We start from the raw sequence: 111,469 nt of genomic DNA on the forward strand, positions 1-111,469 counted from the left end.
CTGCCAGACCCTGATGATCCGGGCCGCCGAGCGTGGCTCCAATATCGGTGCGATCACAAACGCGTTGCTGAAACTGCTTGACCTGTACGGCGCGCAGGAACTGCAGGCCGCCGTCGAGGAAGCTTTGCATGCCGGCGCCTCCCATTCGAGGTCGGTTCGCGACGCACTGGAACGCCGCCGGGTCGCCCGCGGTGCTCCGCCGCCGGTCGAAACGAGCCTGCCCGAACACGTGCGGCGCAAGGATACGACGGTACGGCCGCATCGCCTCGACAGCTACGACCAACTGACCCTTGGAGGCAAAGATGATGAATAATCCCGACATCCTGCTCAACCGGGCCAAGGCGTTGCGCCTCAATGGCCTGATCACCCATTGGGACGAAATCGCTGACGCGGACTGGCTGGCCGCCGTCCTTCAATGGGAAGAAGAGGAGCGCTCCGACCGTTCGATGCGGCGACGCACGCGTGCCGCCAGGCTCGGCCACTTCAAGCAACTGTCCGATTATGACTGGCACTGGCCTCGCCGCATCGACCGCGCCGCCGTCGAGGATCTGATGACCCTGTCCTTCATGAACGATGCCGCCAACATCGTCTTTATCGGCCCCAACGGCGTCGGGAAATCGACACTTGCTCGCAATGTCGCTCACCAGGCGCTCATCTGCGGTCACACCGTCGTCTTCCGAACCGCCAGCGAGATGCTCGGCGAACTCGCCGCCCTCGACAGCGACGCAGCCTTGCGCCGACGCCTTCACCACTACGCCGCCGCCGACGTTCTTGCGATCGACGAGGTCGGGTATCTGTCCTACTCGAACCGTCATGCGGACCTGCTGTTCGAACTCATCAGCCGGCGCTACGAAAAACGCTCAACCATCATCACCACCAACAGACCCTTCGCTGATTGGTCGGAGGTCTTTCCCAATGCCGCCTGCGTCGTCAGCCTCGTCGACCGCCTCATGCACCGATCCGAGGTGATCTCCATCGAAGGCGATTCCTACCGCTTCAAGGAAGCGGCCGAGCGATCAAAGGCACAGCGCGAAAAACGCACCAGCCGCTCCTCCGGCGAAAAGGTGCCCGCAGCATGAAACCAGATCCTCAACCGTCCGGCCTCAGTCGTGGTATCCACTTCCTCATCAATCCCGAATGGACACCCGAACAGGCGCTCGCTGTCTTCGAGCTCCTCAACGATCTCGCCGATAGCATCTGGTCTCACTACGGCGTCAAACTCCAGGAACTTATCCAGGAGCAGCAACGAACACCGACCGATCACAGCGATATCGAAAAAGCCCCGTCCTCGCTCTAACAGGCTGTTGAAGAAGTGTCGCGCTTGGCTTTGAGGATGGCCTCATCGCCATTGTGATAGGCGAATGCGATCTCGATGGAGCCGTCGTCGAGCAGTTCGGCGGAGCCATCACCTGTGGCTTCGTCCATTTCGTCGAAGCCGGCCCACGTGAAGCAGACCGTCGAGGGGCTGTAGCTCAGATCGAGGCCGGCTTGCAGAGCGCCAAAGGCGATCTCACCACTATTGTCGGCCCTGATGGTGATCGTGGCGGGTCCGCCGAGGTTGAGATAGCCGCGATCCCACAGATCGGCCTCGACGATGCGCCAGCGGCCGATCAATTGGCAGCCAGCAGGCGCGGTCATGTCGGCGCCGCCAGCAGCTTTGGCAACCGCACCAGATTGTAGGCGGCTGCAGCGAAGATGAAGGCCCATCCGACGCGATCTCGGCCACGGTACTTCGTCTTCTGCTGACCTGCGACGACCTTTATCCAGCCGAACGCCTCTTCGATCCGTTTGCGGATGCGCTGGCTGACGGCGTAGCCGCCGTGCCGGGTCGTGCGGCGATCGATAGAGGAACGGCGCCCGTTCGTGTTTTGCGCCACGTGCGGGGTCACCTTCATCGAGCGCAGTTCGTTGATGAAGTCCTGCGCATCATAGCCCTTGTCGCCACCGAGCGTGATTGCTCGCGGCCGGTCGGCATGCGGCTCGATCATGTGCAGCGCCGCCACCCGTTCGGCATGCCCGTCAGCCGGCGTCAGGCAGGCATCGACCAGCAAACCATGGCGGTTCTCCATCAACCCATGCCCCATGAAGCTGAGCTTGGCTTCCTTGCCTTTGCCCTTGCGGTAGAGCCTCGCATCGGGATCGGTCGTCGAGGCATGCGTCTCGTTCGACCGCTTCTGGCCGTGGAAGTCCGCCTCCTCATTGCGCCCGCCGCCACCCGACGGCGGCTCATCCGGGCAGTCTTTCGGCTTGAAGCTCTTGATCGAGGCCCAAGCCTCGATCAGCGTGCCATCGACTGAGAAGTGATCCGTGGAGAGAAGCTTCTTCACCTTGGGCCGTGCCAAGACCGCGTTCAGAAACTTCGCCGCGATATCGCCTTCGAGCAGCCGGTCGCGGTTCTTCGAGAACACCGAATGGTCCCACGCCGCGTCGTCAACACCGATGCCGACGAACCAGCGGAATAGAAGATCGTATTCCAGCCGCTCCATCAGCAGACGCTCCGAACGGATCGAATAGAACGCCTGTAGCAGCATAGCCCGAAGCAACTTCTCCGGCGGGATCGATGGTCGCCCGATCGGCGAATACAGCGCCGCGAATTCTCGCTCCAGCGCCGACAGTGCCTCGTTCACGATCGCACGGATCGTCCGAAGCGGATGATCCCGCCGAACCCGCGCCTCGAGGTCCACATAGCTGAACAGTTCGCCAGTTCGATTGTCGCCACCGCGCACGATTCAGTCTCCGAGTTCCTTCGGTGACAGTGAATCACGATCCCAATCCGGCCGCGAGAGGCTTTTTCAACAGCCTGCTAAAGCACACATCCTCCACACTCGGCGGCCTGCAAAGGCCGCCTTTTTGTTCCGTCCACAAGCACCAAACGCTTGTCGTCGTTTAGACGCGCTTTTGAAAAGCCATCAACAAGCGGGGATTGCGCACCTCCACAGTGCCGAACACAGTTCGGATCCGGCGCGCCGTATAGTCTTTGACCGGCCGGAACGTGTGGCAGTCCGGGCAAACCCGCCGAAACAGAGCATAGGCATTCACCTCCTGGTTTACGACCTCGCTCTGCAGCGCCGCCATGATTTTCTTTCCATCGTCGATCGACAGGCCGATATCGCCGTCGAACAGGCGCTCCCAGCTCTTGTCGACCCGGACCTCCCGACGACAAACGTCGCCGAACTCGCTCTTTCCCTCGATTGTAATTGTCCACTCCACCGCCATCGTTGCTTCTCCGAACAAAGCGATGGTGATGAACTGCTCGGGCCTAACAATCCGTGCTCAACCCCAGAAAAATTACCGGTCTCACGGGGTGACCGAAGCGATGAAACGCAGGAGGCTCCTGAAGCAATCGAGAGCGCGTCGCTGGGACAGTAAATCGGGATCATTCGGTCGCGTCCTGCGACCTCGCGCGCTGCCCCACCACGTCAACCAGCTCTGGCATACCGCCAGGGTGGGCCTCCGCCAGCGAAAGGACCGGGGTCACGCAAGCGTCGCTATCGGCGAAGACGCTGCTCCAATCGTCCAGCGAGCGGGCCTTGAAGCGCTCGGTCAGGCCTTTCCTTGCCTCCGGCCAGCCTTCCTTGCGCTCCATCAGTCCGCTCAGTTCGGGCCAGCCGAGCTTCCGCCCGATCTCCGCGATGAACTTAGGCTCCAGCGCGCCGGCCGCAACCCAGCCGCCGTCCGAGGTAGCGTAGGTGTCGTAGGTCGGCATCCCGCCGCTCAAGGATCCGCGCCAGGATTCCTCCGGGTGCCCGCCCAGAACGGTCGCCGCCGAGATGTCGGACAGGAGATACCTGACGCCGTCCGTCATCGAGAGGCAGATGCGCTGTCCCTTGTCCGTACGCCCACGTTCGAGCAGTGCGGCCAGGATCGCGGACACGGCAAGGGTACCGCCTGCCGCGTAGTCGCCGATGATGTTCTGGGGGGCGACCGGCTTGCCCTGCCCGTCCCGGATCAAGGAGAGCACGCCGGACAGCGCGAGGTAATTGATGTCGTGGCCTGCCCGCGCCGCGTGCGGTGCCTTACTGCCGTAGCCCGTGATCTCGCACAGTACAAGCCGCGGGTTCTCCGAGCCGAGAACTTCCCATCCAAGGCCGAGCGCCTCAAGCTTTCCTGGACGCATCTCGCTGATGAAGACGTCCGCAGTCCGGACGAGCTGCAGGAGGTCAGCGCGACCCTCTTCCGACTTCAGGTTCAGCGGAAGCCGCGACTTGCCCCTGGCCAACGCGTCATTCGGACCTCCGCGTCCGGCGAGCATCGGGTCGTCGGCGGCTCCCGCATATTCTGGCTTCGCCTGCACCGGGTTCACGACCGAAATGACTTCCGCTCCCATGTCCGCGAGCACCATCGACGCGAACGGTCCAGGCGCGTTGACGGAGATGTCGATTACCTTGATGCTTGTCAGAGCTGTCTTCATCCGCGAGCGTCTCCAGCCACGATCATGATCTCTTCACCGACCTTGGAGATGGTGATGTGCGAGAAGGAATACTCGCCCGGCGCCCCGTGCCAGTGTAGATGCCCGCGGGATCATGGCGACGTCTCCCGCCTCCATGACACGCTCGCCGGACGCATAGGCTACTACGCCCCTGCCCGAAACGGCGATCAGGATTTAATCGACCTTGTACATGTGCATGCGAACGCGAGCCGATGGCGAAGTTGACCAGGTAGGCCTTTCAGCCTGTCTCCCCCGGGCTGCTCCCCAAGCCGCTGGAAGGTGATTATCACGGCTGTGTACAGCGGGCCGGTCACGACCTCACGTCGGACTTCTGCGGGGCTGGCTAGCACGACCATGAATGACTTCCCGGAATCGGATTGGACGGCTGCCGGATGATCCCCGCCCGACAACCATCCCGTGATGCCTCGCGGTCAGGCTGGCCCCAGGACCGCGACGGGATCGCCAAGGATCGCCTCGTTCACTTCGACGCCAAGCCCCGGTCCGCAGTCGTCGGGAAGCCGGATTTCTCCGTTGATGACACGAAACGGGTTCTTCACGAGGGGAAGGTCGTCGCTGACGTAGTCATACAGGCCGAAGACGAGATTGGGTGGCAGCGTGTGTGCCAGGTGCGTCACCGCGGCGAGCAGGATTCCCGACCCATAGTAGTCCTCAATCCGGACAGGCACGCCAAGGATTCTGGCAAGCGACATCGCCTGCCGGGTGGCCTCGATGCCGCCGATGCACGAGGTCTTCAGCGAGGCGACGTCAAGAACCTGGTTCTCGACCGCCTCGAGGAAGCGCCGCGGACTGTCGAGCACCTCATCGAGCATGATCCGTACACCGGTGCGCTGGGCAACGGTCCGGCACTCCTCGTAGGTATCGCAGGGATTCTCGATCATCGGCGAGAGTTCGCGCAGCTCCTTGATCACGCGGATTGCGTCATCGACGAGCCAGCCGCGGTTTGGGTCGTACCAGAGGCGCTCATGAGGAAGCGCTATCTCTTCGACCATCCGGATGGTCTCGATATCCTCATGTATCTCGCCTGCCCCGACTTTGATCTGGAATCGCGAGTATCCCTTCTTTCGCTCCCTGTCGAAGGCGGCAAGCGTCTGGTCGCGCGTTCCGATGCGGACCACGGCAAGCACCGGCAAGCAATCCGATACACGTCCGCCCCACAGGTCGATGAGCGGCAGGCCATGTGCCTTCGCCGCGAGATCCCACAGCCCCATCTCCAGGGCGGTTTTCGCGTTGCCATGCCCTCTGAGCGCAGCGGATATGTCCTGTAGTATGGCCGCGACCTGTCGCGGATCGCGTCCTAGCACGACTGGCGAGACATGGCGGATGCCCTCGCGGGCGCCTGCCGAGAGTTCCGGCAGATAGTAAGGGGGCGCGGAGGAAACTTCGCCCCAGCCGACGAGACCGTCATCGGTTCCGATCTTCACCACGAGGACGTCGAGTGCCGGGTTGATCGACTGGCTCGACACATACCGCGTGAGCTCCATGCCGACGTCGATCGGCACAGAGTAGAGCGTTATCCTATCGATGCGCATTGGATCACCTCTTCTTCAGGGCGATGCCCTGTCCGGCGACGGCGGGAACTTCCTGTCCGGTCTGGGACTGCAGGATCTGTTCGAGCCTCTTCGCGACGACAGGCCGCCAGCTCTCCGGCCGCCGCTCCGTCAGGTTGAACCCGAGACACTTCACCTCGTTCGTGGCTGCCAGCTCGTTCGTCTCCGACTTCCAGATGTGGTGGAAGAGGACGAAGCGTTTTTTGTCCACGCCGATGAGCTGCGTGGTGACATGGATCGGCGTGCCCAACGCCAGCTCGTTGATGTAGTGGACGTGGTTTTCGACGATGACGTACTCATGGCCATCGCGCGCTTCCATCGCGCTGTCAGGACCGTTCAGCCAGTTCCAGAAAGCCCAGTTCGCATGGTCACCCATGGTCAGGTAGTGCGCGACATTCACGTGCTGGAAGACGTCGATCCACTCTTGCCGGACTTTCGCCCGGAACAGCGTGAGCGGCGATTCGATATCGCCTGTCCAAGGCAACGGGGCATCATAGACTTCCGCCATTGTCAGCGTCCTTTCCAGTTGGGTGCGCGCTTCTCCGATAGAGCTGCCAGCCCTTCGGCTGCGTCCTCGCTCGTATAGACACGTCGGTACACGGGCAGATCAGCCTCGCGCAAGATCCGGTAGGCTTCCCGTTCGCCGTGCCCTTCGGTCGCCCGGTCGATTTCCTTGATCGCCTGCAACGAGAGAGGCGCCGATGCGGCGATCCGATCGGCAAGCTCGCGCGCGGCCGACATTAGCTGGCCGCCGGGTACGACCTCATTCACGAGACCCCAGCTCTCCAGCATGTGCGCGCTGACTTGCCTTCCGGTGAACAGCATCTCCATTGCTATGGGCCGTGGAAGGCGGCGCGGAAGACGGATCACGCCGCCAGCATCGGCAATGAGACCGATGGCCGCTTCGGTGAGGCCGAACTTCGCATGCGGGGCCGCGACGATCAGGTCGGCGGCCAGGGCAAGCTCGAACCCGCCGCCGAGTGCCAGCCCGTTCACCGCCGCGATTACGGGCTTGTTCAGGCCCCAGTACTCCGTGAGGCCAGCGAACCCGCCGATGCCCTGATCGGCGTCCGGCGCTTCGCCCTCGGCGGCCGCCTTGAGGTCCCAGCCCGCAGAAAAGAACCTGTCGCCGCCGCCTGTGATGATAGCGACCGACAGGCTGTCGTCTTCGTTGAGCGTGCGGAACGCCTCGCCCAGCTCCTTCGACGTCGCGGCGTTGATGGCGTTCGCCTTCGGCCGGTCGAGAACGATCTCGAGTACGCGGCCGCGTCTTTCTGTCTTAACCGGGGAACTCACGCACGCCACTCCATGATCGGGTCTCCAAGGACGTCCAAGTCGACGTCCACGCCAAGGCCCGGACCGCAGTCGTTGGGAACATTGACGCGACCGTCCACGACCCGGAAGGGGTTCTTCACCACCGGTGCTTCCGGCAGGTGGTAATCGTACAGGCCGAAGCATGCCGCCTCCGTCAGGCCCTGAGCGAGATGGGCGACGGCGGCCAGAGTCAGGCCCGTGCCGTAGAAGTCCTCGATGCGCATGGGGATGCCGAGCCGTAGGCCAAGCTCGGTCAGATGGCGGTGCTGCGAGATACCACCCGTCGAACCCATCTTGAGGACTGCGACATTGATGATGCCGTCACGGGCGGCCCGGATGAAGCTCGGCTGGTCCTCGATGGCTTCGTCGAGCATGAGCCCCATGCCCGTGTGACGGGCGACCGTCAGGCACTCGTCGTAGGATTCGCAGGGCTGCTCGAAGAGAGGCGCGATGTCGCGGCATAGCGGCATGATGCGCATGGCCTGGTCGATGGTCCACGCGCGGTTGGCGTCGAACCAGCAGCGCTCGCCTTCGCGCATGTCGCCCTGGCAAGTTCGGATGCGGGCGATTTCCTCCGAAGGCGAACGGTCGCCGATCTTAATCTGGAAGAGCTTGTAGCCCTGCGCGCGGAAGTCCGCGATCTCGGCAAGCTGCTTGTCCGGCGTGCCCGTACTGACGAGGCACAGGACAGGCATGTCCTCGACGACCCTGCCGCCCCAGAGGTCGACAAGCGGCAGACCCCTCGCCTTTCCGACCAGGTCCCAGAGAGCCATGTCGATGACCGACTTCGTCGGCTTGGGTCCGCGCATCGCGAAACCGATCTCCTCCATCCGTGCGCGGTGGTTGCGTGGGTCAGCGCCCAGAAGGACCGGGGCGATGAGGTGCAGACCCGCGCGTGCCGTCTGCGGCGACGTCGGCAGGTAGTAGCTAGGCGGGGTCATCGTCTCGCCCCAGCCGACGAGCCCTTCGTCCGTGTCGATGCGCAGCACAGTGGTTTCGAGCGGGATCGAGATCTTGAGGGCGTGGGTGTAACGGGTTTCGACGCCCCATTTGTCGAGGACAACTCGGTAGGCCGCGAGCCCGCTGATCTTCATCTTTACGCCTCCACTTTGGGAGGCAGGAGGACGAGGCTGCCGACGTGCTTCTTCTCGAAGAACTCCGACTGAGCGGCGTGGATCTGATCCAGCGCCCAGGACTTCGTGCTGAACGGTTTGATCCGACCGGAGACGACCAGGTCGATGAGCTGCGGGAACGTGTCGCGCAGGTAGACCGTGGAGCCGAACAGGGACAAGTTCTTGAGATAGAGCGTCCGCAGGTCGAGATCGACCTTCGGGCCGCCGATGGCCCCTGCCGTCACGTAGCGGCCGCCACGGCGCAGCAGCTTCAGGAGATCGGGGAACTGGTCGCCGCCGACCACGTCTGCCACGAGGCTAAGGTTCCTGCCGCCCGTGATCTCCAGCACCGCGGAGACGAGGTCCGGTATCTCGCGGTCGATCACGTGATCGGCGCCCAGTTTGGAGACGTCCGCTATCTTCGACTTGCCAGCGACCGCAATGGCGGTCGCGCCGAGAGCCTTCAGGATCTGCACCAGGAACGTGCCGACGCCGCCGGAGGCGCCTGTGACGAGCGCAAGATCGCCTGCCTTCGCGCCTGCCATCGAGAGCATGTTCATGGCCGTGCCGCCCGAGCATGGAAGGGTCGCAAGAGCCGCATCTGAAAGCGGAAAATCCTTCGGGATCGAGACGGCATTCACGGACGGGACGGTGGTGAACTGGGCGAACGCGCCATCGTGCTCGGACCCCAAGAAGCCCGCGCTGTCGAATCCTTCGACATCTTCCGGATCGCGGATGTAGGGATCGCAGACGACACGTTCACCAATCCGGCTCGCGTCCACGCCCTCGCCGACCGCCACGATGTAGCCGACGGCGTCGGCGCCCTGGATGCGCGGGAATGTGAGCCCGCCCTCCCAGTCACCCATGCCCTTCTCGGCCACACCGAAACCGCTCTTGCCGCCTTCCGCCGTGGTGCCCGAACTGACCTGCTTGTTGTACCAGCCGGTGCGCGTGTTGATGTCCGTGTTGTTCATGCCAGCGGCAGTCACGTTGACGAGAACTTCGCCGGGACCAGACTGGCAAACGGCAACGTCGTTGCGAACGACCAGCTTGTCGAGGCCGCCGTGACCGACGAGGTGCACGGCCGTCATCTTGTTCGCTGTCATGTTCACGCTCCTCTCGCACGCATGAGCTGTCGGCTTATGATGTGACGCTGTATCTCGGAGGTCCCCTCCCAGATGCGCTCGACGCGAGCGTCACGGTAGATACGTTCGAGCGGCAGGTCGGCCATCACGCCCATGCCGCCGCAGGTCTGGATGGCCTGATCGGCCACGCGCCCGAGCATCTCGGAGCACCAGACCTTCGCCATGGCGCAGTCCTCGGCGATCGTCGGCGCGTTCTGATCCACCTTCCACGCGGTGTTCATCAGCAGAAGGTCGCCGATGCGGATGTCGGTCGCCATGTCGGCGAGTGGGAAGCTGATTCCCTGGAACTTGCCGATTGGCTGCCCGAACTGTTTTCGCTGGGCAGCGAAGTCGACAGCGACCTCGAAAGCACGTTCCGCACGGGCAACGCAGACCGCCGCTACCGTCAGGCGGCCCGGCCCGAGCCAGTCACTCACCACCTTGAAACCCTCGCCTTCGCCGCCGACCATCTGCCAGTCGCCGACGCGGACGCTGTCGAAGTTCAGGATGTTGTTGTAGTAGCCGCGGTGCCCCATGTGGTCGTAGCCCCTCGCGACTTCGAGACCTGGAGTGTCGAGGTCCACGAGGAAGCACGAGATGCGCTTGCGGGGACCGCTTGACGCCTCTTCCTCCCCAGCCGCCGCGAACAGGATCACGAAATCCGAGTTCTGGGCATTCGAGATGAAGTGCTTCGTCCCGTTGATGATCCAGTCGCTGCCGTCCTTGACGGCGCGGGTCTTCATGCCCTTGAGATCGGAGCCCGCGTCCGGCTCCGTCATGGCGATGCATTCCCGCTTCTCGCCCCGCATCACGGGTTCGAGGAAGTGGGCGATCTGCTCTCCTTGGCACGCCGCGAGGATGTTGTTTGGCCGACGAACGCACTCGGCCAGGGCCAGGGATGCCCGTGACAGCCCTTTCTCGACGAGTGTGAAGGACACGCAGTCCAGTCCGGCTCCGCCCACGCTTTCTGGCATATTGCAGGCGTGAAGTCCGAGTGCCATCGCCTTGCGGCGGATGTCGAGTTCCAGTTCGTGCGGCAGTTCACTCGTCCGCTCCAGCAACGCCTCGTGGGGGATGAGTTCGGTTTCGCAGAAATTACGGACCGTTTTGGAGAGCATCTCCTGCTCTTCGGTCAGCGAGAAGTCCATCAGTCCAAGCCTTCGTAACGAGCATTGGCGTGATCGAGCGCGGCCCGCAGTCCCTTCTCGGCAGTCATGCGGCTGAACTCGGCGTATTCCGGGACAGGCTGCGCGCCCATGATAGCGACCTGCTCAAGGTAGTAGTCGGTCGCAGCGCGAAGGCCTTGCATCTCGTAGACGCGGTTCAGGTACATCTTGTGCATCCGCTGCATCTCGCGCGGCAGGCGTGCCATCAAGGTGGCCTTGCGGCGGGTCGCTTCCGCGAGCTTGTCCGGCTCGACCACCTCGGTGACCAGGCCCATTTCCTTCGCCTGGGCGGCGGTCAGCTCCCGGCCCGTCAGGAGAAGGTCCTTGGCGGTCTTCATGTTCACCACCCAAGGCAGGAACATGCAGTGCCCGGACACGCCATAGCGGACCTCGTTGTAGCCCATTCGGGTGTCCGAGGTGACGATCGAGACGTCGCAGAACAGGGAGAGCTCGAACCCCTTGCCGATTGCGAACTTGTGGATCGAGGCTATGACCGGCTTGGTGACGGTCCAGGGAGTGGTGAACTCCTCGAACTGATGGATGTAGTGGGCGCGGTATTCGTAGATCGACGTGCGGTCTTCCGCGGCGTCTTCATCAAGATCGTGTCCGGCGCAAAATCCCCGGCCGTTGCCGCGGATGACGATAACGTTGACATTGTCGTCGCGGTCGGCGCGCAGAAGGCCTGCCTGTAGTTCGGCGATAAGCCTGAGGTTCATCGCATTCAGCTTCTCCGGCCTGTTCAGCGTCAGCCAGCAGACGTGCTCGGAGTCCACCTCGTAGACCAGGTGCTTGTAATCGGTGGTTTCAGGCGTGATACCCTGCACGGACTTCCCTTTCGTGTTAGGCGACACACTTCTTGCGGTGTGCAAGCTTCAAGACCGCGTCCACGGCAAGCGCGCCTTGTTGGCCGACCAGGATCGGGTTGATTTCGATTTCCTCCGCGCCTTCGGCGATCGCGAAGTGGCCTAAGGCCTCCAGCATGTCGAGTAGCGCCTCGCGGTCGCCTGCGGGACGGCCCCGCCATCCCTTGAGGCGCTCGGCCACCTTCAGGCGGTCTAGGGCACGCGAGAGTTCTTCCCGTCGGAAAGGCGCAGCGACCAAAGTGCTGTCGTTCCAGAGCTCGGCTTCCACTCCGCCGCCGGCGATCATCATGACGGGACCGACGGACGGATCATAGGTCACGGAAGCCAAGACCTCGGCAACGGTGTTCGCCGCCATCGCCTCTACGAGGACGAGGTTCAACGGAATGTTCGGTGCGAGGCGGCCCATGTCTGATCGCATCTTCTCGACCGCGTCCCGCACGTCCTGGGCCGAGGACAAGCCGATGCGAACCGCACCGACCTCGGTCTTATGAAGGAGGCGGGAGTCGAGAGCTTTGAGAACGACCGGGAAGTCGATTTCGGCGGCGACTTCGTGGGCCTTCTCGGGATTGGACACTCTCGACTTGGGAACCCGCACTCCAGCCCCTGCCAGCAACGACTTGGCTGATGCCTCGTCTTGATAGGTGCCGACTTCAGGAACGATCGACGGGGCCACGGTCAGCTGCTCTAGCCCTGCGGCATTCAGCTCTTCGCGGCGTTCGCGCCACCAGATACCGTGCGACATCGCACGCATGCACTCCTCCAGGCCCTGCATGGCGGCAAGGCCGAGGCTCTGGGTGTGATCCCGGGCGTGGGCCGGGAAGCAGTCGATCATGGGTGCCAGCTGCATGGCGGCGATGTCGCGGCCTCGGCAGGCCGCGCCGAGCGCTTCGACCTGCGCGGCGTATTCGCTGATGTCCCACATGCCTTCGCGGGGATAGTTCTGCACCATCAGGGCGGCGTCGTAGCCTTCGTCGAGCAGCGCCGAGTAGATGGCCGTCTGACGGTCCTTGTCGTTCCAGGCGCCCATGGTGACATCCTGCGGATTGCCAGGCGTTGCCATCAAGGGAAGGACTTCCCGCAGGCGGGCGACCCGGTCCCCGGTCGGCTGAGGAAGCTCGAATCCTGCGGCGCTGAGGTGGTCGGCGAGCATCACGCCCAGCACGCCGGACACGGCCGTCACGAGAACCTTGCGTCCCTTGGGCACCTGCCCCGAATGGAAGAGCTTCAGCGTCTCGAAGAACTCGGATTCCGAGTTTGTGGAGATGATGCCCAGCCTGTCGAAGAAGGCCTCCCAGGCAGCCCCTGCGCCGGTCATCGACGCGGTATGGGAAGCTGCCGCCTGCGCGCCTGCAGTTGTCTTGCCGAACTTGATGGCGACGATTGGCTTTCGGAGCTTGAGCGCCTTCGCCGCAGCCTTGCGGAGGACCGACACATCCCGAAGGCTTTCGAAGGACAAGCCGACGGCGGTGACGCGCGGATCGTCGAGCAGGTAGTCAACGCAGGCTTCCATGCCGGTCACCGCCTGATTGCCGCCACCGACAAGATGCGTGATCGGCAGACCTCGATCGGAGAATACCGCGTCGCATAGAAGGCCACCGCCCTGGCTGACGACGGCGACGCCCTTCTCGACCGAGTGAACCCCGAACTGGTCCATCATCGCGGCCATCGGATCGACGAAGTTGACCAGTCCGACGGCGTTGGGGCCGAGCATGGCCATGTCGCCAGCCGCGGCGACGAGTTCCGCCTGCAGGTTGCCGCCGTCAGCCCCCGTCTCGGCGAATCCGGCAGCATTGCAAACGATTGCTCTGCAGCCTTTGATACGGAGTGATCCGACCGCTTCCAGCGCGGCTTCGCGACGGATTGCGATGAAAGCCAGATCCGGCGCCTGCGGAAGCGCCTCGATCCAGGGGAAGCACGGAAATCCTTGCAAAGTCTCGTATTTGGGATTCACCACCCAGGTGTCCCCGGAGAAGCCGAGGTCGCTGTGGTACTTCAATGCGGGATTGAGATTTCTGCCCCCGATGAACGCCACGGACTTGGGGCGAAAGAGGGCATCGAGGGGCTGTGTCATCTGGTTTCCGTGGAGAAGAAGCTTGCGTGGAGTATAGTGTTCCGCTCGGCTCCGCGGATGATCCCAACAAACAAAAAAATGACCCGCGTGAACATGAAGTAGGTACCAGCGTAAGTGGCGAAGGCTTTCTGCTTCGCCCGCTGTCGCTCATCGCCGAACTGGTGAGAATTGTTGAGGCTGGCGACCGGAAGGCCCGGACTTGCATTCGCCGATTCATTTCGCGCCGCCCGGATGCGACCGCCCTCAGGCCATTCCCTCAGTTCCAGGGGGGGCCTCGTCGAACTCCCGATATGGTCTTGTCGAACTGGCTGGCGCACGCGTTCGGACTGCCAAATAGGCTTGGTCCACACCGAAGCCATCACCGCTACCGAGGCGTGCCTTCTTTCTCTCTCGATGAGACCTTTCTGCTCGAGGAAATGTCGCTGTCACACCAGCTGTGCGCTGCTTGTGCGACGTCTGTCTCGCGGGGCTTGATTCACTCGCCTCGAAACCCTCGACCATACGGACCTCAATGTTTTTCGAGCGAAAGGTCACCGGTCCTCTCCGGCTGCTCGTAGAGCGATCTGTCGAGGCTCGGAGCCACCTTGAACCGTTTTCGATAGGCACGGCTCAGGCTTTCGCTTGCCGGGAACCCGCACATCAGGGCGATGTTGCCCACCCGCTCGCGTGAATTCCGCAACAGATTGCGAGCACGATCCAGGCGTAGTTCAACGTAGTACGCTTGCGGCGATTGCCTAAGGTGCCGCTGGAACAGCCGACGGAGCTTCCATTCCTTGGCCTCGAGGCGGTTGGCGATCTCCTTGATCGGAAGCGGCGATTCCATGTTCGCGAGCATCATGTCGATAGCTTTCGCGAGCGCCCGGTCGAGGCGAGGTATCGACCAGTCAAACCCGAAGGATCCATCCGCCCGTTCCGATTCCAGAGGTCGATAATTCAGGATTTCGGCGACGCGCCGTGCCAGCCGTTTGTTTTCGTAATGGGCGATCATGGCCAGCGTCATGTCGATCGTTACGACTCCACCGGCGCTTGAACAGCGATCATTGTCGAGATCGAACAGACGATCGGCGAAGAAGGCTTCACCACGGCTTTCACGGAATCCGACGATCGCCTCGTGGTGTGCGGCGGCAGGCCGCCTGTCGAGAAGGCCCGCTTCGGCGAAGATGAGAGCTCCGGTATCGACGCAGCCCATGAGGCATCCAGACCGCGCCCGGCGCCTCAGCCAGCTCAACACCGCATCGGTCTTCATACGGTCCGGGGCGTAGGAAGCCAGCAGGATCACGGCGTCAGTCGCCTGCTCATCGAGTCCGCCTTGGATCTCCAGCGCATGGCCCGAAGACGACCTCGGCGTCGTTCCGTCTATGCTCAGGATGCGCCAGCGGAAGACTGGTCGATGGCTTTCCCGATTCGCCAACCTCAATGGTTCGGTGACGAGCGAAAGCGAGAGAAGCGGGAATCCTTCGCCGATTAGGATGGTTACCAACTTCATGTTCGTTCAGCTCATCTCTTGTCCGTTCGGATCATCCGAAAAGTCTGTCCCGTCGGCAAGCTCCAATTCGGCGGAAACCGGGTCGCGGAATGCCTACGCCCTGAACTCCGGAAGCTGCGTCGCAGCCTCCGGTTGACAAGTCACTGGCCCCACGAGCTTAGACCGGGCGTGTCTTGCCTCAAGCTGACATCTGTTCGAACGCATCAAGGGTCCTGGCTGAGTAGACAAGCGCGGCGCCAGCATTGAGCGCGATCGCAACACCCAAGGCTTCGGCCAGCTCTTCCTTGGTCGCGCCGTGGGCGATCGCCGCTTCAACATGGCTTGCGATACAGCCGTCGCAGCGAGTGGTAACGGCCACGGCAAGCGCGCGACACCGGCGGAACGATTTAACAAATCCCGTCTCCTCGACGATCAGGACACAATCCTCATGGCCCCAACGCTTCCACCACTAATCGCGAACCGCGTCTCGGAGCCGATCCGCGTTCCAATGGCTGCGTCCCAACAGCGACTGCATCCGAGGGCGATGTCACGGTACCGGCTTATGAGGAGCCTCGCGATAGACACACTTGCATGAACACCTCGCCGATCAGCTACAAGCGCCATCGTTTCCCACCTCAGATCATCGCCCATGCGGTGTGGCTCTACTTTCGGTTTCCGCTGAGCCTGCGCTTGGTCGAGGAAATGCTGCTGGAGCGCGGCATTGTCGTCTCCTATGAAACGATCCGCCATTGGGGAAACAAATTCGGGCCCGACTACGCGCGTCGCCTTCACCGCAAGAAGCCCAGCCGGAACGATGTGTGGCACCTAGACGAGGGTGCGCCACGAAGGCGCGAAGGAGGAGCTATGATTTAGGCCCTTCCATAGCAGCTATGCTGCACAGGAGATGAGGGACAGCAAGCGGATCTTGAGCGACGGTTTGCTGAATGCGGACTGACGTGAGAACATCATGCAGGGCTTTCGATCATCAAGAGGCCTGCAACGGTTCGTGTCGATCTTCTCAGGTCTCCGAAACCACTTCGTTCCGTCCGCCTTCCAGATACATCTCCACCGACTTACCGCCATAGCTGAGTGGAAAGCAGCGACTGCAGCCGCCTGAAATCGACCCACTTCGACTTCGCGCTCCTCATCAAGTTAAGGTGACAACGCCCCTCATGCCTATGTGAAGACGGACACGGGATCGCCGAGAATCCCGCCGTCCGGTGTCACCCCGAGGCCGGGTGCGGAAGGTGGGGTGGCAAAACCGTCAATATTTCTGGCCCCCTGTCCGGGAACCGGGTCGACAGCGAGGTGATGGTGGCAGAGCCAACTCGCCAACCGATTCTCTTTTGGAGTGGAGGAAGCCAGATGGATGGCGGCGGTGTCCGCCAGCGCGGATCCACCGAGATCTTCCAAATGCATCTGCCACCCGACGGACACGCCAAAGTCCCTAATTTGCTTTGCCTTTGTCAAGCCGCCGACTCTATTTGGTTTCACCTTCACGCCCTCGCAGGCGCCGAGCTTCCATGCATCGAGATGATCTTGGAACGTGTGGAGGCACTCGTCGAGCATGATGGGCTGTTTTACTCTTTGAGCCACCTGCGCACATTGCGAGAGCGTCTCGCATGGTTGCTCGACCCAGCCGCGCAACGAGACATTGTTGAGGACCTGCACTGCCACGGCGGGCAGCCAGGCGCGATTGACATCGTAAGTGACAGTTTCATCGGGTCGCAACGCCGCTTCAATCGCCTCAATCCGCGATATGTCAACGACGGGAATGCTCCCGCCGACCTTGGCCGAGTGTGTTCTATAACCTTCCGCGTAAGCCTCACGAATAAGGGCAATCATCTCTTCATTCGACCCGGTGGAAATTGATGAATTCACAGCCACCGGATCAGCCCTGTCAGCCCCCATCAAGCGCCAAAGAGGCAAGCCGCTGGCTTTTCCGAGGGTATCCCAGCAGGCCATATCCACGGCCGATTTGACGTATAGATGTCCTGGCAGCGCTACGTCCATCGTTTGATTGATGGCATTAAGAGCGCAGGGATCCTGTCCCAATAAGGAGGGCGCAAGCGTGGCGATACCGGCTCGGATTCCAGGGCCGTGCGCGGGCAAATAGGTGTTTCCCCAAGGACAGCCTTCTCCCCAGCCGAACAATCCTTCATCCGCCTCGATCTTGACGAACGTGCTGTCGAGAGTCTCAAATTTGAGACGTCCACCGGAAAGCCAGTACGGTTTCGTCAGTGGAAGGTCGACCTGATACAACGAGATGCGAACGATTTTCATAGGATGCCACGTTCCTCAAATCTTGGCCGCGCGAAAACATTCCAACGCCTTCAGGCCCGCCGCAACACCAAGGCAGCCAAGCGATTGCTGACCCGGCTTCTGAAGAAGCAGTGCTTCGCGCCGAAGCGGATGATCACCGACAAGCTACGCTCCTATGGCGCGGCGCGGCGTCAGGTTATGCCGAACGTCGAGCATCGATCGCACAAAGGCCTGAACAACCGCGCCGAGAATTCACATGTGCCACTGCGAAAGCGTGAGAACGCCATGCAGGGCTTTCGATCATCAAGAGGCCTGCAACGGTTCGTGTCGATCTTCTCAGGTCTCCGAAACCACTTCGTTCCGTCCCACCACCAACACTCCGCCTTCCAGATACATCTCCACCGACTTACCGCCATAGCCAAGTGGAAAGCAGCGACTGTAGCCGCCTGAAATCGACCCACTTCGACTTCGCGCTCCCCATCAAGTTAAGGTGACAACGCCGTCACCATATATGCGCAGCATGACAAAGCCGAACAACCTACTGCAACTCTCGCGCCCGTCCGGCGCCATTCCCGGTTTCCCAGATCGAGTCGAAGTTGCGCAACATCACTTCCGCGACGCTGAAGGTTTGCTTTCCTTGCCGGGAAGTCAGGCGGGCGTCGATGTTGGGATAGATAAAAAAGGGAAGGGAAATTCGTTCGGCCGGACCAGTGTGCACGACCTGATGGGGCGTGCTCTTGAATCGGTCATCGCTCAAGGCTTGAAACATGTCGCCCAGATTGACTACGAGACTGTCGGGCAGGCTCGGCGCCGGCACCCAGCGCCCCCCGAACCACACCTGCAAGGAGCGCGTGGGGAGTTCCTCTTGCAGCAGCAGCGTGAAGAAGCCATTGTCGGTATGCTTTCCGGCCATGCCGCCGCTAGATGGATACCGGATCACGCGCTGCAGCACCGTCGGCGGGCTGAAATGGCGTTGGAACCAGCCCTCCTCCATATCGAGCAGGTTGGCCAGCGCGTTCCCGAGTTGCGGCACAACCTCGTTGACCACGGTAGCTTGCAAAGCAAGCAGGCTTCGAGCGAAACCAGGAGCCAACGCGTCGTCCGGAAGGCGTGTGCAACCAGCAAACGGACGCCGGTCGGCTTCGTTGTCGATTCCGAGGTCGAACATTTCCTTCGGATCGGGGCCGGTCTCGGGATGCAGCACCTCGCCGTACAACGGACTGTATCCACGGGCGGAAGTGGGGTACACCTCTTGCGAGGCGTGACCGTAGCGTTCCTTAGTCGACTGAGGCAATCCGAAGAACCGGCTGGAAGCGTCGATGGCTTGTGCGATCTGTTCCTTCGGGATTCCGTGCTCGACAAGGTAAAAGAACCCGTACTCCTCGCAGACCACACGTAGGCGCTCGCGCTCTTCGTGCCGCGATGCATCGGATGACAGTTTCGCCAGTGAGATTTGCGGTAGTGTGGTCATAGCTGCTGCTCCGTGGGTGCGTTGGCTTTATCCGTCACTTGGAGAACCCAGTAATGCGCCCCCTCCTCGGCGAGGTATTTGCCGTCGTTTAGACACTGTGCCGGCACCAGGATGCCCGCATCCTGCAGAGACCGTACCTCAGCTTCAAAGGATGTGGTCCCCGCATAGCTCTTGCGGGTGCTTGCGATGATAAATCCGTTGGGGCGCGTGACGCGGGCCAGTTCGCGCAGTGCGTCCGGTCGAACATGCCCTAGCGTTAAGACGCCGCAGCAGACGGTGATGTCATAGCTCCCGCTGGAGTATTCGAAGAGCGGCCCGTTAAGATCGACACCCGCTCGAACATGCTGGTAGACGCCGGTCTGCCGGGCCTTTTCGGCCATCTCCTCGGAGAGGTCGAGCCCTTCGATCAACCGGAAGCCGAGGCGTTCAAGCTGAACACCGACGAGGCCCGTTCCGCAGCCAGCGTCCAGGATCGCGGCAGCTGCTCGCTCATTGGCAAAATACGCTGTCTGCACGGCGCCCGCGAGTTCCGCAACCACCGTCGGCCCGCAATATCCGTCGCGGACAACATCCACTTCATAGGAACTCGCCCAATCGCGATAGAAGTTGGCCAAGCGACCAACGTCGCCGTCGAGGGCATGGGAATCCTTGATGCGCTTTCGTGCGGCTTCCTCAAGTGCGGTCCGTTGGTCGAGGGTATTCATCACAGTTCCTCCGTGTAGGGGCAGATGAGATGCGGCACGGTCGTCAGCGGCGGCGCAGTGGCACTGTCTAGATCTACAAGCTGCCCGTTGGCGTATTGCTCAGCATGGCTATCCGACCATGCAGAGGCGCCTACGCTCCAGGTGATAACGTCGTAGATCAGGGCATCGCTCAGGCCCATGCCGCGCCCAAGATCAAACGCCTCGTCAAGGATCAGGCGATTGACGTGGGTGACCTCGCCGACCAGCGACTTGAGCAAGCGTATCTGGATGTCATTGAGCGGGACGTCGTCGAGCGGAAACACATGCTCACGCTTCGGTTTGATCCGTCCGATGGGATCGGTCAGGAATTCTTGGTCTGGCGGATGCGCGGGGTCGGCACCGTACTTGGATGGCGCGCGATAGCCCGGCACTTGCAGTCGAACGCCGAAGACCACCTCCGCCAGCTCGACGACCCGCAGATGGCTGTCGTATCGGCCGAACTTCCGTCCCGCCTCGCTATAGCGCCTTTCGACTGCGCGCCCGATCGGCAATCCCACGCCGAGTTCGTCGGCCAGCTGGACTGTCAAGCCCATATCCTTCACCGCGATCTCCAGAGTGCAAGAGCGATCGTAGCTGCCATCCAGGAGAAACGGGACGAACTGCTCGGTTGCAACGGAGTTTGCGGACGAGGCGACAAACTTGCGCCACGCCTGCTGCGCTGGAACGCCATCTCGCACGCTTCGGCAGAGCGCGTGGCCGCTCGCAACGGCCGCAGTGTAAAAGAGCAGGTTCGTTAGTAATTTGACTGATTGGCCCTGACCGATGTCTCCGACATGGAAGGAGACGGCTCCCATGATTTGCAACACCGTCTCGCAACGCACATAGGCCTCCGGTGGCCCGCCGACGAAGAAGCTGACATTGGCGAAATCGACCCCCATGTGGGACAAGTTGCTCACGGGCGCTTCTAGTGAATCCACACCAATTGCTGCGGCCAGGCGGGCGATCTCGATCGTGTTGTGGTAGTCGGTGGTGGACGTATCGATCCACACGCTCGCCGGTGCCATTCCGGCTAGAGCGCCTTGCTCGCCCGTCATGTTGTCAAAGACGTCGCTTGGCAGCGGCAGACAGGTGATGACAATTTCGCAATTGCGGGCCGCGTCTCGCGGTGCGTCATGCCACCGTGCTCCCTTTTCCCGCACGTCTCTCGCAGCCGCAGGATCGATGTCGTAGACGTCCACTTGATAGCCGGCTTGCAGGAGCTTGGCGATCATCGGTCGCCCCATGCTGCCGGTACCAATGAATCCGATGCGTTCGACGTTGCGGAAATGAGCGTCGCTTACAGCCTCTACGATAGACACTAGAATTCCTTTCACAAGTACAGTCGCGATTTTCTCTTCATTTATGTCCGATAGTACCTCATAGTATGTCCTATAGTACCTCATAGATGGAATAAACACCGGATTTGCGTTATCAGCAAGGGAAGATATATAAAAAAGAGTTTGCATTTTCATTGCGAGTTTACGGAAGATGATTAAAGTTTTGGTGGACAAAGTTCACGATTGTGGGTCGTATAAAGGGCGGAGTTAGAGCGGCTTTTTTGTTGACAGCTCGGCGACAACTCGGGCTCGAGACGGTCACGCGCTATCGGCCGCTGAGACGTTCGGCGTCGTGCGGGTACGGCGGAAGCTGGAACCTTCAGGAATGGCAGGGGCGATGTCACGGTAACGGCTTATGAAGAGCCTCGCGATAGACACACTTGCATGAACACCTCGCCGATCAGCTACAAGCGCCATCGTTTCCCACCTCAGATCATCGCCCATGCGGTGTGGCTCTACTTTCGGTTTCCGCTGAGCCTGCGCTTGGTCGAGGAAATGCTGCTGGAGCGCGGCATTGTCGTCTCCTATGAAACGATCCGCCATTGGGGAAACAAATTCGGGCCCGACTACGCGCGTCGCCTTCACCGCAAGAAGCCCAGCCGGAACGATGTGTGGCACCTAGACGAGGGTGCGCCACGAAGGCGCGAAGGAGGAGCTATGATTTAGGCCCTTCCATAGCAGCTATGCTGCACAGGAGATGAGGGATGGCCCCTCGAAACCGGCTTGCAGGAGCGGGTTTCAAACCACCGCAAGCTGCTGTCGTAAAGAGCGATGGTGGTGAGCGTTGAGGAAAAGGCGGGACTTGATCCCGTCAGGTGATATGCAAGGAGACGAGCGTAAGCGAACCGCTGACGACGTGTCGAAAGGTGCATAGATGGCGTCCGGCATGAAGGCGGCGTGACCTTGCTTCAGGCTCTTGTGTGGAACGTGGGAACCTGTCGCCCCGATGCGAAGGGAGACATCCAAGTGGAAGCACCATGAGGATCCGAGGATTCCCAAACGTGTTGTTTGGGAGGCTTATCAACGGGTAAAGGCGAACCTGGGGGCAGCCGGGGTCGATGATCAGTCGATCGAAGATTTTGACCGGGATGTGAAGAACAACCTGTTCATGCTCTGGCACCGATTGTCGTCGGGCAGCTACTTTCCGTCGCCAGTCAAACGGGTCGCGATCAAAAAGCGGCAAGGTGGTACAAGGCCGTTGGGCATTCCAACGGTCTCAGATCGCATTGCACAAGGGGTGGTGAAGGCATACCTGGAACCGGAATTGGAAAGACATTTCCACGCCGATTCCTATGGGTACAGGCCGGAAAAGTCGGCACTTGATGCCGTAGGCATGGCAAGGCAGAGATGCTGGCGCCATGACTGGGTTCTCGATCTCGACATTCAGGCCTTCTTCGACACCATTCCACACGACCTGCTGCTACGGGCGGTGCGAAAGCACCCCGACTGCACGTGGGGGTTGTTATACATTGAACGGTGGCTGACAGCCCCCGTGCAACTGGAAAACGGCACCTTGGAACCTCGGGAGAGGGGGACGCCACAGGGCTCAGTTATCACTCCCTGAACGCAAAAGGTAACTTTTGTCAGCCGATGGCGATTTCCCGTTGGAAGGCGATGACGCTTTTCCGGGCGGCGGTATCGTCGTCTGCATCGGGAGCGAGTGGCGGATGATGACGGTATCGTCGTCGACCAAGACGTCCTTGACCAGCAAGCGGACAATCCTCTGTCGGTCGCTGACGTCCAGCGATTGCGCCGATGCCCGTAATTTCTGGAGGAAGGCGGTCAGCGTCTCGGCGAGACGCAGGAATGTCATGCGATCGGCGGCCTGATCGCGGATCGCCTGCAATTCGGTGCGCATGGTCTGCTCGCGGGCACGCAGCTCCGGCATGCGACGGCGCAGTTCCTCCAGCGACAGGAGATCCTCCTGGTAGGCGGTCACCAGCCGTTCCATGCTCTTGCTGACGCGCACGAGTTCCCGTTCGAGGGCCTCTTGCCGCCGTTTCGTCGGCTCAGCCGCACGGGCCGCGTCAAGGCGCCGGTCGAGCTCGGCGCGGATCAGCGTGGGGTCCTCGATCAAGCGCATCACCTCCCGCCACACCACTTCATCGAGCAGGTCCTGACGGATCGGCCGGCTGTCGCATACAGATCCGCCGAGATGGCGCCAGCTATCCGCCCCGAGGCAGCGGTAGTAGTGGATTTTGCGCGCCGACGTACGGGTCGATGTGCGTGATAGCGCGTAGCCGCATTTGCGGCAGGACACCAGCCCCTGCACGATGCTCGGTTCGATGGTCCGGCGCGGGGCGAAGCGCTTGTTGTCGGTCAGGCGTTCGGCCGCCAACGCGAAAGTTTCTTCCGTCACGATGGCGGGAACGGGCACTTCGATCCATTCCTCGCGCGGCCGCTCGTGCTGGCTGGTATTCTCGCTGAAGCCCGCCCGGCCCGACAAGCGGAACGGCTTCGTCACCTTCTGCCGCGGTGCGACCTGTGTCTTGCCGAAGCAGGCCGTTCCCTTGTAGGCGGGATTGCGTAACATCCCCCACACCACCGACCGTTCCCAGCGGGTGACGCGCCGGCGCGTCAGTAGTCCCATCTCGTTGAGAAGGCGAGCGAGGGCGCCAATGCTCAGGCCGCCGACCGTATAGTTGTCGAACACCAGTCGCACCACTTCCGCCTCGACTGCATCGACCTCATAGCGCGCCGGCGCGTCATTCGTCTTACGAATATACCGATAGCCGTAGGGCGCCCCACACAGCACGGAGACTTCGCCGGCCCTGGCCCGGTGGCGCTTGCCGCGCCGCGAGCGTTCGAGAATTTGGGCCCGTTCGTACTCGGCGATCATGCCTTGGAACTGCAGCATGAGCTGGTCTTCCGGGGTGCCGGAATGCGGCGCTTTGATGAAGACGGTCTCGACACCGTGACGAGCAAACTCCTCCGTCAAGAGAACCTGATAAGCATATTTTCTGCTCAACCGATCCGGGGAATGGATCAAGACAGCCTGGATGTGGCCCTCGGCCGCCAGGTCGCGCAATCTCTCCAGCCCCGGCCGCAGCAGGCTGGCACCGCTGAACCCCGCGTCTTCGATGATCCATTCATCGGGCACGCTGAACCCTTGCTCGCGGGCGAACGCGACCAGCGCCGCCGTCTGGCTGGCAATCGTGTTGTCCTCCTTCTGCTGATCGGAGGACACCCGGGCATAGATCGCTGCGCACCCCATCGCTTCCCTCCCTTACCCGTGGACCCGCGCCGACGATGCGAACCCGCTCCGCAACCAGGATCCCGTAGACCTGTGCCAACTTGGCTGGCAGCAGGCGGTCAAAGACGGGCTCGAGAAGGACGCTGCGAACATCGCTCTCCCGCCGCTCAGCCATGGCCGTCGGCTTCGCCGAGAAACGCCCGAAGCGCCCGACCCACCATGGCGCTGATCGTCGTCCCTTCCGCCGCCGCCCGCGCTCGAATCGCGTCGACCAAACTGGGCGGAAGCTTGAACGTCACTGCCGTCGTGGGCTCGGTCACTGGCACCGGCCAGCCGATCGCCTGCGACTTTCTCGGCTACACCGAGACTGGCAATGAACCGATGGGGCAAGACCATCGTCAACTTCAGTCCGGGTATCAGCAACCAAGCCACGAAAGCCATCCGTCAGACAATGCGGGACTGGCAGCTGGACTGTCGTATCGACAAACGCATTAACGACCTGGCCAAGATGTTCAACCCGATCCTTCGTGGGTGGATCAACTACTATGGTCGTTACCACAAATCGGTACTTTCCCGAGCATTGATGCATCTCGATCTGCGCCTGGCACGCTGGGCGATGTCGAAATATCGCCGCCTGAGACGCCATCGTCGGCGTGCGCGGTACTCGGTCCAGGACGTAAGGCGTCGGGAGCCAGCGCTGTTTGCACATTGGCGATTGCTGTATCGGGCAACGGCTGGACGGTAGGAGCCGGATGAGTGGAGACGCTCACGTCCGGATCTGTGAGAGCCTGGGGGTGAAATTCGCCCGGGCCACTCGACTGGCCGTCACCATCGCCGGCAGACAGCACTGGTTGTGGCGCGCGGTCGATCAGGACGGCTGTGTACTTGATGAGATCGTCCAGAACCGGCGCAACACCAAGGCGGCAAAGCGATTGCTGATCCGGCTCCTCAGAAAGCAGGGTCTCACGCCGAAGCGGATGGTCACCGACAAGCTGCGTTCCTACGGCGCGGCGCGGCGTCAGGTTATGCCGAACGTCGAGCATCGATCGCACAAAGGCCTGAACAACCGCGCCGAGAATTCACATGTGCCACTGCGAAAGCGTGAGAACGCCATGCAGGGCTTTCGATCATCAAGAGGCCTGCAACGGTTCGTGTCGATCTTCTCAGGTCTCCGAAACCACTTCGTTCCGTCCCACCACCAACACTCCGCCTTCCAGATACATCTCCACCGACTTACCGCCATAGCCGAGTGGAAAGCAGCGACTGCAGCCGCCTGAAATCGACCCACTTCGACTTCGCGCTCCCCATCAAGTTAAGGTGACAACGCCGTTGTTTGTTCCCGCAGTGGTGACGGCGACGCTTCCGGAACCGGCGCCGACGCGTCCAGCACGGCCACGGAAGCGGAAGACGCCCGGGAGTGCTGGTGTCACCGAGCTTGAGATCGACGGCCATGCGGGTCGGTCGGGGAGCCGACACCAAGATTGTTGCGGCGGTGATCCGTGCGCTGAAGCCTACGTCGTGATCGGGCCGACGGGCGCCGTCAAGGTCATGGTGGCGACGAAGCCCGGTGGACTTCCGCAAAGGTGCGGAAGGGGCTGGTTGCGCTGGTGCGTGAGCATATGGGCGCCGATCTGCCAGAAGCTTGTCATTCAGCGGTTCTGGTGAGGTTTGTCGCCTGCACAAAAACCTCTTGCAGACGGGGCTGGCCATGCCTTCTATCTGTCATACATCAAATGAAAGTCAATTGTATTTAACAATAGCTCAATGAATTATTCATTTATATATACTTGTCTTTGCCATGAGTGCGATGGATATTCCTTTGCTGTCGATATTGACACTTATCCAAGTCAAATCGTGAATTACTTGCAAAAGGATGTCCCATGGCTGCTGTAGAGGCTAGAGGAAGCGCTGTGCACACTATTCATATCCACAATACCGACGCAGCATGGGGGGGGGCGACTGATGATCGCCAAGCTCCTGGGAGCCGCCTATCGGGGTCGATGTCTACGATATCGAGCCCACGGCCTCGAAAGACGTTGTCGAAAAGGGAGCACGGTGGCATGACGCACCGCGAGACGCGGCCCGCAATTGCGAAATTGTCATCACCTGTCTGTTGCTGCCACACGACGTCTTCGACAACATGACGGGCGAGAAAGGCGCCTCGGCCGGATATGGGCACCGGGGAGCGTGTGGATCGACACGTCAACTACCGACTACCCACACGATCGAGACCGCCCGCCTGGCTGCAGCAATTGGCGTGCATTCGCTAGAAGCGCCCGTAGCAACTTGTTCCACATGGGGGTCGATTTTGCCAATGTCAGCTTCTTCGTCGGCGAGCCATCGGAGGGCGTTGCGAGGCCGTATCGCAAACCATGAGAGCCGCCTCCCTCCATGTCGGAGACAGCGGTCAGGGCCAGTTATTCAAACTACTGACGAACCTACTCTTTTACGCTGCAGCCGCCTCGATGTTCCGTTTGCATCTCCATTGTTAGGGCGCGATCTTCGCGCGCCGGATACAACCATTCGAAAGATTGATATCGTGGTGCTCGGACCCTTTTGGCGAATTGTCCTTAGCCATTCCCATCCCGCAATGGATCCGGTTTCCGGACAGGCCAGACAGATTGAAGGCTATGCTCCCTGCGCGCCTGGCATTGGAGTCGCCCGGAAATCGGAAGTCTCGACCCTCCGGTATCGACAATCTCGTACCCTTGGAGAGCAATTATGAGCTTGAAGACATTGATGCGAGCGGTCATCCTCACTGGTCACGGCGGTCTTGAGAAGCTTGAGTATCGTGAAGATTGGCCCATTCCGGCGCCGCGCGCCGGAGAAGTGCTCATCGAGGTTGGCGCATGCGGTCTGAACAACGCCGACATTAACACGCGGACGGCTTGGTACTCCAAGCGTGTCACCGAAGGCATTACGCCCACCAGTGGAAGCGCCGGATTTGCAGAGGCTCAGTTCGACGCAGGCAGTTGGGGAAGCTCTGCGATAAGCTTCCCGCTTATTCAAGGCTCCGATGTCGCGGGCAGGATCGCCGCGGTCGGTGATGGCGTGGGTTCTACTCGGATTGGTGAAAGGGTCATCGTGGATCCTTGGCTTCTCGGTTCGGGAGACTGGATGAATCCTTCGAGCGCCGTCTACTTCGGATCGGAATGCAACGGCGGCTTTTCTGAATTCACGACTGTACGCTCCGAAAACGCGCTCCGCGTTGACTGCGATTTGTCCGACGCCCAACTCGCAACGTTCCCTTGCGCCTACGCCACGGCAGAGAATTTGGTGGCGCGCACAGGCTTGAGGCCGGCAGAAACCGTCGTAATCGCCGGCGCTTCTGGGGGCGTGGGAACTGCTGCGATCCAGTTGTGCCGATTGCGCGGAGCTCGGATCATCGCCATTGCATCACGGTCCAAATCGAGCGTTTTGAGGAAGCTTGGCGCCGACGCCGTGATCGATAGGGAGACGGCGGAAATGTCCGAGGCGATCCGAACGGCGGCTGGCGGCGACGTCGACGTCGCACTCGACGTCGTGGGAGGCCGTATCTTCCACCATCTCGTCCGCGCCTTACGCCAAGGTGGACGCTATTCGAGTTCCGGCGCCATTTCGGGACCAGTAGTCGATTTTGACCTCAGGCAACTCATCTACAAGGACCTTCAACTGACCGGTGCGACGATCGTGCCGCCGGGAACGGCAAGGCGATTGGTCGATCTGATTGAACGTGGCTTGCTGAGGCCTCTCCTTGCAGCGGAATATACACTGCCGGATCTTGCAAAGGCGCAACAGGCTTTCATGGAAAAGCTACACGTTGGGAATATCGTCGTTACTGTCTGATATGAAGTGTTCCTGAAGCGCGAGATGGAAATTGCCGTCGGCTGGCTGGAGGAGATCGGCCCCGGTGTTGCTTATGCATGGCGAATTCGGCGAACAGTTTTCGGGCTTCGTCTTCACGAATCACGCTTGGACGCAGAGCTACGGATCACGCGTCCGCCCGCTGATGATCTATGGCGACGTTTTGCGCCCCCAGCCGATGACCGTTTCATGGTGGCGTTATGCAGAGTCGCCGACGGACAAGGCCAGGAGAATGCCCGCCGTAGAAGTGACGATCCTTAACTGGTCCTTGGTCCGGGAGGACATCCCGCGCAGCCAGACCTGCCAGCAGATCGGGCTCGCCGGACGACAAAACATCCAATCCTTCCCCATCACTGGAGAGCCAACTATGCAGTATCCTACGAATCTGACCAATGCCTTGGAATTCATCTGGGGTGAGGGCATCCTTTCGCCGGGCGGGCCGGAGGAGGTCGCGCAGATGCTGGAGGGCATCGACGTTTCCGGCTGCCGCGTGCTCGACATCGGTTCCGGCCTAGGCGGCATCGACGTGCTGCTTGCGGCCAAGCACGGGGCGTCCGCGGTAATCGGCATCGATGTCGAGCCGCAGCTGATCGACTCGGCCCGCGACTTGGCGGCGAAGGAGGGGCTCTCCGGGCGCGTCACCTTCCAGTTGGTCACGACGGGGAAGCTCCCGTTTGCGGATGCCAGCTTCAACCTGGTCTTCTCCAAGGACGCGATGGTGCACATCACCGACAAACTGGCGGTCTACTCAGAGGTTCTCCGCGTGCTGAAGCCTGGCGGCTGGTTCATTGCCGCGGATTGGCTCTGGTCCGAAAGCGCCGCCGAGAGCGCCGTCGTTCATGCCTGGCTCTCTAAAATGCAATTGACATTCGCCTTTACGCCGCCCGCGGCCGCCCTCCGGGCACTCATCGAAGCGGGTTTCGCCGAACCGAAGGTCAGCGATCTCCGCCGTGAGCTGCAGGAAGCCAACCGCAAGGAGGTGGCGCTGCTCGAAGGTCCGATACGCCAGAAGCTTGCGGCGATCGTCGGCACGGAGATGGCCGAGAACCGTCTCGCCAGCGCCAAGGGCCGTCAGGGGGCGCTCGATTCCGGCGATCTCATCCCTTGCCATCTCAGCGGCCGCCGCCCGACCTAATACTCCAGTTGCGGATCATTAATTGTCTGGTTCCCTTCGATAGGTTATGAAGGGAGCCATGTTTTGTCGCGTCATGGTCAGGGTCGTTGCTGACTTGGGAGCAGGAACTCAGAGCGGCGCAGGTTGGGCGTATCGACAAACGTATTGACGACCTGGCCAAGAGTTCAACCCGATCCTTCGTGGGTGGATCAACTACTATCGTCGTTACCACAAATCGGCACTTTCCCGAGCATTGATGCATCTCGATCTGCGCCTGGCACGCTGGGCGATGTCGAAATATCGCTGCCTGAGACGCCATCGTCGGCGTGCGCGGTACTGGGTCCAGGCGCACGCGCCATAGTGGCAAGAGCCAGATCGCGAATTGCATCGAGCATCCGCGCGCCGTCACAGCCTTTGTCCCCGGTTCCACGTCGCCAGAGCAACGTTGGCCGGTTCGATCTCCGGGCCGCACTATCGCCGGCGGAAGCATCAACCTGATCCGAAAGTTTCTGCATTGGCACTTGCTATTTTTGGGATTCGGGAGGCGTTGGTGCGTGGATGGGGACTTGAGCGGATGCCAGTCTTTGATGGAGCTGTCTACGCGGTGGCTCCATTACGGCGGACGGATTTCGGGCGTGCGCATTCGAGCAGGCGGTTGAGGACTGTGCAGCCGATGGCGATTGCCGTCTGCTGAGCATGAAACGACCGGGCAGACGCCGCCCGATGAGGGCCTTGTATCGCCCGATGGCGATCTCGACCAGCGCGCGCTTACCATAGCCGGTGGTGGCCTACCATTTCATTCGACCGTCTCTGCCGATTGCTGTGATATGCAGATCCCTTTGGCCGGGAGGTTCGGTGTCGGCGCGCTCGACCGCGTTAGCACGCGGCGGAATAACGATCACAGCGCCGGCGCTGTGGTTGATGACAGCGTCGTAGGTCGGCTTTCCATCATAGGCGCCGTCGGCGGTGAACTGTCCGACCGGGCGACTGATCTGGTCGAGCAACGGGGCCACCTGCGAGGCATCGCCTGTGTCCCATTCGGTCATCGCGCGGGCGATGATCTTGCCGACGTCGAGCATCCGTCGCACGTCGGCAGGCGAGTAGATATGGGGCTTTCGCCATTGCTTGGCGGCCTCCTTCCTCGGTCTCGGATCCGGTCGCCGCACAGGCATCGACGGGTCGCGGTGACGAAGGATTTTCGCAAAGACGCGCTTGAGCCTTTCGCATTCCTCCGCGTGGTCACGCGTGACATGCGTTGCCGCCCATCGATCTATCATGGCGCTCAGCGGTTCGGTTTCCGGTCCCGGATGCAACTGCAGGAACCGGTCGAACCGCAAGAGCAACAGGGGTTGCGAAGTGTATTTGTATCCTCTGCGCCGCATCATCGCGACATGCTCGGCCATCATTTCGCCCAGCACGCTGCAGAACGGCCTGGGCTGGCGCAGTTCGGCAAGAGCCCGTTCCGGATCCCGCGACGCCAATGCCCTCCAGATCGGCATGCACTGCTTGATATTGCACTCATCGCGCAGAGCGACGACGGGATTGTGTTCGATCGCGCCGATTTCCACCAGGCGCTCGAGGAATCGGTCAATGATGCGGGTGCGGTGCAAGAGCCTGGATGTCGCCCGGCGAATGGCTGATTCTCGTAGCCAGGCCAGCAGCACCTCCTGATTGAGCGCCTCGTAACGTTCGGCGACATCCTGGAAGCCATGCAAGACCTGTCGATAACTGGTTCGGCTTTTCATGCTGCGCAGATCAAGGCTCGCGACATATCGGTCAATGGTCGCGCGGTCGGGATCGGGCCAGCGGGCGGTCATGCCGCCACCTCCATTCCCGGCACATCAAGCGCAATGGCCCTGAGGTCCTCGGTGGCGAGCTTGAGATAGGGAGCCGTCGATCCTGTCGAGCGGTGCCCCAGCACGTCGCCGATGATCTTTTGAGGCACCGCGACCCCAGCATCTCAACCGCGCGCGCATGCCGCCTATGTTGATCAAGACATAGCAGGCACACCTGCGCGATGATCATCCTGCAGGCGACGCAAGACATCCGGAAAGTATCGCTGTGGCTGGGCCATGCCACGCTGACGACCACCGAGGTCTACACACGCGGCGATCCAACCGAAAAGCTCGAAGCCATGGAAGCGATCGTGCCACCGCATCTGCGGCGCGGCACCTTCCAGCCGACCGACAAGCTGATGGCACTGCTCAAGAGCGCTTCGTAATGGTGAGCCGGGCCGGCGGCGAAATGCGTGAAAGAACGATCAGGTCGCCGCCAGCTCCCCATTACTGGATCTGCCCATAAGGCAGGAATTGTAGGCAACGCGGATCACCCCGCAGGACCGGCAGCCCTCGACATGGCCGCCCAGTTCGGCGGTCCGGCATAGCTCGATCGCGCTCATCACGCGGCGCTCGACGCGGCCGAGACGGCCATCATGGGCCTGCCGATACGCCTCTGCGTGGCGGCGAAAGATATCCGCCACCTCCAGTCTCGCCGACATCGGCGGAACCGATCAGCCCGGCGGCACCACCTCGATGTTCAGCCGGTCGAGCGGGCTCGTCGTACGCCGGATCAGGCCGTTCTAGACCCTGGTGTAGCGCGCCGTGCTCGACAGGTTGTTGTGGCCGAGCAGAACCTGGATGATGCGGATGTCGGTGCCGTTCTCCAGAAGATGCGTGGCGAAGCTGTGCCTGAGCGTGTGCACCGTCACCCGCTTGTCGATGCCGGCGGCCGCACGCGCCGAGCGACAAGCCGAATACAACACCTGCACATCGATGGGGCTATCGGCGCCGCGCCCGGGAAACAGCCACTCCTTCGGCTTCGCAAGCCGCCAGTAAACCCGCAGGATGCGCAGAAGCTGCGCCGACAGCATCACGGTCCGGTCCTTGCCGCCCTTGCCGTGCTCGACACGGATCACGCCGCGTTCGCTATCGATGTCGCCGACCTTCAGCCCGACGGTCTCCGAGGCGCGAAGGCCGGCTGAGTAGGCCGTCGTCAGGGCCGTGCGCGTCTTCAGGCTCGGCACCGCCTCCAGAAACCGGACGACCTCATCGGCGCTCAGCACTACTGGCAGCGTCCGTGGCGAGCGGGCGTAGACGATCCGTTCCGGGATCTCGGCATGGCCCAGCGTCACGCCATAGAAGAAACGCAATGCACAGACCGTCTGGTTCAGCGCCGGCCAGGAAATGCCCTGCGACACCAGATAAACCTGGAACGCACGGACTTCCTCCAGCCCCAGCCGGTCAGGGGAGCGGCAGAAATAGCGCGAAAACTTGGCCACCGCATGCACGTAGGATCGCTGGGTGGCCGGCGACAGATTGCGGATCGTCATGTCCTCGATCATGCGTCGGCGAAGAGGGCTCAACTCGGCCATCTCATTGCTCCTGTTCTCAAGATTGCGCTTCAACAGCCGCAATCCTTCAAAACAGAAGCCTCACACGCAAACCGACCCACAAAATGCCGCGTCAGCGGCTTCGTTCAATCCCCAACGATTCTACCTATTCGCCTGACGCTCTAGCTGTCGCAGCAGACGAGGAGGCCGCTGAGTCCCGGCCTTGAACCTCGCCGGCGGCAGGTAGGCCTGCCCGCTGCGATCCTGACGGCAGCGCCATCAACACAGTGACCTTTGCCGCCACCTCCTCAAGGGTGGCGGTGAGGCGATTTACCTGCGACGCGGTTGCGGCAAGTTCGGGGCCGTATCGGGTGACAAGATATTCCCGGTTCTGGCTGAGGGACTGAAGATGCCTGGCCGTTTTCGCGCGAAGGCGCAGGCCTGCCTCGATGGCGCGATCCGTGCGCTCCGACAGGTCATGCTGCATCTTGCGGATCTGATTGGGGTTGTGCCCACGGTGGAGCAAGAGCGCGGTCAAATAGAGTTCGATCGCATGGATCGCCGCCAATCTGAACGGCGCCCGGCTAAGTGGCTTGCCGGGTCGGCCGAGCTGAAGGAGGTGGTTTGCCGCCTTGCGGTATTCTTCCGCCAGCTCATGGACCTGCTGCGCGGATGCCAGCTCACCGGGATATTTGCGTTCTTCGGTCGCCATCTAGCGCGCGCCCTTTCCCTAAGAGCTATAGCCGCAAGTTGATCAGTATCAACAGCAAGAGGCCAGCAATGACCCAGGCTGCAATCCGTATGGAGGACAGGAGGCCGACCGTTTGAGGGTCGGCGGCCGGCGGCCGGCGGTCGGGTTGAGCCTGAACAATCGGGTCAGCCAAGTCTTCCGTACTTGCATCGCTATCACTCCACGCCTCCGTGTCTTCCGCTCGTTGATTCAGTTGCCGACGTCACAACAGAATTGAATGCCTGCGCCGATGAGCTCTCCGGTGTAGACGAACGTGATATCAAGAACCGGGCTGACACCGGACTCAGAGTTCGTATATTTTGTTCCAAGGATGAGAGCTTCAAAGTTTGGACGCGAGCACTTCCCCTGCCATCATCCCAAGGTCTTCTCCGATTCTTGAATGCGCTCTCGCCCACAGCCGCCGTAGCAAGGTCTCCGGCACCATCTCGTCGAATTTCGCCGTCCGAAGGTTCTCCACGAAACCCGCGATCGATTGAATGTCCGGCGGACGCTCAGCAATCTGTCGCAGGATTGCGGCAGCTTCATCTGGCGTCGTTTCGAGCACTGTGACCCCGACGTCGAGAACCACGCATTCTAGGCCAGCCGAAACCATAGCGAAGGCCAAGACCGAATTCGCGTCCGTTCCTCTCCACGTGAGGATATGGGTGTCCTTGCCTGCGCGCAGAAACCGTGATTGATCCAGCCCCAACAGCTTGTATGCTGCCCTTCCCTGCTCAAGGAAATCGGTTGCGGCTCCATCGAGATAGGCAGGGATTTCCGTCGACGACAGAACCGTCTGCATCTCGGTCGCAAGCCGGTCGTGAATCGGTTCGTTCATTAGGGCGTCGAATTTCGGGATCTTTCCGGATCGGTGCCTTTCGACTTCAATCACTTTTCCCCGGTCGTCCACGGCGACGATGCGCCACCGCTGGCCCGCGAACGAAATTACAGCGCCGACTCCCACTGGATTGGAGACAGGGATCGTCCCTAACGTGCGCCCTCCGGAGACCAGTCGCCACTCCTCGTCCGTCGAGAAAATGGCGTAGAAATCACGTGCGCTCGTGAGCCGTTCGCCGATCTCGCCAAGCATGATCGTCCCGTCTGGCGCCTGCTCGATCAGCCTTTGTTCCGGCGACGCCATTGTCCGGAGAAGCTCCACGTAGTCAGTCTTGTCGAGCGCGGACAACGGCCCGGCACCGCAAAGCAATCGGTACAACCGGTCAGCACGCGCGCCGCCTTCCTGGACAATCACTGAAAGCGTCTGGTGAAGCACCACTGTTGCGGTAGCGCTGTCCGTCGACGGGGGCTCGACGAACCGTTCAATCAGGAGACGGACTGAGGCGGTCGCTCGCACTGTCTCCAACCTCAGCCGATCTAGAGGATCGGAATCCGCGGCGAGGCTTCGCTCGCGCACATAGATCCGGAGAACGGCCGGGAAGCCACGCCGGCGTCCGCTGCGTCCAAGCCTCTGGCGCAATGACGCCAACGACCGCGGGGCGCCGATCTGTGCCACCGATTTGACCGAACCGATGTCGATGCCGAGTTCGAGCGTCGTCGTCGCCACGCCCGTGGTCGGAACATCGCCTTTCTTCAGCCGATCCTCAAGCTCCTCTCTAAGTTCCTTCGACAAGCTCCCGTGATGCGGGAAGAATTCGTTAGGCACGGTGGCTTTTTCGGACCGGATGCGGAGTCGGTCGGCCAACGCCTCGACACGCTTTCTCGATCCGGCGAAAGCAAGGTTGTTGGATCCCCGCAGGTTCGCAAAGACATGGTCGGCAATGAGATCGAGGGCGGTTGGGGGGCCTTCTTCGTTCTCGAGGCCATCAGAGTCTTCGACTTCCTCGGAATCGGCGTACGCCCTAACCTGAAGACGGAGCTCCGGTGAATCGGCTGCAGATTCGACGATCACTACAGAAGAAGGGTTCTCAGGCCTGAGCCAGAGCGCTGCGACGGCAAGGTCGCCGATCGTGGCCGAGAGGCCGATACGCCTTGCCGGCTTCTCGGCCAAATCATCCAGCCGACGGAGAAGGCTCGCGAGGTGCAGCCCCCGAGGTCCATTGAGGAAGGCATGCAATTCATCGATGACAATGAAGTCCAGCGAAGCCAACATGGCCTTCGCGTCGCCCGGACGGCGGAGCAGCATTGCCTCAATGGATTCCGGAGTGATCAGGACGAGACCGCGCGGATCGCGCCTCGCTCGCTGCTTCGCGGACTGCGGAGCGTCTCCATGCCAGCGGACTACGTCGATCTCCATCCGCTCGCATAGGTCATCGAGGCGGCGGAACTGATCGTTGATGAGGGCCTTGAGCGGGCTGACATATAGGACGGAAAAGCCGCCTTCTTTCCGATCAGCAACCTTCGTAAGGATCGGCAGGAAAGCCGCTTCCGTTTTTCCGGCTGCCGTGGCGGCAGCGATCAGGACGTCGTTCTCGCCGTTCAGGATCGCGGCGATCGCCTTGTCCTGGACGTCACGCAGTTCCTCCCACTTCTGTTCCCAGATCCAGCGCCGGATCGTCTCATGTAGCTTGTCAAAGCCGGAACGTTCCTCAGAGCCTGATGCTGGCAAGATTATCATCCCCGCCCTCGGCGCTGCCTTCGCTTTCGTCGGCTGACGGGTTCTCGACGTCAGGCGCGACGTCGACCCGCCCGAGAAGGCTTTCCCACCCTGTTCCAGGGTTCTGTTCAAGGACCGCCAAGAACTGGACGAACGCCTTGATCGTGTTGCGAGGCGTCCTGAAATAAGCCTCGCCGACGTGTTTGCTGCAATGTTCCATGAACGCAGGAAGCGCCTCATCCGGTACCAGATGCGTTGCCGGATCGCCATGTGCGAACACAGACCGGATATTGGACAAGAGAATAAGGAGATCCTCGGGCGTAAGGCTCTGCAAGCGAAGCACAGGGCCGGACAGGTCGACGAGGCCGTTCGTCGCGAAGGCGTTCTCCGCGAGACGCGACTGCAGTGCGGCGTAACTGTAAAGGCCCCGGCGAGTGTCCATAAGGAATTCGGGGGTGCCACCGAACACGAAGCCGATGCCGCCGAAATTCCCCTGAAGGACGTCGTTGAGCATGCGCAGAATTTGCTCAAAGTTCTGGTTGCGTGCCTGCGCGCTCTGGAGCTTGTACAAGTTCACCATTTCATCGAAGACAACGAGCAGGCCGGCATACCCGGCGAGCTTGACGAATGCCGCGAGCAATTTCAGCGCGTCATAAATGTCATTGTCATCGATGATGGTCCTGACGCCCAGCGCCTGCCTTGCTTCTGTCTTCGTTGAATACTCGCCGCGCAGCCACCGTAGCGCTGATGTCTTGAGGACCTCGTCCCCCTCCTCGCTGCCTCGCCAGTAGGCTTTCAACACGGTCGCATAGTCATAGCCGCCGACCTCCTCCTGAAGATGGGCTAGGCGTTCGTCTATGACGCGCTCGACAGGGACGCTTTTCCTTCCCGCTTCGTTCATGCAGTCAGTCACGAAACGCTCGACAACGCTCGGCAGCGCGCCTCCCTCGGGCTTCGTCCTGGTAGCCATATTCCGGACAGCCTCGGCATAGAGTCCCCTCGCCTGGCCGGCGGACGCATGAATCCTGCGATCGGGCCCAAGGTCGGCATGGATGGTCACGCATTTCCGTTCAAGCGCTATCAAGCGCACGAGATTCAGGAAGAATGTCTTCCCCGCCCCGTACTCGCCGATGACAAATCGGATCGCCGCACCGCCATCTGACAGACGGTCAATATCCCGGACCAGGGCTCCCACTTCCGCAGCCCTTCCGACCTGCACGTGGCGAAGTCCCGTCTTTGGGACGACACCGGCGGCAAGCGCCTGGAGGATGACGTCTCGGTCGCGCGATTTGATGGTCGTTCCTGTTGTCATCTTTCCGCTCCCGCCCCTTGGAGTTCTACCCGGACATGTTCAACGACCACAATGTGATCCTCTCCTTCGAGGATCGGTTCGTCGAACTTGTCGAAGCCCCATTCATTTATCGTTTCGATCGCGCCGTCCGGCAACAGCCGCAGTTTCCGCGCCACGTCTTCGAATGCGTCACGGCCTAGCTCTCCGGCTCCAAGAAGGCAGGAAAGCAGTTCGGAATGAGCCGCATCAAGTCCTTCAAACCTCGAGTCTCCTCGCGGGGTCGCCTCCATCGGGGCCGGAGGCGGAGAAAGCGGCTCGTCTTCGACAAAGATGCCTGCGAGAAGTTGGGAAACCGCTGACGTCTCCGACTTTATCCGTTCGAGCCGCGCAACGTCGATCCGTATGCCGGATGCTTTGGCTGCCGAGGCTTCGGCGGGAATGGGAACACCGCCCGTCCGTGTTTCCGGTGTGACGGCTATGGGCTCGTCTAGGACTACCGAACCGCGATGAAGCGCGGAATATAGATCCTCCACTCGATACCCAAGCGTTTTGTATAAGCGCTCGAGAAACTTCACCTCGTCCGGAGCGGCATGTCCATCCGCGAGCACCGCCGACGTGGCCGATCTAATCGCGCTGTCGCGCGCCTCGGCTTTAACACTGCGCAACCTCTGCATAGCAGATTGCCGGGCGGGAGCATCCTTCAGCAGCGTGCTTGCGTAGGCCATAAGCCTGGCGCGCTCAATTCCGCCGAGGCCGGGAACCGATCGGATGTCGCTCTTGATCGATTCGAATTCACTGATCTCGATCTTCCCATCAGAAGCGGCGGCAAGCGCAGCGACTTCGACCATGGCCTTGGCAGAAGCATAGCTTGGAGCCTCGCCATCCACGGGCGCCCCGTCTTTCGCCTTGAACAGTAGGACATAGCCGTCGGCATCGAGATTCCGGGCGCCGTATCTCCGGTCTGGCTCGAACCCTACATCGAGTTTGTCCATGAAGGCTCCGACTTGATTGCAGAACCCGGAGGGAAGTTTGCCTTTCGGTGGGGTGTCCACTCCCAATGCCGTGGCAAGTTGACCTACTCTGACCCCGGCAATGTTGCGGCCTCCGAACAGGTGTTCAACATTCCCTAGGACGGCGGTTCCCATTACCGAAGGCGATGTCAACAACTCCTTCGGCAACAGGAAGGCGGCCTCGATCGTGCCCTTCGCCTCTGGACTTTTCCCCAGCAGGCGGCTGTACGAGGCGAGTTCGTCGGTGCATGCATTGAGGAGGTCCCGCAAGCCATCGAGGGGCGCGGAAATCGCGGCGATGTCGGGAAGCGGCCCGGTCTCGCTGTCGGACAGGTCAAGCCTGCATTCGAAGCCGCCGCTCGCCGCATGATATTCGATCTTGAGCTTAGTTTTCGGCGGATTGACCTTGAGTCCTTGCGGATAGCGGGATGCGAACCGCATTTGCCAGAGGTCGGCTAGCTCGTCGAAACATCTCGTCGCAGGCGTTCGCAGATAAGTGTCGGGAAGTGAGAGAACCCAAAGGAGTGCGTCCGTGCCGTCGAAAGAAGTCGCTGAGGCGAGTTTGCGCCCTAGATGGAGCCTGACGGACAACGGCATCTCGTATCCGTTCCTGAGATCGGGCGAGAGTGCCGGGCGGCCCTTAACGAGCTCCGCAACGTCAAGGAATTTCGACGCGTAGTTCTTGAACGAATGATTTTCGCTGTGGAGGGCAAGGAGGCGCCTGACCTCCGCGATCAATACAGGCGTCTCGTCTTTGGCGGCGTCCACGAACAGGCGACGCTCAAGGCCGTAGAAAAACAAAAAGACATATCCTATGCCGATCCTCGGATCGTTCCTTCCGCCCGCAAGCCAGTCGAGATAAGTCCGCCTAGCGATGGGTGGAATGTTCGAATATGACGGCCAATAAGGTAGGAGGCTGCCCGATAGATCGCTGCCCGACGGGGCGACCGTGCACGACGGATCCACGAGGCAATTGGTTCCGCGGCCCGAACTCGTTCCCGTGAAGGCTCCGCCGAGATAAAACATGCCAGCGTCGATGGTCATTCCGCCCACCCGCACGCTCTCGCCGGACGGAATCCATCGGGCGGGAGTCCTGATCGCAGAGAGGCTGCCGCTAATTGGCGCCGACGGCCCTGGCAAACGCCGGTCCCACTGGTCTGGGCCTCCGGTGAATCTTGGATCGGGGTTAATTCGAGGATCCATCCACGCCTCTCTGGCTTGGGCCTGAGGTGGACCTTCGGCGAAGCTGCTACGCGTTGCGGCGATCTCGCGCAGCTGGGGTGGCTGAACGCTCCGTTCCTTATTCTTTACGGCGCCGTAGAAAAACCAGGCGGCCAACGCCACGCCCGCAAGCACCCACCCCATCGTCGCCCCCGGCTTGCTTTGGATGTTCTTTCCCCGAATAATTGCATATTCGGAAGCTCCGCGACAAATTCTTTGCCAGCCACTGAAGCATTTCCAGCAGTCGACGTCAGTGTCATTCGTGCTCGTTCGGCGATCCAAGCGTGTGGAGGCCTTGTGCCGCGGCAGGAACACCCCTAGTGGCATGAACTTAGCCGGGTTTTGACACGGACGGGTTAGCCGAGCTTTTCCCACAGCATATGGCGAAAAGTGCGGTTTGGGCGCATTGTGGTCAGCGCATCGGGGGCGGCAATGGACCATCGTGTCCGACTTAAGCGACGGCGCGAAGCAAGGTCGGTGACGCGATGTTCGCGACAGCATTCGAAGGGAAGCGGACGTTGGACTGTCGCAGCTGCACTCGCCGTTGCTGGCATTGCGGGATATTTCGGGTGGAGCTTCGTCTCAAGAAATAGTCCGGAAATCGTTTCTTACGCGCAGGGCAAAGCTTCCTCCGATCAGGAGGATTTGGTCGGCCGTGCTTCCGTCATCGACGGTGACACAATCGAAATCCATGGCAAGCGCATCCGCTTCAATGGCATCGACGCGCCCGAGTCGTCTCAAACCTGTGCAGACGGAAATGGCAAAGCATATCGATGCGGTGCAAAGGCGGCCGAAGCGGTGGACCAATTTCTGGCCGCCTCATCTCCGACCCGATGCGTTTTCGTCGCCCGTGACCGTTACGGCCGTTTCGTCGGGAACTGCTTCAGGGCGGACGGAGAAAGCGTTCAGGCCGCACTCGTCAGGGATGGCTGGGCTCTTGACTGGCCGCGTTATAGCAACGGCGCCTACGCCGACCTGCAGGCGGCGGCAAAGGCCGAAGGCAAAGGGATATGGATCGGCGCGTTTGAACGTCCGTGGGAATGGAGGGCGGATCGCCGGAATGGCAAGGCTGCAACCGCGCCGATCGTACCGCTTGTCGGCGTCTCGTCCGGTTCCGACGGATGCAACATCAAAGGCAATATCAATTCGTCGGGCGAACGCATCTATCACGTGCCCGGCCAGGAACACTACGACAGGACCCAAATCACGCTGAGCAAGGGCGAGCGATGGTTTTGTTCGGAGGCCGAAGCACTGGCTGCAGGGTGGCGACCCGCCCTTCGCTGATCGTCGAAACCGTCTTACCCGTGCTGCAGTTGCCTCACTGAATCTTCGCGCCGATCTCCGTTGTCGAAGGCGAATTGCGTTTCCTGACCCGGATCTCTATCCGACGCCGCGATTTCACGTCACCTGCTTGGGTTCCGTTGGTGAGGGTGTCGTCGGGAAGGATCAGTTGGGCCCCCGACATGGGCAGAATGGTAACCGCCTGGAGAGCTGGTACGCTCTTCAGGACTTTGGCTACGGCAATCGCACGCGCTAACCCCAGACCCGCATTGTCCGCAGGGTGCAGTACGCCGACGGGGGCAGTGCCGCCGAGTACGTCTTGAAGCTCGGCATCAAGGTTTGATCCAAGACGCGAGATCTTCTGCTCATCGGTGTGCCCGATGACCTCCACGACGTCCACCGCATATTTCGCGGCGATGTCCGCAATCTGTCCGGCAGTGTTTTCTCGCAAGGCCGCGTCAAAGCTCGGGCTGAGTTCCGCGCTGCCTGACTTGAAGAAGTATCCGTTCGTTTCGCTGAGGCTGATAATCGGCGGCCATTCGTGGGGCTTTGCGTTGCCTTCAGATTCCTTAGCCTTGCGGATGACCTCAAGAAGTTGCTCTTCCGGCGTCTGCTTCGAGGGTGAGACGACGACCTTGTCTCGGAGCACTTTGATCGCTGGGGCAAGCTTTTCGATGTCGTTGGCAGTCAGCCCGGAATCCCGGAGCCGTACTGCCATGGGCACAACTTCTTCGAGAGTGAGACCGGTCTCCAATATCTGGTCCACCTTCGTTTTTGCGAGTTCCAGTTCCCGCCATTCCTTTTCGAGTTCGTCGCTACCAGCAACTGTCTTTCGGAACACCTCGAGCTTTTCTTCGAGCAGAGCGTTGGAGGCCTCCTGCTTCTGAAGTTCAACCTCGACCGCCAGCTTGTCCGCTTTGATGTGTTCGGACGTGGACCGCTCTCTCGCGATGATCGCACCAGCAGCCAACAAGAGGCAGAAGACGAGCAACAGCATGGACTCGGCCATGGTGAGACCGAGAATAAGGCCGCGGCCATAGCCTCTCTGCTCGCTTGAGACGGACGTTCCCTGAGTGCTCAACGACGGTTCCACCACCGCTTGCTGTCAGATTCACTCTCGACAGATTTATTCACGGGGGAAATTGCATCCCCTGCCGCTTCGGGCGCATCCTGGCCGTTTGGCTGCTGCGCTTGAACTTCGACAGGGGCGGCCAAAGCAACGATGTCGTCGAGAAGCGGAGTCGACCCCAAGCCGTCGGTGAAATGGTGAACACCGTTTGCCCCCCCTGAAGCGCCATCGGATAGAGGTTCGAATACGCCGAGCTTAGAGCCTGCGCGCGTTTCGAGGAGCATCCTTTCAAGGAACTTCTGCATCTCCGCATTCTGTTGTTGGATGTGGCGAGCGAGGCTGTCTGTGCTCCGCTGAACTTGAGCCGACGCCTCTACCGACTTCTCCATGATCTGAAGCGACCTCCCGCTTGTCTCCACGATTTTCGCGACGGCATTGGTGATCAGGTCCATGCGGTGAGCCTGATCTTTGCTGAGGGCCTCGGTCCTGGCGCCGTAGTCGACAACGATTTTGCCGAGCTCCCTGACAAGCGGACCGAGCTCGTTCTTCAGGACGGCTTCGGGTATCATGACCGCTTCGAGTTTCCTGGCCACGGCGTCGACTTGGCTTCCGAGTTGAGACGTCGAGCTGGCCATCCCGCTGTTGGCCTTCTCGAACACGTCACCGGAGCTGTCGACCTTTTCCGCGATTTCGGAGAGCTTGGATGCAATCTGACCAAAGCTGGCGTCGATCGCAGTGCTGAGTTTCGCCGACGCATCCTGAACTGGCTTGATGGCTTCGTTCGCCATCCTTTCCAAAGCGCCCTTCAGTTGCTCCCCAGTATCATCAGCATGCCTGACGATCTCGTCGAACCCCTCGCTGATCATCTGATTGCTCACCCGACGGAAGTCGGCGAATTCGCGCGTGGCGCTTTCCATCTCCGAGCGTACGCGTCGCGTCATTGTTGCCAATTCATGGCGTGTCGCCCTCTCGACATCGAGAACGTCTCGCCGCGTCTGGTTGTAGAGGATGCGGAGAGAGATTCCGAAGATCGTGGACGTGATCGCGATGCCGAAGTTCCGGATGACATCGTCTGTCGAAGACACTGAGGTGAATTGATATAGGGAAACGCCCAAGCTCGACAGCGTGAACAGGAAGCCCATGTAATAGAGGTTGTCGCCGGTCTGCTCTTCGTGGAGCCGGATCCGCCCCGAAAACCAGGACAGCGACAAATATCCGATCATGAGCATGATCGGGACCGTCATGGAAACGAACGGATTCACCCCCCACAGCTTCGAGACTGCGATGAAAATGCAACCGGTGAGGGTAAACGCGGCGAAGGCATAAAGCGGCAGGTTCCGGAGAAGACCGGTCGAAAACTCTTCGCCGACTGTGTGACGGTTCAATTCATTCCCTCCAGTCGTGGCGACGGCAGAAAGTTGCCGCGATTTTCTACGACCCACTTAGCCCAGAATTCCAGATGATCGCGCCCGTCAAAGGGTTTGGCCGCGCGATCGACATACCATATTGCTACGTCAACCCCGTCCAGCGTCGTTCGGTATTTGGCGTTCGCTGGACTATTCAGATACGCTCCGTAGCTGACGCCTGACTTGTACTGGGAGTACAGCTTGGTGTGTTCGATCATGTCGGAGGCGACGATCAACTGTTTCGCGGCGCCGGGTTTCGAAAATTTGTCGAAAACCGTGAGCTTGATTTGCTGAATGGCTGCCATGATCGGCGATTGATTGCCGGATTGGTCGTTAGGAATGCTCTCCGAAACCTTCTCCAACGGCTTGCTGAAGGCTTCCTCCCACTGGCGCTGGCGTCTAGCCGGATTATTGGTCCATTGGTCGACTGAGGAGCCGTCACCGGGATTGCAGCCGTCAAACATCTTGACGAGTTCGCCCGGGTTCTCGGTGAGGCCAAAAATCTCCAGCAATCCGCCGACCGGGATCGCCGACACGGTCTTTTGGAACCTATTCTTGATATCGAGCAGCGTCGTGTCGGAGATCGGATCGGTCGTATCGACCAGGAACACGTTCACCGCCACTGGGCCGTCAAGCGGACATAAGGTTTCCTTGGCCAGCTTCGTTTGGGAACTGGCCTTCGCGTAAAGGTATCCCAATCCACCGATCAATGCTCCGGAGAGGACGAGCAAACATATGCCGGCCACAATAGTGCCCAAGCGGCCCGGTTTGCGGCTTTTCCTTCTTCTCGTCCTAGCCATTGGGAGCCGTCTCCGGATGCAGCTTGTCCAGTTCACGGTATTGGTCGATGCCGTCGTCGCACACCGCGGCGATTTTTCTGATCTGGTCGGATAGGTCTGCCTGTGCCTTGCGTATGGACTCGGCGACGTCCCTATCCGTCAGTTCGCTTTCCCCTGCTTTCGTGGGTTGAATGCGGTCCAGCTTGTAAGCGCCGTCGAAGTACTTCGGAGCTGCTTCCGTCCGTGCCTTGGTATTGGCTTCCCGATAGCGTTTGAGCAGCACGTTTGCAGTCCGCTCGAGCTGCTCTTGGTACTGGACAAACAAGGAGAGCAGCTTCGCCCGGTGGGCGATGATCGCATTGTGGTCCCGGCGGCGGCCGCTGAGATCCCTTATCATCTCGTCGACCTTCTCATTGTGGTCGTCCCGTACGCCGAGCAGTTCTTCAATGAGGTCTTCCTGACGGGTCGCGTACGTCGTGCGCGCCGAAAGGAGCCTTTTGTACACTGCCGCATATCCGAGATACGGGTCTTTCAGATACCAGCCGTCAATAAAGGCAAAGATCGAAAACATCAGGCCGATGCCGAAGAGCAGCCAGGATTTGATGTCCACGAGTCCGAGCGGATCATGCCGGATTCTATCCATAACGATAGGTCCAGCATCTTCGAGAATGCTCCCGGCTACCTCTCGATAATGAGCAAGTCCAAGATTCAGCGCGACGGCTAGCGCAGCATAGCCACCGATGGAAAGGTATCCGAGAAGCTTCAGGAATAGCGACCGGTGGACGGTGAGGCTGACGCAAAACAGGGCGAAAACCAAAGCGATACCGATATTGAGGAACGAGAAGCTCATGGCCTCGGTAACGCCCCCGACAATTCCCATATCGCTTCCCTTCGCGAGGAAGACGCCGTTCATGATCGCCTCGATGAGAAAGAGGAAGAACAGGAACGACACCTTGAAGAACCATACATGGCCCTCCGACAGTCGCGGGGCGCGCGTGATCCCATGCCGCCTGCGGAAATCGGCATAGTCTTCTTCGGCAGCGTTCAGTGCCCGTCGCAAACCATGGAGTTCGTTGCGTCCCCTGACCACCTCCGCCTTGAAGTTGGAAACGCCTTCGGCGTTTGCCTTGTGGATGTCGGAAAACTGCCCCTCGAAGTCCAGGCCGCCAAGCCTGCTGGCGAACGAATGGAGCTGGTCTTCCAGGTTATTGTACGCCGTGTTCCTGGTGTCCTGGACCTTGCTGACGATCGCCAGTTCGACGTCGTCAAGTGCTTTCGAGCTCTTCGAGGGCTGGTTGAGCGCACCGCGGGTCTGCCCTTCTTCCGCGAGCTTCATGTCTCTCGCGACTCTGTCCACGTCCAGGTTCGGAAATATTTCAGTCGTGACCACAAAGTCATGACTCGTCTCGCGGACCTTTTCCAAGATCCGGTTGAGCCCGTCAAACGTCTTCGTCAACTCTTTACCCCTTGCCCACTTTCCCATGGTCAGCCCGTGGGTGATCTCTTAAGCAAAGAAACGCGCGCGGACAACAATAATGACGATCTACATGAGTTGCGGGAGAGGAGGACCTCAGAATCTGTCACCTGTATGCAGATCGAAGCGGCTACGCGGATGACCAGGGATTGCAGTGGAAACTTCCTGCCGATGCTTTAGGAAGTGCCGTCTGCGGTCGGTTGTCGGTACCGCCGTCGTGCTTGATAGCCGGAAACAATTTTGAGAAGAATTGGCCTGTAACATTGAACCATACGCATCATGCCCTCTCGACCCCACCAATCGAAAAGAATTGACGAACTCGAACGCATTTTCAAAGAGATGCGATCCGATGGACCTACGCTCGAGCTGTTGTGGCGAGAACTAGAGCAGTTTCTGGATAATCACGGTTAGGCATCGTAGCCGGCGTGGGCGAACAGGTTTTCGCATTCTTTGGGGTGGAAACGATCGATGGCGACGGCCACGGCGTCCCATAATTCCGGGATGGACCGGGCTGCTGCCTTTCGCAGTAAAGCCTTCAGCTTGGCGAAGGCCATCTCAATGGGGTTAAAGTCCGGGGAGTAGGGCGGAAGATAGCGAAGGGAAGCCCCCGCAGCCTCGATGATTTCGCGGACACCGACCACTTTATGAGCAGGCAGGTTGTCCATCACGACGACATCGTCGGGTTGAAGCGTCGGCACGAGGACGCGGCGCAAGTAGACCAGGAATGCTTCGCCATCCATGGCGCCGTCCAGGAGCCAGGGCGCGACGATCCCGTCGAGGCGCAGGCCGGCCGTGAAGGTCGTGGATTTCCAGTGCCCATGAGGAACAGCCGCCCGGCAACGCTGTCCACGCGCAGAGCGGCCTCGTAGCCGGGCCATCTTGGTATTGAGGCCACTTTCGTCGATGAAGATCAGGCGGCTCGGATCGAGATCGAGTTGGCCTTCGAACCACTCTTCCCGCGCTGCCAAAACATCCGGTCGCTGCTGTTCGGCCGCGTGCGCTGTCTTTTTTTGTACGTGATGCCACGCTTTGCGAAGAACGCATGGACCGTCGTCAGGCTGGCTTTGACCCCGCGCTCTGCCGCAAGGCGATCGACGATCTCGGCAAGCGTGATGTCCCGCTCATCGGTCTCGACCAAGGCGAGAATGAAAGTCTCGTGCGCGTCCAGCTTCGATACCTTCGGCTTGCCCTGCCGCCTTTGCTCTTCCAGCGCTTCAGATCTTGTCGTCGTTTATCAGCGGGTTTCGACCGTCTTCGACAACAGGCCTGCCTCTATCGCCTCGATAACACGCGTCCGCAAATCCAGGCTGTAAGCTCGTGCCATGCCGCTGCTCCTTCCGCAAATCACTTCGATCAGGGAATCAGAACAAGCCGTTCACTGCAAACAAACGACTCCGATTAAGGGAAAACCGCTCTAGCTACCGGGCCGAACAAGACGTTTTTCCTAGTGACCCTGATAGCTTCCCACGGAACAAGAAAGTCCCTGCAAAACGGTCCAAACACCCGCATGATCCCGACCCGGAGTCCTGAAGGGCAGACACTCAACGCCAGTATGCCCTGCATGCTGACCCCGAGTCCCATTGAGCCAGACTGACCACGGATTCGCAGAAGCTGCTCCTCGGACTGGTTTGGAAACTTCGCCATAAGCCGAAACCAGCCCGACAACACCGCGAGAAACGTGGTGATCGCCAGCCAGAACAGCGGGAAGAAAACCGCGAAATTTTGCTCGAACAAGCTGTTCAACTGATTCGGCCTTCAGCGCCTACCCTGCCGCCAACGCGGTATCTGGAAATGGCTTCAGTAGGCAACAGGCGGTTTGTGACGTTGGTAAACGATGCTGTGGGGAGCGAAGCCCGCACTGGCAGATTGCCGACGAGCCCCCCCATGACCAGCGCCGCCTCCGGTGGATCGGAACAGGAAAGAGCGGGGAGTAGTTTGCTCGCACTACGGAGCTTCGGCAGCCCAGCTACAGAATTCGAAGAGACCCTGAGTACGTAGAAGCGCTCTTTTGGGATCAGTCGGCCGAGCCTGCCTGAAATGAATTCATTGGGCTAGAGCTGAGAGCGCTGGCGTCTCGCAAGGAATGCATTCCAAGCCTGGCTATCGCCTTTCAGGCGTTTTACCGCTCGATCGGCCGCTTTTTCGAGATCGGAAAGCGCGCCGTCGGTGGCATCGTCCAGAGCAATCGGCCGGCTGGGGGATTCGTCAAGCCGATACAAGCGAGAACCAAGCTGAGCCTTTGCATATGATAGCGACAATCTGGCTTGGGCATCGATTGTGACACCGAACAGATCGTGTTTTGACATCCATCGCGCCGCGCCGGGGGATTTCATCTGACCGTCTTTCGTCGCTTCGAAAGCAGCCGTTCCAACGCTCAGTATCCGGATACCATTCCAATCGGCACCCAAAGAATCCGAGCAGCGCTGCGCCGCGATCATATCGGGAGAATTCGCGAGAAGGCCGCCATCGACAAAAATGCCATCGCGGATCCGATGCGGGGGAAAGTAGGTCGGAGCGGCTGACGTAGCGAGAGCAACATCGAGCAGGGTTATTTCAAGATCGTCATCAGCTCCGGCCAGGGGTTTCGAAACGAAAATCCTGGGTGCGGATCTTCGGAAATCGAGCGCCGGGACGAGCAAAGGAACCTCAACTTCGCCGAGCTTCGTTTTCGCCTTGTCGCCCAAGATCGCCTCAACGGCATCCCTGAGAGGCTTTTGCGGGTACGCAGTGCGAAGAAGCCGCCATGGATTCGTCAGTCCTCGGTGCCATTTTTTCTTGAAGATCGTAGGACCATGCTGGCGAATAGCCGTTGCTATCGTTTCGGGGGATATGCCTACAGCCAACCCAATGGCAATCAGGCCGCCGATGGACGTACCCGAGTATGTATTGAAGCTGTCCTGTATCTTCGTATCGGCTTCGGTCTCGAGCATTTGGAGTGCGCGAGCGCTGAAATATCCTCTGATCCCACCTCCTGTTAACGACAAGATACGCGTGCGGAGGTGATCCTGGAGAGGCGCGGCCGGAGGGAGTTCATCCATCACGTCAGACTTGCTCAACCAAGAGACCCCGATTTCTAATGGCTTCCGCGTAACCTTGCGCATCATTTGTAAGAAGCGTGAATCCTTCGCTGATGGCTGTCGCCAGCACTAGGAGATCACCGTCACCCAATGGAATCGCCTGGCCTGCCGCATTGCCGCGGAAAAGATCGAGGCCATAGAGGAACGCAAACTCCATTGCTGTCGCTTCCGAAACTTCCAGCAGATCGCCTGAAGCGCGCATCTTCCGTCGAGCCACTTCGAACCGTCGCTCCCAAACGTCTCTGGCGCTCGGGTCGCTCATGGCTAGGATTCGAGCCTTGAGCAATCCGAACGAAACAACAGATGCCTTCACGTCGTGGTCTTGCATTTCCGCACGCTCGACGCGATCACGGATCGCATTCTTGCTCCCGCTGACCAGATCCGTGAGCGCTTGGGTGTCCAATAAATACACGATCAACCCGCTCTAAATGAAGGTAGGTCCTCTCGTTTCACGCTGGGGGCTTCCAGGTCCGGAAGCATGCTTCGCCGTCCTGCGGAAGCCGTGAGGAGTGGAGCAACAGGCAGATCTTCAGTCGCTGCAAGCGCACCAACTATCGATCGTCTGCTTCGGGCTTCCGTAAGCATTTCTACGAGAGTTGCGACGCTCATCATTGCGGCTGGCGTTCCATGAACTTTACCTCGGTCGACCGCAAATAGCCTGAGCCCTTGCGCAACCGCTTTGCTCGAGAAGCGTTTGCGGGCCTCGTTTACCGGGTAGCACATAGCTGCTGCCGAACCCTCATTGAGGACTTCGGGTGCTAGGTGTCGCCAGATGATTTCCGCATACTCGCGGCCAACCCCGTCGGCTAGGGATTTGAACGAAATCTCTTTGTTCTGTGTCGCTGACTCTTTTTCCATCCTGATGGGCATTTAAGTTCGCCTTTCCATCCGTTGATGGCATAATGTACATAGTGACGACATTATGTACATCAAGAGCGCGCAAATTGGAAGCACCGTTCTCGACGCGCAGCCAACTGAGATCGCTCACGCGGATGCCGGGCCATTGGCTGAGGTTGCACAATGTTTTGGAGCGTACCCGCGTTGTTGTCAGTTCGCGCGAGTTCCATATTGGCCTACGAGCTGAATCAAATTCGGCAATGTGAGGAATGCGAAGGATGGCTGATGGTGGCACCATGCGCGAAGGCTTGGACGATGATTTACGCGACAAGCTGGTAGCAATCGGCAAGGGAGTTGCAAGCACCATTCCACTCTCATGATTGCTGACAATAGCCTTTGGCATAGGTTGCAGCCCGCCGGATCCGATCGGCGGCCGAGGTACTTGTACGGCGGATATGAGGTGCAAGAGGCGGGACTTGAACGACGGTCAACAATCTCTCATCCGCGGGTCGAGCCGCATGACCTTGTTTCGTTTGGGGCTGCCTCTGTCTAGGTGGCGAGCGTCAAGGCTCATAGTGGAGACGAGGGCTCCCCGGCATTGTCCCGCCTCCAGCGCCGCATATCGCGCCGAGGCTGATCTTGGGTTTTGCGATCTCCTCTCTGCTGGCTGCCTGTCAAGTTGATGTCATGCCGCCTTTGGGGTCGATTGAACCGTGCAGGCGATCGACCAGATGAAGCCCACCATCTCGCGTGCGATGGCGACATTGACGACGTTGGCGTTCTTGCCGCGCGCGCTGAGCCGACGATATCGGGTGCACAGTCGAACCTGCGCTTTCCATCCGATGTCGCGAACGACTTTTGGCAGCGCCTCGATCCGATCGACCTTGTGACGGCCGATGCGCGGCCTCATCCGGTAAGCCCAGGCGCCTTCGACCAGCGCGCGCCGGGCATGGGTGTTGCCGGTCTTGGTGATGCCGCCGCGCCAGACGCTCTCGCCACTCGATTGCTCGCCAGGGACCAGGCCGAAATAGGCCATGAGCTGACGTGGGTTTGAGAAGCGTGTGAAGTCACCGACCTCCGCGACCAGCACCACGGCATTGATCAGCGCGATGCCGCGCATCGCCTGCAAAGCGTCAACGACCGGGCGCTGGTCCCATTCCGGGAGAAGGCTGAGTATCTGTTCCTCGACCTGCCGCAGGCGCCGTTCCGCATCCATGACGGCATCGACGTAGTCCTGAAATGCGATCTGCTGAGCGGGATGTTCGAAGGCCAATGTCGAAAGCCATCGCCGATAAGCCATTCGCCAGGCGGTTCCCCGCTCGGGCTTGCGTCCGTGACGCAGCAGAAATCCTTGAAGATGTTGGCGCGCTCGCGTCACGACTTGTCGCACGACGCTGCGCAGCCGGATCAGGTCGCGCGTGGCTTTATGATCGGCATCGGGCACCCAGACTGGCGTCAGCTCGCCGGCCCGGTGGAGGCGGGCGAGCATGGTCGCATCGCGACGGTTCGTCTTCACGCGATCGCCGGGCTTCTTCGGAATCAGTGACGGCGCCACCACGTCGCATCGATGGCCGAGGCTTGTCAGTTGGCGATGAACGCCATAGCCGCACGGTCCGGCCTCATAGCAAAACACCAGCGGTTTACCGGACTTCCCCAGACGATCGCACAGCTTGCTGATGGCATCAGGGTCATTCGCAATCTCGCCAAGATACTCCACCGAACCGGAGCGCCCGTTCTCCGCCACCGCGATTGAAATCCGTTCTTTGTGAATATCCAAACCGACAAATCGGGTATGTTCCATGTGGCCCGTCTCCTATGCATGAGGCTCTGTGCCCGGCCCAGCCGGCGTAACCCTCGTACCGTTGCATATCGGATGACGGGCCGCCCTCAGGCCCAGCAATCATAGGGACTAGTTGTCAGATGCACGTCACATCAGGCAGCTTGGGTAAAGTCTGGGGCAACGATATGACAGCAATGACGGACGCCTTTTGGCAGTCGCTCCGGGTGAGAGTTGATATTTCCAGCTGTGTAAAACAGTGATACTCGATAAATCTTTGAATTCTCGTGCTTCTGATGCGAACGCCGAGGCCGAAGCGGTAAGAAGGCAAACTGCTGCTGCAATGGTGCGGGTCATGAGGTCTTTCCATTCTTGAGGGACGAGGTGCGCTTGTTATCTTTCTATAACATCATCGTATCGATCACACATTCTTTTGGAGTCTATGTGCGCATGAAAAAACTCCGTTTCAGTGAACGACACGAGACACGAAGCAAACGTCATGCCAGACGCAGCCATGGCTTAGATTTCAAGCGGTTAGGAATCCTTCGTAGCTTGCGGCTAGGCGGTGTCGCTATTTTGTCGAATTCCTTGCAGGAGTTTGAATAGAACCGGACGAGCGTTCCTTCATCCATTGGCTGTCAAGTTTGGGAGGCCAAGCGCGAGATACTCCTCGTTGCGCGTCCGAGACGCCGAATGTACGATGGCGACAGGTGGCAATATGCCTTCGCTATCCACTCCTGCATGACCGGATGCGTACAGATTGGTCAATCTGGTTCACCGCCTCAGGTGTGAGGCTACCCAAAGGCACCGTGAAAGGGCCAAGCTATCCCGACGACACATTGCTGATTCAGGCTGCGGGTCAAGGTCTCGCCGTTGTCCGCGACGTTTCCGCAAGCGACGCCTTGGTATCCGAAAAAATAGTCATTGCGATCGGCAACTCCGCGCCTACGCCAAGGCGCACCGTCATGTCGAACAGCCTGAACGAACGATCTGGAACGTGTTCGAGGAGGAGCGCGGCAAGCTGGTCAAATACCGCGGCCCCTTCGACGGGTTCCACGCGGTGCCGGCCTCGGTGTCGAAGACCTGCACGGTGCGCTTCGACAACAACAAATACTCTGTCCTGTCGACGGCCGTCGGCCGGCCGGTCGAGATCCACGCCTATGCGGATCGGATCGTCATCCGTCAGGACGGCGTGGTCGTTGCCGAGCATGCCCGCTCCTTCGGGCGCAACGAGACGGTCTACGATCCCTGGCATTACGTCCCTGTACTCGCCCGCAAGCCCGGTGCGTTGCGCAATGGCGCGCCATTCCGGGACTGGGCTCTGCAACCCGCGATGGAGCGTATCCGACGCAGATTGAAGGCGGCGCATGACGGCGATCGGCAGATGGTGTCGATCCTGGCCACGGTGTTGGCCGACGGCATCGATGCCGTGGATTGGACGCATCGCGGCAGTCTTGCCGGGCTTTCTTGCTTTCCCGCTCATCCGCCACTATGTAGCGACGCTTCCCCGACTGTCTTTCAAGCATCCGGAGTGTTTCATGACAGAAGAAGCCGACAACAACATCGACGTCCTCATCGAGCTCACCGCCGATGTCGTCTCAGCCTATGTCTCCAACAATCCGGTCCCGGTAGGTGATCTCCCTGCCCTGATCGGCCAGGTCCACGCAGCGCTCAAAGGCACTGTCGGCGCCGGCGTTTCCGCAGCAGAGGCGGAGGCTCTCAAGCCTGCGGTATCGATCAGGAAGTCGGTGACACCGGACTACATCATCTGCCTTGAGGACGGGAAGAAATTCAAATCGCTGAAGCGCCATCTGTCGACCGACTATGGGCTGACACCAGACGACTATCGCGCCAAATGGGGTCTGCCGGCGGATTATCCCATGGTCGCGCCGAATTACGCCGCTGCGCGCTCGGCGTTGGCCAAGACGATGGGGCTCGGCCGCAAACCGAAAGAGCCGGAAACGCCGGCGCCGGCGAAGCAGACCCGCAAGAAGGCCGCGGCCTGATTTCAGAAATCGGGGTTTCTCTGGGGCGCGCAAGCTGCCATCGGCACAATCTGCATCTGCCCGGAATGTGAAAAGGCGGGGTCCAGCCCGCCTTCCCTTTCAAACAGCCTCGGCTTCCCAGCCTGGATGCACCCTTGTCCATAGCCGTTGCCAGCACGCTGGAAAAAGTCAGCCAGCTTTGCTGAGGCTGCCAGCAGAGGACTTGCCAGTGCGGCGGTCCTGTTCGATTTCATAGTTGATCTTCTGACCATCGGCGAGGGTCGAGAGCCCCGCTCGTTCAACGGCGGAAATGTGAACGAAAACATCCTGACCGCCATTGTCAGGCTGGATAAATCCAAATCCCTTACTGCTGTTGAACCACTTCACGGTTCCAGTCGCCATATGCGTATCCTTTGTAACAATTGCAACGTGGGCAGGCCGTCCGGCCAGTGCCGATTCATAACCGAACTTTGGAGTTGGGCAAAAACGAAAAATTGCAAGGCCCGCTAGATCGGCGGCAGCTCGCTCACTTGCAATGACCCTGTTGTCAGCAAGTACGTCTTGCGCTTCGGCCGGGGTCTCTCCGCTGCGAACAATTGCAGAGGCATGTCTGGCGCTGTCCGGCCGACGCAGCCAATGTCGCACCGACGGCCACCGGTCCACCAAGAAGACCAATCAGCACCACCAGGCCGTCGCGTGCTTTTCCATCGGCGCCCCCAGGAGGGGCCGGTTACGGTGTTACGGCCCGCAACTTGGCTGCTTCACAATCGAATGAAACGCGGTTCCGTCCACGTTGTTTCGCTTCAAAAAGGCATCGTGCGGCAGTGCGAAGGACATCCAGAGTATCTGCACCATGAGAACTTCCGCACCTCCGATGCTGACGGTCACCGTCACGCCGTCCTGTTGCGCTTTCACCCAGGAATCCACTCACGACGGATGTCCTCCGCAATGGTAAGGAAGTATCGGACACGCTACGGATGACCTGGTCCGGACAGCGCGGATCGTCGATGCACCGTGCCAGACGGTCAGCCACCCGCAGCCGCTTCTCCACCTCGGCCAGTGCCAGAACCCCACCGTTGGAAGAGAGCATGCCGCCATCAAAACGGGCGACGACGCACTTGCCGCGAACAGATGACAAACCGCTCAGCGGCAGCGTAGGATCATTCATGGCGGGTGTGGTCTCCGGGAAATGGCGCGGATCGGCTTAAGCAACCAAATCCTACGTCATTTCAACGGCTTGCACCACATCCGCCAACCCGCCATGAATTTTTCGGGCTAGCTAATCGATGACATCTGGGTCGCCAATGCACAATGCCCAAAGTATACACCCCCAGCCTTCACGAAACGACAAGCTTTGGTCGGAGTAGTGCTCGTCCGCGTCTTGGGTGACGGCTGGAGCTGGAGCGGTCGTTACAACGGCCAACGCCGTGGCAGCAAGTATCGTTCGTGGCCAGTGAGACCGCAATTTCAGGAGCCTCGGGCGCGCCACAGCGTCTTTTTCTGAGGTAGGCATTTTTCGTTTTCCTTTTGGATCATCACAGATTTGAAGAGGGGTCTGGTGTTATGTGCCATTGGGAGAGCCGGCGAAGCAGATATTCATGTGGTCGTCATAGATTCCTCCTGAATGTTTGTTTTACGAGAACCCTTATGGCAGCCCTATCTGACAGCCTGAAAGCGGTCTGCGGGATGGCGATCCTGTCTGATCGCAGCGAGATCCAACCGAGCTGGGGCGGTGCGACGGGATGCGCAGCCTGTATTGCGTTCGGACGAATGTCATGTGAACTCCTGGGCTAAGACTGCGCGACGGCCATGTCGGAACACGGTATCATGGCTATGAATATGCAATTGGCATGCCACCAAACGGGTTGTGAGCAGCAACCCCAAATCGGAGGAGTCGTCCGCTGGCCGGCTTGATCCTAACCCCCAGGATGTTTGGATCTGAACACAGATTTGTCGTCAATCGGACACGGACAAAATGCTGTGACCAGCTGGGCACCGGTGCTGACGCTTTGGTCAGACAGGCCAGAGACGTTGATACAGCGGGACTGTCAGGATTTCCGTGTGCGGTCGGGCGGTTGAACATTACGCCGCCATGGCCTTGATGAAGCGTTCACCGAAGATGACGGCGAACTGGGCCTTGGCCATGGACCACTCACGTGGCGGCATTTTCCACTCTTTCTCGGACCGGTTCAAGATCAGATAGAGCAGGGCCGCGGGATTTTGGGCGCCGCGCGTGGTAGCGTCGGTTCATGGAGATCGATGAGGACAAGATCGACGATGCGGTTCTGGCGCTGTTATGGCTGACGCTGCATAACGAGCGGTGTGCCTGGAAGGGCTTCGATTGGGCAACGACGGATCGGCTTCACAAGAAGGGCATGATCGGCGACCCGGTCAACAAGTCGAAGTCGTTGATCCTGACCGATGAAGGCTTGGAGCGATGCAGTTCGCCGTCCTTAAGATGCTGTACATCTCCGAAGCGTCCTGCCGGGCATACTTCGCTTTCACTGATTGCTCCATCCAATCTCTTGCATGGTCGGGCTACCAGTCGAGAGTTGCGCCAAGCTATCCTGTTTCCTGTCTCAGCCTTCCAGTGTCGCTCGGCAGAGATCGACAAAAGCGACCCGAAAAATGAATACTGATGTGCGCTCTGTCATTGATTGCACCGCATCGGTAAGTTAGGAAGATCGATGTTTGAAAGGGAGAATTTGCTTTGGCCGACGAGACTATCAATCTGATCGAACTGACCGCCGACATTGTATCTGCCTACGTCAGCAAGAATGCGGTACCCATAGCCTCTCTGCCAGAACTGATTTCTAGCGTGAATTCGTCACTCTCGAAACTTGGCCAGCTGATAGAGCCCGAGAAGCCAGCCCAACATCCAGCAGTCAATCCGAAGAGGTCGGTGTTTCCTGACTACATCGTGTGCTTAGAAGACGGTAAGAAGTTCAAATCGCTGAAGCGCCATCTTGGTGTCCATTATGGACTCACTCCGGATGAATACCGCGAGAAATGGGGATTGAAGGCGGACTACCCTATGGTTGCGCCGAATTATGCGGCCGCGCGGTCCGAAATGGCCAAGGCAATCGGCCTTGGCCGGAAAGCCCCCGTCAAGCCTGCCAAGAAAGCGCCAGCCACGCGGAAGGCTAAGCCAAGCTAACAGACAAACTGTCAGACCTCTGATGGTCAGAGTGGGTTTGCTAGCGCCACCGCGGCAAGCCACTCCCGCTTCAGCCCCGCAAGCAACACGGCTCGGGAATCCGCGCCCCAATTGCCTGCTGTAAGGAGGCCGCGGATTAGGGCAGCGGACTACGGAAACAAAGTGGGGTAAAGCGCAATCCGAGATACCTCAATCCGCTCAAAAGCTGCTTGATGAATAAGTCTCCCAATAAGCCAAATAGGCACCATTCCTCCCGGTTTTCTACTTGCGCCAGTGGGCGGGCGCCGACCGGAAGATTGTGCGCTTCACCAAGCCCCACGGTAACATCGTGAAGCCGCTGCGCGTTCATCCCGACGGCGCGGGATACATTGCCCAATCGACGATAGCGGCCCTATGCAGGCAGAGGTTGCCAAGCATTGTAGCGTCGAGCACCTGAGCAGGTCAGGCGTCGACCAATTCAATCTTCAGCTTTTTGCCTACCGATCTAGCCGCTCTTTCGAGTGTATCCAGCGATACGGCAACGTTTTTAGGATCAAGGATCCTTTTGACTTGAGTTCGGCTCGTTCCAATTCGAGCTGCCATTTCGCTTTTTGAAACAGCCTTTTCCTTACGAGCGCGCTCTATCTCCCAAGAAAGAACTTTCTTTATAGCCGCGCCATATACTTCTTCTCGCTCGCCAAGTTCGTCGAGAAATGACTCAAGCGATCCACCGATAGGCGATATAGCTTTCTCAACCATTTCTAGATCTCCGTTTCTCTCTTTTTCTTGCGTTTTGCTTCCTCAAGACGCCTTCTATAATCACGAAGCCGATCTCGAGCTAAATCCATTGCTTCCTTTTGACCACCCTTCCCTTCATGCCCATGCAGAAGAAGCATTAGTGATCCTTCGATAGAAAAATACGTCCTGGCCTCGACCTTGCCGTCACGAATAGTCGAACGAACCTCCAAGAGCCCTCTACCTAGATCTCTGCTTGTGGGCATGCCAATCGGCCAGCCAAATTCCACTTTGGCGATATCTCCGCCAACGATCTTCCTGTCATCCTTTCCCAACTCCAGAAGCCAATCGCGAACGGGTTCCTTGCCTGCTTCTGTGGCGTAAAATTTCGCATCAATCCGCTTCATTTCAACGCGCTGTACCTTATAAGGTTCAAAATCAGCAAAATCAAGCCCTCCCTATCTGGCCTCTATCCTCAGCGCAGTCAGCGTCTCAGGCGTAATCGTCCCGGTTACCTTCAAAGAGTAGTCTGCCTGCATGCGCAGTAGCCCGGCCCTCAACTCCGGATTCATTTCGCCGTCTATCTCGCCGCTATAGTAGCCGAACGCGAGCAAGGCGAACTGGACCTCCTGGACGATCTCCTTGAACTTGTAGGCGTTGCCCGGAAGTGTCTTCAGCGGTGCCGGCACTGGCGCGATAGCGGGCGCCTGGTAGGTCGGCGCGGGCGTGGACGGCGCGCTATACAGCGGAGCGGACTCACTCGGCGCTGGTGGGATGTAGGAATAGCCCCCGGTCGACGACCTATGACTCGAGTGAGAACTGTGGCTGCTGTGACTGCTGTGGCTGCTATGTCCGGCCAGCGTGTACAGGTGGTCGAGCTTGAAGATATCGAAGAGGGATTTCGTCTTTCCGAGGTCGCCGCCCAACGTTGGTTTGGTCGGCAGCGCCTGTGCATTGGCTGGCAAGAACCCCGCCGCGAGCAGCGACGGTATCGCGAAAAGCCGCATCTTCATTGGATAGCCCCCAAGTTGCTGTATCCGTGATTAGGTGGATGCCACTCGAAAAATCCCCCGCACCGAGCTTTCAACGAGCATCCGTTGCACTCCTCCCGGTAGGCGCGCTTCCAGTCGGAGATCGTGGCCGGCGCGAGATGGCGGTATCCTTCCGGTAACGTGCAGAGCGGGAAATTGTAGAGCCAGGCGTCTATCCCGCGGCTTCTCACGAGATCGATGGAACGGCCGACAACATCGAAGCCTTCTGAACTGTCGTAGAAGAGCGTCTTCCAGTTCATGCGGCCGTAGCCGATGTTCTCCATCTGCATGACTGCCCAGGTGCGGATGAAGGGCAGCGTCGACGCGATGAATCGTGCCAGACCAAGCAGCCCGTCAGCGTTCGGACGCATCAGTACCGTGCGAAGCTCTACCTGAGCACCGAGACGGCACATCAGAGCCAAATTCTCCAAAAGCCGCGCGTGCGCGCCCGCCTTGCCGACGATCTCGTCATGTACGCCCGGATTGTGGGAATAGAGAGGGATACCCCAGACTACCCTGCCCCTGTCGATGTGGCCCATCGCGTCCCGATCGGCTTCTTCAAAGTGCTGGCCATTGGTCAGGACGTGGAAGGAAAGGTCCGGGCGCGCCTCGAGCACGCTTTGGAGAAATCGGAACAGCTGAGCCTTGAAAAGCGTCGGCTCCCCGCCGGAGATGCCGATCGTCGCGCCTTCTGGCGCAAGCAACGCCGCGGTCTCGAAATACGGGAATAGGTCGACGTGGTGCTTCTTGGGCGGCTGGGAGCACATCAGGCAAACCTGGTCGCACCGCTCTGTAATCAGGAAGGTGTTGTGTTGCGACGCACTACGGATAAGGCGGTCCGCCGTTCCACGCCGCGGGTTCACGAGCAACACGTCTCCATCGACCTTGAAAGGATCGATGCCAAGGACTCGTATCGGACCGCCCTCGCCGACGTAATCAGCCCCTTCCGGGCCGACGCGCTCCAGCGCGGCGTCGAAAGGATTCAGTGCCTCGCTCCTTTGCTCCCAAGCGTTGGCCTCAAACGAACGAAGCCGGACCACGAAAGGCCGGTCAGCGTTTGCTTCCACCTTGATGCGCAGGGGTATCATGGCTGGACCGGCGCCATGTCGCCGGTCCAGCCGGCGACGCCGAGCCAGGCGGCCACCGAGGCGCGCGTCGGCTCGTCCTTTTGGTAGAGAACCTCAAAGACCTTGTCGAAGAGCGACAGATGTCGGCCGCAGAACCATGTGTCGGGCCGCGGAACGTCAATCCGGCCGTACCGGGAGATATCGTCGATCACGTCAGTGCCGCAGAACGGCTGATAGGCGCAGTGAATGCAATCCGGATCGAAGTGGTTGAGTGCCCCAGAATTGAGAACGTCTACCTTTGCCCGGTCGATTCCCGTCCCGACGTCACCAATGCTGAGATCGATACGGCCGATCCTGGACAGCATCCGGGCCTCGTCGGTAGGGTAGAAGCGGCCGTCGTGGTCTATCACGACATAGTCGGAGGCGAAGAAGTTCGGGTTGCGTATGTCGACGTGGTTGTCGGCATCGAAGCGGAGCACACGCTTCAGGCACTGGCTGAAGTAGTATTCCTCCATAAATCGCCCGGTGCGATGGTTACGGGCAATCAGCAGCTCGATGAATTCGCAATGGAGGCGGTTCCAGCGGGCGAGGACATCGTCGCCTTGGTGAATTTTTCGCGCGAATCCCTGGTGGTTTATCGGGCGAAGGTAGACTGACTGGATTCCATAGCGTTCGTAGTTATCCAGCAGCGACTCGAAGTCCGGCGGATTGGAGACATCTACCGTCGGCAATGCCGAGATCTTGCCCTTCGGATAGCGGGAAACGGCTGCCTCGAGATTTAGAAAAAAAGTATCGGTGACTTCGCTTCCATGCGTGCGCTGGCGCTCATGCGTTACCCGGTCTCCGTCAAGGGAGGTGCTGATGAAGGTGTCGTCGGCATCCAGGAACGCCCATGCACGCGGATCCAGTCGTTGCAGGTTCGTGCAGACGACGAACTGGGATTGGGAAAACTTTTCCCGGCAGAAGTCACGGACGGCTTCCAGCATGTCGACCCGCAGCAGGGGCTCGCCACCCTGGAATTCGATCTTAATGTCGGGACCTTCCAGCCTGTCGAGAAACGTGAGGACACCGGCGAGGATTTCGGGCGACCAATCGAACCCGTGAGCCTTTTCGGGAGCGCGGGAAACCTGGCAATAGCTGCAGGCAAGGTTGCAGCGGAGCGTCGGCACGAGGATGACGTAATTCATTCTCGTCGGCCTCGACTGGCGCCGCGCCCACTTGTAGGCGAACGAGGTCCAATTAAGGTCGAGTTCCCTGTCGAAGCCGTGATTTCCCTCCCTCAGGAACGACTCATCGGCGGGGGACAGGTTGTCGGTGGCGTACCGATCCAGGAAGCCGTGGCTGGACTTGAAGAACTCGCCTGCGTCATCGGAGAACAGCACCGAACCGTCCGGCATCTCGCGGAACTTCAACGGCCATACGTTCATCGGCTTGTCACCGCGGCGACAAGCGCCTCACGCGTGAACAAGGTTTCCGCGTATATTTTCTCGCGGTAGACGGCGTGCAAAATATCTTTTCGAAGCTGGTCTTCGGCAATACCGCCCGATGAGCCTATTGATATCGTACCGCCCTTCCACGCAAGGCGGCAATTGGGGTAGAGTGCCTGCACCCGAAGCATCGCGGCATCGGCGTATTTCTCGAACTGCGGCGGAATCTCCACCACAAATTCGGATTCAGTAGCTTTCGGAAATTTCGTCATGTCCCCACCCCGCGCGATAATGCGCGGCGCGACTCGAACAATCAACGCCTATTTGCTTTCTTCGTTCGTCTTTCCGCTCTATCTACTCGTTGAAATACTGTTCTTCGTTCACGCCGGCCGGCAAGGCGAAAGGCCTAACGACCCTACACCGCTGCGGTCTGCTGTTTCATCCGCGACACATGTCAGATATCATCAACTCCTTCCTGTCGATCAGGGGCTAGACGGCCACAGGACGTAACTGGCCAAGCATTCGCCAATTCTTTTTCGCCGCAAATGTGCAGCACCACATAGGCTCTATGAACCTAGCCAGCAACGACACGGGCAACGAACCGCGCCCTTCCAAGGCGTTTGATCTCCACCTGGTTGCAATGGTCGCAACAGGCCTGGAAACGTCGAGTATTCCTCCGGCTGCTGAATACCCAATCCAAAATCCTGACCGAAAGGCTCGGGCGCCGGACGACCTTCGGCCCCTGAAAATATTCCGAGATCGCGGTGCGCATGCAGGACCGAGTCCTCATTATCTCGCTGACCTGGTCAATCTGATGATGGCGCTGCTCCAGCATCTGCTCCCGGTCGAGCGCGAGGACCTGCGCTGTCTCCACCGTTTTCTCGGCCATGAAACGCAGCCTCGAGATATCTCGGCCGACACTCGAACCACTGTGAAACATAACCGCCACGGAAGGCTTCCCATCCCTTCCGGCGCGGCCGAATTCCTGCAGCTGGTCTTCGACCGATGCCGACTGCTGCCAATGGATCACGAGGCGGACGTTCGGGACGTCGAGGCCCATGCCAAAGGCGTTGGTGCAGATGATCTGGTCAACGACCGGCCTGCTTTGCCCAAGGAAGCGCTTGACGAGTTCCTGCCGTTCCCATGCGTTTCCCAACCTGGAATGATAGAGCGGCACTTCAATCCCGAGACTGCGCAGGGCCGCTTGCAGTTCCTCGCCGACGTTCGTTGACGGCACGAAGACCATCGCCTTCTGTCCCTGGAGCTGTGGCAACCGCAGTAGCGATGCGATTTCGACGGCTCGCCGATCGGCTGCGCATCGCCATCGGAGGAGTGCGATATTCGGTCTGTCGACATCGCGCACAAAGACCTCGGCGTCCTCGATGCCGAGCGATTTCAGGATGCGCTGCTGCATCTCCTGCCCGGCGGTCGCCGTGAACGCCAGGACGGGTGGCGAACCTAGCTTTTCGCGGACCTCCTTGAGGCGGCCGTATTCCCGCCGGAAGTCCCTGCCCCATTGATCGACGCAGTGGGCCTCGTCTATGACAATAAACGAAGGCCGCGTCTGCTTCAGGCGAGCACGTTCGCTCTCGCTCCTGACGAAGAAGCGCTCGGGAGCCAAATAGAGCAACTTGATCGCGCCCCGGCCTAGCAGTGAGAATCGGGTCTGTTTCTCCTCGACGCTCAGATCGCTATTGATGAAGGTGGCAGGGATCTTTTTCGCCAGCAGATCTGACACCTGTTCCGACATCAGGGTCTTCAGGGGGCTGACGACCATGGTCAGGCCGCGGCGAAGCACGGCAGGCAGCTGAAAGCAAAGGGTCTTGCCCGATCCGGTCGGACTGACGACCAGGACCGATTTTCCAGAGAGCGCAGCCAGCACGATCGGCAACTGGCCTTCCCGGAAACGATCCTTCCCGAACAGCCGGAGAGCCGGCCCGAAATTGCCCACGCCTTCAGAAACCTTGCCTTCGGTATCCAACCAGCGGGCAAGCCTGACCGCCCATCGCTCGATTACCCGTCTCGCAAGCCTGCCAGCCAGGTTTGGGTGATGGGCTGCATGGCAACCATCGCAAAGGGTGACGAGGTTCGAGAGCTCGTCCGTTCCACCCATTGATCTCGGCAACAGATGATGCACGTCCGCTTGGGCGGATTTCACCGGCGTAGAGCACGAGACGCAGCGGCAGTGGTCACGCTGGACAACCTGAAGGCGTATCTCATGCCACGAGTCGATGACAATAGGTTGACCCATTTCTGCTCGCGCCCCGTCCTTCGAAGCTGCGGAGTAGCAGAATAGTTTTATGAAAAGCTGACCAATGTCATCGTCACGCCGAGGTCCAGGCGGCGCGGATGGTGCCGACGTCCCCGTCGACAGGTGACTGTACAGCCGATGCCGGTGTCGGCCTGGCCCTGCCCTATCGCCGCCGCTCACCAGGTTAGCGGTGGGCTGATGCCGGACCCGGCCCGCCGAGAAGGGAGAGCGCAATGAGTGAAGCCCGCGCCCACCCGACCAAGGCTCCTGACATAAGTGCACATTGAAGCGTGCTACCGTGACGCGGGCACCTGGCCGAGGGCGCGAAGCTCCTCATAGACCCGGATCAGTGTCAGCCGCTCCCGCTATGGCTTCGCCGCGTTCGCTGACAGCAGCCGGTCCCACTCTTCCCGCCTGGCGCCCTGCGCGGATAAGGTTGATGCTTGCGCTCGTATCGGAACTCCCTCTCGCTCCGAATGCGGCGGTCCCCTTCACTCCCTTAAGGCGAAGGCTTTGGATTCTCAGGTGGAACAGTAAGCGTGCATCCCCAGGCGCTTCACAACGCCCGGTTCGCGTATTATACCAAGAGTCATTGGGTTTGACCGACATGGGCCCATTCTCGCATTCCGATGGATGTGATTGTTTCGGGAGCGGCGAGCAGTTTGTGCCAAGCATCGCACGCGGCGTCGATAATTGCCTCGTAGCTGTCGAAGACGCGGTTTGAGAGCCAGTTCTGCCGCATGTACTGCCAGACATTCTCAACCGGGTTTAATTCGGGCGCACGCGGGGGCAGGAAGATCGGCGTGATGTTGCGCGGCATGTTGAGGTTGGCGGTGGTGTGCCATCCGGCGCGATCCATGATGAGCACGGCATGCGCGCCCTTTTCGACATGGCGGCTGATCTCGTCGATATGGAGTTGCATGGCCTCGGTGTCGGCAAATGGCAGCGCGAGAGCTGCGCCGGTGCCCCGAGCCGGGCAGATGGCGCCGAACAGATATGCGCTCTTGTATCGCTGGTCGGCTGGCTGTCGCGGCCGCGTGCCACGCCTGGCCCACTGCCTTGTGATGCCGTTCTTCTGACCTATCCTGGCTTCATCCTGGAACCAGAGTTCCACCTTCGTACGCGGCGGCAGGTCGCAAAGATGAGCCTTCAGCGTGCGCTGCCAATTTTTTTGAACGCTTCGATGATATGGGCGTCCTGCGCCGGGTGGTGCGGCCGTGCGCTCATATGCGAGAAGCCGAGCTTGTGCAGCAGCTTCCCGACATAGCGGGTATCGTAATCGATGCCGAAACGCTCCTTGATGACGCGCTTGAGGTCGATGCGCCGCCAGCGCACGACGCCGTCGACGGCGCGATCCGACCCCCTCTCCACGATTGCCGCCAGTTCAGCATTCTGTTCAGGCGACAGCCGGCACGGCGGGCCTGACGACCAGTGGTCGACAAGGCCATCGGGGCCGGCCGCGTTGAACCGGTGCACCCAGTCCCGCAGCGTCTGGCGGTCCATGCCGCCAATCCGCCCCGCATCCGCCCGGCTCATCCCGTCCAGTACCGCAGCGATCGACAACAGCCGGCTGCTCTGCCGCACATCCTTCGACCCACGCGCCAGGCGACGCAGTTCCGTCGCCGAATAGTCCGTTCGTAACCTCACCGCTGATCCCATGGCCGAATCTCCTTCGGCAACACGGAATCACGTTCGGAGATGCTCCAAAATCACAAAAGAGTCAGCACCCGAGACCGTTGGTATTAGTTGTCCGTTTGGTAACGCGTCACGCAAGCCCTTTTTCGTTTGCGGCGTGACTTTTTTGTTGAATTTTACGAAGACCTTCGTATATTGAGTGAGCTAATGGCTTTCAAGGGTGTCAGGTATCGCGTCATCAAGGCACTGAAGGAAGGTACTTATCAGCATGCGGCCCGTGGGGGCATCGAGGACAAGAATGCCTTGATGACTGGCGACATCTCCCCCGAGCAACTGATAACGATCATCGACAGGTGCAATGGCACGCATCATGAGAGTTCTGAACACCATGAGTTCAAGGGCATTGAAGTCCACATCCTCAAGCGAGATGGATGGTACATAAAATTCTACTTCGTTGACCCTGACACGGTCTTCATAAGTGTACATCCCTCAAGGTAGGCTAACATGAAAATCTGGTATGCTGGAGATAGGAGCAAGGCGCTCTGCGAAAAATGCCGGAAAGTCGTTACGACGACTTTCGATTACCACGATGTGCCCTTCCAAAGCGGGATCGGAGTGGCAAAGCAGATCATGGCGGCTACCTGCGACGAGTGTGGTACCGTTGTGGCTATCCCCCCGCAGTCGACGCCAGCGATCCGCGTTGCTCGCGAGATTGCTTCCAGGCCCTTGGAAGTGGTTATGGCCGCGCCGTTTATAGATACGTTGGACCTGGCGTCCTATCGGATTGATCCTTCTGCGGGCGTGATCCTCCGGAAGTCACTGATCGCATACTTCGTGCACAGGTCCGTAAACGACGATTCCTTGGTTGAGCGGCTTCGCAAAAACGCGGAGGTTCATCGAGCGAAGTGGAAAAGCTGGCACGACACCCCGTCAAAACGTCTTTCGATGAAAATAACCCCACGCGTTGGCGACGAGTTCGACGAACTCGTCAAGAAAAGCGCGCTGAATAAGACAACATTGGTCAAGTCCATCGTGATGGACATTGGCTCCGAGATCGTTGAGCCCGAAGAGCCGCAGATGATGCCTGAGTTGCGCAGGATGGCTGCGGCGCTTGCTGCCTAGTTGGCGTTTTGGCAATATGGCTGCATTTCCTGTTTCAGGAGGCACCATCCCGATCAAGTGGCGTCTCGCCCTTGAGGCGCGCGCTGGCGAGTTCAATGAGCGAGTAGGCTATCTCGTCCTCGCTCCAGCCGGAGTCCGCCGCGCGCCCAACCAATTCCAGGAAGGCCGGTTCCAACGCGAGCTTGCATTGAAGGCCGCGGTCCGCATGGTCGGCTGGGGAACTTGGTTCGACGATGCCCGATCGCTTCATTGCCGGCCATGGGCTCTCGCCCCTCTCCCTCTGCCACACGAGGCGCGCCAGCTCGCGTGTTGTTGGAGCGCGCCCTGGCAACCGCTTCATCTTCTCAACCAGTCGCTCTAGCGAGCCCGCGCGTTCCAACTCGGAAAAGAAGTGATGCGGAGTGACGCTACCCAGCCGATGCAGCTGGGCCATGTCCCACACATAAGGATAGTCAACCATGAAATCGGATCGGCGCGCGGCCCTGGACGGCTCAACCCTGGTCAGGATGCCGCCGCCCACGAGCCGATCGGCCTTCTCGATGATTTGGCGCACCCTTGATGTGGACAAGCCATGTTCCTGCGCCAGCGCGGCGAAGCGCCTGCCCTCGAGAAAGCCCTCGACCAGGGCGACGTTCCTGTCGACGGTAGGGCTAAACCCCCAACAGGCGCGCAGTTTTTCCAGCATCATCGCCTTCGTTCACCCGGTTGTTCGCGCCCCCTGCAAACCCTAACCGGGCAAATCGGCGCTTGGAAGACCCTGGACACTCACGTCTTGGCTCGGGCAGCGATGCGGCGACGGTGGCCATGTGATCGCGAAAGATCAGGGCGCCACCATGAACCGTCTGTGACCGGCGACCTCGCGAATGTCGGCTTCTACGGAACACCCGCAGCTCTCGGCAACGTTGAACAAATCCGTTTCGGCGGTTGCCTGTTCGAGAAACCTAGTTGGATTGACCCGCGAAATGTGCTGTACGGCGTATAACCCCAAAACGCGGGGAAGAGAGTTTGTGCTAACTCTCGTGCACTTTGGGGGCTGAAATGAAAACCAATCCGCTCAGGATGTCCGCACTTGATTGCGAAATCTTGCGAAGCGCCTTCCACAAAGCAGTCATCGAAGAGAAAATTCCCGAAAACCAGTGGCGTGACTACGCGACGCAAATGGTCCGTGATTTTGCCCGCATAGAGACAGTCGACCCCGGATTGCTGGAATGGATCATGCGGAAGTAAAAAGGCCCCGGCGCTGGGTCGATACGCCGGGGCCCTTGGCATGTACGAGCTACCAGCATGTCCATTTATGATCGCACTCTAATATAATGAACAAACGGTGAATGGTCGATATCCAGACGTGAGGAAAGGGGCCGAGCGGCGATGCCGTCGGCCTGAGCAGGTCGCTGGGGGACCTCTTCGTTGCCTGGTTAGGCTTCACCATCGCCAGCGAATTTCCACCGTTTTCCCGCGTAAGTTGCAGGCGTCAGCCTTGAACCGCCAGAATCGAGCTTTCTGGATGCGCGTAGCCGTCTATGGTCAACTGCGTGCCGACCGTTTTTGCTCCGATTTCGGTAGCAATCTCGTTCCGTCAGTTCGCGGGTTTCCATTTTTGCGGAAGTTGTTGCCTCGAATGAAGAATTCTCGGATACGACTGCCCAACGAATGATCCGAGGATTTTCATGACACGGCCAGGAGCAATGGCATCAGGCGGCCCGCTTGCCACGCCAATTACAGTCGACGAGAAAGTGTACTGGGTCGCCAGGTCGCATCGAGGAATCCTGAAACGCTTGTTTCTGACTCAACAAGACGCCGCTGTTGCAGCGAGCAAATGACGACAAGGATTCCCGCGCAATCTTGAGACTGGTATTGGACGGGCAAACGATCCTTCTCGCCTGCAATCCTAACTGGCAAAGTAGCCAACTTAGGGATTCCTGAATCAGACGAGTCGAAAGTACCTCTACGCGAACCCGATAATCTTAGTGCCCGGAAACGTTAGCCAGAATTTCCTGCGCCCGTTTATCCATCCTATCTACCTTCGCGAAGACGGGGTGGCTGCGGTCGACGAGGCTCCCCGCTCCGTTGTCTTTCTCGTATTCCGTGGCCCATGACAGCCAAGTCGCATGGTCTTCGATTTGCTGGTCGAACTCATGATGTCCCGCCTCGGCTGATTGGCTGCGGGCCTGCTTCAGGAATTGGGCCGCAAAGCTGACCATGCCCATCTCGCGCGCGGTTTGGACGGCTCCCATGAGTTGGTCGGTCCCAAGCATCATGGGAGGCAACCCGGCCATCATGTCCTTGGCGCCGAGCTTGATGTCCAAGGAACCATCTGAGTTGGCAGGAATCTCGTCAGCTTCGCGGATCATGCTAACTGCGGCTTCCATCAGAGCCGAGTGCTTTCCTTCATCAGGCGCGCATTGCGGACTGAAATGCGCACGCCCGCGTATCGCTATCATCGGATTTTGCGATTCAGTCATTGGCCTGCCCTGTCTTGGTTCCGCAGAGGATTTCGCGGCTCTCTACTCCGTCGGCATAGCCATCGAAGCCCATTTCATAATGAACAATGGTTCATCGCTCTCGTCATCGGCGCAAGAAGAATCGAACTGCGTCCGCGGCTTCGAATCAGTTCCATCGGCGATCCAATCTGCTCCACGCGACCCGCGTTCATAACGACAATCTGATCGGCGAGCGTCATGGCCTCAACTTGATCGTGGGTGACGTACACCATCGTGGCCTTTAGCCGCTCAATGAAAGTCGGCCATCTCGACACGAATCTGCGTGCGCAGCGCTGCGTCGAGATTGGAAAGCGGCTCATCAAACGTATGCGATGTTCTCAGGCCACTGCGCTGAGTTCGGGAGCGCGGATGTAGGCCCACGGGAGGAGGAGATCGTCTACTGGCTGTTTGGGTGGCCGTTGACGATCCTGGTGAGGACGTCGGCGAGATACCCGGCCGACGCCGCGCGTTATTTCAAGCCTCATTTCATGACGCAGTCCTTTCTTCGCCGATTATCAGAGGGACGGTGGGTGCGCCGATCGCATGCCAGGCGGCGATGCCGCCCGAAAGCGCACTTGCATCGACGCCGCGCCGCCGCAGTTCGGCAACGGCATCGCCGCTGACCTGGAAGCCATAAAGGCAATAGACGATGACCGGCCTGTGTTTCGGCAACTCATCTGCCCAATCCGCGATCTTCTCCGGGGCACGGAGCTTGGCTCCTTGCAGCATGTCACTGCGCTTTGCCAGATCCTCGGCGAGGCAGACGTCGAGCAGGACGAGATCTTCTCCCTGATCGAGGCGCGCCCGCAGTTCCTCTGGCGCGATCGCTGGAACCGTATCGTCCGATGCCGATCCTGTTGAAGGATCACTCTACGCGACGGCGCGGCGGTGGCGGGAAGCGACCCGTTCCCAATGGATGTTCTTCATGAAGGCATCGACATAGGCGCCAGCCTTGGCGCCAAAATCGAGGTGATAGGCGTGCTCGTACATATCGAGCGCAAGGATCGGCATACCGCCGGCGAGACAGTTAGTGTGGTCCGCTGCCCATTGGATCGTCAGCCTGTCGCGCCGCTCCGACCAGGTCAGCAGAGTCCATCCTGAGCCTCCGGCCTGCGCCTTGGCACAGGCCATGAACTTGGCGCGCCAGGAGGCCACGCTGCCGAAGTCCCGTTCCAGAGCCGCGGCAAGATCACCAGCCGCATCGCCAGAACCGCCGAGCCCGTCGAAATAGATTTCGTGCAGGATCGCTGAATTGGCGGCGACGAGATCCTCGCGCTTCAGACCGTTGATGTCGAAAACTGGCGCCGCTCCCCAGTCGAGCCCGTCGAGCCGCAACTCGATGGCATTGAGGCGGCGGACGGCACCGCCGTAGTTGTTTTCGTAGTGGCTCGTCAACATCCTTTCGGAGAGACCGACGAGGCGGGGCGGCTTGAACGGCAGCGGCATGATCTGGTGTGGCATCAGTTTCCTCGCCCGACCTCACGGCCCATCCCGTGAGGAGGCGAACGCTATGCTCAAATCCAATATGATACAAGTGTTGCATTTTTCTACGCTCGTGATACGGCTCACTTATGAGTGAGAGGGAATCGCAGGAACAGCACTGGCTGCTCCTGATCCATCAACTGCCAAGCAAGCCCGCCTATTTCCGGGTGAAGGTCTGGCGACGGTTGCAAGGCATTGGCGCGGTCGCAGTCAAAAGCACCGTCTACGCCCTGCCGGCCAATGCCGAGACGCAGGAGGATTTCGAATGGCTCCTGAAGGAGATCGTCGAGGGTGGCGGCGAGGCCATGATATGCGAGGCGCGCCTCGTCGATGGCTTGTCGGACGCTCAGGCGCGGGCGTTGTTCGACGCTGCCCGTGACGCCGAATACGCAAAGATCGTCACGAATGCACGAGAGCTGGTCGCCGGGATCAAGACGAAGGCGACGTCGGAAAAACATGCGGAAGCGCGTTCGCAGCTCGTCCGCTTGCGCAAGCGGCTCACCGAAGTCGTCGCGATCGATTTCTTCGGCGCTAGCGGGCGCCTCGCGGTCGAGGGACTGATCGCCGAACTCGAGGCCCAGCTTATAGAGGACAAGGCCATGACCAAGGAACCGAAGAAGGCGGCCGAGTCGGGTGGGCTCAAGGGCCGGACCTGGGTCACGCGCCGGGACGTGCATGTCGACCGCATCGCCTGCAGCTGGCTGATCCATCGCTTCATCGATGCCGAGGCAACGATCCGTTTCGTGGCGGGCAAGGGATACGTGCCGAAGGAGGGCGAATTGCGCTTCGACATGTTCGAGGGCGAAATAACACATGAGGGAGACCACTGCAGCTTCGAGGTGCTGCTTGGCCGCAGTGGCATAGCCGATCCGGCGCTGCAGGCTATCGCCGAGGTCGTCCACGACATCGATCTCAAGGACTCCAAGTTCAGTCGCGAGGAAACCATCGGCATCGCCAGCTTGATTGCTGGTATCGCCATGGCGAACGCGAGCGATGAGCAGCGGATTGCCGCGGGTGCTTCGGTGTTCGACAATCTCTACCGATATTTCCGTTCGAAACGCGGGTGATCTCACCCATGACCAATGCACGGAGCACCATGACGGTGGCAAACGGACCAAACGACACACCCGGCCATGGCATTTCGTTCGCTGAGGCTACGCGGGTGTGGGCCCGCGTGGCCGCGCTCAGCTTCGGCGGACCGGCGGGCCAGATCGCCATGATGCATCGCATCATAGTCGAGGAAAAGCGCTGGATCGGCGAGACGAGGTTCCTGCATGCGCTGAACTATTGCACGCTGCTGCCCGGACCGGAGGCGCAGCAGCTGGCCATCTACATCGGCTGGCTCATGCACAAGACCAGAGGCGGTCTTGTCGCCGGGATTCTGTTCGTGTTGCCAGGCGCGATCGCCATTATGGTGCTCAGCTGGATCTACGCCATCTTCGGCAACGTCGGCGCCGTTCAGGCCCTCTTCTTCGGTTTGAAGGCGGCGGTCCTCGCCATTGTGCTCGAAGCAGTCTTGCGGATCGGCAGGCGGGCGTTGAAGAACAATGTCATGGTCGGGCTCGCTGCGGCGGCCTTTGTCGCCCTGTTTTTCTTCCAGGCGCCGTTTCCGCTGGTCATCTTGGTCGCGGGTATGATCGGTTTCGTCGGGGCGCGCGCTGGCTGGGCTTCATTCAGCTCGGGCAACGGCCACGGCAAGGTCGGCGGCAAGCAGGTTGCCGACGCCGATACTGCGCTTGGCGAAGGGGTGCCTGTGCATGCCCGACCATCTATCGGCTGGTCGCTGAAGATCGCGGCTGTGTGTCTCCTGCTGTGGTTCGTGCCCGTCCTGGGACTGCTGTTCCTGCTCGGGCAGGGCAATGTCTTCACGGACATCGCCATCTTCTTCTCAAAGATGGCGATGGTGACCTTCGGCGGAGCCTATGCGGTGCTCGCCTATGTCGCCCAGCAAGGAGTTGAGCACTACGGGTGGCTCAAGCCAGGAGAAATGCTGGACGGCCTCGGCATGGCCGAGACCACGCCCGGCCCTTTGATCATGGTCACCCAGTTCGTCGGCTTCATGGGAGCGTACCGGGCGCCCGGAGCGCTCAGCCCGCTCGTCGCCGGAACGCTCGGCGGCTTGCTGACGACGTGGGTCACCTTCGTCCCGTGCTTCCTATGGATTTTCCTCGGCGCGCCGTTCATGGAGACCATGCGCAGCAACAAGGCACTGTCGGCAGCGCTGTCGGCCATTACCGCAGCGGTGGTCGGCGTGATCTTGAACCTGGCGGTGTGGTTCGCGCTTCACGTGCTGTTCCGAGAGCTGCATGACGTCAGCCTGCTTGGGATGAAGCTGGGCGTGCCAGTGTTCGCCTCATTGAACTTCCCGTCGCTGGTCCTGACGCTTGGTGCGATGCTGGCGGTATTCCGCTTCAAGATAGGAGTCATCCAAGTGCTCGCCGCGTGCTCGATTCTTGGCCTGCTTTATGGTCTCGCGACAGGATCGATCTGAGCAACGCAATCAACGCAACCGTTCTCTGGGCAGGAGGCAGGTTTGGCGGTTCAGAGTTCGGCTAATCCACTTGTCGAAAGGGTTACGAACCGGAGGTTTGCGCTCCTTCCTTCTGGTGCTGGGCCGGCAGCTACCTATCTGCTGGCTTCGAGAGGCTTGCGGGCGTTTGGTGACGGACTCGTCAGTCTCCTCCTTCCTGCCTATCTAGCCGTGCTAGGCTTCAATGCCTTCCAGATCGGAATCCTGACTTCAGCGACGCTAGCGGGTTCCGCAGCGCTTACCTTGTCCGTCGGGTTCGTGGCGCACCTCTTCTCCCGCAGATCGCTCTTGATCGCAGCGGCTGTCTTGATGATCGCCACAGGGATCAGCTTCGCGCTGGTAAGGGACTTCTGGCCGCTGCTAGCGATCGCGTTCGTCGGAACGCTGAATCCGTCCTCGGGCGATGTCAGCGTGTTTCTGCCGCTGGAACACGCGCAACTCGCTCACAGCGTCACCGATCGCGACCGCACCGCGCTCTTCGCACGCTACAGCATGGTCGGTTCACTTGTCGGAGCCGTCGGCGCTCTGGCTGCCGCCGCGCCTGACATACTTCGGCAGGTTGTCGGACTGGAGATAAGGCAGGCGCTTCAGATCGCCTTCCTCCTCTATGCAGCCTTGGGGTTCGGAGCGCTGCTTCTGTATAGGCGGCTGCCGCAGGAACCACTCGACGTCGGTGCGGAGCCGGCTGAGCCATTGCGCAAATCTCGGAGCATCGTCCTGACGCTCGCTGCGCTTTTCAGCCTCGACGCCTTTGCAGGCGGCCTGGTGGTTCAGTCATTGCTGGCTCTGTGGCTTTTCCAACAGTTCGGCCTATCGCTCGCCGCGACAGGCGCGATCTTCTTCTTTACAGGCGTCCTCTCGGCAGCGTCCTATCTGGTGGCCGTGCAAATCGCCAAACGAATCGGGCTCGTGAACACGATGGTGTTCACACATCTGCCGTCGAGCCTTTGCCTTGCACTCATTCCCTTCATGCACAGCCTCGGTCCGGTCATTGTGCTCCTGCTGATCCGCAGCGCCTTGTCACAGATGGATGTGCCGACCCGCACCTCTTATGTCATGGCGGTGGTGACACCCGGCGAGCGGGCGGCCGCCGCGAGCGTCACCGCCGTCCCGCGCAGCCTCGCGGCTGCGGCCAGTCCTGTCGTGGCTGGCTCGCTGCTGGCTGCTTCAGGCTTCGGCTGGCCGCTGCTCATCGCAGGCGCCTTGAAGATTGTCTACGACATCCTCCTGCTCGCGATGTTTCGCAAGGTTCGACCGCCGGAGGAACGGCGGGACGGTCAGTAACAGGCACAAAATACGTTGCGCGACTTGGCAACGATGCGGCTCGACCGCGCCTCGAGGACCTCTCAAGTGCGTCCCCATGCTCACTTCGCGATGATCGCGTTCCACGCGACGATGACCAGGACAAGTCCCGCCAGAATTTGAATAGCCCTTGTGACGGCATCCACGACGCGTGGCCGTGTTTCGAGAAGCCGAAGAAGCTGCTGGCGGAAGACCACGGCCGCCAGGTCTACGACAGAGAGCGTGCACGCCACCCCCAGCATCATCGTCACGGCGAAGGCAACGCCTGCCTGAGGGACGCCGCGCGAGATCGCGAACGTCATGACGAACAGCGTCAGCGGGCACGGGATCAGGCCCGCCATGAAACCGACCATCGAGCCTTGACGGCTGCCGTGGTCGTCGTGCTCCCGTCGAAAGGCTTGCCACAGCATCCAGAGGCCGATCACGCCGAGCAGGCCCCGGCTGATGTCTTCCAGCAGCGGCGCGCGGCCCACGCTGCCGAGCGCCACCGAGACCAGCGGCAGCGACAGCAGCGCGATGATGACGGATGTGGTGACATGGGTGAAGGACAGCACCAGTGTCACGAGCAGCGCCCTCGGAAGCGAGGCCGTCGATCCGGTCAGGTAAGTCGCAAGGACTGCCTTGCTGTGGCCGGGGGTCATCGCGTGGACAGCGCCGAAGACAATTCCCATCGGAAGGTAGGCGGCAAGGACCGCCCAGTCGCCCGTCTTCGCGAAGCCCCCGATCCGGTCGGCGAAGGCCAGGTAGATTTCGCGCTGGATCGCGACCAGGTGCTGGAACATATACATCGGCTAGATCCAGCTCAGCGTGGCCGCCGTCAGCACGACGTAACGCAAGGTCTTGGCTATCGCCACCAGCATAAGGAAACTCCAGAACGGTTCGCGCAGGGCACCCGCCACGACGGTCAGCGGATCGCCGATCACGGGCACCCAGCTCAGCAGCAGCGACCATTTTCCATAGCGACGGTACCATTTCATGGCACGTCCGAGCATCGCGGGACTTGCGGGAAACCACGGGCGGTCGCGGAGCCGTTCGACGCCAAGCCCGATTCCCCAGTTGACGACGGAACCAAGCACGTTTCCGGCGCTGGCCACCAGGATCAGGATTCCCGCTGGAAAGGACCCGCCCAGCAGCAGCCCGACGAGCGCAGCCTCCGACTGCATCGGGCAGGATGGTCGCGGCGGCGAAAGCGACGGCAAACAGCCCAGAATAGAGGGCGAGATCAGTCACTGAAAGGCATCGCGAGATACCGATTTGAGCAGGCGCGTCATGCGAGGCGAGGCCATTCGGTGTGATGGCCGTCGATGACATAGGCGTGAGCGTGCCTGTGGCCACTTCCGACGGGTGCGGCATCCGCAAGATGCGGGTGGCCGGGGTCGAGCGCATCATGGACGTGCTCGATCGCGTCGGGGTCGTGAGCGGGCCATAGCCGCGTCGCGACGAACACGGCGACTGCGGCGATCAGCCCGAGCGTTGCGAAGGTGAAAGGCAAACCTGCCTTTGCACCTAGTACCTCTGCACAGAGGTTATGACGGGTTGAACCGGCTGAAGTTTGGGTAGGATGTCGTGGTCGACGAGCAGTTGGATGCTGCGCGCGACACCTGGTTGCCTGCGGATGAGGCCGGAGCGTTCGAGGGTTAGCACCATCTGGTGGACGGACGGCGGGGTGACGCCGAAATAGCGTTGCATGTCGCGTTCGGCCGGCGGCTGGCGGTTGATCTGCATATAAGCCCAGATGAAGGCGAGGTACTGGCCCTGTTTTTCGGTGAAGCTGGGACCCGCAGGCGTTTGCCCGTCAAGTAATTGATTCAATTTTCGATTCATCCGGAACCCTTGGCAACCGAGGAGGCTTTCTGGATGAATCTACGCTATCGTGTCGATCTCGACCAACCCGAACGCGATGAACTCACAGCGATGCTGGCAGGCGGCAAGCAGCCGGCTCGCAAGCTCAAGCGGGCGCAGATCCTGCTCGCCGTCGACGCGGGCTTGGGTGACGAGGCCATTGCCGCGACGGTGGTGGTCGGCGGCTCCACTGTCTATCGCACCAAGCGCCGCTTCGTGGAGATGGGTCTGGAGGCGGCGCTCAGCGAAGAGCCACGCGCAGGCGCGCAACGCAAGCTAACGGGCAAGGAAGAAGCCCTGCTGGTGGCCACCGCCTGTTCCAGTCCGCCGCCGGGCCGCGCCCGCTGGACCCTGGAACTGCTGGCCGGTGAGTTCGTCAAGCTGACCGATCACCAGGAACTGTCGCGCGAGACGGTGCGCCGACGCTTGGCAGACAACGATCTCAAGCCCTGGCGCAAGGACATGTGGTGCATCCCCAAGGTCGACGCCGAGTATGTCGCGCGCATGGAGGACGTGCTCGACCTCTATGCCGAGGCACCGGACCCGAAGCGACCGGTGGTGTGCTTCGACGAAAGCCCGACCCAACTCATCGGCGAGGTGCGACAGCCGATCCCGGCCGAACCGGGCCGGCTTGAGCGGTATGACTGCGAGTACAAGCGCAACGGCACCGCCAACCTGTTCGTCTTCCTCGACGCACACCGCTCCTGGCGCAAAGTCAAGGTCACCGAGCGGCGCGCCGCGGAAGACTTTGCCCATTGCATGCGCGACCTCGTCGATATCCATTACCCGCAGGCCGAACGCGTCAGGGTGGTGCTCGACAATCTGTCAACCCACTCGGCCGCCGCGCTCTACCAGGCTCTGCCTGCTTCAGAGGCGCGACGCGTCCTTCGACGGCTGGAATTCCACTACACGCCCAAACACGCCAGCTGGCTCAACATGGTCGAGATCGAAATCGGCGTCCTGCGCGGCCAGTGCCTCGATCGTCGCATCAATAGCTATGATCGCCTCGTCGCGGAGACCGCTGCCTGGGAGCACCTGCGAAACACCAGTGGCGCTCGCATCAACTGGATGTTCTCTACCGAAAACGCACGCCTTAAGATGGCCAAAGCCTATCCCAAGCCGACTTCCAAAGAGTCATAACCTCTGTGCAGAGGTACTAGCCGGCAACGGGATAGGTGATCAGCCAGCAGGGGTGCGACAGCGCGAACTGCGCCGCGAACAGCGACGGACGGTCTTCAGGCTGCGAGGATCGGCGCAGCAGGCGGCCGGACGGCGTCTGCGCCAGCGAATAGCCGAGACCGAGTGCAAACCAGAGCGGCAGCAGCAGCCCGAAACCGGGAACCAGCGTGCCAATGAACAGTCCGGCGATCAGGATGACGGAGCCGACGAGCATGGCGGTCCGATCAGGTATGTTCTCGAGCAGCCGCGGCAGGAGGAGCGCCGCGATCATCGACCCGCTGCCGAAGGCCGCAAGGGCGAACGCCGTGGCGCGCTGCGTCAGGCCGAACTCCGCCTGCACCAGCACTACGGTGTTGACGATGACCATCGCGCTCGCGGCGGCGACCGCGAGATTGAGCGCCAGCAGGCCACGCAGACGTGGCGTGGCGAGATAGATGCGCAGGCCGCGCGTGGTGCGGTCGTAGATGCCTCGGCGCTCGGTCGCCTTCGGGCTTGGGAGCACGACCGAGACGACGAGCGCGGCCGAAGCGAGGAAGCCGACAACCGTGCCTGCGAACAGGCTGTGGAAGCTGATGACGGTCAGCAGCGCCGCCGCCAGCATCGGACTGACGACGCTCTCCAGATCGTAGGCGAGCCGCGAAAGGGACAGGGCCCGGGTGTATTCCTTCTCGTCCGGCAGCACGTCGGGAATGGTCGCCTGGAAGGTCGGCGTGAACGCCGCCGAGGCCGATCGCAGCACGAAGATCAGGACATAGATTTCCCATATCTGCGTCACGAAGGGCAGTGCCAATGCCACCGCCGCCCGTATTAGATCGAGCGAGACCAGCATCGTCCGGCGCGGAAGGCGCTCGGCGAACGCTGCCGCCACAGGCGCTACGCCGACATAGGCGATCATCTTGATGGCGAGCGCCGTCCCAAGCACTTCGCCGACACTGGCCCCGGCGAGGTCGTAGGCCAGAAGTCCGAGCGCGACGGTGGCGAGGCCGGTGCCGACTAGGGCGATGACTTGGGCAAGAAACAAATGGCGGTAGGTGCGATTGGCGAGGACTTGCAGCATATGTCTTTCTTCTTGGAGGAGCGACGGGTCGTTGATCCGTGGCGATTGAATGGCGGCCCCGATCTCAGTGATGGTGGCCTTCCGGCTCGGCCATCTTGAACGGCAGCACCTGCTCACGATCTTTCGCGGCCAAGACCAGCCTCGCCTGGAATTCATGGGGTTCGGCAGGGGCTACCTTGCTTTCAAGGCGATGATGATTGTCGGCGACGGGTTCGAGGCGAAGCGTCTCCGGCCCGTTGGGGCGCTCGATAATCACCGTGGCGGTCAAATCATCGGCATGCCGATCGACGGTGAGGCGCATCCGCTCACCCGCAGCGGTGCCGACGATTTCCAATGTCCCAGCGGCCAGATCGCACGCAACCTTGAAAGGCGCCGGCGCATGATGACCGTGGGCATGAGACGTTTGCGTACCCTTGTCCGACCCGGCCGGGCTTTCCAGGCGGACATTCGCTTCCGCCAGCGCCGGCAGGTGGGCGAACAGTTCCCCCCTTGAGTGCTTCGATGACGCCAAGGACGTCCTTGGCCGTCGCCGCGTCCGCGACGCTGATGGCAACGTCGGCATGCAGGCGGTGGCCGATCCAGCGCGCCCGCACGCTTTGGACACGCTCGATGCCGGGCACGTGTTCGGCGGCATGATGGATTTCATCGACGATGCCAGGCTCAACGCCGTCAAGCATGCGCGTGAGCACCGCCTTCGAAGACTGCCAGACGATCGCGAAGATGGCCACCGTAATCAAGAGCCCGATGACCGGATCGGCCAGCGGGAAGCCCAGCCATACGCCGATGGCGCCCAGGACAACCGCCAAGCTCGTGAACCCGTCGGTACGTGCGTGGTACCCGTCCGCGATCAGCGCCGCGCTGTTCATCTCGCGGCCCACACGGATACGGAACACCGCAACGGCTTCGTTCCCAATGAAACCGATGATGCCAGCGATGGCGACCCAGCCGAGAAACGCGATCGGCCGTGGACTGATCAACCTGTCGATCGCCTCGTAACCAGCGACGATGGCGCTGAAGAGAATGATGAGGACGATCAGGATTCCGGCAAGGTCCTCGACTCGACCCAGGCCGTAGGTAAATGTCATGCTGGGTTTTCGGCGAGCCAGCACGAAGGCGATCCACAGCGGTATGGCGGTGACCGCGTCGCCGACATTGTGGATTGTGTCTGCCAGCAGCGCCACGCTGCCGGACAGGAATACGACGACGAGCTGAAGCGCTGCCGTGATGGCCAGTATGACGAATGACCATTTTATGGCCCAGATGCCCCGGTCGGTCGTCGCGATCGTCGGATCGATGACGCCGTGCGTGTGGCCATGACCGCCCTCGCCATGATCATGTCCATGCCCGCCGAAGCCCTGCGTCATAGGGCCGAAGCCGAACCAGTCGCGTATCTTGCCCATCATGGGGATGCTCACAGGTACTTGGTGATTTCCTTGAACTCGTCGATCGAGCGGCGTTGCTCGCGCGCCAGCGGTCCAACGACGTCTTCAAGGCAATGGTCGAGATGGTCCTGGATCAGCGTCCGCTTCGCCTGGCAGACCGCCTTCTCGACCGCATGAAGCTGCTGGGCGACATCGAGGCAGGGCCGACCCGCCTCGATCATCTCGATGATGCTCTTGAGATGGCCATCGGCTCGCTTCAGCCGCTTGACGATCTCGGGATGGGTTTCGTGGACGTGAGGTTGTTCGCTCATCTCTTGATACTATCCTCCTGGAGGGGATATACAAGCCTCAAACTGGCTCCGATTCCGGTGCACGTAACCACTCGTTAAGATTTTAGAGAATAATCGCCAAGCATGCCGAACTGGGTCCATAGCGCAGCCTTTCGCCTCGTCGTCGCTTTCGCGATGACGCTCGGCATGCTGCTCTCGCCTGCGGGCAGTTCGGTCTCGCACGATCCCATCGCGCTTGTCGCCGCCGAGGCCGCCCGTCACGCCAAACTGGCGGGACAGATCGAGACTCACGGGCACGTCCACGATGACGGTGCGACCGAGGATCAGGGGCCTGGCCATTCCCATGGCCACAATCCGGCCGACCACTCGCACGAGACGGCGAACACGCTTCTGGACTTCGCGCCGGCCGTCCCTGCGACTGGGCGGAACTGGGTGATTTGTCCGCCGTCCTTCCCCGAGCCGGAAGCAAGCTCCCGGCTCGATCGCCCTCCGCGACCTATCCTCGCCGGATGATCGCGGCCGCTCGTGCGGCTACCCTCAACGACGAAGATTGGAATTCTCATGCAAGGACCCTGCTATCAGGGCCCGCCATGCTCGCCTTGCGCGCGCTGGCGGCCCGCCGTTCCCATGTTGCTCGCTCTCCTGATCCTGCCCCTCCTGGCCGGAGCGGCCTTCGCCCATGCGGTCGCCGCAGGCGACAAGGGCTACATCCAGGAGATTTCGGGCATCAATCTCTTGCCCTTCATCTATCTCGGCGCCAAGCACATGGTGACGGGATACGATCACATCCTGTTTCTGTTCGGCGTGATTTTCTTCCTCTACCGGATGAAGCACATCGGCATCTATGTCAGCCTGTTCGCGCTCGGCCATTCCATGACCATGCTGCTTGGCGTCTATTTCAACGTTGGCATCAACAGCTACGTCATCGACGCTATCATCGGTCTGTCGGTCGTCTACAAGGCGCTCGACAACATGGGCGCTTTCCAGCGGTGGCTTGGCTTCCAGCCGAACACCAAGGTCGCGACCCTGATCTTCGGCTTCTTCCACGGCTTCGGCCTGTCGACCAAGATCATCGAATACGACATCTCGCCCGATGGCCTGGTGCCCAACCTGCTCGCCTTCAATGTCGGCGTCGAAATCGGCCAACTTCTCGCGCTCGCCGCCATCCTGATCGTCATGGGCTACTGGCGGCGGACCGACAGTTTCTGGCGTCACGCCTATGCCGCCAACACAGTCATGATGACCGCCGGGTTCGTGCTGATCGGATATCAGCTCACTGGCTTGTTTGTTTCCTGAACGTCAAGAAAAGGACTTCTCCCATGTACAACACCGACATTCCAACCCGCGCCGAACTGCCGACCTCCAGACAGCTTCTCCGCTCGACTGCCATCGCCATCGTCGCAGCTGCTGCCATCCTCGTAACCATCGTGCTGCCTGCCGAATATGCCATCGATCCGACTGGCATCGGGCGGGCACTCAATCTCACCGAGATGGGCGAGATCAAAACCCAACTCGCTGACGAGGTGGAACGAGACCGTGTCGGTGGTCAGCGGGGCGAAGCCCCTGCGCCCGCCGCTCCCGACCAGGAATCGAGCCTGCTCGGACGCGTCTTCGCCGAACTGGTGATCGGTTCCGCCACGGCCCAGTCAGCACCCGCGGGACGCACCGACGAAATATCGGTTACGCTGAAACCGGGCGAAGGCGCGGAAGTCAAGCTTGCGATGACGATCGGAGCCAAGGCGGCCTATTCATGGACGGCCAACGGAGCTGCCGTGAATTTCGACATGCACGGTGACGGCGGCGGGAAGACGATCAGCTACGAGAAGGGCCGTGGCGTGGCGGACAGCGAAGGCGTGCTCGAAGCCGCTTTCGACGGCAACCATGGCTGGTTCTGGCGCAATCGGACCGATGCCGAAGTCACCGTGACGCTGAAGACGGACGGCGCTTATGCCGACATCAAGCGCATGATGTGACGGGACGTTCGAACATGCCCTGTCAGATCGAGCAGGGCATGTTCGCTTCAGGTCCGGGACGACAGGGCATTTCGTCGTTCCGGACGACAGCTGTGCAAAAAAATGACAGGGCGGGATCAAGACCCTGTGGTTGTTGCAAGCCGCAATTCAAATGCTGCGACTTCGGGACAGCCAGCTCAGTTTGTCACTTTGGCCACGTCGTGGAGGTCCCTTGATGTGAGAGGTTAATACGCGGAAACCCCCACTCCTCGAATTGCGCGCAATTAGCGTAAATCGACACTTACCGGAGCCAACGCTGTTCCCGATGCCGCGCCGACATGGAAGCTTGCTTCGAAGGGCCGCCTCTGAAAGACAGTCGCGCATCGACACGCCAAAGCTGTCACCCACGCAAGGCGCGGTGCTTCACGGCTGGGCTGCCAACCTCGAAGCAAGGCGGAAAGACACGGAATGAGCCTCACCGAGATCACGCAGGCGACGGTCGCCTTCATTCGCGAACACGAAGCATGGGGTGTGCCGCTGGTGCTTGTGCTGGCCTTCGGGGAATCGCTGGCGTTAATTTCGCTGCTGCTTCCCGCGACCGTCATCCTGCTCGGCGTCGGCTTCCTGATCGGCGAAAGCGGCATCGCCTTCTGGCCGTTGTGGCTGGCGGCCATTGTCGGCGCCTTCATGGGCGACTGGCTGTCCTTCTGGATCGGCACCAAGTTGGGACACAGCGTTTCGAACTACTGGCCGCTGATGCGCTACCCCAACCTTTTGCCACGCGGCCATCGGTTCTTCGAACTCTGGGGCGGGCCGGGCGTATTCATCGGCCGTTTCTCGGGCCCGTTGCGCGCTTCCGTGCCGCTGGTCGCGGGCATCTGCGAGATGCCCGCGCTGACCTTCCAAATCGCCAATATCAGTTCGGCGATCCTGTGGGCGACGGGCATACTGGCACCCGGCGCCTTCGGCCTCAAATGGCTGCAGCAGTGGATGTAGCGGCCTCGCGGCGCACAAGCAGCTTGTCGATGCGCCTTCCGTCCATGTCGAGGATTTCGAAGTGCCATCCTTCGTAATCAAACTGTTCGCCAACTTCCGGAAGATGCCCAAGCTGGGACAAGGCGAATCCGGCGATGGTGTGGAAATCGCCTTCTGCCAATCCAGATCGGAAGCCAAGGCGGGCAAAGGCATCGTGCGCCAGCATCATGCCGTCGATCAGCAGGGAGCCGTCATCGCGCTCGACGATGTCAGGAGTCTCGCCCTCCACGTCCGGCAGGTCGCCAGCAATGGCTTCAAGCAGGTCGGTTTGGGTGACGACGCCCTCCAGGCTGCCGTATTCGTCAATGACGATGGCCAGCCGCACTGGTGCCTTCTTGAACTGGTCAAGCACGCGGAAAATCGGCGTTCCTTCGTGGACGATTACGGGCTGGCGGATGACGGCCATTGGATCGAGAGTTTTGCCATCGAGCACCTGGTCGAGGAGGTCCTTCTTGAGGATCATACCTAGGGGTTCGTCCACCCCGCCACGTCCGACCAGAAGCTGCTCATGGCTGCAGTCCCGGACCGCTCGCAAAATCTCGTCCATGCTGTCATCGGCATCGATCCAGTCGACATCGCGACGCGGTGTCATGATATCGGCAATGCGGCGGTCGCCAATGTTGAAGACGCGTTCGACCAGTTCCTGCTGTGCCTGGTGCAGCAGCCCGGCCTCCTGGCTGGCGGCGACAAGCAGTTTAAGCTCCTCGGGCGAATGCAAGGACTCCTCGCCCGTACCCGGCCGCAGTCCGCAAAGGCGCAGCACAAGATTACCGAGGCCGTTTAGACCGACGATTGCGGGGCGCAACAGGAATAGAAACAGCCCGAGAGGGCGGACCACCCAGAGAGCTGTACCTTCACTGCGCTGGAGCGCCAAGCTCTTGGGCGCCAATTCACCAAGCACGATGTGAAGTGCCGTGATGATGACGAAGGAAATGGCTACCGCGATGGCATGCGAGCCAACTGTAGCAAGGGACCCCGGTAACATGCTCAGCAAGGGTTCAATCAGGTGGGCGAGAGCAGGTTCGCCGATCCATCCGAGCGCGAGGGAAGATATGGTGATGCCAAGCTGTGTTGCCGCCAGATTGGCATCAAGGTTGTCGACGGCGCGCTTCAGGGCAACTGCATTAAGCCTGCCAGCATTTACCAATTCGGTGACGCGGCTGCGACGAACGGCCACAAGTGAAAATTCGGCCGCGACAAAGAAACCATTGGCGGCGACGAGGGCAAGTACGGCGAATATCCCGAGTAAATCGTAAATACCGCCATCGATACTGGACATAATCTCCCTTCTGGGCGGAATTCCGCCACGTGTTTTAAGTGATAACCACTCATAACACGGTTCTGTTGCATCGCTACCTCGGAGAGAGCGGGTGAAGGCAACGTTGATGGTCTCTTCGGATCAGGCTTAACAGCCATCGCAAGGCAGCCGGGGCAATATCACCAAAATTTCCAGAAATGTTGGATTCAGGCGACTGGCGGATTCGTCCGGTTCGCGATGGGTTTGACCAGCGGACAACCGGAAAGCTTGAGCTTTTGCCGACAGTCCGCCTGCTTCCAGATTGGAGATTGGATGTCGATGCATCGGGAGAGCCCCAGGAGCCTGCCCCGAAAGTTCCTCGCCTCATGTGCTGATATGATCGGATAGGCCAATGGTCGACTCCTGACGGCCAGACCGATGTTGAATATCGATCAGTTCGTCCACTTCGGATCCTGACAGCCTTCGCTTTTGCAGCAGGGCCTTCGCAATGCCAGTGAAGCTCCTCGCGCCTGGTCTCGATCAGGATCTTCGCACGCTGGAATTCATCAGCAAGCAGTTTCTCAACCCGAAACCGCAGGTCGCCGTTCATGTGCAGCGTCACGAGCAGTTCCTCCTCGCTTGCTCCCGACAGGAACGTGAAGCCTCCACCCAGCCCGTACGCGGCTTCCACCTCCAGGGCGGTCACCGTGGCGATGTGAAGGTCCGAACCTTTCCTTCCCCCGCCTCTGGCGGACCTCGAACCGAACACAGCCTCCTCGGCTGCGAGTCCTGCAAGCGCGACGGCGATCCGGTCGAGGAATCCGGCCTTCGTCCGTTCCGGAAAGAGCCGCTCGTCGAAACGAGCCCCTCCTCCCCGTTGCGTGGTTTCGCCTGTCGGGTCGAAGGTGTCGATGATCTCCACGCTCCTGAAATCGCCGACGACAAGCGCCAGGCCGACGACCACGTGGCCTGCCTCGTGGATCGCGTTTCGCCACAGCAAGGCTTCAGGGAGAGACATGAGTTCAGGCAACTCGGCGAGCAAGTCCGCGGTTTCGAGGTCGCGCCGCGCACGGCGCGCACGGCGACGCGCCTGCCTGGCGAGCTGTTCCAGGGCCGCCCCTGTCCAGCCGTCCGTGCGAGCGGCTACGGAAGTCAGGTCCAGAGAAGACGACGCTTTGGCTAGATGCCAACCAAGAATTCCTCGTCGTCCCATCATGTCCGGCAGCGGAATGTTCACATGCCTGTCGAGGCGGCCCGGGCGAGTCAGCGCCGCATCCAGCATGTGGGGAAAGTTAGTCGCGCCGACCACGACGACGCCTTCCCGGCCGCCGGATCCATCGAGACACTCCAGCAGGCCATTGACGACCTCCCGGCTATATTGTGCGTTTGGCCCGGAAAAGGCCTGCCTGTCTCCAACTGAGTCGATCTCGTCAATGAGCACGATCGAGGGCGCGTTCTTCATGCCTTCCGCGAACGCCCCTCTCATCGCCTTCAAAAGATCTCCCAAGTGGCCCATTGCCTGCCAGCGCGCCAGCGAACCCAACACAAGATGGACTCCGCAGGTTCGCGCGAGAGCCGCGGCGAACATCGTCTTGCCCGACCCCGGCGGCCCGCTGAGCAGGATTCCCCTGTCGACTTCCGACCACCCGATCTTGCCTGCTCGCCAGTCCACTAAGTCGACGGCAAGCTCCCTTCCCCAGGCGGCAGCGGCGCCCAGTCCATGGAGGTCGTCCAATGTCGGTCCCTGCCCTACGCTCGACTTTGGAGCGACCATGGTGGCGCGAGCCGCTTGCAAGACCTTGTTCAGCGCCCTGCCCTTGCGCCAGATTGCGGCGAGAACATGCAGAGGGACCGTCGCCAGGAATGAAGCATCCTCGTCCGACAGGATTTGGTTGCGGCAGAAACGGGCGGCCGCCTTGAGATATCGGGGCTGGATGGCCGGAAGCACCAGCACAGCATCTGCAACCGCGTCAACGTTTTCCGCGAGAAGGTCGCGGGAATGCGTAACGACGACGATGCGGTCGTTGGAACCCGTGATCCCGAGGAGGTCGAACCGTTCGGACTTTTTTCGCCCATCCGGTTCGACCGTCATGACGAGCGTCCGATCGCGATCGTACACGCTTCCGGTGATAAGCGATTCCCCCTTTGCCGGGAATTTGGACGCACCCTCGTAAATATCCACGTCCTCTTCCCTCGGCGCGATCAGGACGATTACGGCCGGTCCTCCCGACAGGAAGTCCCGTTGGTCCCGGAGTGCCCGCATTACCGAGCAATAAGCGGCGAACCGCGTCGCGTTCAAGGCGAGCTTCGCGCTCAGCGCTTTCGACAGGCGTTTCATTGGATGTCCTGACTTTGATGGCTCGGCGCACTCTGGGGCGCAGCAGCGATGATGTTCGAAAGCAACGTTCAGCTGCGGATGCGGCGAACCGCTGTCTCAGGTCCGATCCTGGTTTCGTCGAGATCGATCTCGACGAAACGTCGCAGGACCAGCGACGAAAGCCCCGCTATCGGGACCGTCTCATGGAAGGCGGTCAGGCATTCGGCGACGGTGGGGGAGCCGTGCTCGTCCAACGCCGCCAGCACGCGAACCCGGTCGCCCAGCGGACACTGCCAGCTGGCATACCGAAGCAGGTCCATGGAATTGGCCAGCCTATGTCCTGCAATGACTGTCGATTGGGCCTCATATCGATAGCCCGCCTCAGCGGCTGCATCCTCGATCCATGGCTCCAGACGACTGCTTTGCGACACTGCATCGACGATCGAAGTCCCCTCCTCCCGAACCACAAGAAAATCCGGCACGTGGCTGTCGCCCTGTCGATTCAGTACGAGCGGCAGACATGACCATTCGACCACCGTCGGTTCGACGTCGAGCAGACATCCGAGGTCACGCGCGGCTTGGTTCCTGAACAAGGGCGTGCCGATGCAGCGGACAGTTCCTCGTGGATGGAAATGAAGACGCGCGGCGTCGGCGCGGACTGACGCGAGTTGGTCGGTTTCGATTTCGGGTTGGGCGGTCACGGGACGCTCCTACGCATACGCAAGAATGATCGGCCGCTGCGAGGGTGCAGCGGCGGTGCGCGATCAGCGTATGAGGAGCGATGCCTGTTTCATGGTGGCGGGAACAAATATAGAACATACACGGCGGCGTCAACTGCCGCAATTGCCTGAAGCATCATGCTCGCGGTGGCATGCTGGCAGCGTCCAGACGACGGTGAATCAACGAGACAAGCGACAGCAAGTCCTCCGCATCCTCCTTCGACATCGTCCAGTTTATCCGAGCCTCGTGTGCGGTGGGATTGCGGAACATCCCGAACGTCCCTTTCAGCAGATTGCCGAAGCCCTTCTGCTCGTCCTGCTCGCTCTTGGTCGCGAGGGCGTTGATTGCCAACATCGGAGGTGTCCCAGAAAACGCCCTGTCGACGAGCACGGCGCCATCGTCATCGAGCCCGGTGCGGGACCGCACCTTGGCGGCGATGCTCTTCACCGCTTCGAGCACGGCGTGGAAATAGTTGTCCTGCAGCAATTCTTGCCGACAGAACTTCATCACGTCCGGATGCACGCCTCGTGACGCGAGGCCTTCGCGCAGCTCCCGCGCCCGCCGTTCTGCCTGCCCGAGCGTCTCGACCTTTTCGGCCTTCGACAGCTCGCCAGAGGCGGCGACCGAGAGCCCCGTGAAAGCGAGCGCCCGGTTGAGGTTCGCACGCATTGGTTCGAAGCGTTCAGGCTCGCGGGCGAACCGCGCCGGCTTCATGGCCTTCCGGATGAACCCCATGATGCGCGTGCGATCGCGGCGCGTATTCTGTTCATGGGCGAAAGCGTTGTAGAGACGATGTCTCTTCGTGATGGCCGGATCAGTATCCTTGATATGACAGCTCGTCAGAAGGTGACCAATTTCGGGGCCTCGCAGTCCTTCCGAAGTGTCCGCGAGCGCATCCGCAATGGCCTGCAGTTGTTCCTGGGAAAACGACCCCATAGCATCCCCCTGTGTCGCTCTGACCGTGGTAGCGTATCGGCCCCAGGTTGTCACAGGGCATGTAGAATCCTGCTCGGTAACCAATCGGCGGCTGGTTCGAAGCGGACAACGGCCAAGCCTCAGGAACGGTCGAAGGAACGGGTTGAAGTTCTCGTTCTGGTCGAGGACGACCTGATTTCCCTCTCACACGCTCCCGGCAGGTCGTGAGGAGGGCCGAGACGGCAATGACCGAGCCCGCACCTTCCCCTACGGATGACTCGGCGCTTGAGCCGCCTATGCGGCCTTCGCATCAGGCGAAAGAGAATGCCACGCGTAAAGCGCAGCCACGGATTATTCGAATAGAACAGATGTGGCTTTATCCATCTGCAAGATCGACTGCACCAAGGCCTTCTGTTCGTTCCCTCCCAGCGTCTCGCCGCTCATCAGTATTCCGTGCAGAATCTTTGCCTTGCTGCGCAGCGTTGCGAAGTCTGGACAAGGCCACGTACAGATCTTGCGGAGTGCCGTCTCTTTCGCTTTGCGCCGATCATGGATGTCTGCCAATTCCGAATCGGTTGCCGATCGCCCCATATGAGCGCGGTCGAGATAATGCGCGACGAGTTGCAGCCGCTCAATGGCAGCGATGTAAGCACGGTGCGCCTGCTGAATGTCGACGGGTTCTCGATCCATAAATCCGTTCCTTATTTGAAGATCGGCATGAATCTTACGACGCAAGAGAGGGCTGCGGTTGCGAAACCTTTTGTCATGCCCGCTTTTCACAGCCTCGAGGCGAACGTATTCCCGAGGCGGCTGCACCGTCTCCGCAGTCAGGCGCGGCGGGCCTTCTTGCCAGGAAGGAATTCGAGGCACTTTTCGAGAGATCGGTCGTCGACGCAGATATCCTCGGGCCTCTTTCCGGCCAATCCCTTGCAAGGCTGTCTTATCCACAAATCTGCGAAATCGGGCCGTCCGAAGCTCTCCCGTGCAGCATTCCGAAGCTTGGATAGGCTCTGCTCGCGCTGCTCGAGCCGACGGGCATCGGCGGCGCGCTCGTCCCGCCATCGATCAAGCGCCGCGATGACCTTCCATACGCCGTCCTTCGAGCGTCTGGCGGCTTCCGCCGGAGATAGGCCCGCGAGGCCTTCCAGAGGCGTCGACATCCATGTGATGGCATCCGTCCCCATGGCAGCGCGCACGACCTTCCCGACTTCGGCTTCGCGGGCATTGGCTTCTTCCTCGGCGCGATGCTGCGCTTCCGCCGCACGCTCTTCCTCGGTCCGCCGATGGGCCGCCTGTCTCTCCGCAACCTCCGCCTCGACAGGGAGGCCGCAGGCATCCAAGATCGACGGCGGTCGGGCCCACAGGGCGGTCCGCAGCTTTTCGATCGGCTGGATGAACCGCTCCCAATCCTCGTCGTCTAGATGGATGGCGTCAGGCCGTAGACCTACATTTTCTGGTAGCGTTCCAAAGGAGGATGCTACGATGAGCTACCTGATGCTCCGGATCTTTATCGCTCTGACTATGTTTCTGATGGCGGATGGCGTTGCTTTCGCCAGCAAGATCATCGGCAACGGTTAGTGCCATAAGGCACAGGCAACGGTAGCCGCGTATCCTGCGGCCTAACGCCTCCTCACAATGGCTGGCGGCCTCGGCCTTCTCGTTAGTGCCGACAATACGGTTGGCAGCAGGACTACGTTCCAAGTAGCACCCTTGGAACCGCTTGGAGACTAATGGATTCGTAATCTTGCTAAAGTGTCGATGAGCCGTGCGCTTATGCGCTCGACATCGTTTGACTCGACCGAAACAAATCCTATTGATCAACGTCCCAGGATTTCGGAAAGCGGAACCGCAGCGTAGCCAGGATGTGGCGTTGTGTCATTGGCCGCAGTCACGATTATCGGCATCGGCAAGGACTCGTCGACCTTGGCCGGGCCGATTCGATTCCAGTCGTAGAGGAAGATGTCCTGATAGAACTTCGCGATGTCGCGGTCATAAAAGATCAGGCTAGCGTCGCGGTTGTATCCCGTCCCTGCGGTGGTCCAGTTGTGGCTTCCCACCAGCCGGAGCCGATCAACCTCGCCATTCGCGCCGCGATCCCGGATCTTCACCCGGCTGACTGGCACTGGCCCGATCCCCGTCTGGATGCTCCGCTCCGGGCCGTGACCATGCCGCACAATCCGGGCACGGCCGTCGGCGAGCTTGAGATCCCGCATCTCGGCTAGAAACGTCTCGGCCTCGATCTCGATCGCCTGCGCCAGCAATTTGCGCGCCCCGGTGCGCAGCACATCCGTCAGGGGATCCTCAATTTCGTCGGGCTGACGAAGACGCAAAACATTGGTAGTCTCGTTCATGGCGTATCGCTCTCCTTGAGAGGTTCTGGTAGGCTTCATCACCCGCCTCGATACGCCGCTCTCCTCAAACCGTCATCACCCAGTTTCCGCCATAGCTCGTTTAGGGAAGGGTTTGGCCCATGCGTCGATAGCGAGTTGTGGAGAGAAACTGATCCATGCCCTTAGAGCGTCGAGGCCGATGCGGAACCAGGATTTCTCGCGTCAGCCGTGTACTTTGCGTTTGATGGCCTTCATGCCCATGGTCTGGGTTGCGCATCGATAGGCCCAGGTGATGGCGATGGCGAGAATGGCGGTGAGAGTGTCGATCTTGTCGGGTGCGGTCATTCTTGTGTCTTCGATGTTGAAGCCGCGTGTCTTGGCGTCGGCGAACAGGCATTCGACGGCCCAACGGTTCTTGTAGGCATGGATTGCGGCCTTGGCGTTTGGGTTGTTGGTCATGACGACTAGCCATTCGCCCTCCTGGCCCTTTCTGCCATCGATCCATTTGGCCGCGAACGACAGAGTGGCGGTTGCGTCCGGCAGGCTGGCCTTGAGGGTCGAGATGGCGCGGCTCTTGCGGCGCTTTCGCAAGAGGGAGTTGATTGTCCAGAGCCGTCCGTCGGTCAGGGCGACGCACTGGCCGACCTTGACGCGAATGGCGAACGGAACCTTGTTTTCCATCAGGAATTTGATCCAGCCAGCGCCAATGAACTCGCGATCGGCAAGCAGCAGTTCGATCGAGGCCGCGCCGAACAGGCTCAGATAACGCTGCATCAGTTCGATGCGCTGGCCGCTGTTGCTGTTGCCCTGGTGGTCGAGCACGGTCCAAAGCAGCGGCACCCGGAAGCGCCGCGTCACGATGGCGAGCATGAGAATGTTGATGTCCTTGGAGCCGACTTTCCAGTTGGTGCGGTCGAGCGCTAGGCATTTGGGCCGCGACAGGTTCAGCATGCGCACGACGACCTGCGCGACGAGCGCCTGATCCAGCCGGATCAACTGGAAGAAGCGCTGCAGGCGGCGGTACTTCGACCCGTGCTGCGCTGCTCCCGGGAATTGGCTTGCCACATGACTGAGATTGACTGTGCGGCCCTGAACCAGGCCGATGATCAGAACCGCGAGTGTTTCCAGGCGCGAATTGCGCAGCGCAAAATGACGGCTTAGGGTCTCAATGAGGGCGGTGTGAACCGTGGTTGGCATGGCGGGATCCTTTTGGCGAAGAATCCTCCTTCCAATCACATCAACCCGTCCTCACCCTTGCGGCGTGTACTGTGGGTCTTTGCTAATGCACAGTTTGCGCCTCCTGACAAAATCACCACCTCGTAAAGATGCTAAACACCGCGCCACGAAGTGTCGGGTTGCCGCATCCGCGACACGGTGATGTTCGGCCGGCGTGCCGCCGCACTCTCAGTTAAGCCGTTGAATAAAATGCAAAACAGATTTTCTGAGCTCCTCCTACGCAGTTGGCGCGGCTCTTGCTCCTCCTATAGAGCGGCAACGGCAGATCCGGCCGGGTTGCAACCAAACGGGGGTTTCGAATGCGTATTTCGACACGGCTCGCCCTTCCTATCGTCGCCCTTTGTGTCTTTGCGCTGTCGGGCACCGCCTCAGCAGCGCGCCTTCCGTTGCCTCATCGTGCTGTTTACGATCTTGCGCTGGTCAAAGCATCTGAGAGATCAGGGATTAGCGGCGTAACGGGCCGTATGATTTACGAGTTCAATGGCTCTGTCTGCCTAGGCTATACAACTAATACCCGCATTGTGACACGTATCGATTCAGACACAGCAGGCGGGCTGACTGACCAGCAAATGACGACCTTCGAGGATGCCGACAGCAAGTCCTTCTCGTTCATGACTAAAACCTATGTCGACCAGGCACTCCAGAAAGAGGTGCGAGGGACGGCGAAACGCGAGGGCCAGAACGTCACTGTCAGGCTGGAAAAGCCGGAGCAGCAGGATTTCGACATCGGCCCAACACAGTTTCCGACACAGCATATACTTGACCTAGTGAACCGTGCCGATGCCGGCGAGACCTTTTATGAGACTAGACAGTTCGACGGCGCAGACGACGGCGTCAAGGCCATGACCACGAGCATTCTGATCGGCAAGAACGCCCAAATCGACCAAAAAGATCCTGAGGTGCCGGCTCTTGCCAAGCTGGCAAGGGGTCGCATCTGGCCGATCGAAATGGCCTATTTCGACGACAGCGGGAAGGGCGGCGAGGAAATGCCACAAATGCGCCTTAGCTTCAAGTTGCACGAGACTGGCATTACACGCGACCTCGCGATGGACTATGGCGACTTCTCGCTTTCGGGCAAACTCGTCAAGCTTGAGGTCTTGGAAATGAAATCGGGTATCTGCAATAAGCAGTAGTGCTTGTGGGCAGAAGGGTTCTGGGGGGCGCGGAGCTGCGACGACTTCCGCGCAGCGGAGGATTACGGTGATCACACGAGACCCTCACCGATCCAGTCATAAGTTCCGCAGCGGCGTTGTCATAGTATCTTCTTGTGAGGAGGCGGTAGACGCCGGTTCATGCACATCACCTACAACTCCACCGCTGCCGCGTCTTGCCCTTCAGCCGGTCGACGACCACGGTCACAGTGTCGCCGGCGTAGTCGACGAAGAGTTTGTCGCCAGCGGCATGGTTCTGCCGCATCGTCACCGGCAGGTTGGATGCCCAGCCTCTGTAAAGATCACAATAACGGCTGTAACGGTAACCATCGGGGTGACGCTCGATGTATTCGTCCCAAAGGATCTGCAGCGTCACATGCTTGCGCTTCAACTCGCGATGCACGTAAGCCCAGTCCGGCTCCACGCTGCGGCGGTGCCCCGTCTTCGTCCCGTTCGCCTTGTAGAGCGCAGCCTCCAGGACCGCGTCCGTGATCTCATCCCCTAACGGCCAGGCCAGGCCGGCAGCCTCCGCCCGGCGAAGCGTTTCGCGCACCGTCGAGGGCGCTGCGCCCACACGGTATGAGATCGCCTTGTGGCCAAGGCCCTCTTCAAATCGATATCTCAAAATCTCGCGGACACACCGCATGGTCACTCTCTCGGCAGGCATTTCGTTCCTTCCCTGGACAACCCAAAAGAAGAAACATTCCACCAGCAGAGCACCCGGCCCAAACACCGCCACCAGGGGGCGGCATCATTTCGGAATCAGCGGGCGGTTAATTCTCGGAACGAGGGGCGACATCATCTCGGAATCGGGGGGCGACTTCCCTCGGAACTTGCACGCACGCAGCACATCGCCATCGCCGGCCTTCGAGATGCGGCCCTGGACGTCGATCGAGGTGCCTGACTGCCAGCGCCGCGATGTCAGCCCGAAGTACGCCGCGACATCGCGCGAGCGGCGGAACCGCGACGGATCGTCGACCGCCGTCATGAAGCTCAACGCCGCCACCGGACCTGGTCCCACGTCATAATGCCCATCTCGCTACGTTATTGAAAGACAAAGGTGTTTTGATCCGGATTTGATGATGACGGCCCGTTGAGGCACGGGCCGGCGGGCTCGATCAGATGCGACCGTACAGGCACTCGAGGAAGAACTGGAGGTCCTGCTCCGACAGCGACCGGCCGCTTTGAGCGCCGAGGAGCGCCAGCGCCTGTTGCAAATGGGGGCCGAACTGGTGGAGGCCGCCTGGCATCATCCGGCGGCCACTGCCGTCACGCGTAAGCGTATCATGCGGGTCGTGTTGCGCGAGGTCGTGGCAGACGTCGAGGGTGACCAGATTCATTTGTTGTTGCATTGGCAGGGCGGCGATCATAGAATCTTCGATATTCCGTCGTTTGATGACCCAAGATGAGCCTTTGCAATATTGCTCGGCGGGGATGATGCCGGCACGAATCTGACGAAGGACCGTCGCGGGGCTCAGATTGAGCATCCTGGCGGCCTCGGTCAACGTGACTTCGCCGCGCTCGGCCCATTCGCCATCCCTGTAGACGGCGATGTCGTGCGTGTTGCGGAAGCCCCGCACTCGCGACTGTGTCCAGCCATTTGATCGACCTGTCCGCTTTCCTGCTCGGTTGAGCATGCCAGCAATAGCCTTGTCAGGCATCATTCGTGCGCAGGCGCGGATCAACTCCACCGTCTCAGGCTCGACGGTCCACCGCGTTTGACCCCGCCGGTTCTTTCTTACCGCCAGGCGGGTAATACTGTCGGCGCGCCCGCGTCGCAAAGCCATTCCACCGCCGCTCGAGTTCGTGAGCAACCAGACGATTCTCGGGGTCGACCGTGTCGCCTCGTAACGCGCCTGTTCGAGAGCCAACTCGATCTGCCGCTGTTTTTCGCCAGACTGATGCTCGCGCTGCGCGATCGCCTGGATGGCTGCTTCAACGCCGAGCGGTTGCAGCAACCGCACGATCTCGACTCCCACCGCCTCGTCGACCCGCAATGCGCCAAACGAGATACAGGGGTCACCGTCAGGATTGCTCCGGGTCGCGTCACACGTATAGCGGCCGACATCACCCTTGGCGCCATTATAGCCGACAAGCAAAGCCTCCCCCTTGCGCACCGGCCCGCGCACCATCATGCCCTTGCCGTTGGCATTGTCAGCGATCAGCCGTTGGTTCCTTTCAAAGTCTGCCCAGGGACAAATAGCCTTCGTGATGGTCAACGAGCAAGACTGCCCAATCTGAGCGAGCTTTGCGCCGCCCGCGCACGATTCGCTTGCGGCCATTTTCGATTATCGTCCGACTTCCGGTTCGGCCAAAGGCGTAAGCACCGGCATAAACAGGATTAGTGAGAAGGTTGCTCACCGTCGTGTAGACGGGAGAGCGGCTTCCTTGCTGTCGTGATACGTGATGATCCAAGCGTTGCTTTCGGCATCAAGAACTCCGCTCACCCACGCCTCTGGCAGCGACTTCGCCCGGCGAACCAGCAGGAATGCTGCCGCTTCGCCTATCTCGCAGAAGATGTCCTCGACATCGCGGTAACTCTCTTCGGGATTGTCATCGTCCCAGAACAGGTCGGCGTCACGCGCCGCAGCCAACTCGGCTTGTAGACGGGTGATCTCGGCCATAGCTGTTGCATGGTCTTTGAGGGCCTGCCGATATTGGCGCTCGAACGTCTTTGCTCGGATATCCTCGACTCGACTGATGATCATCGGCTGCGTGGTGTTGACGGCTTGGTCCAGTTTGGAGGCCAGCACATCCCGCTCCTCCGTCAGGGCGGCGATTGCAGCGGTAGCTTCGCGTTCAACGTCTCCCAGCGGTACGTCAAAACGTGGCAGACTATCCAGGTGCGCCGCGCGAACATTCAGCCGCGACACCAACTCGTCTGCCTCTCCTGGTGCTGGTGCCAACTCGTCGACGTGATCTGTCACGCTGATAGCAGGATCGGTCGCAATCATCTGGTAGGCGGGGAAAGCTTCGGCCTCAGCCTTCGATGCGAACTGCTTCGCCTCGTTGGCGTCGGGCGTCCACCAGTGCCAGCCGCCATCTTCGCTTTCGGCGTACCAGTGCGGCTGGGTGTAAGGGCTGCCATACTTGCCGATGCCATCCTTGCGCTCGATCAACCAAGCAGTATTCCGTGGTGCGCGGGTGGCGCGACGGTTCCAGGCTGCGATGGCGCGATCCTTCGACGAAGCAATTGACGGAGGACCGTGGAATTCTGGTGCGCCAGCGCTGCCACAGGATGTGCACTGCACGCGATAGCCGTCGCGCACGATACCGAGCTTCGGTTTTTGCCCTTCGCAGAACGGGCACGGCTTCAGCTCCCCGGCGCCAGCCATCAGCGCCACTCCGGACTGAAAGGTATGTCGTCGTCAAGGTCACTGTTCGACCGTCGGCCAGCGCCGCTACCACCCTGCCCGCTGCTGCCGAAGTCGCCACCACCGCGGCCACCACCACTTGATCGGTTTTCCTGCCGTCCGCCGCGATCGTCACTGCGATCGCCATCACCGCCATTCCTGGTATCGAGCATCTGAAGCTCGCCCCGGAACCTCTGCAGGACGATCTCTGTCGTATACCGATCGGCGCCACCCTGATCCTGCCACTTGCGGGTTTGCAGCTGGCCCTCGAGATAGACCTTCATGCCTTTCTTGAGGTATTGCTCCGCGAGCTTGGCGATATTTTCGTTGAAAATCAACACGTTATGCCATTCTTTACGCTCACCGCTGTTTTTGTCGCGCCAGCTCTCCGATGTAGCGATCCGGATGTTGACCACCGGATCACCGCTGTTGAGCCTGCGGATCTCCGGGTCCGCCCCCAAATTTTCAATCAACATCACGCGGTTAAGTGAACCGGCCATAGCGATCTCTCCTTCTGAACTTTCCTGTTTCTTGTTCCAACCCGCTGCCGTACCAGTGCGCGACGGCGTCGAGTGCGGCGGGCCTGCTGTGGCGACCATGCGCGTATCGCTTCAGCCATGGTGCAGCCCCGCGCCTTTTCGCGCTCGCATGGCGTAGCCGAACCCACGTTCGGCGCGCTCCATCGCGGCTTCGAAACGCTGAAGCCAGTCGTCGAGAAACCGGTGATGGCGTTCGAAGGCGCTGTCGATCGAGGATGCCGCGCCGCGCATCTCGCTTGCGGCACCCGACATCGCGTTGCCGGCGCTGCGCACCTCTTCGGCGCCAATCAGATGCATGTACTCAGCCATCATAATCCTCGTCGTTTTCGCAGTCGTCCAAGTCATCGCCGTAAGAGTCGAGTTCCGCGCGGGCTTCATCTTCGACGCGCTTGGTGCAGTCGTCCCAGACGTCGTAGACGCGCCCGGACATGCCCACTTCGTAGTCGCGGAGTGGCCGCAGGCGTGGCTTGCGGGTCTTGCACCAGTCGCAAGTGCCGGACCAATCGGCGTTCTTCATCTCCTCGCGGTAGGCGGCGAGGCACTCCTCGCACATGTCGTTCATCTCAGAGCCGAAGCTGTCGGTCTCGCCTTGGATGCGAGCGACGGCGGGGCGATCCGGATGGTCGTCGCACATCGTCCCGTCCGGGAGTCGTGCCCGCTTCCAGGCAGCGAGGAGATCGGGCCGGTCACGTCAGCCACGGTTGCTGGCCTTTCCATCGATGTACTTGACCGCCTCGCCAAACGTCAGGATCGTCTCGGCATCGCTGTCCGCGATCTCGATGCCGAACTCCTCTTCGAAGGTCATGACGAGTTCGACGAGGTCGAGGCTGTCGGCGCCGAGGTCTTCGATGAAGCTGGCGCCGTCCGTCACCCTCTCGGCGCCGACATTGAGATGCTCGGCCACGATTTTCCGGCCGCGTTCTTCGACGGTCACCGGGCGCGGCGACTCGTCCGACTTCGGCTGGTATGGGCCGTTGGTCTGAGCCCTCCACCACAAACGGAAATTGTCCGTATCGGAGGGCTCGCTCATGACCATTAGAAGACTTGGCGCCAAAGGGCCTCGGAAGTGCAACAGTTCGAGATAGATATGCGCGCCTTCGGCGATGGCCTTGCGCTGCGCATCGCTCGGATGAAACCGTCGGAGCCCTCCTCGAGGCGAGATCTGGCCCGAAGGGATATGATGGGAAGTCGATCGTCTGCGTCGTTCCCTATTCCAGGGAAGGCATCATTAACAAGACGTCGTGGTGGCACATCGACAGCCGCGCCAACAATTGCGACAAGCCTGCCGACACCGAGCATCGCTGCTGGTGCCGGCATGGCACAGTCGGCGAAACAGTGCATGTCGACAAGGTCGGCAACACCTGCGGGGCCGGTGCCGGGTCGATCGGCGTGCCCGGCTTCCACGGCTTCCTCCACCACGGCGTGTTGAGGGACTGCTGATGTCCGTCGCCATTGGCCTCTTCCTGAAGAAGTGGGTGCTGCCGATCCTCGTCTTCGGTATCACGCTGCCCGTCTGGGTCTTCCTCGCAGGCGCCGAGGTGACGCGCTGGAAGCTAATGGGCATGGGTGCACTCGGCGTCACCGGCATCGCCTTCGCTTCGCTCGGCTCGGTGGTCACCTACTACTGGACCGATATCTGGCGAGTCCTGCGCGGCATGTAGATCTGTTTCGCCCTCTCAAGGCGCGCACCGCTTGGCTCCGGCCGGGCGGGGCTTTTTTCGTTTCTGGTGCCACCCTATATCGGCCGGGATGTTCAAGCTTCCCGAGATCGCCTATCCGCTGAAGATCGACACCATCGGCAAGATGCTGGCGCTGGGGCATGAGGCCGATATCCATTGCCTGACCACGGGCTGCCATCATACGAGCCGGCTCAACCTGGTGGCGATGGGCAAGCGCATCGGCGGGAGCGCGAGCTGTGGCGGCAGGAGGTAGTAAGGGCGCGCGCCGAATAGGTGGCTGGACACTTTCCCGAAAAGCTCAATGATTATCTGGAAAGGTCGACTGTCCAGAAATCCTGTATCACGTTGAAATTGCTCAATTCAGGTACACCGCCCGCGACAGCACATTGGGGCTGATGTGACAGTGGTATGTCGTGCACTGCAACAATCTGCCTCCACTGACTCTATCCGGCGGATACGCCTGTCATGGCTGCCGCAAGAAGCGCTTCGTCACAAACCGCTCCCTGCGGGCGATCGGAAATCGGCTATTCCGTCCGCCGGTGACAGAATTATCGAAGCAAAATGCGTGCCGAATTGGCATACACCTGCGCTGCACCGGTTCTCCAGAAAGGCGGCCTGGCCCCCTGTCCCTTTTTGTCGGGCTTCCGACACTCTTGTCGGGCTTCCGACGCAAAAAAGGCTTGCCGATAAGAATGCTCCTGAGCAGGCCAAGCAGTAGCGCTTAGAGACCGTTTTGAAAATCGGCTTGGTGGGGTTTAGCCAGAACGTCAGGTCCGGTCCATCTGGTGATCGACAGCGCGGGCTTGAAGATCTTCGGCGAGGGCGAATGGCTGGAAAACAAGCACAAAGCCAAGAGAAACCGCAAAAGATGGCGCAAGCTTCACCTTGGTCCCGATCTTGTCAGTTGTGAGATTGTTTGCTCCGAATTGACCACCGATGATGTCGGCGATCCGGCAGCGCTACCAGGACTTTTGGACCAGATCAGTGGCCCCGTCGACAGGTTCATGGCCGATGGCGCCTATGATGGAGGGCCTACCCGTGATCTTCTGAGGACACGCTTCGGCGAGATCGTAGAGGTCGTTATTCCGCCTCCAAAGACTGCCGTGCCCAGCCCGCAATCGGGTCTGCCCCCATCGGTTCGCGACCGCCACATCGCTGAGATACAGACCAAGGGCCGGTTGGCTTGGCAAAAATCCACCGGCTACAACCAACGCAGCCGGGTCGAGACCCAGATGGGCCGATGGAAGGCCGTGATAGGACCAAAGCTCAGAGCGAGGAACGCCGGCAATCAGAACACTGAAGCCAAGATCGCAGTCCGAGTTCTCAACCGGATGACAGAACTCGGCCGTCCTGAATTCAAGCGCGTTGCATGAACCGTGCCGCAGGTAGGGTTATATCGCCCCAAAGTCCGATCCGTGCAACATTGCGGGTCGTACCTATGAGGACACCAGCGTGCTGCAAGCAGCCAAGGCCTATGAACGCGCAAGGCCGTGGAGGGGTACGCGACCCAATCTCCAAGTCTGACTGACATCCAATCGAAGAGACGACAGGGCGAGCATGCCGCCCATAGCATTCTGGTGACCATATCTCGCAATTCGGTACTGAAGGAAGTTTAACTATGATAGACAACTACAATGCTTACCTAGCCGAAGCATTCGGCACCGCATGCCTGGTTTTGTTGGGGTGCGCGTCAGTCACGTTAGCTGGCAATGGCGCCGCGTTGCCTTTGGGCGGAATGCCTATCTCGTTAGCATTCGGACTGACCGTGACTTTTCTGATCTATGGGATTGGTCCGGTCTCAGGATGTCATATCAACCCCGCAATCACTTTGGGTCTATGGGCCGCGAACCGGTTCACTGGTGCAAAAGTTGTCGGCTACGTGGCAAGTCAGCTTATCGGAGGTCTGGTTGGTGCTGGCATTTTGCTTGTCATTCTTAAGGGTCGGACGGGGGGATATGACCCTGCCGCGCTTGGGTTAGGACAGACCGGTTGGGCGCAATACAGTGTTGCTATTGCCTTTGTCAGCGAATTCGTCGCGACTTTCATTTTCATGGCCGTAATCATCGGGTCGGTCGCGAACGCCGATAGCAAACTACTGGCCGGTGTCTCAATTGGGCTTTGCCTATTTGTGTTGATATCCTGCTTTATCAACGTTAGCGGGGGATCACTCAATCCGGCTAGGAGCATCGGGCCCGCCATATTTGTCGGCGGCACGGCTATTTCGCAGCTATGGCTGTTCATTGTCGCCCCAACGCTGGGCGCCGTTTCTGCTGGCCTGATTTTCCGCAAGAGAGAGGTTTCGAGCTAATCGCGTAGCGGCTTCTCAATCATTTGCAGTGCGGAGGAACCTGCTTTGGAAAGTCGAAACTATCGCGTCCAGCCGCCGTGGAAGAAGAACGCGCTGATCGACAATGACACCTACCTGAAATGGTACGCCGACAGCGTGAAGAATCCGGACAAGTTCTGGGGCATGGCAAGCGCATCGACTGGTTCAAGCCCTTCAGCAAGGTCAAGAACACCTCCTTCGACGGCAAGGTCTCGATCAAATGGTTCGAGGACGGGCTGACCAACGTCTCCTACAATTGCATCGACCGCCACCTGAAGAAGCGCGGCAACCAGACTGCCATCATCTGGGAAGGCGACAACCCCTACGACGACAAGAAGGTCACCTACAACGAGCTTTACGACCACGTCTGCCGGCTGGCCAATGTGATGAAGAAACACGGCGTCAAGAAGGGCGACCGCGTCACCATCTATATGCCGATGATCCCCGAAGCCGCCTATGCGATGCTCGCCTGCACGCGCATCGGCGCCATCCACTCGATCGTCTTCGGCGGCTTTTCGCCCGACGCTCTGGCCGGCCGCATTGTCGACTGCGAATCGACCTTCGTCATCACCGCCGATGAGGGCCTGCGCGGCGGCAAGCCGATCCCGCTGAAGGACAACACCGACAAGGCCATCGACATCGCCGCCAAGAACTTCGTGATGGTCAACAAGGTCGTCGTCGTGCGACGCACCGGCGGCAAGGTCGGCTGGGCTCCGGGCCGCGACGTACCACGACGAAATCGCTTCGGTGAAAGGCGACTGCAAGCCGGAGAAGATGAAGGCCGAGGACCCGCTGTTCCTCCTCTACACCTCGGGCTCGACCGGCAAGCCGAAAGGCGTGCTGCACACCACCGCCGGCTATCTCGTCTACGCCTCGATGACCCACCAATATGTCTTCGACTACCATGACGGCGACATCTATTGGTGCACCACCGATGTCGGCTGGGTCACCGGCCACAGCTACATCGTCTACGGACCGCTGGCCAACGGCGCCACCACGCTGATGTTCGAAAACGTGCCGAACTATCTAGAAGCGGTCCAGAAAGAAATCCCTTCTCGGCAAGCAACGCTCGGAGACCGGACCGCATGAGTAATTTGGCAGGCCGCGCTACCTAATGCCAATCTGATAGCATGCGATGCTCGCCGTCAATTAGTCGAGATCAAGCGTCTCATCACCCAACGGTCCGCCCTTTAACAAGACATCCCGACCGGACTTCCTCGGCCCAAGCTTGGACATTTGGAGCACGAACTGTCGTCGGCGGTCATGAATCTCTTGCGGCCCTCGTTCGGCCGCCGCTGCCAACAAATCATTGAACCTGGTCCTCGCCTCTTTGACGGTCCAGATACCGAGTTCAGTACGACCGCCACTTGCCCCGCCGCTCGCCAATGCACGCTCCAGTTGACCGCGTTTACTATTCGCCGGTGGTTCTGATTTAGGCCTCGCGCATCATAAAGCAATCCTAGCCGCAAAGGAGCCCACCGGAATGTTTCTTCTCGACACAAATGTGCTGAGCGAGTTCACAAAAAAGAGACCGAACCGACATGTCCTTACCTGGGCAGACTGGGCGATGTCGCGACATCGGCTTGCAATCCCGTTTGGCGCCGTTTTCGAGCTGCAACGGGGCATTGAATCTCTGCGGTCGAGAAACCCAAGCCGCGCCCACGACCTCTCACGCTGGCTGAACGAAGTGCTAGAAACCGATATGATCTTCCTCGTTATGGATGCCTCAGTTGCACGGATGTACGCATCGATGACCACGGTCCCGGAGCTGAGGCATTTGTGGGTGCCCTCACCCCAGAATCATCGGCGAGGACCAAGCCAGGACCTTGCGATCGCGGCGACCGCGATTGTGTATGGGATCCCCGTCGTCTCCATCGACGTCCATGATTTCCTTAGAATCCATGCTCATTTTGAATTACCCGGGCTTTTCAATCCCATGGAAGAAACCTGGGAAGTGCCAATGAAACGAAACCTTATGACAGGATCGGCGAGAGCCGGCGTAAGGTCTTTAGAGGCACCGAGCCAGCACCTGAGGTGCTGCGCCTGACGCTGCCGTGCCTCAGCGTGCGCCCGCGGGAGGCCAGATGATTGATCGCCTCAACCTGGACCCAGCCTGTCGATGGCGGTTGAGAACCGCGTATAGATGGCGCCGAGAGGGAATTGATGCGGAATTCGGCTCGGAGTGGTGCTGAATGACGCTGATGATCTGATTTGGTTGGGGATGTTTTTGTCAACGGTCTTTTTTGCGTCCATTCATTGGCCTCGTTTGCGTTTAGGGCAGCTGCTCCATTCACGACAGAAGCAGCCGCCGCTGGCTTATCGATCGCGGACGTCGATACCGAGGGAGCCTGCGCGTGGCGAGACAATGCTCTCGCGTACTTGTATGCGGCGGGTGCTTTGACCCAGCCATGATGCAGTAATGCGCATCGCGAGCAAGGCTCCGGGGCGGCGGGACCATTCTTAATTACGGTGCAAAGCCCATGTGCAGTGCCGGTTCGCCACCGCCTCGGATCGTTGGGAGTCTGGCGCTGTTGGCGCGTCAGGCCCCGATAGCTTGATCCTCTTCTTCGTTATCCAGCGGACCGCACTGCGACGCCCTGCGGGATCTCGCCCATGGTGGCCATGCGCCAGAGCGCGATGAGCAGGCGCCGCGCGACGGCCACGATCATGGTCTTGCGCGTGCCGCCCCGACCATCCTCGGTGCGCTTCCGAAACCACTGCGCCAAAGCGCTATCCTTCTGGAACCGGAGAAAGCGCCAGGCCAGTTGGATCATCCCGCGCCGTACCCGGGCATTGCCGGCTCTTGCGAGGCCTCTCTCGCGCCGTCGCGCGCCGCTCTCATCCGGAGAGCCGGTGAGGCCGGCATAGCGGGCGACCGCCTTTCGATCCCGGAGACGGCGTGACAGAATCTCGTTGACGAGCATATCCGCGGTTTCGACGCCGACGCCGATGACGCTCGAGATCAGGCGAACCATCGCGTGAGGTCCCTTCTCGACGGCCGAGGCCGTCTCCAGCTTGCGCAGGCGTTCCTGCTCGATGGCCTTGATCTGTTCGCGCACCAGACGCAGCCGGGCCATGTCGCGGCGAAACTCAGCCTGGGTATTTTCAGGGAGAGGGGAGCCTTCCGCCGTGCGCAACGCAGCAAGCTTCTCCTCCGCCTTGCGCAACGTCGGATTGAACCCACGAATTCCCAGGCGCGCGAGCGCCGCCTTCATGCGGTTGACGATGCGCGTGCGATCGCAGACCAGCTTTTCCCGCTCGCGGTTCGGCCGCTTGGCGTCTTCCTCTTCGATGGTCGGAATAGCCGCCATGCTGCAGTGGCGCTTTTCTCCGCGCAGCCAGCCGAGGAAGGCGCGCATCAGCAACTCCGTGTCGAGGCGATCAGTCTTCGCACGCCGGTGCTCACGTGACACGGCGACGCTCGATGGATGCATGACATAGGCTTCGATGCCGCGCGACCTGAGCCAGCGCGCCAGCCAAAAACCGTCACGCCCCGCCTCGAAGGCGACAACGATGCGTTCGATCTCGCGCTCCGCCTGGGCCGCTTCCTCGCGCCAGCGATGCAGGAGCCGCAGCAACCCATCCTCATCGGGCGCCAGCTTCTTCAGGTGGTGTCGTTCGACGCCCGGCAGCATTCCCGCGACAAGCCAACTCGATTGACTCATCTCGATGACGACAACGAGTGTGCTATCCTGATTCAGGGTGGCGACGGACCGGCTCAGATCGTTTGATTGCGGCATGGGGCTCTCCATCGGGTTGGTTGGAAGCGCCGAAAGTGCCACCTTCGCCGCCAGCCCCATAGCATCTTAATTCGACTTTTCCAGGAAGAACTCAACGACGAAACCGGCCTGCTGCTTGCGGTTCGGGCGTGGCGTCAGGCGTTGCGGCGAGCGGGCTGACCTTTTCCCGCTGACTCGCGCTGGCGAAGGGGCCATCTGGCGCCTTCGCCAGCGTAGGAGCCTGAGACATAGTTCTACTGCGGTTTCGAGCTCTCCGACCGCTGCGAGGCACCGGAGACGGGCATGCGCCGAACCTCATGGATGGGGCTCAAGCCAAAGAAGGCACCAGCCGACCTTCGTCCCCGATCCGCATACTAGCACAGGTAGCGCCACCTGCGGTCCGGAACGATGTCATAGGCCGGCGACAGCCCATCCATGTGGGGCCGCGATCATGGCGCGGTTGCGAGGATAGTCGTCCGAAATTCGAATCAGGACATTGCAAGCCACGCATCGTTTGGTCGCTGTTGCTCGCACACGTCATCGGGCGGGGCTCCATTTTTACCTTGTAGAGCCATCCTTTGAGAGCCTTGCTCCAACGGCGAATTCGATAGCTGGAACAACGTCCCTGACAAGCCATCCGCCGAGGTCGCTCGCGTCGGGCCAATCCTCGCGTCCGCCAAGCTTGAAGAGAACTTGGGAAACCGCCTCCCACTGGCTTCCATGCGGAAAATGCGCCGGATGCACTATCCAGTTGCTGCTAGCTTCTGCGTTCGGCTCGACGAAGACTGCCAGGCTCTGCAGTTCAGCCCGGGCGCGGCGCGCCGGATGCTCCAGCTTCTCGACCAGAGCTCCCTTGGCAACCTTCTTGCCCTCGAAATGGGGCACGCGAGCCTCCTCGATATGGCTGAGCATGCCGCGAAGCCGTTCGATAAGGACCGGCACTCCATTTTGGACTTTCGCGCGAGCCAAGGCTTTCAGGCCGTCGGCCCCTGCGATGTCGGCAGGACACGGCTGCGCGCCATGGGTTTCGCCGGAAACCAAGGCCTTGATCTCGCGAACGGTTGGCCGTTTGCCCGCCTTCAGATCGGCAACCACGGAAGCGATGGCTTCGTCCTCTGCAGTCGCCAGCGCGTACATGGCGGCGGCAGGCATGCCGCAACCGACCAGAATCTTCCGATGGGCACGCAGATTGTTGTGAACCGCGATATAGTTGCCGGCCCCTCGCCGGGTTAGCCGGCATGCCTGCTTGGACCAGCGTTCGAACGACTCCTGGCTGGGCGCCTTGCCACGCACCTTCGCGAGCATCTCTCCGCAGGCGAAGACCTCGTCGGTCCTCTTCCGGCCGAGAGACGCGAACATCTCCCGGGCCTCTTCGAACGCGGGCACCGCAGCTTTTGGGATCCCGAGGCTGTCGTAGTCGATTGACTGCTCATCGGTTTTCGCCGGGCCGGACTGGCGGCCATTCCGCTGCGTCGGGGTGGTTGCGGCGGCGTCTCCTGGCTGGGTAACCTGCTTAAGCTCCTGCGTGGCTTCGTCCAATGCCTTCGAACCGTCCATCAATAAATCTCCACATTTATCCTTGTTGAAACTACGGCGCACCAAAACTGATGCCCGGCCCACGTGCCAACTGCCGTGACTTAGGACATATTCGTTTAAGGATGCAGCCGAATGTCGGGAAATGTTTTCCCGATTCCGAAACCAATCATAAGGCAATCCAACGCGCTTGGGCTCGCAATGCCTTGCACAGTCGGAGCGTCCATTCCTGCAAGCGCGCGCACTTCATCGGCCAGCAATCTTCTTTTCGCAAAAAGACTGTCCGCGATTCTGGCCAGCTCCGTCGGCTTGGCCTCGAGCAGGCTCTTGGCACGAGCGAACTCAGCGGTCAGGACTCCTTCCACCCGCTTCCTGAGATCCTGGTCCATGTGCAACGTGACGAGCAGTTCCTGATCGGTTGTTCCCGAAAGGTACGTCAGCCCGCTTCCCAACCCGTATGAAGCCTCGAACTGCAGCGCCAGCAGAGTGGCTTTATGAAGGTCGCACCCCGTCCCTCCCCCTCCGCCGCCAGATCTTTGTCCGAGCACGACCTGCTCCGCGGCCAGTCCGGCGAGTGCGATCGCGATCAGGTCGAGGAACTGCTGTCTGGTCCTTTCAGCCAGCAAGGGTCGATCGAACCTCGCCCCGCCACCCCTTTGCCGCTCGCCTCTGGACGGATCGAAGGTATCCTTGATTTCCACGTAGACCAGGTCTCCGGTGTCCAGCTCAAGCCCGACGACCACGTGACCTGCTTCATGAATTGCGGCGCGTCGCAACACGGCTTCGGGCACGGCAACAAGCCCAGGGAGCTGTGACTGGAGATCGTCGCGACTGATCTCCCGCCTGGCGCGCCTCGCGCGACGGCGCGCGTCACGGACCAGTTGTTCGAGGCGGGCTCCGGTCCAGCCTTCCGTCCGATCGGCCACCAGCGCCCGATCGCTATCCTCAAGTTTCCCTCCGAGATGGAAACGAAGGATCTCCTTCCGCGCCTCGGCGTCCGGCAACGGAATCTCGATATGCCTGTCCAGACGGCCTGGCCGTCTGACCGCCATGTCGATCATGTCCGGGAAGTTCGTCGCCCCGACGACAACCACACCTTCCCTGCCCGTCGCGCCGTCCATGCATTCCAACAGGCCATTCACAACTTCCCGGCTATAAGCGGCATTGTCGCCGCGGAACCGGGTTCGGTCTCCCACGGAATCAATCTCATCGATGAAGAGGACCGAAGGAGCATTCTTCTTGGCCTCGTCGAACGCCCCTCTCATCGCCTTCAACAGATCGCCGAGATGGCCTCGCGCTTGCCACTGGGCCAGGGATCCGACAACCAGGTGGACGCCGCAGGTCCGAGCCAACGCCTTAGCGAACATGGTCTTCCCGCATCCTGGCGGCCCCGAAAGCAGGACACCCTTGTCAACATCCGCCCATCGGATACGGCCAGCTTTCCAATCCAACAAGTCGGTCGCGAGTTCCCTGCCCCATTCGGCTGCCTCGCCCAGCCCGGGGAGATCGGCTAGGTACGGCTGCGCGGCATCCATGACGGGCCCGACCGCTTCCGGCCTTGTTGCGGCATCGAGCATCTTGAGGACCCGGTCGAATGGGCGACCTGTTCGCCACACCGCAGCGATGGCCTTGAGCGGCGCAGCGGCGATCGCTTCCGCCTGCTCCGTGCTCATTTGCATGCCGTGACAAACCGTTGCGGCCGCAAGCACATGGCGAGGGTCCGGCGGCTTGATGTCCAGAACCGCATCAGCGAACCTGTCAAAGCCCTCTAACAGAAGATCACGCGACGTTGTCACCACCAACAGTCGGTCCTTCGTGGCGGACGCATCGAGGAGATCGTATGGCGCCGCCCGTTTGCCGCGCGTCGGTTTCAAGGCCACGATGTCGGTACGTTCGTGGTTTGCGCTGAATCCTCCGCCAAGGCTCTCCCCGAAGGCAGGAAATCTGCAGGCGTCCTCGTAGAATTCGACACTGTTCTCATGGGGCACGATAAGGACGAAGACGCAGGGACCGCCCTTGAGGAAGGTGCGCTGAGTTCGCAAAACGCGCATTAAACCGCAGTATGCGATGAAGCGCGCCGGCTTCGAAAAGAGCTTGCCACGTAGGCGCGGTGACATTTTCTTCATAGCTAGATTCCAGTTTGAAATGTGGTGTGGAGGGTTGGCGTCGCCACCCAATGCATCAGTCCCGGCGGCGGCGAACGGCCGTTTCCGGACCTATTCTGGCCTGGTCGAGCTCGACCTCGACGAAGCGCTGCAGGACCAAGGACGCCAGCCCCGCCATCGGGCGGGTTTCGCGGAAGGCGGGTAGGCATTCCCCCACGGACAGCGAGCCGGCCTCATCCAACGCGCCAAGCAACCGAATCCGGTCACCCAAGGGGCATTCCCGTCGAGCGTATCTCAGCAAATCCTTGGCGTTGGAGAGGCGGACCCCGTCGCGAATGGCAGACTTTGGCCATGCTTGGTAGTCGCTACCGCGCTCCCGAGCCGCGCTGCAGAGCCAGGGATGTCCCGGCCCCGGCCCGGCGTCGACAAGCGTGTGCCGGCGGCCGCGCTTGATAAGGAAGTCTGGAATGTGCGCATCTCCTTTCGAACTGAGGGCTGCCGGAAGGCACGACCAGGCGTCGACTTCGTCGTCAACGTCGAGGAGACAACCAAGGTCGCGCGCGAGCTGTGTCCGAAAGGCGGGCGGTCCCTGGCATCGGACGGTTCCCCGCGGCAAGAAGGCATTCGATTGCGCGCGACAGAGCGCGGCTTCGAGGGCTTCGTTCGGCTGGTATGTAAGGCTTTTCACTACTGCACCTGCGGACTCGTTCGGATATGCCCGCAGAGTGCGGGCTCGGAACGGTCAGCGTATGAGGTGCGCGGCGGTTTTCATGCTCGGAACGAATAGTGAACACTGACTTCGACGTCAATAGGCATTCTTATGAGTGGGGACGTGACTGATTGGCTCGCGCGCATATGCCGCACGGCATACCTGCCAATCTCGTCGGTCTCGGGTCCGAGCGGAGCGGTTCCACGAGCTCGCCCTCGTCGACGGGGTGGAACAAGTCGTCGATCCTTTGCTGTGCGGTCGCTCAGTTTGTGCCGCTTGATCTGGACTTCGGGTCTCGCAGCCGACGCAACGGCTTTCTCTTCTCGTTCCTAGCCGTCGTCGCTGTCTCGTAGTTCCCATGTTGCCTTCCCGTTTTGACACCGCGTTTTCCGATTTGCGCAGTGGGATCTCACCCAATGGCCGCCTCCAGGAAAGGCTGACGTCGATCAGTGGCATGCACAATCCCGGACTGCCGAATCGTGTCGCGAATGTGGGGACGCAGTTGCTGGAGGATGACTCCGGTGCGCGTCGCCAATAACCGGAAAAGCGGTTATCAATCATGTACATGGCAAGTAGGCAATTCGCGAGATGGCAGATCGATGTAATGTCGGCTCTGCGCACCCCGTCGCTCTGCGGAGCCCTCCGCATCGGCTATGGGCGTGCCCAGTGCGCGGTGCTCGTGCAGACTTCCCTCGTCTGAGACAACCCACGATAGGATTCTGGCACCTGGGTAAAGACGGCAAGCGCCACCTGTCGCGCCTCTCCGCGCGGGGAAAGGACATCGGCGAACGTATAGTCGCGGATCATCACCTCGGCGCTGTAGCCTAGGTTTCCCAACTCAGTTTGGAGCACGTTAAGAGTGTTCATGATCATCGTTCCTCCAAGCGGAGGTTTTGGTTCGCTTGCCTTCGAGTCCGTGAAGTTCGGCTCGGTTCAAGTCAGAGGGCATCTTGAGCCCAAGGACAGGGAAGAGAGTAAGCTGGGCAATCGGCTCAGGCAAACCAAGCCCCTGCGACAGCACCGCCAAGTGAGGGTCGAGCCGTAGCACAATTGCGTCCGCGCCTTCCCTTGTCGTGGCCTGTCTGGGTGTCACTAACTCGGCCGTAGGAATCGCCATAGACGACCAGGCTCCCGCCCCAGAGGGCATGAAAGGATACCCGGTCGAGGGTCCCGCGGAGATCCTGCAGCAATTCCCGGTGGGCTTCGAGTTCGACATGAAACCGAGTTCTAAGGACAGAGGCGAGGCGTAGGACAAGCAGGCTCTTCTAGGAAAACTGCGCCTGGCTACCGCGTTTTTGCGCCGGGATATCCGGTCTTACGAGATCTCTGCGGACCGTCCACTCCCGTAGTTGGTCGGCCGTGAGGCCAGTCATGGCAGGGACATCGCGGCTCTTGATCAGACGCATGCCGACTCCAATTCGGGTATGATGCCCGATCTAAAGAATGGGTTCATACCCGAATTAATAGGTAAATACAGCGCGATTGAGCGACCTACAAATTTCAGCGCGCGCTAATCGACTTGCGGCTTCAAAAGGGCAACCGAAAACGGTACCTGCAGCAGGCTTTTCAAAGGCGGCCTCAGCGCCCTTTACCTTCGGTCCACGTATCACATTGACAATGTTCTCCTTTCGGATCAACGGGATGTTGACATGTGGAAATTGGGCACGGGGATAGAATATGCCGCTGTCGAAGGTTGCGCTAATCGGTAGTTTTCGACGACATAATTACGGGAGAGTGCAGAGCGCGCTGCGGATATTCGAAGCAGCAGGTTTGGAGGTGACTTCTCCCTCGGGGGCAGACATCGCATCCGGTGACCAGTTCGTTAGATTTACAACCGACCTGGCGCACAGGACAGATGCTGAGATACAGACCGCGACCCTTGAGCGAATTTATTCAGCCGACGCGGTTTACGTCGTCACTGGCGAAAATGGGTACGTAGGCAGGACCACCTGCTACGAGATCGGGCGCGTCATACAGCGGAGGCAGCCTCTCTATTTCTCTGAATATCCGGACGACATCCCTGTTCACATCGAGTCAGGCCATGTGGTGATGCCGGAGGAGTTCGTGCTACGCTTTGTGACGAACCGCGAGCCGCTGGCCTGGCTTTTCGAGACAGGCACTGGAGAACTGTTTGATGGAGAACGTCGCCTCGCTGGCTGGGAACAGCTCGCCCGAAACAAGGAAGAGCTTCGACCGTAGGCTTGTAATCTGCGGGAGCATGGCTTTCGCTACCGAGATGGATCGCGTTGCGCGCTTGCTCGCGGAAGACGGAGTCCGCGCGGTAATTCCCGAAGATATTGATGTCGCGGCGGAACTTGGCAGTCAATCCAGCTACAATCAATTCAAGCGAGCCGTTTCGCGGGCGCATATTGCGAAGGTGAGAGACCCAAGGACCATTGGAATCCTCGTCATAAACTTCGACAAGCATGGAATGAGAAGCTATATCGGGCCTAATACATTCGCTGAAATAGCTGTGGCTTTCGCCGACAGGAAGCGAATTTATGTGCTAAACGGCACTCCAAATATGTATGCAGACGAACTGTCCGCTTGGGGGGTGACCGATCTAGCGGGCGACTTGGGGCCACTTGTAGAGCAGTATCGCCATCTATGTCGACAGGATCGAAGCCAGCTCAAGCTTCCTTGGTCCTAAGGCCGGGCTCTACGCATAGTCGGGCCATCTTCCTTCATTTCTTCGATCTGCACTTCCTTGAGGAGCGAGGCGAATTCGCCCGAGGGAAGCGGGCTGCTGCCGAAATGGACCTTGCGGTGCGCTTCGCCGTAATGCTGGGATCCCGCATCCTGGTCCCGGCCGCATCCTTCTATGAGACTGAAGTCGCTCCCAAAGTTCTGAGACGTTTTCTGGAGTCTGACATCGGCGACGTTTTCAGATTTGTCGGAAGCGGCAGTTCGCTCGCGGAATTCAGTTTTGAAAAGATCGAGCAGTACCGACCGGGCTCGCCACAGCACGCGATCTACTCCGCGTCCCCGGAACAGTTGGTCGGCTGGGAACAGCGTACAAGAAGCGCCACCAAAGATATCGCCACGGGATGGCGAGAGCAAATCCGCTCAGAGGGGGTTCTACAGGATTTCCGCCGGAAGCGGCCGGAGGCTATGACCGACAAGGAATTCGAGCGCGCCTGGATCGACGTTCCGGAGCGGCTGGGGCAGGAAGCGTTCATCGTTCCGCATGTTCTCGAACGGCTTCCCGTCGATCCACGCAATATCTCGACCCAGAACCGTCTGCACCGGATCGTCAATCGCGAATACTTCGCAAGCTATGCCAAGGATTTCGGGGCATCCGTGTTCCAGAACATGAGCGCCTTGGGTGGTGACGTGGTCCCGTCCGGTTGCGAGGAAGACGACATAGACTACGGGAGCCTGGTGAAGGTATGCCGGGTATCGGGAATCCTTGAAAGGATTCGAGGCTGTCCGGTCCAGCAGTTGGAGAGCCTGTGTTTCGAGCCCGCATTCCAGGAGGCATTCGCGATGTCGCAGACGGGCGGATACGCACATAGTTCGGGCGGCCGTTCGCCAGATCCCATGCGCGTTGACTTGGCAATATTGACGGCTCTGCCGAAAGAAAGAGAGGCCGTTGAAGCCGTCTTCGGCACAGGACGTCCGTTTCGCGTCAGCGGCGATCCTCACATGTACAAGATGATCGATATTGAAATCCAAGGCACGGCAAAGAAGGTCGTCGTTGCCGTCCTGTCGGAGATGGGAAACGTACGGGCAGGCGTGACCGGCACCGACCTCTTAAGGTCCCTGTCCCCGGCCATCGTGCTCATGGTCGGC

General features: G+C 60.2%; 107 protein-coding genes and 25 pseudogenes (1 of these 132 cut by a window edge). 43 read left to right on the plus strand and 89 right to left on the minus strand.

Translation table 11 applies throughout. The annotated features are described in order from the left end of the window. The 3 genes from CGZ66_RS03115 to CGZ66_RS03125 all read left to right on the plus strand — a co-directional run. The coding region (locus CGZ66_RS03115; RefSeq protein WP_206073655.1) for a hypothetical protein at window positions 1-313 on the plus strand (313 nt) is incomplete at its 5' end. Then, entirely contained in the window at window positions 303-1,079 is a 777-nt protein-coding gene (gene istB / locus CGZ66_RS03120) for an IS21-like element helper ATPase IstB (protein ID WP_206073656.1), read from the plus strand. The genes CGZ66_RS03115 and istB, both read left to right, overlap by 11 nt. Continuing rightward, the gene (locus CGZ66_RS03125; RefSeq protein ID WP_095081500.1) at window positions 1,076-1,297 is read left to right on the plus strand and encodes a hypothetical protein; all 222 of its coding nucleotides are present in this window, start codon (window positions 1,076-1,078) and stop codon (window positions 1,295-1,297) included. The genes istB and CGZ66_RS03125 overlap by 4 nt, the downstream gene beginning before the upstream one ends. Here CGZ66_RS03125 and CGZ66_RS03130 read toward each other — a convergent pair. The 15 genes and pseudogenes from CGZ66_RS03130 to CGZ66_RS41635 all read right to left on the minus strand — a co-directional run. Beyond that, window positions 1,294-1,638 carry a hypothetical protein gene (locus CGZ66_RS03130; protein WP_095081501.1) on the minus strand — a complete coding sequence of 115 codons (345 nt, stop codon included), beginning with the start codon at window positions 1,636-1,638 and terminating at the stop codon, window positions 1,294-1,296. The genes CGZ66_RS03125 and CGZ66_RS03130 overlap by 4 nt on opposite strands. Next, complete coding sequence (locus CGZ66_RS03135; RefSeq protein ID WP_095081504.1) at window positions 1,635-2,726, minus strand: IS5 family transposase; 1,092 nt, start codon at window positions 2,724-2,726, stop codon at window positions 1,635-1,637. Before CGZ66_RS03135 ends, CGZ66_RS03130 begins: the two co-directional genes overlap by 4 nt. A gap of 160 nt (window positions 2,727-2,886) precedes the next feature. Next, a complete protein-coding gene (locus CGZ66_RS03140) occupies window positions 2,887-3,216 on the minus strand; it encodes a hypothetical protein (protein ID WP_095081506.1) in 330 nt (109 codons plus the stop codon). A gap of 160 nt (window positions 3,217-3,376) precedes the next feature. Further along, window positions 3,377-4,411: a CaiB/BaiF CoA transferase family protein gene (locus CGZ66_RS03145; protein WP_095081508.1), complete on the minus strand. Its 1,035-nt coding sequence runs from the start codon at window positions 4,409-4,411 to the stop codon at window positions 3,377-3,379. A gap of 449 nt (window positions 4,412-4,860) precedes the next feature. Then, entirely contained in the window at window positions 4,861-5,979 is a 1,119-nt protein-coding gene (locus tag CGZ66_RS03150; RefSeq protein ID WP_095081513.1) for a mandelate racemase/muconate lactonizing enzyme family protein, read from the minus strand. 4 nt (window positions 5,980-5,983) lie between these two features. Beyond that, a complete protein-coding gene (locus CGZ66_RS03155; protein ID WP_095081515.1) occupies window positions 5,984-6,505 on the minus strand; it encodes an acyl-CoA thioesterase in 522 nt (173 codons plus the stop codon). 2 nt (window positions 6,506-6,507) lie between these two features. Further along, entirely contained in the window at window positions 6,508-7,302 is a 795-nt protein-coding gene (locus CGZ66_RS03160) for an enoyl-CoA hydratase-related protein (protein ID WP_342586836.1), read from the minus strand. Continuing rightward, window positions 7,290-8,405 (minus strand): mandelate racemase/muconate lactonizing enzyme family protein, encoded by a 1,116-nt coding sequence (locus CGZ66_RS03165; protein WP_095081519.1) that lies wholly within the window; start codon window positions 8,403-8,405, stop codon window positions 7,290-7,292. Before CGZ66_RS03165 ends, CGZ66_RS03160 begins: the two co-directional genes overlap by 13 nt. 2 nt (window positions 8,406-8,407) lie before the next feature. After that, window positions 8,408-9,514 carry a zinc-binding dehydrogenase gene (locus CGZ66_RS03170; protein ID WP_095081704.1) on the minus strand — a complete coding sequence of 369 codons (1,107 nt, stop codon included), beginning with the start codon at window positions 9,512-9,514 and terminating at the stop codon, window positions 8,408-8,410. Window positions 9,515-9,531: 17 nt separating this feature from the next. Next, window positions 9,532-10,695 carry an acyl-CoA dehydrogenase family protein gene (locus CGZ66_RS03175; protein WP_095081521.1) on the minus strand — a complete coding sequence of 388 codons (1,164 nt, stop codon included), beginning with the start codon at window positions 10,693-10,695 and terminating at the stop codon, window positions 9,532-9,534. Continuing rightward, complete coding sequence (locus CGZ66_RS03180; RefSeq protein WP_167391970.1) at window positions 10,695-11,537, minus strand: enoyl-CoA hydratase/isomerase family protein; 843 nt, start codon at window positions 11,535-11,537, stop codon at window positions 10,695-10,697. The genes CGZ66_RS03175 and CGZ66_RS03180 overlap by 1 nt, the downstream gene beginning before the upstream one ends. A gap of 16 nt (window positions 11,538-11,553) precedes the next feature. Then, window positions 11,554-13,647, minus strand: a complete 2,094-nt coding sequence (locus tag CGZ66_RS03185) for an acetate--CoA ligase family protein (RefSeq protein ID WP_095081524.1) — start codon at window positions 13,645-13,647, stop codon at window positions 11,554-11,556. A gap of 508 nt (window positions 13,648-14,155) precedes the next feature. Further along, a complete protein-coding gene (locus tag CGZ66_RS03195; RefSeq protein ID WP_095081528.1) occupies window positions 14,156-15,133 on the minus strand; it encodes a GlxA family transcriptional regulator in 978 nt (325 codons plus the stop codon). A 178-nt stretch (window positions 15,134-15,311) separates the two neighbouring features. Next, window positions 15,312-15,512: pseudogene (locus CGZ66_RS03200) on the minus strand (carboxymuconolactone decarboxylase family protein); the annotation flags it as partial. After that, window positions 15,492-15,650 (minus strand): annotated as a pseudogene (locus tag CGZ66_RS41635) (transposase); the annotation flags it as partial. The pseudogenes CGZ66_RS03200 and CGZ66_RS41635, both read right to left, overlap by 21 nt. 53 nt (window positions 15,651-15,703) lie before the next feature. Here CGZ66_RS41635 and CGZ66_RS03205 point away from each other — a divergent pair. Then, window positions 15,704-15,946 (plus strand): annotated as a pseudogene (locus CGZ66_RS03205) (IS6 family transposase); the annotation flags it as partial. 121 nt (window positions 15,947-16,067) lie between these two features. Beyond that, window positions 16,068-16,229: pseudogene (locus CGZ66_RS40580) on the plus strand (IS6 family transposase); the annotation flags it as partial. A 59-nt stretch (window positions 16,230-16,288) separates the two neighbouring features. Here CGZ66_RS40580 and CGZ66_RS03215 read toward each other — a convergent pair. Then, window positions 16,289-17,395 (minus strand): mandelate racemase/muconate lactonizing enzyme family protein, encoded by a 1,107-nt coding sequence (locus tag CGZ66_RS03215; protein WP_095081530.1) that lies wholly within the window; start codon window positions 17,393-17,395, stop codon window positions 16,289-16,291. 48 nt (window positions 17,396-17,443) lie between these two features. Here CGZ66_RS03215 and CGZ66_RS03220 point away from each other — a divergent pair. Beyond that, window positions 17,444-17,824: pseudogene (locus CGZ66_RS03220) on the plus strand (DDE-type integrase/transposase/recombinase); the annotation flags it as partial. A gap of 88 nt (window positions 17,825-17,912) precedes the next feature. Here the strand turns inward: CGZ66_RS03220 and CGZ66_RS03225 are convergent. Genes CGZ66_RS03225 through CGZ66_RS03235 form a run of 3 tightly spaced genes read right to left on the minus strand, consistent with a single transcriptional unit; the run spans window position 17,913 to window position 20,901 of the window. Next, on the minus strand, window positions 17,913-18,845 hold the full coding sequence (locus tag CGZ66_RS03225; protein WP_095081531.1) for a 2-oxoglutarate and iron-dependent oxygenase domain-containing protein: 933 nt from the start codon (window positions 18,843-18,845) through the stop codon (window positions 17,913-17,915). Next, window positions 18,842-19,549 (minus strand): class I SAM-dependent DNA methyltransferase, encoded by a 708-nt coding sequence (locus CGZ66_RS03230; RefSeq protein WP_095081533.1) that lies wholly within the window; start codon window positions 19,547-19,549, stop codon window positions 18,842-18,844. The genes CGZ66_RS03225 and CGZ66_RS03230 overlap by 4 nt, the downstream gene beginning before the upstream one ends. Further along, entirely contained in the window at window positions 19,549-20,901 is a 1,353-nt protein-coding gene (locus CGZ66_RS03235; RefSeq protein WP_342586837.1) for an NAD(P)-dependent oxidoreductase, read from the minus strand. The genes CGZ66_RS03230 and CGZ66_RS03235 overlap by 1 nt, the downstream gene beginning before the upstream one ends. Window positions 20,902-21,288: 387 nt before the next feature. Between CGZ66_RS03235 and CGZ66_RS03240 the strand changes: the two are divergent. Then, window positions 21,289-21,531: pseudogene (locus CGZ66_RS03240) on the plus strand (IS6 family transposase); the annotation flags it as partial. A 319-nt stretch (window positions 21,532-21,850) separates the two neighbouring features. Further along, window positions 21,851-22,465, plus strand: a pseudogene (locus tag CGZ66_RS03245) (reverse transcriptase domain-containing protein); the annotation flags it as partial. Here the strand turns inward: CGZ66_RS03245 and CGZ66_RS03250 are convergent. Together CGZ66_RS03250 and CGZ66_RS41640 are read right to left on the minus strand one after the other, a co-directional pair. Beyond that, the gene (locus CGZ66_RS03250; RefSeq protein WP_095081544.1) at window positions 22,451-24,118 is read right to left on the minus strand and encodes a recombinase family protein; all 1,668 of its coding nucleotides are present in this window, start codon (window positions 24,116-24,118) and stop codon (window positions 22,451-22,453) included. The pseudogene CGZ66_RS03245 and the gene CGZ66_RS03250 sit on opposite strands and share 15 nt — an antisense overlap. A 146-nt stretch (window positions 24,119-24,264) precedes the next feature. Further along, window positions 24,265-24,360, minus strand: a complete 96-nt coding sequence (locus tag CGZ66_RS41640; protein WP_425352257.1) for a hypothetical protein — start codon at window positions 24,358-24,360, stop codon at window positions 24,265-24,267. Here CGZ66_RS41640 and CGZ66_RS40585 point away from each other — a divergent pair. The 3 genes and pseudogenes from CGZ66_RS40585 to CGZ66_RS03265 form a co-directional block, all read left to right on the plus strand. Next, window positions 24,317-24,592 carry a hypothetical protein gene (locus tag CGZ66_RS40585; protein WP_245330986.1) on the plus strand — a complete coding sequence of 92 codons (276 nt, stop codon included), beginning with the start codon at window positions 24,317-24,319 and terminating at the stop codon, window positions 24,590-24,592. The two genes, CGZ66_RS41640 and CGZ66_RS40585, sit on opposite strands and share 44 nt — an antisense overlap. Further along, window positions 24,549-24,842, plus strand: a complete 294-nt coding sequence (locus tag CGZ66_RS41645) for a group II intron maturase-specific domain-containing protein (protein ID WP_425352258.1) — start codon at window positions 24,549-24,551, stop codon at window positions 24,840-24,842. Before CGZ66_RS40585 ends, CGZ66_RS41645 begins: the two co-directional genes overlap by 44 nt. 85 nt (window positions 24,843-24,927) lie before the next feature. Further along, window positions 24,928-25,374, plus strand: a pseudogene (locus CGZ66_RS03265) (IS6 family transposase); the annotation flags it as partial. Between the two features lie 234 nt (window positions 25,375-25,608). On the opposite strand, the gene CGZ66_RS39745 reads toward CGZ66_RS03265, so the two are convergent. Beyond that, a complete protein-coding gene (locus CGZ66_RS39745; protein ID WP_167391971.1) occupies window positions 25,609-25,746 on the minus strand; it encodes a hypothetical protein in 138 nt (45 codons plus the stop codon). A 362-nt stretch (window positions 25,747-26,108) separates the two neighbouring features. Here CGZ66_RS39745 and CGZ66_RS41650 point away from each other — a divergent pair, with 362 nt between their 5' ends. From CGZ66_RS41650 to CGZ66_RS41655, 4 genes are all read left to right on the plus strand, one after another. Beyond that, window positions 26,109-26,822 carry an NAD(P)-binding domain-containing protein gene (locus tag CGZ66_RS41650; protein WP_425352259.1) on the plus strand — a complete coding sequence of 238 codons (714 nt, stop codon included), beginning with the start codon at window positions 26,109-26,111 and terminating at the stop codon, window positions 26,820-26,822. Continuing rightward, the gene (locus CGZ66_RS03275) at window positions 26,819-27,922 is read left to right on the plus strand and encodes an alcohol dehydrogenase family protein (protein ID WP_095081551.1); all 1,104 of its coding nucleotides are present in this window, start codon (window positions 26,819-26,821) and stop codon (window positions 27,920-27,922) included. Before CGZ66_RS41650 ends, CGZ66_RS03275 begins: the two co-directional genes overlap by 4 nt. Window positions 27,923-27,995: 73 nt before the next feature. Further along, on the plus strand, window positions 27,996-29,075 hold the full coding sequence (locus CGZ66_RS40590) for a class I SAM-dependent methyltransferase (protein WP_425352255.1): 1,080 nt from the start codon (window positions 27,996-27,998) through the stop codon (window positions 29,073-29,075). Window positions 29,076-29,247: 172 nt separating this feature from the next. After that, a complete protein-coding gene (locus CGZ66_RS41655; protein WP_095081553.1) occupies window positions 29,248-29,415 on the plus strand; it encodes a group II intron maturase-specific domain-containing protein in 168 nt (55 codons plus the stop codon). A 236-nt stretch (window positions 29,416-29,651) separates the two neighbouring features. Here the strand turns inward: CGZ66_RS41655 and CGZ66_RS41660 are convergent. Beyond that, window positions 29,652-30,871 (minus strand): annotated as a pseudogene (locus tag CGZ66_RS41660) (transposase). Continuing rightward, the gene (locus CGZ66_RS03295; RefSeq protein WP_425352256.1) at window positions 30,868-30,999 is read right to left on the minus strand and encodes a hypothetical protein; all 132 of its coding nucleotides are present in this window, start codon (window positions 30,997-30,999) and stop codon (window positions 30,868-30,870) included. Before CGZ66_RS03295 ends, CGZ66_RS41660 begins: the two are co-directional and overlap by 4 nt. A 72-nt stretch (window positions 31,000-31,071) precedes the next feature. Here CGZ66_RS03295 and CGZ66_RS03300 point away from each other — a divergent pair, with 72 nt between their 5' ends. Further along, window positions 31,072-31,275 carry an integrase gene (locus CGZ66_RS03300; protein WP_095081555.1) on the plus strand — a complete coding sequence of 68 codons (204 nt, stop codon included), beginning with the start codon at window positions 31,072-31,074 and terminating at the stop codon, window positions 31,273-31,275. 81 nt (window positions 31,276-31,356) lie between these two features. On the opposite strand, the pseudogene CGZ66_RS03305 reads toward CGZ66_RS03300, so the two are convergent. The 7 genes and pseudogenes from CGZ66_RS03305 to CGZ66_RS40595 all read right to left on the minus strand — a co-directional run. Next, window positions 31,357-31,551 (minus strand): annotated as a pseudogene (locus CGZ66_RS03305) (transposase zinc-binding domain-containing protein); the annotation flags it as partial. Window positions 31,552-31,563: 12 nt separating this feature from the next. After that, a pseudogene (locus CGZ66_RS03310) lies at window positions 31,564-32,424 on the minus strand (tyrosine-type recombinase/integrase). Window positions 32,425-32,548: 124 nt separating this feature from the next. Continuing rightward, entirely contained in the window at window positions 32,549-33,094 is a 546-nt protein-coding gene (locus CGZ66_RS03315) for a HEPN domain-containing protein (RefSeq protein ID WP_095081557.1), read from the minus strand. Window positions 33,095-33,452: 358 nt separating this feature from the next. Then, window positions 33,453-35,687: a DEAD/DEAH box helicase gene (locus tag CGZ66_RS03320; protein ID WP_095081559.1), complete on the minus strand. Its 2,235-nt coding sequence runs from the start codon at window positions 35,685-35,687 to the stop codon at window positions 33,453-33,455. Continuing rightward, on the minus strand, window positions 35,659-36,978 hold the full coding sequence (locus CGZ66_RS03325; protein WP_095081561.1) for an ATP-binding protein: 1,320 nt from the start codon (window positions 36,976-36,978) through the stop codon (window positions 35,659-35,661). The genes CGZ66_RS03320 and CGZ66_RS03325 overlap by 29 nt, the downstream gene beginning before the upstream one ends. Continuing rightward, window positions 36,975-39,689 (minus strand): TerB N-terminal domain-containing protein, encoded by a 2,715-nt coding sequence (locus CGZ66_RS03330; RefSeq protein ID WP_095081563.1) that lies wholly within the window; start codon window positions 39,687-39,689, stop codon window positions 36,975-36,977. The genes CGZ66_RS03325 and CGZ66_RS03330 overlap by 4 nt, the downstream gene beginning before the upstream one ends. Window positions 39,690-39,770: 81 nt before the next feature. Further along, a complete protein-coding gene (locus tag CGZ66_RS40595; protein ID WP_245331002.1) occupies window positions 39,771-39,995 on the minus strand; it encodes a hypothetical protein in 225 nt (74 codons plus the stop codon). On the opposite strand from CGZ66_RS40595, the gene CGZ66_RS03335 reads away from it, so the two are divergent. Beyond that, window positions 39,906-40,472, plus strand: coding sequence for a thermonuclease family protein (locus tag CGZ66_RS03335; protein WP_245330998.1), 567 nt, complete (start codon window positions 39,906-39,908; stop codon window positions 40,470-40,472). The two genes, CGZ66_RS40595 and CGZ66_RS03335, sit on opposite strands and share 90 nt — an antisense overlap. 34 nt (window positions 40,473-40,506) lie before the next feature. Here the strand turns inward: CGZ66_RS03335 and CGZ66_RS03340 are convergent, their stop codons facing one another. The 9 genes and pseudogenes from CGZ66_RS03340 to CGZ66_RS03380 all read right to left on the minus strand — a co-directional run bounded on the left by CGZ66_RS03340 (window position 40,507) and on the right by CGZ66_RS03380 (window position 50,912). Beyond that, window positions 40,507-41,550, minus strand: a complete 1,044-nt coding sequence (locus CGZ66_RS03340; RefSeq protein WP_167391973.1) for an OmpA family protein — start codon at window positions 41,548-41,550, stop codon at window positions 40,507-40,509. Beyond that, the gene (locus CGZ66_RS03345) at window positions 41,547-42,923 is read right to left on the minus strand and encodes a hypothetical protein (protein ID WP_095081565.1); all 1,377 of its coding nucleotides are present in this window, start codon (window positions 42,921-42,923) and stop codon (window positions 41,547-41,549) included. The genes CGZ66_RS03340 and CGZ66_RS03345 overlap by 4 nt, the downstream gene beginning before the upstream one ends. Further along, window positions 42,920-43,744, minus strand: coding sequence for a hypothetical protein (locus CGZ66_RS03350; RefSeq protein WP_143748657.1), 825 nt, complete (start codon window positions 43,742-43,744; stop codon window positions 42,920-42,922). The genes CGZ66_RS03345 and CGZ66_RS03350 overlap by 4 nt, the downstream gene beginning before the upstream one ends. Next, window positions 43,737-45,179: a hypothetical protein gene (locus CGZ66_RS03355; RefSeq protein ID WP_245330987.1), complete on the minus strand. Its 1,443-nt coding sequence runs from the start codon at window positions 45,177-45,179 to the stop codon at window positions 43,737-43,739. Before CGZ66_RS03355 ends, CGZ66_RS03350 begins: the two co-directional genes overlap by 8 nt. A 425-nt stretch (window positions 45,180-45,604) precedes the next feature. Beyond that, window positions 45,605-46,521: pseudogene (locus CGZ66_RS03360) on the minus strand (IS630 family transposase). A gap of 74 nt (window positions 46,522-46,595) precedes the next feature. Then, the gene (locus CGZ66_RS03365) at window positions 46,596-46,940 is read right to left on the minus strand and encodes a hypothetical protein (protein WP_095081571.1); all 345 of its coding nucleotides are present in this window, start codon (window positions 46,938-46,940) and stop codon (window positions 46,596-46,598) included. 308 nt (window positions 46,941-47,248) lie between these two features. Further along, entirely contained in the window at window positions 47,249-48,301 is a 1,053-nt protein-coding gene (locus tag CGZ66_RS03370) for a CBASS cGAMP-activated phospholipase (RefSeq protein ID WP_095081573.1), read from the minus strand. Then, complete coding sequence (locus CGZ66_RS03375; RefSeq protein ID WP_143748658.1) at window positions 48,240-48,686, minus strand: type II toxin-antitoxin system VapC family toxin; 447 nt, start codon at window positions 48,684-48,686, stop codon at window positions 48,240-48,242. Before CGZ66_RS03375 ends, CGZ66_RS03370 begins: the two co-directional genes overlap by 62 nt. A 1,110-nt stretch (window positions 48,687-49,796) precedes the next feature. After that, a complete protein-coding gene (locus CGZ66_RS03380) occupies window positions 49,797-50,912 on the minus strand; it encodes an IS110 family RNA-guided transposase (protein WP_095081577.1) in 1,116 nt (371 codons plus the stop codon). Between the two features lie 919 nt (window positions 50,913-51,831). Between CGZ66_RS03380 and CGZ66_RS40600 the strand changes: the two are divergent. Both CGZ66_RS40600 and CGZ66_RS03390 read left to right on the plus strand, forming a co-directional pair. Beyond that, a pseudogene (locus CGZ66_RS40600) lies at window positions 51,832-52,323 on the plus strand (Mu transposase domain-containing protein); the annotation flags it as partial. Window positions 52,324-52,426: 103 nt separating this feature from the next. Further along, entirely contained in the window at window positions 52,427-52,894 is a 468-nt protein-coding gene (locus CGZ66_RS03390) for a Ros/MucR family transcriptional regulator (protein WP_095081579.1), read from the plus strand. A gap of 168 nt (window positions 52,895-53,062) precedes the next feature. On the opposite strand, the gene CGZ66_RS03395 is transcribed toward CGZ66_RS03390, so the two are convergent. The 4 genes and pseudogenes from CGZ66_RS03395 to CGZ66_RS03405 form a co-directional block, all read right to left on the minus strand. After that, on the minus strand, window positions 53,063-53,275 hold the full coding sequence (locus CGZ66_RS03395; protein WP_095081581.1) for a cold-shock protein: 213 nt from the start codon (window positions 53,273-53,275) through the stop codon (window positions 53,063-53,065). Between the two features lie 336 nt (window positions 53,276-53,611). After that, on the minus strand, window positions 53,612-53,788 hold the full coding sequence (locus CGZ66_RS39750; RefSeq protein ID WP_167391969.1) for a hypothetical protein: 177 nt from the start codon (window positions 53,786-53,788) through the stop codon (window positions 53,612-53,614). 69 nt (window positions 53,789-53,857) lie between these two features. Then, a pseudogene (locus CGZ66_RS03400) lies at window positions 53,858-54,041 on the minus strand (transposase); the annotation flags it as partial. A 914-nt stretch (window positions 54,042-54,955) separates the two neighbouring features. Further along, window positions 54,956-55,081, minus strand: a pseudogene (locus tag CGZ66_RS03405) (IS256 family transposase); the annotation flags it as partial. A 41-nt stretch (window positions 55,082-55,122) separates the two neighbouring features. Here CGZ66_RS03405 and CGZ66_RS03410 point away from each other — a divergent pair. Together CGZ66_RS03410 and CGZ66_RS03415 are read left to right on the plus strand one after the other, a co-directional pair. Then, window positions 55,123-55,311 (plus strand): annotated as a pseudogene (locus tag CGZ66_RS03410) (DUF6429 family protein); the annotation flags it as partial. 272 nt (window positions 55,312-55,583) lie between these two features. Further along, entirely contained in the window at window positions 55,584-56,030 is a 447-nt protein-coding gene (locus CGZ66_RS03415; protein ID WP_095081588.1) for a Ros/MucR family transcriptional regulator, read from the plus strand. A 441-nt stretch (window positions 56,031-56,471) separates the two neighbouring features. Here the strand turns inward: CGZ66_RS03415 and CGZ66_RS03420 are convergent, their stop codons facing one another. From CGZ66_RS03420 to CGZ66_RS39755, 9 genes are all read right to left on the minus strand, one after another. Next, complete coding sequence (locus CGZ66_RS03420) at window positions 56,472-56,768, minus strand: helix-turn-helix domain-containing protein (protein ID WP_095081592.1); 297 nt, start codon at window positions 56,766-56,768, stop codon at window positions 56,472-56,474. 2 nt (window positions 56,769-56,770) lie between these two features. Further along, the gene (locus CGZ66_RS03425; protein WP_095081596.1) at window positions 56,771-57,151 is read right to left on the minus strand and encodes a type II toxin-antitoxin system RelE/ParE family toxin; all 381 of its coding nucleotides are present in this window, start codon (window positions 57,149-57,151) and stop codon (window positions 56,771-56,773) included. Between the two features lie 51 nt (window positions 57,152-57,202). Continuing rightward, window positions 57,203-57,757: a His-Xaa-Ser repeat protein HxsA gene (gene hxsA / locus CGZ66_RS03430; protein ID WP_095081600.1), complete on the minus strand. Its 555-nt coding sequence runs from the start codon at window positions 57,755-57,757 to the stop codon at window positions 57,203-57,205. Next, window positions 57,754-58,863, minus strand: coding sequence for a His-Xaa-Ser system radical SAM maturase HxsC (hxsC, locus tag CGZ66_RS03435; protein WP_095081604.1), 1,110 nt, complete (start codon window positions 58,861-58,863; stop codon window positions 57,754-57,756). The genes hxsA and hxsC overlap by 4 nt, the downstream gene beginning before the upstream one ends. Then, window positions 58,860-60,269: a His-Xaa-Ser system radical SAM maturase HxsB gene (gene hxsB, locus CGZ66_RS03440; RefSeq protein ID WP_095081608.1), complete on the minus strand. Its 1,410-nt coding sequence runs from the start codon at window positions 60,267-60,269 to the stop codon at window positions 58,860-58,862. The genes hxsC and hxsB overlap by 4 nt, the downstream gene beginning before the upstream one ends. Beyond that, complete coding sequence (locus tag CGZ66_RS03445; RefSeq protein ID WP_095081609.1) at window positions 60,266-60,541, minus strand: hypothetical protein; 276 nt, start codon at window positions 60,539-60,541, stop codon at window positions 60,266-60,268. Before CGZ66_RS03445 ends, hxsB begins: the two co-directional genes overlap by 4 nt. 302 nt (window positions 60,542-60,843) lie before the next feature. After that, the gene (locus CGZ66_RS03450) at window positions 60,844-62,520 is read right to left on the minus strand and encodes a RecQ family ATP-dependent DNA helicase (protein WP_095081611.1); all 1,677 of its coding nucleotides are present in this window, start codon (window positions 62,518-62,520) and stop codon (window positions 60,844-60,846) included. A 589-nt stretch (window positions 62,521-63,109) separates the two neighbouring features. Then, window positions 63,110-64,179, minus strand: a protein-coding gene (locus CGZ66_RS03455; RefSeq protein WP_095081613.1) for an IS630 family transposase whose coding sequence is annotated in 2 segments (ribosomal slippage) — window positions 63,110-63,693 and window positions 63,693-64,179 — 1,071 coding nt in all. Because the reading frame shifts where the segments join, the coding sequence is not laid out codon by codon here. A 180-nt stretch (window positions 64,180-64,359) separates the two neighbouring features. Further along, window positions 64,360-64,641 (minus strand): hypothetical protein, encoded by a 282-nt coding sequence (locus CGZ66_RS39755; protein WP_167391975.1) that lies wholly within the window; start codon window positions 64,639-64,641, stop codon window positions 64,360-64,362. Window positions 64,642-64,659: 18 nt separating this feature from the next. Here CGZ66_RS39755 and CGZ66_RS03465 point away from each other — a divergent pair, with 18 nt between their 5' ends. Continuing rightward, on the plus strand, window positions 64,660-65,277 hold the full coding sequence (locus tag CGZ66_RS03465) for a hypothetical protein (protein ID WP_095081621.1): 618 nt from the start codon (window positions 64,660-64,662) through the stop codon (window positions 65,275-65,277). A gap of 34 nt (window positions 65,278-65,311) precedes the next feature. On the opposite strand, the gene CGZ66_RS03470 is transcribed toward CGZ66_RS03465, so the two are convergent. Next, entirely contained in the window at window positions 65,312-65,962 is a 651-nt protein-coding gene (locus tag CGZ66_RS03470) for a hypothetical protein (protein WP_245330989.1), read from the minus strand. A gap of 353 nt (window positions 65,963-66,315) precedes the next feature. On the opposite strand from CGZ66_RS03470, the gene CGZ66_RS03475 reads away from it, so the two are divergent. Then, window positions 66,316-66,504: a hypothetical protein gene (locus tag CGZ66_RS03475; protein ID WP_095081624.1), complete on the plus strand. Its 189-nt coding sequence runs from the start codon at window positions 66,316-66,318 to the stop codon at window positions 66,502-66,504. 737 nt (window positions 66,505-67,241) lie between these two features. Here CGZ66_RS03475 and CGZ66_RS03480 read toward each other — a convergent pair. The 4 genes and pseudogenes from CGZ66_RS03480 to CGZ66_RS40285 all read right to left on the minus strand — a co-directional run bounded on the left by CGZ66_RS03480 (window position 67,242) and on the right by CGZ66_RS40285 (window position 68,531). Next, the gene (locus tag CGZ66_RS03480) at window positions 67,242-67,739 is read right to left on the minus strand and encodes a hypothetical protein (protein ID WP_143748659.1); all 498 of its coding nucleotides are present in this window, start codon (window positions 67,737-67,739) and stop codon (window positions 67,242-67,244) included. Between the two features lie 146 nt (window positions 67,740-67,885). Beyond that, a pseudogene (locus CGZ66_RS03485) lies at window positions 67,886-68,081 on the minus strand (sugar ABC transporter ATP-binding protein); the annotation flags it as partial. Window positions 68,082-68,095: 14 nt separating this feature from the next. After that, window positions 68,096-68,208, minus strand: a pseudogene (locus tag CGZ66_RS38960) (transposase domain-containing protein); the annotation flags it as partial. A 35-nt stretch (window positions 68,209-68,243) separates the two neighbouring features. Continuing rightward, on the minus strand, window positions 68,244-68,531 hold the full coding sequence (locus CGZ66_RS40285; protein ID WP_342586843.1) for a rhodanese-like domain-containing protein: 288 nt from the start codon (window positions 68,529-68,531) through the stop codon (window positions 68,244-68,246). Here CGZ66_RS40285 and CGZ66_RS40290 point away from each other — a divergent pair. After that, window positions 68,478-68,618 carry a hypothetical protein gene (locus CGZ66_RS40290; RefSeq protein WP_206073661.1) on the plus strand — a complete coding sequence of 47 codons (141 nt, stop codon included), beginning with the start codon at window positions 68,478-68,480 and terminating at the stop codon, window positions 68,616-68,618. The genes CGZ66_RS40285 and CGZ66_RS40290 overlap by 54 nt on opposite strands. Window positions 68,619-68,627: 9 nt before the next feature. On the opposite strand, the gene CGZ66_RS40295 is transcribed toward CGZ66_RS40290, so the two are convergent. Further along, window positions 68,628-69,218 carry a superoxide dismutase gene (locus CGZ66_RS40295; protein WP_206073662.1) on the minus strand — a complete coding sequence of 197 codons (591 nt, stop codon included), beginning with the start codon at window positions 69,216-69,218 and terminating at the stop codon, window positions 68,628-68,630. 110 nt (window positions 69,219-69,328) lie between these two features. Here CGZ66_RS40295 and CGZ66_RS03495 point away from each other — a divergent pair, with 110 nt between their 5' ends. The 3 genes from CGZ66_RS03495 to CGZ66_RS03505 all read left to right on the plus strand — a co-directional run bounded on the left by CGZ66_RS03495 (window position 69,329) and on the right by CGZ66_RS03505 (window position 73,053). Further along, complete coding sequence (locus tag CGZ66_RS03495; RefSeq protein ID WP_206073663.1) at window positions 69,329-70,306, plus strand: chromate resistance protein ChrB domain-containing protein; 978 nt, start codon at window positions 69,329-69,331, stop codon at window positions 70,304-70,306. An 8-nt stretch (window positions 70,307-70,314) separates the two neighbouring features. Then, entirely contained in the window at window positions 70,315-71,730 is a 1,416-nt protein-coding gene (gene chrA, locus CGZ66_RS03500) for a chromate efflux transporter (RefSeq protein ID WP_095081627.1), read from the plus strand. Between the two features lie 138 nt (window positions 71,731-71,868). After that, a complete protein-coding gene (locus CGZ66_RS03505) occupies window positions 71,869-73,053 on the plus strand; it encodes an MFS transporter (RefSeq protein WP_245330999.1) in 1,185 nt (394 codons plus the stop codon). Window positions 73,054-73,133: 80 nt separating this feature from the next. Here the strand turns inward: CGZ66_RS03505 and CGZ66_RS03510 are convergent, their stop codons facing one another. The 4 genes and pseudogenes from CGZ66_RS03510 to CGZ66_RS03525 form a co-directional block, all read right to left on the minus strand. Then, window positions 73,134-73,853, minus strand: a complete 720-nt coding sequence (locus CGZ66_RS03510) for a HoxN/HupN/NixA family nickel/cobalt transporter (protein WP_095081714.1) — start codon at window positions 73,851-73,853, stop codon at window positions 73,134-73,136. Between the two features lie 9 nt (window positions 73,854-73,862). Further along, window positions 73,863-74,301, minus strand: a pseudogene (locus tag CGZ66_RS03515) (YqaA family protein). Between the two features lie 37 nt (window positions 74,302-74,338). After that, complete coding sequence (locus CGZ66_RS03520; protein ID WP_095081629.1) at window positions 74,339-74,563, minus strand: hypothetical protein; 225 nt, start codon at window positions 74,561-74,563, stop codon at window positions 74,339-74,341. Between the two features lie 14 nt (window positions 74,564-74,577). Beyond that, complete coding sequence (locus CGZ66_RS03525) at window positions 74,578-74,883, minus strand: LexA family protein (RefSeq protein WP_245330990.1); 306 nt, start codon at window positions 74,881-74,883, stop codon at window positions 74,578-74,580. Window positions 74,884-74,928: 45 nt separating this feature from the next. Here CGZ66_RS03525 and CGZ66_RS03530 point away from each other — a divergent pair, with 45 nt between their 5' ends. After that, on the plus strand, window positions 74,929-76,053 hold the full coding sequence (locus tag CGZ66_RS03530; RefSeq protein ID WP_095081716.1) for an IS630 family transposase: 1,125 nt from the start codon (window positions 74,929-74,931) through the stop codon (window positions 76,051-76,053). A 19-nt stretch (window positions 76,054-76,072) separates the two neighbouring features. On the opposite strand, the pseudogene CGZ66_RS03535 reads toward CGZ66_RS03530, so the two are convergent. The 4 genes and pseudogenes from CGZ66_RS03535 to CGZ66_RS03545 form a co-directional block, all read right to left on the minus strand. Then, window positions 76,073-77,149 (minus strand): annotated as a pseudogene (locus CGZ66_RS03535) (MFS transporter); the annotation flags it as partial. 64 nt (window positions 77,150-77,213) lie between these two features. Next, window positions 77,214-77,483 carry a hypothetical protein gene (locus tag CGZ66_RS41495; RefSeq protein ID WP_342586839.1) on the minus strand — a complete coding sequence of 90 codons (270 nt, stop codon included), beginning with the start codon at window positions 77,481-77,483 and terminating at the stop codon, window positions 77,214-77,216. Further along, a complete protein-coding gene (locus CGZ66_RS03540) occupies window positions 77,455-78,552 on the minus strand; it encodes a cation diffusion facilitator family transporter (RefSeq protein WP_342586840.1) in 1,098 nt (365 codons plus the stop codon). Before CGZ66_RS03540 ends, CGZ66_RS41495 begins: the two co-directional genes overlap by 29 nt. Before the next feature lie 8 nt (window positions 78,553-78,560). After that, the gene (locus CGZ66_RS03545) at window positions 78,561-78,842 is read right to left on the minus strand and encodes a metal-sensing transcriptional repressor (RefSeq protein WP_095081632.1); all 282 of its coding nucleotides are present in this window, start codon (window positions 78,840-78,842) and stop codon (window positions 78,561-78,563) included. Between the two features lie 102 nt (window positions 78,843-78,944). Here CGZ66_RS03545 and CGZ66_RS03550 point away from each other — a divergent pair, with 102 nt between their 5' ends. The 4 genes from CGZ66_RS03550 (at window position 78,945) to CGZ66_RS03565 (ending at window position 81,769) form a co-directional block, all read left to right on the plus strand. After that, window positions 78,945-79,334, plus strand: coding sequence for a hypothetical protein (locus CGZ66_RS03550; RefSeq protein ID WP_095081633.1), 390 nt, complete (start codon window positions 78,945-78,947; stop codon window positions 79,332-79,334). A 114-nt stretch (window positions 79,335-79,448) separates the two neighbouring features. Beyond that, window positions 79,449-80,117 carry a HupE/UreJ family protein gene (locus CGZ66_RS03555; protein WP_245330991.1) on the plus strand — a complete coding sequence of 223 codons (669 nt, stop codon included), beginning with the start codon at window positions 79,449-79,451 and terminating at the stop codon, window positions 80,115-80,117. A 23-nt stretch (window positions 80,118-80,140) separates the two neighbouring features. Beyond that, window positions 80,141-80,794: a transmembrane anchor protein gene (locus tag CGZ66_RS03560; protein ID WP_095081637.1), complete on the plus strand. Its 654-nt coding sequence runs from the start codon at window positions 80,141-80,143 to the stop codon at window positions 80,792-80,794. Between the two features lie 447 nt (window positions 80,795-81,241). Next, complete coding sequence (locus CGZ66_RS03565) at window positions 81,242-81,769, plus strand: DedA family protein (RefSeq protein ID WP_095081639.1); 528 nt, start codon at window positions 81,242-81,244, stop codon at window positions 81,767-81,769. On the opposite strand, the gene CGZ66_RS03570 is transcribed toward CGZ66_RS03565, so the two are convergent. The 8 genes and pseudogenes from CGZ66_RS03570 to CGZ66_RS03605 form a co-directional block, all read right to left on the minus strand. Further along, window positions 81,744-83,087: a hemolysin family protein gene (locus tag CGZ66_RS03570; RefSeq protein ID WP_095081641.1), complete on the minus strand. Its 1,344-nt coding sequence runs from the start codon at window positions 83,085-83,087 to the stop codon at window positions 81,744-81,746. The genes CGZ66_RS03565 and CGZ66_RS03570 overlap by 26 nt on opposite strands. A gap of 73 nt (window positions 83,088-83,160) precedes the next feature. Beyond that, entirely contained in the window at window positions 83,161-85,383 is a 2,223-nt protein-coding gene (locus CGZ66_RS03575; protein WP_095081643.1) for an AAA family ATPase, read from the minus strand. Window positions 85,384-85,451: 68 nt separating this feature from the next. Next, window positions 85,452-86,063, minus strand: coding sequence for a hypothetical protein (locus CGZ66_RS03580; RefSeq protein WP_245330992.1), 612 nt, complete (start codon window positions 86,061-86,063; stop codon window positions 85,452-85,454). A gap of 154 nt (window positions 86,064-86,217) precedes the next feature. Beyond that, on the minus strand, window positions 86,218-87,018 hold the full coding sequence (locus CGZ66_RS03585; protein WP_095081645.1) for a TIGR02391 family protein: 801 nt from the start codon (window positions 87,016-87,018) through the stop codon (window positions 86,218-86,220). Window positions 87,019-87,348: 330 nt separating this feature from the next. Beyond that, window positions 87,349-87,687: a hypothetical protein gene (locus CGZ66_RS03590; protein ID WP_095081647.1), complete on the minus strand. Its 339-nt coding sequence runs from the start codon at window positions 87,685-87,687 to the stop codon at window positions 87,349-87,351. 137 nt (window positions 87,688-87,824) lie between these two features. Then, window positions 87,825-88,337, minus strand: a complete 513-nt coding sequence (locus CGZ66_RS03595; RefSeq protein ID WP_095081649.1) for a hypothetical protein — start codon at window positions 88,335-88,337, stop codon at window positions 87,825-87,827. A gap of 708 nt (window positions 88,338-89,045) precedes the next feature. After that, window positions 89,046-89,348, minus strand: a pseudogene (locus tag CGZ66_RS41500) (IS256 family transposase); the annotation flags it as partial. Between the two features lie 201 nt (window positions 89,349-89,549). Next, window positions 89,550-90,524 (minus strand): IS4 family transposase, encoded by a 975-nt coding sequence (locus CGZ66_RS03605; RefSeq protein WP_095081653.1) that lies wholly within the window; start codon window positions 90,522-90,524, stop codon window positions 89,550-89,552. Window positions 90,525-90,862: 338 nt separating this feature from the next. Here CGZ66_RS03605 and CGZ66_RS03610 point away from each other — a divergent pair, with 338 nt between their 5' ends. Beyond that, window positions 90,863-91,696 carry a cell envelope integrity EipB family protein gene (locus CGZ66_RS03610; RefSeq protein WP_095081654.1) on the plus strand — a complete coding sequence of 278 codons (834 nt, stop codon included), beginning with the start codon at window positions 90,863-90,865 and terminating at the stop codon, window positions 91,694-91,696. Between the two features lie 184 nt (window positions 91,697-91,880). On the opposite strand, the pseudogene CGZ66_RS03615 reads toward CGZ66_RS03610, so the two are convergent. From CGZ66_RS03615 to CGZ66_RS03660, 9 genes and pseudogenes are all read right to left on the minus strand, one after another. Continuing rightward, window positions 91,881-92,360, minus strand: a pseudogene (locus tag CGZ66_RS03615) (IS21 family transposase); the annotation flags it as partial. Window positions 92,361-92,552: 192 nt separating this feature from the next. Further along, window positions 92,553-92,732: pseudogene (locus tag CGZ66_RS03625) on the minus strand (transposase); the annotation flags it as partial. Window positions 92,733-92,832: 100 nt separating this feature from the next. Further along, on the minus strand, window positions 92,833-93,849 hold the full coding sequence (locus tag CGZ66_RS41505) for a helix-turn-helix domain-containing protein (protein WP_342586844.1): 1,017 nt from the start codon (window positions 93,847-93,849) through the stop codon (window positions 92,833-92,835). A 43-nt stretch (window positions 93,850-93,892) separates the two neighbouring features. Next, window positions 93,893-94,075, minus strand: coding sequence for a recombinase family protein (locus CGZ66_RS40615; protein WP_245330993.1), 183 nt, complete (start codon window positions 94,073-94,075; stop codon window positions 93,893-93,895). Beyond that, window positions 94,072-95,049 carry a Lar family restriction alleviation protein gene (locus CGZ66_RS03640; RefSeq protein ID WP_095081656.1) on the minus strand — a complete coding sequence of 326 codons (978 nt, stop codon included), beginning with the start codon at window positions 95,047-95,049 and terminating at the stop codon, window positions 94,072-94,074. Before CGZ66_RS03640 ends, CGZ66_RS40615 begins: the two co-directional genes overlap by 4 nt. Continuing rightward, entirely contained in the window at window positions 95,049-95,567 is a 519-nt protein-coding gene (gene ssb / locus CGZ66_RS03645) for a single-stranded DNA-binding protein (protein WP_095081658.1), read from the minus strand. Before ssb ends, CGZ66_RS03640 begins: the two co-directional genes overlap by 1 nt. A 111-nt stretch (window positions 95,568-95,678) precedes the next feature. Continuing rightward, the gene (locus tag CGZ66_RS03650; RefSeq protein WP_095081660.1) at window positions 95,679-95,915 is read right to left on the minus strand and encodes a hypothetical protein; all 237 of its coding nucleotides are present in this window, start codon (window positions 95,913-95,915) and stop codon (window positions 95,679-95,681) included. Then, window positions 95,908-96,240 (minus strand): hypothetical protein, encoded by a 333-nt coding sequence (locus CGZ66_RS03655; protein WP_095081662.1) that lies wholly within the window; start codon window positions 96,238-96,240, stop codon window positions 95,908-95,910. The genes CGZ66_RS03650 and CGZ66_RS03655 overlap by 8 nt, the downstream gene beginning before the upstream one ends. A gap of 57 nt (window positions 96,241-96,297) precedes the next feature. Next, window positions 96,298-96,540 carry an acyl carrier protein gene (locus tag CGZ66_RS03660; protein WP_245331001.1) on the minus strand — a complete coding sequence of 81 codons (243 nt, stop codon included), beginning with the start codon at window positions 96,538-96,540 and terminating at the stop codon, window positions 96,298-96,300. Window positions 96,541-96,650: 110 nt separating this feature from the next. Between CGZ66_RS03660 and CGZ66_RS03665 the strand changes: the two genes are divergently transcribed. From CGZ66_RS03665 to CGZ66_RS03695, 7 genes and pseudogenes are all read left to right on the plus strand, one after another. Beyond that, entirely contained in the window at window positions 96,651-97,046 is a 396-nt protein-coding gene (locus CGZ66_RS03665; RefSeq protein WP_095081664.1) for a hypothetical protein, read from the plus strand. Further along, the gene (locus CGZ66_RS40620; protein ID WP_245330994.1) at window positions 97,046-97,267 is read left to right on the plus strand and encodes a DUF1515 family protein; all 222 of its coding nucleotides are present in this window, start codon (window positions 97,046-97,048) and stop codon (window positions 97,265-97,267) included. The genes CGZ66_RS03665 and CGZ66_RS40620 overlap by 1 nt, the downstream gene beginning before the upstream one ends. A gap of 88 nt (window positions 97,268-97,355) precedes the next feature. Continuing rightward, a complete protein-coding gene (locus CGZ66_RS03675) occupies window positions 97,356-97,538 on the plus strand; it encodes a hypothetical protein (RefSeq protein ID WP_095081666.1) in 183 nt (60 codons plus the stop codon). Between the two features lie 517 nt (window positions 97,539-98,055). Further along, window positions 98,056-98,658: pseudogene (locus tag CGZ66_RS03680) on the plus strand (IS5 family transposase); the annotation flags it as partial. Between the two features lie 245 nt (window positions 98,659-98,903). Next, the gene (locus CGZ66_RS03685) at window positions 98,904-99,593 is read left to right on the plus strand and encodes an aquaporin (RefSeq protein WP_095081667.1); all 690 of its coding nucleotides are present in this window, start codon (window positions 98,904-98,906) and stop codon (window positions 99,591-99,593) included. A gap of 45 nt (window positions 99,594-99,638) precedes the next feature. Next, a pseudogene (locus tag CGZ66_RS03690) lies at window positions 99,639-100,637 on the plus strand (AMP-binding protein); the annotation flags it as partial. A gap of 457 nt (window positions 100,638-101,094) precedes the next feature. Further along, entirely contained in the window at window positions 101,095-101,658 is a 564-nt protein-coding gene (locus CGZ66_RS03695) for a PIN domain-containing protein (RefSeq protein WP_095081669.1), read from the plus strand. A 523-nt stretch (window positions 101,659-102,181) separates the two neighbouring features. On the opposite strand, the gene CGZ66_RS03700 is transcribed toward CGZ66_RS03695, so the two are convergent. The 5 genes from CGZ66_RS03700 to CGZ66_RS03720 all read right to left on the minus strand — a co-directional run bounded on the left by CGZ66_RS03700 (window position 102,182) and on the right by CGZ66_RS03720 (window position 108,550). Further along, window positions 102,182-103,351 (minus strand): IS110 family RNA-guided transposase, encoded by a 1,170-nt coding sequence (locus CGZ66_RS03700; RefSeq protein ID WP_095081722.1) that lies wholly within the window; start codon window positions 103,349-103,351, stop codon window positions 102,182-102,184. 537 nt (window positions 103,352-103,888) lie between these two features. After that, window positions 103,889-104,887: a hypothetical protein gene (locus CGZ66_RS03705; protein ID WP_095081671.1), complete on the minus strand. Its 999-nt coding sequence runs from the start codon at window positions 104,885-104,887 to the stop codon at window positions 103,889-103,891. A 95-nt stretch (window positions 104,888-104,982) separates the two neighbouring features. After that, window positions 104,983-106,989 (minus strand): AAA family ATPase, encoded by a 2,007-nt coding sequence (locus tag CGZ66_RS03710; protein WP_095081673.1) that lies wholly within the window; start codon window positions 106,987-106,989, stop codon window positions 104,983-104,985. Window positions 106,990-107,044: 55 nt separating this feature from the next. Beyond that, window positions 107,045-107,239, minus strand: coding sequence for a hypothetical protein (locus CGZ66_RS40625; protein ID WP_245330996.1), 195 nt, complete (start codon window positions 107,237-107,239; stop codon window positions 107,045-107,047). A 1,089-nt stretch (window positions 107,240-108,328) separates the two neighbouring features. Then, a complete protein-coding gene (locus CGZ66_RS03720; protein WP_143748660.1) occupies window positions 108,329-108,550 on the minus strand; it encodes a hypothetical protein in 222 nt (73 codons plus the stop codon). A gap of 804 nt (window positions 108,551-109,354) precedes the next feature. On the opposite strand from CGZ66_RS03720, the gene CGZ66_RS03730 reads away from it, so the two are divergent. From CGZ66_RS03730 to CGZ66_RS03740, 3 genes are all read left to right on the plus strand, one after another. Continuing rightward, a complete protein-coding gene (locus tag CGZ66_RS03730; RefSeq protein ID WP_143748661.1) occupies window positions 109,355-109,876 on the plus strand; it encodes a hypothetical protein in 522 nt (173 codons plus the stop codon). Between the two features lie 19 nt (window positions 109,877-109,895). Further along, window positions 109,896-110,327 carry a hypothetical protein gene (locus CGZ66_RS03735; protein WP_095081681.1) on the plus strand — a complete coding sequence of 144 codons (432 nt, stop codon included), beginning with the start codon at window positions 109,896-109,898 and terminating at the stop codon, window positions 110,325-110,327. A gap of 104 nt (window positions 110,328-110,431) precedes the next feature. After that, a protein-coding gene (locus CGZ66_RS03740; protein WP_167391976.1) for a 5'-methylthioadenosine/S-adenosylhomocysteine nucleosidase family protein crosses the window boundary here: on the plus strand, window positions 110,432-111,469 show its 5' portion. It continues 624 nt past the right edge of the window; only the first 1,038 of its 1,662 coding nucleotides appear in the window; the start codon lies at window positions 110,432-110,434; its stop codon lies beyond the right edge, outside the window.

It is taken from the genome of Mesorhizobium sophorae (assembly GCF_002270415.1).
In the GTDB taxonomy this organism is placed as follows: domain Bacteria; phylum Pseudomonadota; class Alphaproteobacteria; order Rhizobiales; family Rhizobiaceae; genus Mesorhizobium; species Mesorhizobium sophorae.

Excerpts from the sequence above, each read along its gene's own strand:
- CGZ66_RS03275 (WP_095081551.1), top strand. The coding sequence starts at position 26,819 with ATGAGCTTGAAGACATTGATGCGAGCGGTCATCCTCACTGGTCACGGC.
- CGZ66_RS03230 (WP_095081533.1), bottom strand. The coding sequence starts at position 19,549 with ATGAATACCCTCGACCAACGGACCGCACTTGAGGAAGCCGCACGAAAG.
- CGZ66_RS03470 (WP_245330989.1), bottom strand. The coding sequence starts at position 65,962 with ATGCTGGAAAAACTGCGCGCCTGTTGGGGGTTTAGCCCTACCGTCGAC.
- CGZ66_RS03685 (WP_095081667.1), top strand. The coding sequence starts at position 98,904 with ATGATAGACAACTACAATGCTTACCTAGCCGAAGCATTCGGCACCGCA.
- CGZ66_RS03125 (WP_095081500.1), top strand. The coding sequence starts at position 1,076 with ATGAAACCAGATCCTCAACCGTCCGGCCTCAGTCGTGGTATCCACTTC.
- CGZ66_RS03735 (WP_095081681.1), top strand. The coding sequence starts at position 109,896 with ATGGCTTTCGCTACCGAGATGGATCGCGTTGCGCGCTTGCTCGCGGAA.
- CGZ66_RS03705 (WP_095081671.1), bottom strand. The coding sequence starts at position 104,887 with ATGGACGGTTCGAAGGCATTGGACGAAGCCACGCAGGAGCTTAAGCAG.
- CGZ66_RS03540 (WP_342586840.1), bottom strand. The coding sequence starts at position 78,552 with ATGATGGGCAAGATACGCGACTGGTTCGGCTTCGGCCCTATGACGCAG.
- CGZ66_RS03585 (WP_095081645.1), bottom strand. The coding sequence starts at position 87,018 with ATGGGGTCGTTTTCCCAGGAACAACTGCAGGCCATTGCGGATGCGCTC.
- CGZ66_RS03640 (WP_095081656.1), bottom strand. The coding sequence starts at position 95,049 with ATGGCTGGCGCCGGGGAGCTGAAGCCGTGCCCGTTCTGCGAAGGGCAA.
- CGZ66_RS39745 (WP_167391971.1), bottom strand. The coding sequence starts at position 25,746 with ATGACAAGCTTCTGGCAGATCGGCGCCCATATGCTCACGCACCAGCGC.
- CGZ66_RS03730 (WP_143748661.1), top strand. The coding sequence starts at position 109,355 with ATGCCGCTGTCGAAGGTTGCGCTAATCGGTAGTTTTCGACGACATAAT.
- CGZ66_RS03215 (WP_095081530.1), bottom strand. The coding sequence starts at position 17,395 with ATGAAAATCGTTCGCATCTCGTTGTATCAGGTCGACCTTCCACTGACG.
- CGZ66_RS03555 (WP_245330991.1), top strand. The coding sequence starts at position 79,449 with ATGTTGCTCGCTCTCCTGATCCTGCCCCTCCTGGCCGGAGCGGCCTTC.
- CGZ66_RS03475 (WP_095081624.1), top strand. The coding sequence starts at position 66,316 with ATGAAAACCAATCCGCTCAGGATGTCCGCACTTGATTGCGAAATCTTG.
- hxsA (WP_095081600.1), bottom strand. The coding sequence starts at position 57,757 with ATGAAGATGCGGCTTTTCGCGATACCGTCGCTGCTCGCGGCGGGGTTC.
- CGZ66_RS41505 (WP_342586844.1), bottom strand. The coding sequence starts at position 93,849 with ATGATGGTGCGCGGGCCGGTGCGCAAGGGGGAGGCTTTGCTTGTCGGC.
- CGZ66_RS40295 (WP_206073662.1), bottom strand. The coding sequence starts at position 69,218 with ATGCCACACCAGATCATGCCGCTGCCGTTCAAGCCGCCCCGCCTCGTC.
- CGZ66_RS41645 (WP_425352258.1), top strand. The coding sequence starts at position 24,549 with ATGCGGGACTGGCAGCTGGACTGTCGTATCGACAAACGCATTAACGAC.
- CGZ66_RS03575 (WP_095081643.1), bottom strand. The coding sequence starts at position 85,383 with ATGAAACGCCTGTCGAAAGCGCTGAGCGCGAAGCTCGCCTTGAACGCG.
- CGZ66_RS03145 (WP_095081508.1), bottom strand. The coding sequence starts at position 4,411 with ATGAAGACAGCTCTGACAAGCATCAAGGTAATCGACATCTCCGTCAAC.
- CGZ66_RS40585 (WP_245330986.1), top strand. The coding sequence starts at position 24,317 with ATGGCGCTGATCGTCGTCCCTTCCGCCGCCGCCCGCGCTCGAATCGCG.
- CGZ66_RS03570 (WP_095081641.1), bottom strand. The coding sequence starts at position 83,087 with ATGTCCAGTATCGATGGCGGTATTTACGATTTACTCGGGATATTCGCC.
- CGZ66_RS03325 (WP_095081561.1), bottom strand. The coding sequence starts at position 36,978 with ATGACAACAGGAACGACCATCAAATCGCGCGACCGAGACGTCATCCTC.
- CGZ66_RS03700 (WP_095081722.1), bottom strand. The coding sequence starts at position 103,351 with ATGCCGCAATCAAACGATCTGAGCCGGTCCGTCGCCACCCTGAATCAG.
- CGZ66_RS03710 (WP_095081673.1), bottom strand. The coding sequence starts at position 106,989 with ATGAAGAAAATGTCACCGCGCCTACGTGGCAAGCTCTTTTCGAAGCCG.
- CGZ66_RS03390 (WP_095081579.1), top strand. The coding sequence starts at position 52,427 with ATGACAGAAGAAGCCGACAACAACATCGACGTCCTCATCGAGCTCACC.
- CGZ66_RS03350 (WP_143748657.1), bottom strand. The coding sequence starts at position 43,744 with ATGGCTAGGACGAGAAGAAGGAAAAGCCGCAAACCGGGCCGCTTGGGC.
- CGZ66_RS03565 (WP_095081639.1), top strand. The coding sequence starts at position 81,242 with ATGAGCCTCACCGAGATCACGCAGGCGACGGTCGCCTTCATTCGCGAA.
- CGZ66_RS03650 (WP_095081660.1), bottom strand. The coding sequence starts at position 95,915 with ATGGCTGAGTACATGCATCTGATTGGCGCCGAAGAGGTGCGCAGCGCC.
- CGZ66_RS03695 (WP_095081669.1), top strand. The coding sequence starts at position 101,095 with ATGTTTCTTCTCGACACAAATGTGCTGAGCGAGTTCACAAAAAAGAGA.
- CGZ66_RS03480 (WP_143748659.1), bottom strand. The coding sequence starts at position 67,739 with ATGACTGAATCGCAAAATCCGATGATAGCGATACGCGGGCGTGCGCAT.
- CGZ66_RS03300 (WP_095081555.1), top strand. The coding sequence starts at position 31,072 with ATGATCATCCTGCAGGCGACGCAAGACATCCGGAAAGTATCGCTGTGG.
- CGZ66_RS03445 (WP_095081609.1), bottom strand. The coding sequence starts at position 60,541 with ATGACGAAATTTCCGAAAGCTACTGAATCCGAATTTGTGGTGGAGATT.
- CGZ66_RS03655 (WP_095081662.1), bottom strand. The coding sequence starts at position 96,240 with ATGTGCGACGACCATCCGGATCGCCCCGCCGTCGCTCGCATCCAAGGC.
- CGZ66_RS03610 (WP_095081654.1), top strand. The coding sequence starts at position 90,863 with ATGCGTATTTCGACACGGCTCGCCCTTCCTATCGTCGCCCTTTGTGTC.
- CGZ66_RS03195 (WP_095081528.1), bottom strand. The coding sequence starts at position 15,133 with ATGAAGTTGGTAACCATCCTAATCGGCGAAGGATTCCCGCTTCTCTCG.
- CGZ66_RS03510 (WP_095081714.1), bottom strand. The coding sequence starts at position 73,853 with ATGTTCCAGCACCTGGTCGCGATCCAGCGCGAAATCTACCTGGCCTTC.
- CGZ66_RS03315 (WP_095081557.1), bottom strand. The coding sequence starts at position 33,094 with ATGGCGACCGAAGAACGCAAATATCCCGGTGAGCTGGCATCCGCGCAG.
- CGZ66_RS03175 (WP_095081521.1), bottom strand. The coding sequence starts at position 10,695 with ATGGACTTCTCGCTGACCGAAGAGCAGGAGATGCTCTCCAAAACGGTC.
- CGZ66_RS03380 (WP_095081577.1), bottom strand. The coding sequence starts at position 50,912 with ATGGAACATACCCGATTTGTCGGTTTGGATATTCACAAAGAACGGATT.
- CGZ66_RS03495 (WP_206073663.1), top strand. The coding sequence starts at position 69,329 with ATGAGTGAGAGGGAATCGCAGGAACAGCACTGGCTGCTCCTGATCCAT.
- CGZ66_RS03720 (WP_143748660.1), bottom strand. The coding sequence starts at position 108,550 with ATGATCATGAACACTCTTAACGTGCTCCAAACTGAGTTGGGAAACCTA.
- CGZ66_RS03450 (WP_095081611.1), bottom strand. The coding sequence starts at position 62,520 with ATGGGTCAACCTATTGTCATCGACTCGTGGCATGAGATACGCCTTCAG.
- CGZ66_RS03165 (WP_095081519.1), bottom strand. The coding sequence starts at position 8,405 with ATGAAGATCAGCGGGCTCGCGGCCTACCGAGTTGTCCTCGACAAATGG.
- CGZ66_RS03560 (WP_095081637.1), top strand. The coding sequence starts at position 80,141 with ATGTACAACACCGACATTCCAACCCGCGCCGAACTGCCGACCTCCAGA.
- CGZ66_RS03225 (WP_095081531.1), bottom strand. The coding sequence starts at position 18,845 with ATGACCACACTACCGCAAATCTCACTGGCGAAACTGTCATCCGATGCA.
- CGZ66_RS40590 (WP_425352255.1), top strand. The coding sequence starts at position 27,996 with ATGCATGGCGAATTCGGCGAACAGTTTTCGGGCTTCGTCTTCACGAAT.
- istB (WP_206073656.1), top strand. The coding sequence starts at position 303 with ATGATGAATAATCCCGACATCCTGCTCAACCGGGCCAAGGCGTTGCGC.
- CGZ66_RS03130 (WP_095081501.1), bottom strand. The coding sequence starts at position 1,638 with ATGACCGCGCCTGCTGGCTGCCAATTGATCGGCCGCTGGCGCATCGTC.
- CGZ66_RS03330 (WP_095081563.1), bottom strand. The coding sequence starts at position 39,689 with ATGCTGTCGCGAACATCGCGTCACCGACCTTGCTTCGCGCCGTCGCTT.
- CGZ66_RS03420 (WP_095081592.1), bottom strand. The coding sequence starts at position 56,768 with ATGGTTGAGAAAGCTATATCGCCTATCGGTGGATCGCTTGAGTCATTT.
- CGZ66_RS03155 (WP_095081515.1), bottom strand. The coding sequence starts at position 6,505 with ATGGCGGAAGTCTATGATGCCCCGTTGCCTTGGACAGGCGATATCGAA.
- CGZ66_RS03150 (WP_095081513.1), bottom strand. The coding sequence starts at position 5,979 with ATGCGCATCGATAGGATAACGCTCTACTCTGTGCCGATCGACGTCGGC.
- CGZ66_RS03185 (WP_095081524.1), bottom strand. The coding sequence starts at position 13,647 with ATGACACAGCCCCTCGATGCCCTCTTTCGCCCCAAGTCCGTGGCGTTC.
- CGZ66_RS03250 (WP_095081544.1), bottom strand. The coding sequence starts at position 24,118 with ATGGGGTGCGCAGCGATCTATGCCCGGGTGTCCTCCGATCAGCAGAAG.
- hxsC (WP_095081604.1), bottom strand. The coding sequence starts at position 58,863 with ATGATACCCCTGCGCATCAAGGTGGAAGCAAACGCTGACCGGCCTTTC.
- CGZ66_RS03320 (WP_095081559.1), bottom strand. The coding sequence starts at position 35,687 with ATGATAATCTTGCCAGCATCAGGCTCTGAGGAACGTTCCGGCTTTGAC.
- CGZ66_RS03530 (WP_095081716.1), top strand. The coding sequence starts at position 74,929 with ATGAATCTACGCTATCGTGTCGATCTCGACCAACCCGAACGCGATGAA.
- CGZ66_RS03425 (WP_095081596.1), bottom strand. The coding sequence starts at position 57,151 with ATGAAGCGGATTGATGCGAAATTTTACGCCACAGAAGCAGGCAAGGAA.
- ssb (WP_095081658.1), bottom strand. The coding sequence starts at position 95,567 with ATGGCCGGTTCACTTAACCGCGTGATGTTGATTGAAAATTTGGGGGCG.
- CGZ66_RS39755 (WP_167391975.1), bottom strand. The coding sequence starts at position 64,641 with ATGTACACTTATGAAGACCGTGTCAGGGTCAACGAAGTAGAATTTTAT.
- chrA (WP_095081627.1), top strand. The coding sequence starts at position 70,315 with ATGACCAATGCACGGAGCACCATGACGGTGGCAAACGGACCAAACGAC.
- CGZ66_RS03370 (WP_095081573.1), bottom strand. The coding sequence starts at position 48,301 with ATGATGCGCAAGGTTACGCGGAAGCCATTAGAAATCGGGGTCTCTTGG.
- CGZ66_RS03605 (WP_095081653.1), bottom strand. The coding sequence starts at position 90,524 with ATGCCAACCACGGTTCACACCGCCCTCATTGAGACCCTAAGCCGTCAT.
- CGZ66_RS03140 (WP_095081506.1), bottom strand. The coding sequence starts at position 3,216 with ATGGCGGTGGAGTGGACAATTACAATCGAGGGAAAGAGCGAGTTCGGC.
- hxsB (WP_095081608.1), bottom strand. The coding sequence starts at position 60,269 with ATGAACGTATGGCCGTTGAAGTTCCGCGAGATGCCGGACGGTTCGGTG.
- CGZ66_RS03590 (WP_095081647.1), bottom strand. The coding sequence starts at position 87,687 with ATGGATCGAGAACCCGTCGACATTCAGCAGGCGCACCGTGCTTACATC.
- CGZ66_RS03550 (WP_095081633.1), top strand. The coding sequence starts at position 78,945 with ATGCCGAACTGGGTCCATAGCGCAGCCTTTCGCCTCGTCGTCGCTTTC.
- CGZ66_RS03170 (WP_095081704.1), bottom strand. The coding sequence starts at position 9,514 with ATGACGGCCGTGCACCTCGTCGGTCACGGCGGCCTCGACAAGCTGGTC.
- CGZ66_RS03395 (WP_095081581.1), bottom strand. The coding sequence starts at position 53,275 with ATGGCGACTGGAACCGTGAAGTGGTTCAACAGCAGTAAGGGATTTGGA.
- CGZ66_RS40620 (WP_245330994.1), top strand. The coding sequence starts at position 97,046 with ATGTCCGTCGCCATTGGCCTCTTCCTGAAGAAGTGGGTGCTGCCGATC.
- CGZ66_RS03465 (WP_095081621.1), top strand. The coding sequence starts at position 64,660 with ATGAAAATCTGGTATGCTGGAGATAGGAGCAAGGCGCTCTGCGAAAAA.
- CGZ66_RS03545 (WP_095081632.1), bottom strand. The coding sequence starts at position 78,842 with ATGAGCGAACAACCTCACGTCCACGAAACCCATCCCGAGATCGTCAAG.
- CGZ66_RS03675 (WP_095081666.1), top strand. The coding sequence starts at position 97,356 with ATGTTCAAGCTTCCCGAGATCGCCTATCCGCTGAAGATCGACACCATC.